The sequence below is a fragment of the Allokutzneria sp. A3M-2-11 16 genome (assembly GCF_024213555.1).
Classification (GTDB): Bacteria; Actinomycetota; Actinomycetes; order Mycobacteriales; family Pseudonocardiaceae; genus Allokutzneria.
The window spans coordinates 674,601-787,552 of the sequence record NZ_JANAVO010000001.1 but is presented as its reverse complement, the minus strand read 5'-3'; the positions used below and the strand labels follow the sequence as shown (position 1 = coordinate 787,552).

At 69.6% G+C, this 112,952-nt stretch carries 110 protein-coding genes (2 of these 110 cut by a window edge); 61 read left to right on the top strand and 49 right to left on the bottom strand.

Going from position 1 to position 112,952, the window contains the following annotated elements:
- Positions 1-164 carry the beginning of a hypothetical protein gene (locus NLX83_RS03950; RefSeq protein WP_254233498.1) on the bottom strand. Its footprint begins 298 nt before the window's first position, so 164 of the gene's 462 nt are visible here — the first part of the coding sequence; its start codon is at positions 162-164; the stop codon falls past the left edge of the window.
- A gap of 459 nt (positions 165-623) precedes the next feature.
- On the opposite strand from NLX83_RS03950, the gene NLX83_RS03945 reads away from it, so the two are divergent.
- Positions 624-1,745, top strand: a complete 1,122-nt coding sequence (locus NLX83_RS03945) for an HNH endonuclease signature motif containing protein (protein WP_254233497.1) — start codon at positions 624-626, stop codon at positions 1,743-1,745.
- Here NLX83_RS03945 and NLX83_RS03940 read toward each other — a convergent pair.
- The 3 genes from NLX83_RS03940 to NLX83_RS03930 all read right to left on the bottom strand — a co-directional run bounded on the left by NLX83_RS03940 (position 1,735) and on the right by NLX83_RS03930 (position 4,040).
- Positions 1,735-2,403, bottom strand: coding sequence for a class I SAM-dependent methyltransferase (locus NLX83_RS03940; protein ID WP_254233496.1), 669 nt, complete (start codon positions 2,401-2,403; stop codon positions 1,735-1,737). The genes NLX83_RS03945 and NLX83_RS03940 overlap by 11 nt on opposite strands.
- An 88-nt stretch (positions 2,404-2,491) precedes the next feature.
- Entirely contained in the window at positions 2,492-3,688 is a 1,197-nt protein-coding gene (locus NLX83_RS03935) for an RNA polymerase sigma factor (protein WP_254233495.1), read from the bottom strand.
- Between the two features lies 1 nt (position 3,689).
- Entirely contained in the window at positions 3,690-4,040 is a 351-nt protein-coding gene (locus tag NLX83_RS03930; protein WP_254233494.1) for a YciI family protein, read from the bottom strand.
- A 157-nt stretch (positions 4,041-4,197) separates the two neighbouring features.
- Between NLX83_RS03930 and NLX83_RS03925 the strand changes: the two genes are divergently transcribed.
- Entirely contained in the window at positions 4,198-4,623 is a 426-nt protein-coding gene (locus NLX83_RS03925; RefSeq protein ID WP_254233493.1) for a pyridoxamine 5'-phosphate oxidase family protein, read from the top strand.
- Here NLX83_RS03925 and NLX83_RS03920 read toward each other — a convergent pair.
- On the bottom strand, positions 4,605-5,195 hold the full coding sequence (locus NLX83_RS03920) for a phosphatase PAP2 family protein (RefSeq protein WP_254233492.1): 591 nt from the start codon (positions 5,193-5,195) through the stop codon (positions 4,605-4,607). The genes NLX83_RS03925 and NLX83_RS03920 overlap by 19 nt on opposite strands.
- A gap of 59 nt (positions 5,196-5,254) precedes the next feature.
- On the opposite strand from NLX83_RS03920, the gene NLX83_RS03915 reads away from it, so the two are divergent.
- From NLX83_RS03915 to NLX83_RS03895, 5 genes are read left to right on the top strand one after another with little or no spacing between them, the layout of a single operon-like run.
- Entirely contained in the window at positions 5,255-6,265 is a 1,011-nt protein-coding gene (locus NLX83_RS03915; protein WP_254233491.1) for a LacI family DNA-binding transcriptional regulator, read from the top strand.
- Positions 6,265-7,527: an ABC transporter substrate-binding protein gene (locus NLX83_RS03910; RefSeq protein ID WP_254236070.1), complete on the top strand. Its 1,263-nt coding sequence runs from the start codon at positions 6,265-6,267 to the stop codon at positions 7,525-7,527. The genes NLX83_RS03915 and NLX83_RS03910 overlap by 1 nt, the downstream gene beginning before the upstream one ends.
- The gene (locus tag NLX83_RS03905) at positions 7,524-8,402 is read left to right on the top strand and encodes a carbohydrate ABC transporter permease (protein WP_254233490.1); all 879 of its coding nucleotides are present in this window, start codon (positions 7,524-7,526) and stop codon (positions 8,400-8,402) included. Before NLX83_RS03910 ends, NLX83_RS03905 begins: the two co-directional genes overlap by 4 nt.
- Positions 8,399-9,205: a carbohydrate ABC transporter permease gene (locus NLX83_RS03900; RefSeq protein ID WP_254233489.1), complete on the top strand. Its 807-nt coding sequence runs from the start codon at positions 8,399-8,401 to the stop codon at positions 9,203-9,205. The genes NLX83_RS03905 and NLX83_RS03900 overlap by 4 nt, the downstream gene beginning before the upstream one ends.
- A gap of 19 nt (positions 9,206-9,224) precedes the next feature.
- Entirely contained in the window at positions 9,225-10,751 is a 1,527-nt protein-coding gene (locus NLX83_RS03895) for an FAD-dependent oxidoreductase (RefSeq protein WP_254233488.1), read from the top strand.
- Between the two features lie 33 nt (positions 10,752-10,784).
- Here the strand turns inward: NLX83_RS03895 and NLX83_RS03890 are convergent, their stop codons facing one another.
- A complete protein-coding gene (locus NLX83_RS03890) occupies positions 10,785-11,294 on the bottom strand; it encodes a hypothetical protein (RefSeq protein ID WP_254233487.1) in 510 nt (169 codons plus the stop codon).
- A 146-nt stretch (positions 11,295-11,440) separates the two neighbouring features.
- Here NLX83_RS03890 and NLX83_RS03885 point away from each other — a divergent pair, with 146 nt between their 5' ends.
- Both NLX83_RS03885 and NLX83_RS03880 read left to right on the top strand, forming a co-directional pair.
- Positions 11,441-11,995, top strand: coding sequence for a GNAT family N-acetyltransferase (locus tag NLX83_RS03885; protein WP_254233486.1), 555 nt, complete (start codon positions 11,441-11,443; stop codon positions 11,993-11,995).
- Positions 11,992-12,729, top strand: coding sequence for an aminoglycoside adenylyltransferase family protein (locus NLX83_RS03880; protein ID WP_254233485.1), 738 nt, complete (start codon positions 11,992-11,994; stop codon positions 12,727-12,729). The genes NLX83_RS03885 and NLX83_RS03880 overlap by 4 nt, the downstream gene beginning before the upstream one ends.
- Here NLX83_RS03880 and NLX83_RS03875 read toward each other — a convergent pair.
- Together NLX83_RS03875 and NLX83_RS03870 are read right to left on the bottom strand one after the other, a co-directional pair.
- Positions 12,703-13,251 carry a hemerythrin domain-containing protein gene (locus NLX83_RS03875; protein ID WP_254233484.1) on the bottom strand — a complete coding sequence of 183 codons (549 nt, stop codon included), beginning with the start codon at positions 13,249-13,251 and terminating at the stop codon, positions 12,703-12,705. The genes NLX83_RS03880 and NLX83_RS03875 overlap by 27 nt on opposite strands.
- 55 nt (positions 13,252-13,306) lie before the next feature.
- Complete coding sequence (locus NLX83_RS03870; protein ID WP_254233483.1) at positions 13,307-14,479, bottom strand: M20/M25/M40 family metallo-hydrolase; 1,173 nt, start codon at positions 14,477-14,479, stop codon at positions 13,307-13,309.
- Between the two features lie 83 nt (positions 14,480-14,562).
- Between NLX83_RS03870 and NLX83_RS03865 the strand changes: the two genes are divergently transcribed.
- The 7 genes from NLX83_RS03865 (at position 14,563) to NLX83_RS03840 (ending at position 20,179) form a co-directional block, all read left to right on the top strand.
- Positions 14,563-14,844: a metal-sensitive transcriptional regulator gene (locus NLX83_RS03865; protein ID WP_254233482.1), complete on the top strand. Its 282-nt coding sequence runs from the start codon at positions 14,563-14,565 to the stop codon at positions 14,842-14,844.
- A gap of 19 nt (positions 14,845-14,863) precedes the next feature.
- Positions 14,864-15,073, top strand: coding sequence for a heavy-metal-associated domain-containing protein (locus NLX83_RS03860; RefSeq protein ID WP_254233481.1), 210 nt, complete (start codon positions 14,864-14,866; stop codon positions 15,071-15,073).
- Positions 15,074-15,392: 319 nt separating this feature from the next.
- On the top strand, positions 15,393-16,343 hold the full coding sequence (locus NLX83_RS03855; protein ID WP_254233480.1) for a hypothetical protein: 951 nt from the start codon (positions 15,393-15,395) through the stop codon (positions 16,341-16,343).
- The gene (locus NLX83_RS03850; protein WP_254233479.1) at positions 16,333-18,603 is read left to right on the top strand and encodes a heavy metal translocating P-type ATPase; all 2,271 of its coding nucleotides are present in this window, start codon (positions 16,333-16,335) and stop codon (positions 18,601-18,603) included. The genes NLX83_RS03855 and NLX83_RS03850 overlap by 11 nt, the downstream gene beginning before the upstream one ends.
- Before the next feature lie 129 nt (positions 18,604-18,732).
- Complete coding sequence (locus NLX83_RS40785) at positions 18,733-18,867, top strand: hypothetical protein (RefSeq protein ID WP_256562968.1); 135 nt, start codon at positions 18,733-18,735, stop codon at positions 18,865-18,867.
- A gap of 57 nt (positions 18,868-18,924) precedes the next feature.
- Positions 18,925-19,380: a hypothetical protein gene (locus tag NLX83_RS03845; protein WP_254233478.1), complete on the top strand. Its 456-nt coding sequence runs from the start codon at positions 18,925-18,927 to the stop codon at positions 19,378-19,380.
- A gap of 199 nt (positions 19,381-19,579) precedes the next feature.
- Complete coding sequence (locus NLX83_RS03840; protein WP_254233477.1) at positions 19,580-20,179, top strand: TetR family transcriptional regulator; 600 nt, start codon at positions 19,580-19,582, stop codon at positions 20,177-20,179.
- Here the strand turns inward: NLX83_RS03840 and NLX83_RS03835 are convergent.
- The gene (locus tag NLX83_RS03835; RefSeq protein WP_254233476.1) at positions 20,172-20,807 is read right to left on the bottom strand and encodes a TetR/AcrR family transcriptional regulator; all 636 of its coding nucleotides are present in this window, start codon (positions 20,805-20,807) and stop codon (positions 20,172-20,174) included. The two genes, NLX83_RS03840 and NLX83_RS03835, sit on opposite strands and share 8 nt — an antisense overlap.
- A gap of 96 nt (positions 20,808-20,903) precedes the next feature.
- On the opposite strand from NLX83_RS03835, the gene NLX83_RS03830 reads away from it, so the two are divergent.
- Entirely contained in the window at positions 20,904-21,815 is a 912-nt protein-coding gene (locus NLX83_RS03830; RefSeq protein WP_254233475.1) for a sigma-70 family RNA polymerase sigma factor, read from the top strand.
- 24 nt (positions 21,816-21,839) lie between these two features.
- Positions 21,840-22,724 (top strand): Vgb family protein, encoded by an 885-nt coding sequence (locus NLX83_RS03825; protein ID WP_254233474.1) that lies wholly within the window; start codon positions 21,840-21,842, stop codon positions 22,722-22,724.
- Here NLX83_RS03825 and NLX83_RS03820 read toward each other — a convergent pair.
- Positions 22,711-23,556, bottom strand: coding sequence for a DUF7192 family protein (locus NLX83_RS03820; protein WP_254233473.1), 846 nt, complete (start codon positions 23,554-23,556; stop codon positions 22,711-22,713). The genes NLX83_RS03825 and NLX83_RS03820 overlap by 14 nt on opposite strands.
- Positions 23,557-23,560: 4 nt before the next feature.
- Positions 23,561-24,886, bottom strand: a complete 1,326-nt coding sequence (locus tag NLX83_RS03815; protein ID WP_254233472.1) for an AAA family ATPase — start codon at positions 24,884-24,886, stop codon at positions 23,561-23,563.
- A gap of 377 nt (positions 24,887-25,263) precedes the next feature.
- On the opposite strand from NLX83_RS03815, the gene NLX83_RS03810 reads away from it, so the two are divergent.
- Entirely contained in the window at positions 25,264-26,130 is an 867-nt protein-coding gene (locus NLX83_RS03810) for a geranyl diphosphate 2-C-methyltransferase (protein ID WP_254233471.1), read from the top strand.
- Between the two features lie 312 nt (positions 26,131-26,442).
- Here NLX83_RS03810 and NLX83_RS03805 read toward each other — a convergent pair whose 3' ends face one another.
- Positions 26,443-27,648, bottom strand: coding sequence for a family 2 encapsulin nanocompartment cargo protein terpene cyclase (locus NLX83_RS03805; protein ID WP_254233470.1), 1,206 nt, complete (start codon positions 27,646-27,648; stop codon positions 26,443-26,445).
- A gap of 281 nt (positions 27,649-27,929) precedes the next feature.
- Between NLX83_RS03805 and NLX83_RS03800 the strand changes: the two genes are divergently transcribed.
- The gene (locus NLX83_RS03800) at positions 27,930-29,030 is read left to right on the top strand and encodes a sialidase family protein (protein ID WP_254233469.1); all 1,101 of its coding nucleotides are present in this window, start codon (positions 27,930-27,932) and stop codon (positions 29,028-29,030) included.
- Between the two features lie 52 nt (positions 29,031-29,082).
- On the opposite strand, the gene NLX83_RS03795 is transcribed toward NLX83_RS03800, so the two are convergent.
- From NLX83_RS03795 to NLX83_RS03785, 3 genes are read right to left on the bottom strand one after another with little or no spacing between them, the layout of a single operon-like run.
- A complete protein-coding gene (locus NLX83_RS03795; RefSeq protein WP_254233468.1) occupies positions 29,083-29,400 on the bottom strand; it encodes a DUF6355 family natural product biosynthesis protein in 318 nt (105 codons plus the stop codon).
- A 40-nt stretch (positions 29,401-29,440) separates the two neighbouring features.
- Positions 29,441-30,136: a phosphoribosyltransferase gene (locus NLX83_RS03790; RefSeq protein WP_254233467.1), complete on the bottom strand. Its 696-nt coding sequence runs from the start codon at positions 30,134-30,136 to the stop codon at positions 29,441-29,443.
- A gap of 5 nt (positions 30,137-30,141) precedes the next feature.
- On the bottom strand, positions 30,142-30,435 hold the full coding sequence (locus tag NLX83_RS03785) for a hypothetical protein (protein WP_254233466.1): 294 nt from the start codon (positions 30,433-30,435) through the stop codon (positions 30,142-30,144).
- A 113-nt stretch (positions 30,436-30,548) separates the two neighbouring features.
- Here NLX83_RS03785 and NLX83_RS03780 point away from each other — a divergent pair, with 113 nt between their 5' ends.
- On the top strand, positions 30,549-31,505 hold the full coding sequence (locus tag NLX83_RS03780; protein ID WP_254233465.1) for a GbsR/MarR family transcriptional regulator: 957 nt from the start codon (positions 30,549-30,551) through the stop codon (positions 31,503-31,505).
- On the opposite strand, the gene NLX83_RS03775 is transcribed toward NLX83_RS03780, so the two are convergent.
- Positions 31,468-32,568: a serine hydrolase domain-containing protein gene (locus NLX83_RS03775; protein WP_254233464.1), complete on the bottom strand. Its 1,101-nt coding sequence runs from the start codon at positions 32,566-32,568 to the stop codon at positions 31,468-31,470. The two genes, NLX83_RS03780 and NLX83_RS03775, sit on opposite strands and share 38 nt — an antisense overlap.
- Before the next feature lie 447 nt (positions 32,569-33,015).
- Here NLX83_RS03775 and NLX83_RS03770 point away from each other — a divergent pair, with 447 nt between their 5' ends.
- On the top strand, positions 33,016-33,897 hold the full coding sequence (locus NLX83_RS03770; protein ID WP_254236069.1) for a hypothetical protein: 882 nt from the start codon (positions 33,016-33,018) through the stop codon (positions 33,895-33,897).
- 578 nt (positions 33,898-34,475) lie between these two features.
- Here the strand turns inward: NLX83_RS03770 and NLX83_RS03765 are convergent.
- Together NLX83_RS03765 and NLX83_RS03760 are read right to left on the bottom strand one after the other, a co-directional pair.
- Positions 34,476-35,120 carry a hypothetical protein gene (locus tag NLX83_RS03765; protein WP_254233463.1) on the bottom strand — a complete coding sequence of 215 codons (645 nt, stop codon included), beginning with the start codon at positions 35,118-35,120 and terminating at the stop codon, positions 34,476-34,478.
- Complete coding sequence (locus NLX83_RS03760) at positions 35,117-35,665, bottom strand: helix-turn-helix domain-containing protein (RefSeq protein WP_254233462.1); 549 nt, start codon at positions 35,663-35,665, stop codon at positions 35,117-35,119. The genes NLX83_RS03765 and NLX83_RS03760 overlap by 4 nt, the downstream gene beginning before the upstream one ends.
- A 36-nt stretch (positions 35,666-35,701) precedes the next feature.
- On the opposite strand from NLX83_RS03760, the gene NLX83_RS03755 reads away from it, so the two are divergent.
- Together NLX83_RS03755 and NLX83_RS03750 are read left to right on the top strand one after the other, a co-directional pair.
- Positions 35,702-36,592: an alpha/beta hydrolase gene (locus NLX83_RS03755; protein WP_254233461.1), complete on the top strand. Its 891-nt coding sequence runs from the start codon at positions 35,702-35,704 to the stop codon at positions 36,590-36,592.
- Between the two features lie 22 nt (positions 36,593-36,614).
- Positions 36,615-37,022, top strand: a complete 408-nt coding sequence (locus NLX83_RS03750) for an SgcJ/EcaC family oxidoreductase (protein ID WP_254233460.1) — start codon at positions 36,615-36,617, stop codon at positions 37,020-37,022.
- A 210-nt stretch (positions 37,023-37,232) separates the two neighbouring features.
- Here the strand turns inward: NLX83_RS03750 and NLX83_RS03745 are convergent, their stop codons facing one another.
- Both NLX83_RS03745 and NLX83_RS03740 read right to left on the bottom strand, forming a co-directional pair.
- Entirely contained in the window at positions 37,233-37,754 is a 522-nt protein-coding gene (locus NLX83_RS03745) for an SRPBCC family protein (protein WP_254233459.1), read from the bottom strand.
- Positions 37,751-38,104 carry a metalloregulator ArsR/SmtB family transcription factor gene (locus NLX83_RS03740; protein WP_254233458.1) on the bottom strand — a complete coding sequence of 118 codons (354 nt, stop codon included), beginning with the start codon at positions 38,102-38,104 and terminating at the stop codon, positions 37,751-37,753. The genes NLX83_RS03745 and NLX83_RS03740 overlap by 4 nt, the downstream gene beginning before the upstream one ends.
- Positions 38,105-38,200: 96 nt before the next feature.
- On the opposite strand from NLX83_RS03740, the gene NLX83_RS03735 reads away from it, so the two are divergent.
- Complete coding sequence (locus NLX83_RS03735) at positions 38,201-38,431, top strand: hypothetical protein (protein ID WP_254233457.1); 231 nt, start codon at positions 38,201-38,203, stop codon at positions 38,429-38,431.
- Positions 38,432-38,469: 38 nt separating this feature from the next.
- On the opposite strand, the gene NLX83_RS03730 is transcribed toward NLX83_RS03735, so the two are convergent.
- Positions 38,470-39,786, bottom strand: a complete 1,317-nt coding sequence (locus NLX83_RS03730) for a CoA transferase (RefSeq protein ID WP_254233456.1) — start codon at positions 39,784-39,786, stop codon at positions 38,470-38,472.
- Between the two features lie 128 nt (positions 39,787-39,914).
- Between NLX83_RS03730 and NLX83_RS03725 the strand changes: the two genes are divergently transcribed.
- Both NLX83_RS03725 and NLX83_RS03720 read left to right on the top strand, forming a co-directional pair.
- Complete coding sequence (locus tag NLX83_RS03725; protein WP_254233455.1) at positions 39,915-40,775, top strand: SGNH/GDSL hydrolase family protein; 861 nt, start codon at positions 39,915-39,917, stop codon at positions 40,773-40,775.
- Positions 40,775-41,677 (top strand): esterase/lipase family protein, encoded by a 903-nt coding sequence (locus tag NLX83_RS03720; protein WP_254233454.1) that lies wholly within the window; start codon positions 40,775-40,777, stop codon positions 41,675-41,677. Before NLX83_RS03725 ends, NLX83_RS03720 begins: the two co-directional genes overlap by 1 nt.
- Here NLX83_RS03720 and NLX83_RS03715 read toward each other — a convergent pair.
- Entirely contained in the window at positions 41,674-42,906 is a 1,233-nt protein-coding gene (locus NLX83_RS03715) for a PucR family transcriptional regulator (protein ID WP_254233453.1), read from the bottom strand. The two genes, NLX83_RS03720 and NLX83_RS03715, sit on opposite strands and share 4 nt — an antisense overlap.
- A gap of 102 nt (positions 42,907-43,008) precedes the next feature.
- On the opposite strand from NLX83_RS03715, the gene NLX83_RS03710 reads away from it, so the two are divergent.
- Complete coding sequence (locus NLX83_RS03710; RefSeq protein WP_254233452.1) at positions 43,009-44,769, top strand: AMP-dependent synthetase/ligase; 1,761 nt, start codon at positions 43,009-43,011, stop codon at positions 44,767-44,769.
- Positions 44,770-44,927: 158 nt separating this feature from the next.
- Here the strand turns inward: NLX83_RS03710 and NLX83_RS03705 are convergent, their stop codons facing one another.
- The gene (locus tag NLX83_RS03705; protein ID WP_254233451.1) at positions 44,928-48,860 is read right to left on the bottom strand and encodes a Pls/PosA family non-ribosomal peptide synthetase; all 3,933 of its coding nucleotides are present in this window, start codon (positions 48,858-48,860) and stop codon (positions 44,928-44,930) included.
- 305 nt (positions 48,861-49,165) lie between these two features.
- Here NLX83_RS03705 and NLX83_RS03700 point away from each other — a divergent pair, with 305 nt between their 5' ends.
- The 3 genes from NLX83_RS03700 (at position 49,166) to NLX83_RS03690 (ending at position 52,112) form a co-directional block, all read left to right on the top strand.
- Positions 49,166-50,569, top strand: a complete 1,404-nt coding sequence (locus tag NLX83_RS03700; RefSeq protein ID WP_374118646.1) for a KamA family radical SAM protein — start codon at positions 49,166-49,168, stop codon at positions 50,567-50,569.
- 174 nt (positions 50,570-50,743) lie between these two features.
- On the top strand, positions 50,744-51,151 hold the full coding sequence (locus tag NLX83_RS03695; protein ID WP_254236067.1) for a DUF4383 domain-containing protein: 408 nt from the start codon (positions 50,744-50,746) through the stop codon (positions 51,149-51,151).
- 70 nt (positions 51,152-51,221) lie between these two features.
- Positions 51,222-52,112: a sigma-70 family RNA polymerase sigma factor gene (locus NLX83_RS03690; RefSeq protein ID WP_254233450.1), complete on the top strand. Its 891-nt coding sequence runs from the start codon at positions 51,222-51,224 to the stop codon at positions 52,110-52,112.
- Here NLX83_RS03690 and NLX83_RS03685 read toward each other — a convergent pair.
- From NLX83_RS03685 to NLX83_RS03670, 4 genes are all read right to left on the bottom strand, one after another.
- Positions 52,082-53,188 carry a TetR/AcrR family transcriptional regulator gene (locus NLX83_RS03685; RefSeq protein ID WP_254233449.1) on the bottom strand — a complete coding sequence of 369 codons (1,107 nt, stop codon included), beginning with the start codon at positions 53,186-53,188 and terminating at the stop codon, positions 52,082-52,084. The two genes, NLX83_RS03690 and NLX83_RS03685, sit on opposite strands and share 31 nt — an antisense overlap.
- 54 nt (positions 53,189-53,242) lie before the next feature.
- Positions 53,243-55,255 carry a S9 family peptidase gene (locus NLX83_RS03680; protein ID WP_254233448.1) on the bottom strand — a complete coding sequence of 671 codons (2,013 nt, stop codon included), beginning with the start codon at positions 55,253-55,255 and terminating at the stop codon, positions 53,243-53,245.
- 232 nt (positions 55,256-55,487) lie between these two features.
- Positions 55,488-56,111, bottom strand: a complete 624-nt coding sequence (dhaL, locus tag NLX83_RS03675; RefSeq protein ID WP_254233447.1) for a dihydroxyacetone kinase subunit DhaL — start codon at positions 56,109-56,111, stop codon at positions 55,488-55,490.
- A gap of 13 nt (positions 56,112-56,124) precedes the next feature.
- A complete protein-coding gene (locus NLX83_RS03670) occupies positions 56,125-57,132 on the bottom strand; it encodes a dihydroxyacetone kinase subunit DhaK (protein ID WP_254233446.1) in 1,008 nt (335 codons plus the stop codon).
- A gap of 123 nt (positions 57,133-57,255) precedes the next feature.
- On the opposite strand from NLX83_RS03670, the gene NLX83_RS41740 reads away from it, so the two are divergent.
- The 5 genes from NLX83_RS41740 (at position 57,256) to NLX83_RS03645 (ending at position 62,309) form a co-directional block, all read left to right on the top strand.
- Positions 57,256-58,014: an IclR family transcriptional regulator gene (locus tag NLX83_RS41740; protein ID WP_254233445.1), complete on the top strand. Its 759-nt coding sequence runs from the start codon at positions 57,256-57,258 to the stop codon at positions 58,012-58,014.
- 222 nt (positions 58,015-58,236) lie between these two features.
- Positions 58,237-58,557 carry an acyl carrier protein gene (locus tag NLX83_RS03660; RefSeq protein ID WP_254233444.1) on the top strand — a complete coding sequence of 107 codons (321 nt, stop codon included), beginning with the start codon at positions 58,237-58,239 and terminating at the stop codon, positions 58,555-58,557.
- Positions 58,550-59,320 carry an alpha/beta fold hydrolase gene (locus NLX83_RS03655; protein ID WP_254233443.1) on the top strand — a complete coding sequence of 257 codons (771 nt, stop codon included), beginning with the start codon at positions 58,550-58,552 and terminating at the stop codon, positions 59,318-59,320. Before NLX83_RS03660 ends, NLX83_RS03655 begins: the two co-directional genes overlap by 8 nt.
- Complete coding sequence (locus NLX83_RS03650) at positions 59,317-60,495, top strand: glycosyltransferase (protein ID WP_254233442.1); 1,179 nt, start codon at positions 59,317-59,319, stop codon at positions 60,493-60,495. Before NLX83_RS03655 ends, NLX83_RS03650 begins: the two co-directional genes overlap by 4 nt.
- A complete protein-coding gene (locus NLX83_RS03645) occupies positions 60,492-62,309 on the top strand; it encodes a class I SAM-dependent methyltransferase (protein ID WP_254233441.1) in 1,818 nt (605 codons plus the stop codon). Before NLX83_RS03650 ends, NLX83_RS03645 begins: the two co-directional genes overlap by 4 nt.
- Here the strand turns inward: NLX83_RS03645 and NLX83_RS03640 are convergent.
- A complete protein-coding gene (locus NLX83_RS03640) occupies positions 62,279-63,127 on the bottom strand; it encodes a class I SAM-dependent methyltransferase (protein ID WP_254233440.1) in 849 nt (282 codons plus the stop codon). The genes NLX83_RS03645 and NLX83_RS03640 overlap by 31 nt on opposite strands.
- An 83-nt stretch (positions 63,128-63,210) precedes the next feature.
- Here NLX83_RS03640 and NLX83_RS03635 point away from each other — a divergent pair, with 83 nt between their 5' ends.
- Together NLX83_RS03635 and NLX83_RS03630 are read left to right on the top strand one after the other, a co-directional pair.
- Positions 63,211-64,062 (top strand): alpha/beta fold hydrolase, encoded by an 852-nt coding sequence (locus tag NLX83_RS03635; protein ID WP_254233439.1) that lies wholly within the window; start codon positions 63,211-63,213, stop codon positions 64,060-64,062.
- Positions 64,063-64,129: 67 nt separating this feature from the next.
- Positions 64,130-64,651: a DinB family protein gene (locus NLX83_RS03630; RefSeq protein WP_254233438.1), complete on the top strand. Its 522-nt coding sequence runs from the start codon at positions 64,130-64,132 to the stop codon at positions 64,649-64,651.
- Here the strand turns inward: NLX83_RS03630 and NLX83_RS03625 are convergent.
- The 3 genes from NLX83_RS03625 to NLX83_RS03615 all read right to left on the bottom strand — a co-directional run bounded on the left by NLX83_RS03625 (position 64,611) and on the right by NLX83_RS03615 (position 67,830).
- Positions 64,611-65,735, bottom strand: a complete 1,125-nt coding sequence (locus NLX83_RS03625) for a glycosyltransferase 87 family protein (protein WP_254233437.1) — start codon at positions 65,733-65,735, stop codon at positions 64,611-64,613. The genes NLX83_RS03630 and NLX83_RS03625 overlap by 41 nt on opposite strands.
- An 82-nt stretch (positions 65,736-65,817) precedes the next feature.
- Positions 65,818-66,852, bottom strand: a complete 1,035-nt coding sequence (locus NLX83_RS03620; protein WP_308209267.1) for a class I SAM-dependent methyltransferase — start codon at positions 66,850-66,852, stop codon at positions 65,818-65,820.
- 348 nt (positions 66,853-67,200) lie between these two features.
- The gene (locus NLX83_RS03615) at positions 67,201-67,830 is read right to left on the bottom strand and encodes a DUF4360 domain-containing protein (RefSeq protein ID WP_254233435.1); all 630 of its coding nucleotides are present in this window, start codon (positions 67,828-67,830) and stop codon (positions 67,201-67,203) included.
- A 275-nt stretch (positions 67,831-68,105) separates the two neighbouring features.
- Between NLX83_RS03615 and NLX83_RS03610 the strand changes: the two genes are divergently transcribed.
- From NLX83_RS03610 to NLX83_RS03585, 6 genes are all read left to right on the top strand, one after another.
- The gene (locus NLX83_RS03610) at positions 68,106-68,750 is read left to right on the top strand and encodes a peptidylprolyl isomerase (RefSeq protein ID WP_254233434.1); all 645 of its coding nucleotides are present in this window, start codon (positions 68,106-68,108) and stop codon (positions 68,748-68,750) included.
- 321 nt (positions 68,751-69,071) lie between these two features.
- Positions 69,072-71,384, top strand: a complete 2,313-nt coding sequence (locus tag NLX83_RS03605) for a sensor histidine kinase (RefSeq protein WP_254233433.1) — start codon at positions 69,072-69,074, stop codon at positions 71,382-71,384.
- Complete coding sequence (locus NLX83_RS03600; RefSeq protein WP_254233432.1) at positions 71,381-71,806, top strand: roadblock/LC7 domain-containing protein; 426 nt, start codon at positions 71,381-71,383, stop codon at positions 71,804-71,806. The genes NLX83_RS03605 and NLX83_RS03600 overlap by 4 nt, the downstream gene beginning before the upstream one ends.
- Positions 71,803-72,240, top strand: coding sequence for a DUF742 domain-containing protein (locus tag NLX83_RS03595; RefSeq protein WP_254233431.1), 438 nt, complete (start codon positions 71,803-71,805; stop codon positions 72,238-72,240). Before NLX83_RS03600 ends, NLX83_RS03595 begins: the two co-directional genes overlap by 4 nt.
- A complete protein-coding gene (locus NLX83_RS03590) occupies positions 72,224-72,847 on the top strand; it encodes a GTP-binding protein (protein WP_254233430.1) in 624 nt (207 codons plus the stop codon). The genes NLX83_RS03595 and NLX83_RS03590 overlap by 17 nt, the downstream gene beginning before the upstream one ends.
- Positions 72,848-72,886: 39 nt before the next feature.
- On the top strand, positions 72,887-73,792 hold the full coding sequence (locus tag NLX83_RS03585; protein ID WP_254233429.1) for a TIGR04222 domain-containing membrane protein: 906 nt from the start codon (positions 72,887-72,889) through the stop codon (positions 73,790-73,792).
- Positions 73,793-74,113: 321 nt separating this feature from the next.
- Here the strand turns inward: NLX83_RS03585 and NLX83_RS03580 are convergent, their stop codons facing one another.
- The 7 genes from NLX83_RS03580 to NLX83_RS03550 form a co-directional block, all read right to left on the bottom strand.
- The gene (locus NLX83_RS03580) at positions 74,114-75,052 is read right to left on the bottom strand and encodes a catalase family peroxidase (RefSeq protein ID WP_254233428.1); all 939 of its coding nucleotides are present in this window, start codon (positions 75,050-75,052) and stop codon (positions 74,114-74,116) included.
- A gap of 64 nt (positions 75,053-75,116) precedes the next feature.
- Entirely contained in the window at positions 75,117-76,025 is a 909-nt protein-coding gene (locus tag NLX83_RS03575) for an SRPBCC family protein (RefSeq protein ID WP_254233427.1), read from the bottom strand.
- A gap of 7 nt (positions 76,026-76,032) precedes the next feature.
- Positions 76,033-76,353, bottom strand: a complete 321-nt coding sequence (locus tag NLX83_RS03570; protein ID WP_254233426.1) for an ArsR/SmtB family transcription factor — start codon at positions 76,351-76,353, stop codon at positions 76,033-76,035.
- Positions 76,354-76,357: 4 nt separating this feature from the next.
- A complete protein-coding gene (locus tag NLX83_RS03565; protein ID WP_254233425.1) occupies positions 76,358-76,921 on the bottom strand; it encodes a GrpB family protein in 564 nt (187 codons plus the stop codon).
- A gap of 56 nt (positions 76,922-76,977) precedes the next feature.
- Positions 76,978-77,373: a DUF3037 domain-containing protein gene (locus tag NLX83_RS03560; RefSeq protein ID WP_254233424.1), complete on the bottom strand. Its 396-nt coding sequence runs from the start codon at positions 77,371-77,373 to the stop codon at positions 76,978-76,980.
- Positions 77,370-78,185 carry a HipA family kinase gene (locus tag NLX83_RS03555; protein WP_254233423.1) on the bottom strand — a complete coding sequence of 272 codons (816 nt, stop codon included), beginning with the start codon at positions 78,183-78,185 and terminating at the stop codon, positions 77,370-77,372. The genes NLX83_RS03560 and NLX83_RS03555 overlap by 4 nt, the downstream gene beginning before the upstream one ends.
- Positions 78,182-79,603, bottom strand: coding sequence for an amidase (locus NLX83_RS03550; RefSeq protein WP_254233422.1), 1,422 nt, complete (start codon positions 79,601-79,603; stop codon positions 78,182-78,184). The genes NLX83_RS03555 and NLX83_RS03550 overlap by 4 nt, the downstream gene beginning before the upstream one ends.
- Before the next feature lie 51 nt (positions 79,604-79,654).
- Between NLX83_RS03550 and NLX83_RS03545 the strand changes: the two genes are divergently transcribed.
- From NLX83_RS03545 to NLX83_RS03530, 4 genes are all read left to right on the top strand, one after another.
- Positions 79,655-80,248, top strand: coding sequence for a TetR/AcrR family transcriptional regulator (locus NLX83_RS03545; RefSeq protein ID WP_254233421.1), 594 nt, complete (start codon positions 79,655-79,657; stop codon positions 80,246-80,248).
- 23 nt (positions 80,249-80,271) lie between these two features.
- Positions 80,272-81,909 (top strand): ABC-F family ATP-binding cassette domain-containing protein, encoded by a 1,638-nt coding sequence (locus NLX83_RS03540; protein ID WP_254233420.1) that lies wholly within the window; start codon positions 80,272-80,274, stop codon positions 81,907-81,909.
- 63 nt (positions 81,910-81,972) lie between these two features.
- Positions 81,973-83,382 (top strand): HEAT repeat domain-containing protein, encoded by a 1,410-nt coding sequence (locus NLX83_RS03535; protein WP_254233419.1) that lies wholly within the window; start codon positions 81,973-81,975, stop codon positions 83,380-83,382.
- A gap of 119 nt (positions 83,383-83,501) precedes the next feature.
- Positions 83,502-83,693, top strand: a complete 192-nt coding sequence (locus NLX83_RS03530; protein ID WP_254233418.1) for a hypothetical protein — start codon at positions 83,502-83,504, stop codon at positions 83,691-83,693.
- Between the two features lie 39 nt (positions 83,694-83,732).
- On the opposite strand, the gene NLX83_RS03525 is transcribed toward NLX83_RS03530, so the two are convergent.
- Positions 83,733-86,078: a Tex family protein gene (locus tag NLX83_RS03525; RefSeq protein WP_254233417.1), complete on the bottom strand. Its 2,346-nt coding sequence runs from the start codon at positions 86,076-86,078 to the stop codon at positions 83,733-83,735.
- 9 nt (positions 86,079-86,087) lie between these two features.
- Complete coding sequence (locus tag NLX83_RS03520; RefSeq protein ID WP_254233416.1) at positions 86,088-86,897, bottom strand: putative RNA methyltransferase; 810 nt, start codon at positions 86,895-86,897, stop codon at positions 86,088-86,090.
- 94 nt (positions 86,898-86,991) lie between these two features.
- Between NLX83_RS03520 and NLX83_RS03515 the strand changes: the two genes are divergently transcribed.
- Together NLX83_RS03515 and NLX83_RS03510 are read left to right on the top strand one after the other, a co-directional pair.
- Entirely contained in the window at positions 86,992-87,600 is a 609-nt protein-coding gene (locus tag NLX83_RS03515; protein WP_254233415.1) for a UbiX family flavin prenyltransferase, read from the top strand.
- A 4-nt stretch (positions 87,601-87,604) separates the two neighbouring features.
- Complete coding sequence (locus NLX83_RS03510; protein WP_254233414.1) at positions 87,605-89,218, top strand: UbiD family decarboxylase; 1,614 nt, start codon at positions 87,605-87,607, stop codon at positions 89,216-89,218.
- Between the two features lie 548 nt (positions 89,219-89,766).
- Here the strand turns inward: NLX83_RS03510 and NLX83_RS03505 are convergent.
- From NLX83_RS03505 to NLX83_RS03490, 4 genes are all read right to left on the bottom strand, one after another.
- On the bottom strand, positions 89,767-90,294 hold the full coding sequence (locus NLX83_RS03505; protein ID WP_254233413.1) for a DUF305 domain-containing protein: 528 nt from the start codon (positions 90,292-90,294) through the stop codon (positions 89,767-89,769).
- Between the two features lie 75 nt (positions 90,295-90,369).
- Positions 90,370-90,726 carry a hypothetical protein gene (locus tag NLX83_RS03500; protein ID WP_254233412.1) on the bottom strand — a complete coding sequence of 119 codons (357 nt, stop codon included), beginning with the start codon at positions 90,724-90,726 and terminating at the stop codon, positions 90,370-90,372.
- Between the two features lie 20 nt (positions 90,727-90,746).
- Positions 90,747-92,351: a hypothetical protein gene (locus NLX83_RS03495; RefSeq protein ID WP_254233411.1), complete on the bottom strand. Its 1,605-nt coding sequence runs from the start codon at positions 92,349-92,351 to the stop codon at positions 90,747-90,749.
- Between the two features lie 262 nt (positions 92,352-92,613).
- Positions 92,614-94,293 (bottom strand): hypothetical protein, encoded by a 1,680-nt coding sequence (locus NLX83_RS03490; protein ID WP_254233410.1) that lies wholly within the window; start codon positions 94,291-94,293, stop codon positions 92,614-92,616.
- 132 nt (positions 94,294-94,425) lie between these two features.
- Between NLX83_RS03490 and NLX83_RS41735 the strand changes: the two genes are divergently transcribed.
- The gene (locus tag NLX83_RS41735) at positions 94,426-98,121 is read left to right on the top strand and encodes an nSTAND1 domain-containing NTPase (protein WP_254233409.1); all 3,696 of its coding nucleotides are present in this window, start codon (positions 94,426-94,428) and stop codon (positions 98,119-98,121) included.
- A gap of 4 nt (positions 98,122-98,125) precedes the next feature.
- Here NLX83_RS41735 and NLX83_RS03480 read toward each other — a convergent pair whose 3' ends face one another.
- On the bottom strand, positions 98,126-99,031 hold the full coding sequence (locus NLX83_RS03480; protein WP_254233408.1) for an SGNH/GDSL hydrolase family protein: 906 nt from the start codon (positions 99,029-99,031) through the stop codon (positions 98,126-98,128).
- Between the two features lie 282 nt (positions 99,032-99,313).
- Here NLX83_RS03480 and ctaD point away from each other — a divergent pair, with 282 nt between their 5' ends.
- The 3 genes from ctaD to NLX83_RS03465 all read left to right on the top strand — a co-directional run bounded on the left by ctaD (position 99,314) and on the right by NLX83_RS03465 (position 103,236).
- A complete protein-coding gene (gene ctaD, locus NLX83_RS03475) occupies positions 99,314-101,083 on the top strand; it encodes an aa3-type cytochrome oxidase subunit I (protein ID WP_254233407.1) in 1,770 nt (589 codons plus the stop codon).
- A 134-nt stretch (positions 101,084-101,217) separates the two neighbouring features.
- A complete protein-coding gene (gene serB / locus NLX83_RS03470) occupies positions 101,218-102,420 on the top strand; it encodes a phosphoserine phosphatase SerB (protein ID WP_254236066.1) in 1,203 nt (400 codons plus the stop codon).
- Entirely contained in the window at positions 102,421-103,236 is an 816-nt protein-coding gene (locus NLX83_RS03465) for a peptidyl-tRNA hydrolase (RefSeq protein WP_254233406.1), read from the top strand.
- Positions 103,237-103,429: 193 nt separating this feature from the next.
- On the opposite strand, the gene NLX83_RS03460 is transcribed toward NLX83_RS03465, so the two are convergent.
- Both NLX83_RS03460 and NLX83_RS03455 read right to left on the bottom strand, forming a co-directional pair.
- Positions 103,430-105,364 (bottom strand): ATP-dependent DNA helicase, encoded by a 1,935-nt coding sequence (locus NLX83_RS03460; RefSeq protein ID WP_254236065.1) that lies wholly within the window; start codon positions 105,362-105,364, stop codon positions 103,430-103,432.
- Between the two features lie 127 nt (positions 105,365-105,491).
- Positions 105,492-106,241 carry a nucleotidyltransferase domain-containing protein gene (locus NLX83_RS03455; protein ID WP_254233405.1) on the bottom strand — a complete coding sequence of 250 codons (750 nt, stop codon included), beginning with the start codon at positions 106,239-106,241 and terminating at the stop codon, positions 105,492-105,494.
- A 216-nt stretch (positions 106,242-106,457) separates the two neighbouring features.
- Here NLX83_RS03455 and NLX83_RS03450 point away from each other — a divergent pair, with 216 nt between their 5' ends.
- Complete coding sequence (locus NLX83_RS03450) at positions 106,458-107,117, top strand: hypothetical protein (protein WP_254233404.1); 660 nt, start codon at positions 106,458-106,460, stop codon at positions 107,115-107,117.
- Between the two features lie 34 nt (positions 107,118-107,151).
- Here NLX83_RS03450 and NLX83_RS03445 read toward each other — a convergent pair whose 3' ends face one another.
- Both NLX83_RS03445 and NLX83_RS03440 read right to left on the bottom strand, forming a co-directional pair.
- The gene (locus NLX83_RS03445; RefSeq protein ID WP_254233403.1) at positions 107,152-107,721 is read right to left on the bottom strand and encodes an isochorismatase family protein; all 570 of its coding nucleotides are present in this window, start codon (positions 107,719-107,721) and stop codon (positions 107,152-107,154) included.
- A 10-nt stretch (positions 107,722-107,731) separates the two neighbouring features.
- Positions 107,732-109,018 (bottom strand): nicotinate phosphoribosyltransferase, encoded by a 1,287-nt coding sequence (locus NLX83_RS03440; protein WP_254233402.1) that lies wholly within the window; start codon positions 109,016-109,018, stop codon positions 107,732-107,734.
- Positions 109,019-109,123: 105 nt separating this feature from the next.
- Between NLX83_RS03440 and clpS the strand changes: the two genes are divergently transcribed.
- From clpS to NLX83_RS03410, 6 genes are all read left to right on the top strand, one after another.
- Positions 109,124-109,423: an ATP-dependent Clp protease adapter ClpS gene (gene clpS, locus NLX83_RS03435; protein WP_254233401.1), complete on the top strand. Its 300-nt coding sequence runs from the start codon at positions 109,124-109,126 to the stop codon at positions 109,421-109,423.
- Positions 109,420-110,010 carry a DUF2017 domain-containing protein gene (locus tag NLX83_RS03430; protein WP_254233400.1) on the top strand — a complete coding sequence of 197 codons (591 nt, stop codon included), beginning with the start codon at positions 109,420-109,422 and terminating at the stop codon, positions 110,008-110,010. The genes clpS and NLX83_RS03430 overlap by 4 nt, the downstream gene beginning before the upstream one ends.
- Positions 110,003-111,061: a P1 family peptidase gene (locus NLX83_RS03425; RefSeq protein ID WP_254233399.1), complete on the top strand. Its 1,059-nt coding sequence runs from the start codon at positions 110,003-110,005 to the stop codon at positions 111,059-111,061. Before NLX83_RS03430 ends, NLX83_RS03425 begins: the two co-directional genes overlap by 8 nt.
- A 111-nt stretch (positions 111,062-111,172) precedes the next feature.
- A complete protein-coding gene (locus NLX83_RS03420) occupies positions 111,173-112,255 on the top strand; it encodes a HesA/MoeB/ThiF family protein (protein ID WP_254233398.1) in 1,083 nt (360 codons plus the stop codon).
- Between the two features lie 39 nt (positions 112,256-112,294).
- Positions 112,295-112,552 carry an ATP-dependent Clp protease adaptor ClpS gene (locus tag NLX83_RS03415; protein WP_254233397.1) on the top strand — a complete coding sequence of 86 codons (258 nt, stop codon included), beginning with the start codon at positions 112,295-112,297 and terminating at the stop codon, positions 112,550-112,552.
- Positions 112,545-112,952 carry the 5' portion of a DUF2017 family protein gene (locus tag NLX83_RS03410; protein WP_254233396.1) on the top strand. 243 nt of this gene lie beyond the right edge of the window, so only the first 408 of its 651 coding nucleotides appear in the window; the start codon lies at positions 112,545-112,547; its stop codon lies beyond the right edge, outside the window. The genes NLX83_RS03415 and NLX83_RS03410 overlap by 8 nt, the downstream gene beginning before the upstream one ends.

The window sequence follows — 112,952 nt, the reverse complement described above, 5'->3', positions numbered from 1 at the left end:
CCCTCCGCCACGTGCGCGCTTGCCCGCAGGCCCAGCCGGGCCGCGAGCAGTCGCTGAACCTGCGCCTGCTCCCCGGTCGCGGCCAGCGCGCGAGCCGACGCCATGACCGCCTCGGTCACTTCGTCGCTCAGCCAGGTGCCGTCACGGACGACTGTCGTGCCCATGTCTGCGAATAGCCAGGTGGCAAGGGGGGCAATCGTCTTCCGTCCGGATTCACCCTGCGGGGGTTAACCCGATGGGTTCCTGCGTGGGGTCGGCTTGACCTGGGGACCCCTTGCGCGTGCCGTTGGGCCTCTTAGGGGCACGGGATGAAACCCCGGCCCTCGCGATGAGCGTATGGCACGCGCGCCCCAGGTAAAGCCTCGGTTTCGTTGTGGCCCTTGCGTTTTCTCTTTGTCGCGTTATGTGGCCATATTGCGGTTGCGTGCTGAAGTTGTTGGTATTGCTGGAATTCACTCGATGGTGCTTCGATTTCGATCTTGACTGCTGAGATAATTGAAGGGAGTCGAAGGAGGTGAATTGTGTTTGATCCCAAGGAATCCATCGCTTCCCTGAAAGTGCACTTCGCCGCGTGCGACACCTAGAGGTTGACCGGTGATGCGTTGCTGGAGTGGATGCAGGACATGGAGACCCTGACGAACATGGTCACCGCCGCCGCCACCGATGGTGCGGCGGAGGCCGAGTCGCAGGGTATGCACTCCGATTACGGGTGTAAGGATCTCGCGGTGCTGTTGCGGGTGAAGTTGAAGTTGGACTCCGGTGAGGCCGGTCAGCGTGCTCGTCTGGTGCGCGAACTCCCGTCTCTGCCGAGGACGCAGGCGTTGTTGCGGGAGGGGAAGATCAGTGGCCGTCGTGCGTTGATCATCTCGGGGACGGTGGGCAAGGTCCCGGCGGAGAAGGCCGGGAAAGCCGAAGATGTGCTCTGCCAGCACGCACCCCGGTTGAATCCGCGTCAGCTGACCTATGCGGGCAAGGTGTTGCGGTCGCGGATCGACCCCGAAGGTGTGCACCGCGACGAGCAGGAAGGGTATGCGCGGCGGTATCTGCGGATGGGGACCAACGAACACGGCTACCTGATGATCAAAGCGGCGTTCGACCCGATCACCGGCGCGAAGATCAAGACCGTGTTGCACGCCCTCGCCAAGCCCCGCCCGGTGGGTGGGGAGAAAGACCCGCGCACCACCGAGCAGCGGTATGCCGACGCCTTCGCGGAGGTGATCGCGATCGCGATGGCCTCTCAGGATCTGCCGACCTGTGGTGAGGAGCGGCCCCGGGTGGTGGTCACGATGTCCTGGGACAACCTGCACGAGTGGACCGGCGCCGGATACACCCAATGGGACGACCCGACGTCAGCGGGGTCGGTGCGGCTGGTGGCCTGCGATGCCGAGGTCATGCCCGTCGTCCTCGGCGGCGAAAGCCTGCCCCTGGACGTAGGACGGAGCCGACGGCTGGCGACGGTGACGCAGCGCAGGGCGTTAGCGGTGCGGGACAAGGGATGCGCCTTCCCCGGGTGTGATCGGCCACCCGCGTGGACAGAAGCTCATCACGTGGTGCATTGGATCGACGGCGGACCGACCGACCTCGGCAACCTCGTCCTGCTCTGCTCACACCACCATCACGTTGTGCACCAAGGAGACTGGGAGATCGTCTTCGAGCACGGCATCCCGACGTTCATCCCACCGCGCTGGGTCGACCCCGACCAACAACCCATGCGCAACATCAGGGTCGGCCACCTCAAGCTGTGACGCGAGCGACGATGTGGCGCGCGCAAGGCCGGTGGTGCCATTTGCCGCACGGAGCGAGCCGCAGGAACTCTTCGCGAAGCCGAGCGACGAACTCGCGGCCACGATCATCGGCCAGCGGGCGGAGCGGGCCGGACTCGGTGTGGGAAGCGAAGAACTCCGCCGCGCTCGGATGCGACATCTCGTGCGCGACGTACTTGTCCACGACGACACCGGGAAACGAGAGGCGTTGCTCCCACGAACGGTCCCCGGCGGGCACATGAGCCCGAAGAACCTTGGACAGCAAGGAAAACGGGCCAAAAGGCTCCGTGGTGCTCGGCCAGAACATGACGGACAGCACACCACCAGGACGAAGAGCCGAAGCCCACGAGCGGATGGCGGCATCGGGCGAAGGCAGCTGCTGGAGCCCGAAAACCGACACGACCGCCGCACACCTGCCAGTCCAGTGATCATCGAGGATGGCCGCGTCGCCCTGGACGAGGCGCACCCGCTGCCGCCCGGTGGCGCGTTCCCGGGCGAGCCGGAGCATGCCCGGGGAAAGGTCGATGCCGACGATCTCGCGGTCAGGGAACAACTCCACCAAGACGTCGAGCTCCGGGAACGTGCCACAGCACGGCACCAGGATCGGGCCGTCAGGGAGCGGCGAAGTGATCGCTCGCACGGCACTGTCCACCCACGGGGCGAACCGAGGCACGTAATACGACTCGTACCCGGCAGCGGCGAGATCCCAACCACGAGCAAGATCCACGTCAACCCTCCAATTTGCGCCGCAGGTGCGCGCGCTCGGACTCGGTACCGGCCAGCTCCAAAGCCCGCCGGAAGGCAAGCGCGGCCTCGGAATCCCGGCCGAGCAGGCGCAACAGCTCGGCGCGGGCGGTGGAGTACGGGTGGTAGCTGCGCAGCTGCGGATCGTCGGCCAGCTCGTCGAGCAGCGCGAGCCCGGCCTCAGCGCCATCTCGCATGGCAACGGCGACCGCCCGGTTCAGCGCGACGACGGGGGACGGCAGCAGAGCCAGCAGCACCTCGTACAGCGCGACGATCTGCGGCCAGTCGGTGTCGGCGAGATCGGCCGCCTCGTCGTGGAGCGCGGCGATCGCGGCCTGCACGCCGTACGGGCCGGGGCGCCCGCCGGTCAGCGCGACCTCGACCAGGCGGGTCCCCTCCGCGATCATGGCGCGATCCCAGAGAGCGCGATCCTGCTCCTCCAGCAGGACCAGTTCGTCGCCGCGCGCCTCCCGGCGGGCGTGGACCAGCAGCAGCAACGCCAGCAGCCCGGCGACCTCGCGCTCCGCGGGCATCAGCGCGCGCAGTATCCGCGCCAGCCGGATCGCCTCCTCGGCCAGCTCGGACCGGTGCGCCGCATAGCCTTCGGTGAAGATCGAGTAGACGACCTGGAGCACTCCGGGCAGGCGTTCGGGCAGCTCGTCGGCGCCGGGCACGCGGAACGGGATGCGCGCCTCGCGGATCTTCTTCTTCGCCCGCGTGATCCGCTTGGCCATGGTCTCCACCGGGACCAGGAACGCCCGCGCCACCTCGGGCGTGGTCATCCCGGCGAGGCAGCGCAGCGTCAACGCCACACGGTCCTCCGCGGGCAGCGCGGGGTGCGCGCAGGTGAAGAACAGCTGCAACCGCTCGTCCGGCAGGCCGTCCCCGACATCGGCGGCGGGCGCGGGATCGGCCCGCTCCGCCTCCACGCGGAGCACCGCCAGCCGCTCGGCGTAGGCCCGGTCCCGCCGCAACCGGTCCACCGCCCGGCGCCGCGCGGTGGTCATCAACCACGCCCCCGGATTCGGCGGGACCCCGTCGACCGGCCATCGGGTGAGCGCGATCTCGACCGCCTCCGAAGCCACCTCCTCGGCCAGGTCCAGATCGCCGAACCGGCGGACGAGCGCCGCCAGCAACCGGCCGTGCTCCTCGCGGAACACGCCCGCCACCGAATCGGTCACCTCAGGCCCCGAAGTCGGCGACCGGCCGCACCACGACGGAGCCGCTGCCGCGCGCGCCGGGGCACCGCGCGGCCCAGTCCAGCGCGGCGTCCAGATCCGGAACGTCGATGACGTAGAACCCGCCGAGGACCTCGCGGCTCTCCGCGAACGGACCATCGGTGACCAGCCGCTTCCCGTCCTCGCCGACGCGCACGGTGGTGGCGGTGACCAGGTCGGCGAGCGACTCCCCGGACACCAGGACGCCCGCCTCCCGGACGTCCTTGTCGTAGGCCATCCAGTCCTCGACCGAGCACTCAGCGGCCCCGCCGCTCGCGTCGATCGAACCGGCGTTGATCAGCAGCATGTACTTCATGTCGCGCTCCTCAGCGTTGGTGTCACCATCACTACGAACGGGACATGGCCGCATGGACACGCCCCCCGAAGAAATTTCTACCTCCGCAGACGCACGGACATCCATCTCGGACGCGCGCGCATGGCACACCACCGCGTGACCAACTTGACTGGTCGGCATGGCAGTGATGACTGAGTCGAAGCGCGAGGAGTTCCTGGCGGGCGTCCACATCGGGGTGATCAGCATCGCGCGCGCCGAGGGCCCGCCGCTCGCTGTGCCGGTCTGGTACCACTACGAGCCCGGCGGGGACGTCCTCGTGCAGACCGCGCCGGAGTCGCTGAAGTACCGGCTGGCCGAGGCCGCGCGCGAGTTCACCCTGGTCGTGCAGGACGAGAACCCGCCGTACCGCTACGTCAGCGTCTCGGGTCCGGTGGTGGCCATCGATCACGAGACGCCGTGGGCGGAGGTCGAGGCCCTGGCCTACCGCTACATGGAGGGCGACGCTGCCGCTGACTTCCTGAAGCAGATGGAGGGCCTGACGATCGCGACGTTCCGCATGCGCCCGCGCCGGTGGTACTCCACCGACTACAGCATCGGCGGGTAGAGCACCGCGGGGAAGGCGATGCCGAGCGCGGCGCCGACGAGCACCTGCGCCACGGTGTGGTCCCTCAGCGCGACCCGGGACCAGCCCAGCAGCACCACGAGCGGCCACAGGACGTGCCACACGGCGCCGTACAGGATCGCGACGATGACCACCGTCGCAGCACCGACCGCGGCGTGCACGCTCACCTTCCACCGGCCCAGCACGGTGATCAGGCCGAGCACCACGATGAGCACGACCTCCCCGAGGCCCAGCGCGAACATGTGCGACGGCGCCTTCGTGAGGCCCATCGCGACGGTCACCACGATGATCGACACGGTGATGATCACCAGCGGGATCAGCCGTCCCGCGCGGTTGTTGACGTGGTGGCCGTCCCACCGGCCGCGCCGGGCCCCGGCGACGATGACGACGTAGGGGATGACGCAGCTGCCGAGGGCGAGCGCGGCGGCCCACCACAGCGCCTCGCCGCGCTCCGGATGAGGCCAGGCGCCGACGACGAACGCCAGGACCGCGAGCACCACGTACGGGCTCAGCACCTCGGTGACGGCCTTGGCGAACTTCCGGGATGTCGTCATACCGCAGATCCTTCCAAGCCCCCTTGACGTCGCCCCGGGCGGCCTGCCACCGTTTAGTTATGCGCATAACTAGCCGGGTGTCGCAGGCGGACATCGCGAAGCGCGCCGGTGTCACGCAGGCGGCGGTCTCGCTGATCCTGCGGGACAAGGCCACCTCGATCCCGGAGGAGACGCGGCGCCGCGTGCTCGACGTGGCGCGTGAGCTGGGCTACCGGGCGGACCCGCTGGCCCGGCGGCTGGCGACGGGCCGCAGCCAGCTCCTCGGCGTGTTCACCTACGAGCGCGTGTTCACCACGCGCCACGGTGGCTGGTACCACCCGTTCCTGCTCGGCATCGAGGAGGCGGCCGAGCGCGCGGGCCAGGACCTGCTGCTGTTCACCAGTGCGGCCACCTCCGGGCCGATCCGCAGCATCTACGCGGACGGGGAGAACAAGCTCCGGCTGGTCGACGCTGCGATCCTGCTCGGCCGCGATGAGATCCCGGCGGAACTGGAACAGCTCGTCGCCGAGGACTACCCCTTCGTCTTCATCGGCAAGCGCTTCCTGCGCGGTGGGCGCGAGGTTCCCAACGTGGCCCCCGGTTACGCCGCCGCGAGCTACGTGCTGGGCGGGCGCCTGATCCTCCTGGGGCACCGCCGGATCACCTACGTCGGGTCCAATCCGGACCTCCCGGCGACGGGCGACCGGTTGCACGGCCTGCGGACGGCGATCCCCGAGATCACCGCTGAGATCGTTCCGCTCGACCGCATCACACCGTCCTTTGTGGATGATTTGCTGGAGCGTCAAGTCAGCGCGGTGGTCGTGGAGGGCGCGACGTACGCCGAGGCGTTGCGTGCCGCTGCGGGAAAACGGGGGCTGCGGGTACCGGAGGACCTTTCCGTCGCGGTCGCCGGGGTTGCCGAAGACGAGGACACCGTTGGTTTCTGGTCGGGCTTCGACATCCCGGGCCGCCGCATCGGCGAGGTCGCCGTTCAGCGACTGATGGAACGGCTCGACGGTGGGCCCGCCACCACCGACACGATTGATTGTGCTGAGCGGCAAGGGAAGTCGGTAATGGAAGCGCGGCCGTGATGAAGCGCGCGCTGCTCGCCGCGATCACCCTCGTGCTCACGGCCGCGTGCGGGATCGGTGACCGCCCCGATCCCAACCACCTGACGATGACCGTCTGGACCTCGGATCAGGCTCAGCTGCGCGCTTTCCAGGAACTCGGCGACGCTTTCGCCGCGACGCGCCCCGGCGTCGCCGTGCGGATCCAGTCGGTCCCGCAGACGGAGTACGTCACCAAGCTCTCCGTCCGCCTCGCCGGGGGAGACCCGCCCGATCTGGGGTGGCTCGGCGCCCCCGACGCGGTCAGCATGGCGGCCAAGGGAAGGCTAGCCGACGTCGGCCGTGCGCTGCGCGAGGACCCGGGCTACCACTTCGACGACTACGTGCCCGCCGCGTTCACCAACTGGCGCTCCGGCGACGCGGTGTACGGGATTCCGTTCTCCACCAGCCCTTTCTTCACGATCTACAACAAGGACATGCTGGCAAGGGCTGGGCTTCCCGAGCCCGCGGAACTGGCCGCGCGCGGTGAGTGGACCTGGGCGCGGATGGCGGAGTTGACCGCGCGGCTCAAACCCACCCTGCCGCCGGGCAGCCACGCTTTCGAGAGCAACGAGGGCGGGATGTACGGCCCGCTCGTCTGGGCGACCCTGGACCCGCTGCTGCGAGCGCACGGAACCGTTGTGTACCAACGAGAAGACCGATCCTGCCGGTTGGCCGACCGCGCCGCCGTCGAGGCGATCGGGCTCTACCACCGGATGGCCTTCGCCGAGGGCACAGCGACGCCGCCCGGCTCGCAGCCGGGCTTCTACGCCGGGAAGACCGCGATCACCATCACCCAGCTCTCCCGGCTTTCCCAGCTCCAGGGTTCGACCTTCGGCTGGGGCGTCGCGCCGCTGCCCGCCGGGCCTGGCGGCCAGCCCCACGTCACCGGCCAGGCCGGGATGGTCGTCTTCCGGCAGAGCGACAACCCGAAGCTGGCAACGGAACTGCTGAAGTTCCTCAGCGAACGCGCGAGCACCGAACGCCTCGCCCAGTTCTACCCGCCCGCGCGCCGCTCCGTGCTTGCTCAGTCCGATCGCCTCTACGCGAAGAGCCCGGCCGTCACCGACATCCTGGTCCGCGGCATCACCGACGGCGAAGCCTTCGCGTATCCCGAGAACTGGCCGCAGATCCGCGCCACCGCGGAGCCCGCACTGGACAAGCTCTGGACGCGGACGGCGGACGTTCCCGGAGTGTTGCAGGGGATCTGCGACCGGATTGGTCCCATGTTGCGGAGCAAGCGGTGAAGCGCGGCCGCCGCGAGGCGCTGACCGCCTACCTTTTCCTTACCCCGCAAGCAATCGGGTTCGTGCTGTTCGTGCTGATTCCGTTGATCAGCGTCGTCATCATGTCCTTCACCGACACCGATCTGCTCACCAACGAGTCCAAGCCGGTGGGGTGGGACAACTACGTCGAGATCTTCACCGGCGATCCCGCGTTCTGGCAATCCCTTGCGGTGACAGGGATCTTCGCGCTCGGGCTCGTCGTCATCAATGTCGGCCTGTCACTCGCCTTGGCACTCGCGCTCAACCGGCGCCCGCGCGGCGCGGGGTTCTTCCTGACACTGGCGTTCCTCGCCGTGGTCACCTCGCAGGCGGCGTGGGCGATCGTGTGGCGGTTCCTCCTCCAGGGCGAGGGCGGCGCGGTCAACGGCCTGCTCGACCTGATCGGCCTCGCCGGGCCCAACTGGCTGCACGAGGCCCAGCCCTCGCTCGCCGCGGTGACCGTCGTGGCGGCGCTGAAAACCGTGGGGCTCAAGGCAGTGATCTTCCTGGCGGCCCTGAGGAACATCCCGCCCGGCGTGATCGAGGCCGCCCGGCTGGACGGGGCGAGCGAGGGGCGGATCACCCGCCACATCGTGCTGCCGATGATCTCGCCGACCACGCTCGTGGTCATCGTGATCACGCTGATCGGCTCGTTCCAGGTCTTCGACTACGTCCAGCTGATGACGCACGGCGGCCCCTCGCACGCGACCTCCGTGCTCGCGTTCTACATCTACGAGCAGGGTTTCGAGCTGTTCCGCAGCGGATACGCCAGCGCGCTCGCGATCGTCCTCTTCGGACTGACACTGGTGCTGGTCGCGATCCAGTGGTGGGCGAGGAAGAAGTGGGTGCACGAGTGATCTACCTCCTGCTCGTGGTGCTCGTCGCACCGCTGGTCTTCCCCTTCCTGTGGATGGTCTCCAGCGCGTTCAAGCAGCCGTCCGAGATCTTCGCCTTCCCGCCCTCTCTGCTCCCGGAATCCCCGACCTGGAACAACATCGTCGAGGTCTTCACCTTCCAGCCGTTCGCCCGGCAGATCTACAACAGCCTCTACATCGCGCTCGTCGTCGCGCTGGCCACGTGCGCGCTCTCGCTGCTCTCCGGCTACGCCTTCGCCCGGCTGCGGTTCCCCGGGAAGAACCTGATCTTCCTGGTCCTGTTGAGCGCCCTGATGCTGCCGACCGAGGTGACGCTGATCCCGAACTTCCTGATGATCCGGGACATGGGGCTGGCCGACACCCACGTGCCACTGTTGGCGATCCCCACGTTCGGCGCGATCGGCGTGACCGGGATCTTCCTGATGCGCCAGTTCCTCCAGGGCATCCCACGCGAACTGGAGGAGGCGGCGATGATCGACGGCATCGGGCGCCTCGGCATCCTGTGGCACATCGTGCTTCCGCTGACCCGGCCGATCCTCAGCACCATCGGGATCGTGTCGTTCCTGGCGAGCTGGAACTCCTTCCTGGAGCCGCTGGTGTTCTTGAACCGCAACGAGCTGTTCACGGTCCCGCTCGCGCTCAGCACCTACACCGACACGAGCGGGAACCCGATCTGGAACCTCCAGCTCGCGGCGACCGCGGTGTCCACGGTGCCGATCCTGATCGCGTACCTCCTCGCCCGCAGGCACATCACCGACAGCCTCGCGCACGCCGGGCTGAAGTGACCGATCACCAGAGGGGCCAATGGAATTCGACTGCGATGTGCTCGTCGTGGGTGCCGGGTGCGGCGGTGTGGCAGCGGCGCTGGCGGCGGCGGGACAGGGCCTCGACGTGGTCCTCACCGAGCCGACCGGATGGCTCGGCGGGCAGCTCACCGCGCAGGCCGTGCCGCCCGACGAGCACCCCTGGGTGGAGCACATGGGCGTGACAGCGTCCTACCGCCGCATGAGATCCCTTGTGCGCGCACGGTATCGGGCCGATCCACGACTGCGGGACGGGCCACGCCGGGACACCGCGCTCAACCCCGGGTCGGGCTGGGTCAGCAAGCTGTGCGCGGAGCCGACGGTGATCCACATCGTGCTCGCCGAGATGCTGGCGTCGCTGGATCTCACGTTGCTCTTCCACCACCGCCCGATTTCCGTTGATGTACAAGGTGATCGCATCCAAGCGGTGCGGTTCGACCTCGACGTCGTCGTGCGCGCCAAGCAGGTCATCGACGCCACGGAGGAGGGCGACCTGCTCCCGCTGGCCGGATGCGAACACGTGCTCGGAGCGGAGAGTTCCGCCGACACAGGCGAACCGCACGCGGTCGACGGTCCGGCGCGGCCGTTCGACCAGCAGGCCATCACCTGGTGCGCGGCGCTCGAATACGACCCGCGTGGCGAGCACGTGATCGAGCGGCCGAAGAGCTACGAGTTCTGGCGCGGCTACCAGGCGCCGTTCTGGCCGGGGCCGCAGCTCGGCTGGACGACAGAGGAACCGGAGACCGGTCGCCCACTGCGAAGGCCGTTGTTCGGCGCGGATGACGAACAGGATCTCTGGCGCTTCCGGCGGATTCGCCATGGCGCGCACTACGATCCGCCGCTGCCGGATGTCACGCTCGTCAACTGGCCGCACATCGACTACTGGCTTGAGCCGATCACCGGCGTCGCCGAAGACCTCCGTCGCGAGCGGCTGGACCAAGCCCGCGAGCTGACACTGTCCTTTGTGTACTGGATGCAGACCGAAGCGGGATATCCGGGATTGCGGCTCTCCGAGAAGACTCTCGGGACCGACGACGGCCTCGCCGCGGCGCCGTACATCCGCGAAGCACGGCGCATCAAGGCCGAGTTCACCGTGCTGGAACAGCACATCGGCGTCGAAGTGCGGCCCGGTGCCGCGGAGGCGGAGCAGTTCGCCGACTCCGTGGGCATCGGCAGCTACCGCATCGACCTGCACCCCAGCACGGGCGGCCAGGGCTACGTGGACATCCCGTCGTACCCGTTCCAGATCCCGTTGGGCGCGTTGATTCCCGTGCGCGTGGACAACCTGATCGCGGGCGGGAAATGCTTGGGCGTCACGCACATCACCAACGGCTGCTACCGACTGCACCCGGTGGAGTGGAACGTTGGCGAGGCAGCGGGCTTGTTGGCCGCGCACGCCGTCGCGCGCGGTGTGCCGCCACGGGCGATCCGGGCTCGCACCGACCTGCTCGGCGAGTTCCAGGACCACTTGCAGGCGCTGGGAATCGAACTCGAATGGCCCGCGCAGATCCGGACACAACGACGGTAGGTGCCGTGCGCCCGGCACCTACCGTCGTGGTGATCAGCCCGCCGCGCAGTCGCGCGCGTTGACCGCCTGGAGAGCGAAGCCGGTGACCTTGCCCTCCTTGATGCCGAAGAGGTAGCGGTTGGCCGGGTTCTGCGGCGTCACCGTCGTGATGATCGCGGTGCCGTTCTGCCAGCCGTCAACGGCCTTCGGGTACGCCTTCTTGACCGCGTCGGCCGTGGAGCCGGAGCCGATGCCCTCCGGCGTGTGCGCGCCCTTGGCGGTGCCCGGGATCGAGTAGATGCCGTGCGCCTTGGAGATGGTGAGCACCGGGCCGGACGAGTAGGCCCACTTGTAGCCGCGGCACAGGTCGTTGCCGCCGACCGGCTCGCCGACCTTGCCCGTGGCGATGGCGTCGGCCAGGCTCATGCCGACCTTCAGCGGGCCGAAGCCGTCCGGGCCGAGCACGTTCTCGGCGCTGGCGGCGGCCTGGCCACCGGCCCCGGCGAGCGCGATGGCCGACGCGGCCAGTACGGCGGCGCCCGCACGGGCGAGAGTGATGCGCATCAGGTGGTGTCCTTTCGAAACGGATGTCGCCGACCAAGACGCCGACCCGGTCAGGCAGGTTGCACGAGGCGGAAAGTGGTTTCGGCCCTGGCCGAACTCCGTGCGAGGATCGTTGTGGGGCAAGGAGTTCAACGTGAAGGGGGACCATGTACGCGACATCTCTCGGGGACGACGGCGCGGTGCTGCGGCCGTTGGAGCCGTGGCAGGCCGACGAGTTCCTGGCCAACATCGACCGGGGGCGGGAATTTATCGGTCAGCACATCGCCCTCGCGGACATCGTGTCGGACCTGGCGGCGAGCCGCGCGTTCCTCCAGGCCTACGCCGACAAGGCCGCCGCGGACACCGCCCGCATCCACGGCATCTGGGTGGACGGCAAGCTCGTCGGCGGCGTGCTGTTCCGGACCATGGACGTGCCGAACGGCACCGCGGAGGCGGGTTGCTGGCTGGAGCCGTCCGCGGCGGGCAAGGGGTTGGTGACCAGGGCCGTGCGGGTGCTCATCGACTGGGCGATCGAGGAACGGGGCATCCACCGGATCGAATGGCGGGTGGCCACGGCGAACGCGCCGAGCATCGCGGTCGCCCGGCGGCTCGGGATGACCAAGGAGGGCGTGCTGCGCGAGATCGCCCCGCACCGGGGGAAGCGCAAGGACATCGAGGTCTGGTCGGTGCTCGCGCCGGAATGGCGGGCCGCGAAGCGGTGACCGAGCGCATCGTGCGGCTGGTCGGCGCTGTGCTCGGCCGCGAGGTCGTCGGCGTCTACCTCCACGGCTCCGGCGTGTTCGGCGGCCTCAAACCGGCCAGCGACATCGACATCCTCGTCATCGCCCGGCGGAGCATGGACGACCGGGAACGACGGGCGCTGCTGGACGGCCTGCTCCGCGAGCGCGGCGAGCGCCCCGTTGAGTTGACGGTTGCCGTCAAGTCCGAGATCAGTCCGTGGCGATACCCGCCGACCTGCGATTTCCTCTACGGCGAGTGGCTGCGTGCCGACTTCGAGGCCGGTGCGCCGCCACCCCGCGCGGTGCCGATGCCGGATCTGGCGCTCCTCCTGACGGTCGCCCTGGCCGGGGATCACACCCTCGTCGGCCCACCGCTGGCCGAGGTGCTCGATCCCGTGCCGAAGGCCGATCTCATCCGGGCGAGCGTGGCGGGCGTTCCCGGCCTCCTCCGGAACCTCGACGGAGACACCCGCAACGTCCTGCTGACCCTGGCGCGCGTGTGGACCACGCTCGCCACCGGCGAGATCAGGACGAAGGACGCCGCGGCGGACTGGGCCCTCACCCGGCTCCCTCCCGAACACCGTCCGGTTCTGCGGCACGCCAAGGAGCTGTACCTGCACCGGCGCTACGCCGAGGAGCACTGGAGCGACGAGCTGAGGGCCCAGGTCGGCCCGCACGTCCAAGCAGTTCTAGAGCTTGCGCATCTCGGCGGTTAGCTCGTCCTTGTTCATGGAACCGGCACTGGCGACACCCGCGTTGCGCGCCTGGAACCGCAGCTCTTCCTTGGTGGCGCTGCCCGGCCGGTCGCCCAGGTGCCGGGCGCGGCTGGCCGCGAACGCCTTGCCGAGCTGCATGCGGCGATCCTCGTCGAGCCGCGCGCGCATCTGCGGCAGCACGGTCGTTTCCTCTTCCTCGACGTGGTGCGTGACCGCGTCCACCAGCTCGGCGAGCACCTTGTCGAACTCCGGCGCCTCGGGATCGGTCTCGGTCAGCTTGAGCAGCAGCTGTTCGGCCTGCACGTGCTCGGCCTGGCTGTGCGCGATCTCCTCGGCCTCGTCCGCGTCGTCCTTGGCGACCGGGTAGACCTCCGACTCCTCCGCCCTGCTGTGCGCGGTGAGCATCGCGGCCAGCACCGGCACGAGCAGCGGGCGCCGCTCCGGGTGCCGTTTCAGCTCGTCGAACAGCCGCTCCACCTCGCGGTGGTCCTGCATGATCAGATCAACCACGTCGACGCCCATGGCAGCCTCCTCGCAAACGGGGTTCGCGTGGCGCGAGTACCCCGTTCGCCCGGCTTCATGCTGCGAACATCCGCCCGGCGTACAAGGCGTACACGGCCGAGCACCGGCGCATCGCGGCCTCGTCGACGTACTCGTCCGGCCCGTGCGCGACCTCAAGGCGTCCGGCGCCGTAGCCGAACGCGGGGATGCCGAGCTGGCTGTACCACCGGGTTTCCAGGATGCCCGCGCACATCTCGAAGCGGGCCTCGCCCTCGACCTCGGCGACCACCTCGGCCAGCGCGGTGGCGGCGGAGTGCGACGCGTCCGTGTGCGCGGGCGGCTGCCGCTGGGTCACCTCAATCGACACCTTCGCGCCGATCTCCGCCGCCGCCTCCTTGACAGCAGCCGTCAAGTGGTCGAGTTCGCGGTCGAGGTCCTCGTCCGGGTCGTAGCGACCGTCGACCGTGAAGAAGGCGGAGCCCGGCACCACGTTGAAGTTCGATCCGCCGCCGAACAGGCCACCGACGACGAGCCTGGAGCCCTTCGCGGTCATCTCCCGCGCGTAGTTCTCGACCGGCCGCGCGATGTGCAGCATGTGCTGAAATGCGTTCACACCACGGTCTGCCTGCCCGACGTGGGCCTCCAGGCCGCGCACTTCCACGCGCAGGGAAAGCGCGCCCCGCGCGGAGTTCCAGATCTTTCCGCCGCTCGGCTCCGCGGTGACCATGGCCAGCGCGCGCGGATCGATCAGCTTCGCCTCGCGGAGGTGACCCGCGGCCGTGACGCTGCCCGTTTCCTCGTCGCAGACCAGGTGCAGCACGATCCGTCCGTCGCCGAGCAGGCCCAGGTCCCGCGCCGCGGCGGCACCGTAGAGCATGCTGACGATGCCGCCCTTCATGTCCGCGCTACCCCGGCCGATGATCTTGCCGTCGCGTCGCTCCGCGGTGAACTGCCTGCGGTCCTGCGCCGGTACGACGTCGAAGTGGCCGTGGAAGTAGAGCAACTTCGGCCCGTCGCCGACCGAGCCGCGCACGATGCTCGGCTCCTCCAGCTCACGGGCCGGGGCCAGCTCGACGATGTCCGGCCCCAGGCCGAGCACGTCCATGGCCTCGTGCACGGCCCGTGCGCACCGGCCCAGCTCACGGCCGGGCGGGTTCTCCGAGTCGATGGCGATGAGCCGCGTCAGCAGCTCGGCCATCTCGTCGGCCCGGGGTGCCAGCCACGCCTCTACCGCACTCCTGGTCAGCATCGGCCAATGCTAGTGGGGTGAGCCGGGCCATACCCCCCGCCCGTACCTTGACCACCCTACCCCCCTGGGGTATCAATGGAGGCATGCGGGGATACACCGAGGGCAAGGACGACTACCTCAAGCGGCTGCGCCGGGTCGAAGGCCAGATCCGCGGTCTGCAACGGATGGTCGACAACGACGAGTACTGCATCGACGTGCTCACCCAGATCTCGGCGGCGACCAAGGCGCTCCAGGCGGTCTCCCTCGGCCTGCTCGACGAGCACCTCAAGCACTGCGTCAGCCACGCGATCAGCGAGGGCGGCGACGTCGCCGACGCCAAGATCCGCGAGGCCAGCGAGGCGATCGCCCGCCTCGTCCGGTCCTGAGAACGAACAGGAGAGCGCCATGAGCGACATCAGCGCGACCTACACCGTCACCGGCATGACCTGCGGACACTGCGTCGCCTCCGTCACCGAGGAGGTCGGCGAGATCGAAGGCGTCACCGACGTCGCCGTAGACCTCCCCACCGGCGCCGTCACCGTGACCAGCACCAAACCCGTCACCCCCGACACCATCCGTGCCGCAGTGGACGAGGCCGGATACTCCCTCGTCTAACCCCACCCCCACCCAGCCACTGAGCCCCTCCTCCACCAAGCACCACCTCCGTCCAACACCACCTCCGTCCACCCGCCTCCACGTCCTCACCGTGGTTGGGGCGTCTTCAAGTACCACGCACCCCCACTAGAAACGTCTCAAACCGCCCCCAACCCCACCGCCCCATCGGGGTTCGCCGCCGTTTGCGATCGCAGGGACGGGGGTTCGGGGTACTTGAAGACCAGCGAACCCGGCTGAGCGCGGGAGCGTGAGCGCGGGTTCGAGCACAGACGTCGGGCACTACTTCGAGTGACATTTCGAGCGACATGAGGACTCGACAATGAACACAGCAGCGAAGCTCTCCGCCTACGGTGCGGCGCTCGCCCTGGTCGCCGCGGGCGCCTGGGCCGCCGGATCTGCTGTCGGTCCCTTCGCCGCCCCGGCCGGAGCGCACTCCGATGCGCCGGGCGCGGGCGGAACTCCCGGCGGCGGGAACGCCGGGCACGGGGACGGTCACGGCGGCACCGTCGCGGAAGCCGCGCAAACCGATCAGCCCGGCGGGCTGGCGTCGTCCAGGGGCGGGTACACCCTCGCGCCCACCGCGACGACGCTGCGCACCGGGGCCGCGCAAACCTTCGCCTTCCGCGTCTTCGGCCCGGACGGCAAACCGGTCACCCGCTTCGACGTCGAGCACGAGAAGCGGATGCACCTCATCGTGATCCGCAGGGACACCGCGGGTTTCCAGCACGTCCACCCGGAACTGGACCCCTACGGCACCTGGCGCGTCCCGCTCACTCTGCCCCGCGCGGGCAGCTACCGGGTCTTCGCCGACTTCGCGCCCACCGGGGCGAAGCCGCTGACGCTCGGCGTCGACGTGTCCGCGGCCGGAGACTTCCAACCCGAGACCTACCAGGCTTCGCGAGTGTCCACAGTGGATGGGTACGAGGTCCGGCTCGACGGGGAGCTCGTTCCGGGACGGTCGTCCAAGCTCACGCTGACCGTCAAGAAGGACGGTCGCGATATCGCTGATCTCCAGCCTTACCTTGGCGCGTACGGACATCTCGTCGCTCTGCGCTCGGGAGACCTCGCGTACCTCCACGTGCACCCGGACGGTTCGCCCGGTGACGGCAAGACTGCGGCGGGGCCGAAGATCACGTTCTTCGCCGAGGTGCCGACGGAGGGTTCGTACCGGCTGTTCCTGGACTTCCAGCACGCCGGGCAGGTCCGCACCGCGGAGTTCACCGTGAACTCGCACGCGTCGCACGAGGAGGGTGGACCTCATGGCCACTGACGAGGTCGAGCTTTCCATCTCCGGAATGACCTGCGCGTCGTGCGCCGCCAGGATCGAGCGCAAGCTCAACAAGCTGGACGGTGTGACCGCAACGGTCAACTACGCCACCGAGAAGGCCAAGGTCGTCTTCCCCTCCGGCACCGACACCTCGACGTTGATCGAGCAGGTCGAGGCTGCGGGCTACTCCGCTGCCTTACCGAAAACCGTTGCTCCACAAGAAGAAGACCCGCTGAGGTCACTGCGCCAGCGACTGGTCGGTTCGATCGTCCTGTCAGTCCCGGTGATCGCGATGGCGATGGTGCCCGCGTTGCAGTTCACCTACTGGCAGTGGATCTCCTTGACGTTGGCGGCGCCGGTGCTGGTGTGGGCGGCGTGGCCGTTCCACCACGCGGCATGGGTGAACCTGCGGCACGGCGCCGCGACCATGGACACCCTGATCTCCCTGGGAACCCTGTCGGCGTTCCTGTGGTCGTTGTACGCCTTGCTGTTCGGCACCGCGGGCACGCCCGGCATGACGCACCCGTTCGAGCTGACCATCGCGCCGAGCGACGGCGCGGGCAACATCTACCTCGAAGTCGCCGCGGGCGTGACGATGTTCATCCTCGCCGGCCGCTACTTCGAGGCTCGGTCCAAGCGACGGGCGGGGGCCGCGTTGCGCGCGCTGCTCGAACTCGGCGCGAAGGACGTCGCGGTACTGCGCGATGGCAAGGAAACGCGCATCCCGACCGCGCGGCTCGCGGTCGGCGACCGGTTCGTGGTCCGTCCCGGCGAGAAGATCGCCGCCGACGGTGTGATCGAGGAGGGCTCCTCCGCGATCGACGCGAGCATGCTCACCGGCGAGTCCGTTCCGGTCGAGGTCGGCCCCGGCGACGCGGTCGTCGGCGCGACGGTGAACGCGGGCGGCAGGCTCGTCGTGCGCGCCACCCGGATCGGCGCGGACACCCAGCTCGCGCAGATGGCCAAGCTCGTCGAGGACGCGCAGAACGGCAAGGCCCAGGTGCAGCGGTTGGCCGACCGGATCTCGGCGGTGTTCGTGCCGATCGTGATCGCGCTTTCCGTTGGCACGCTTGCCTTCTGGCTCGGCGGCGGGGCCGAGGTGAGCGCCGCGTTCACCGCCGCGGTCGCCGTGCTGATCATCGCCTGCCCGTGCGCGCTCGGCCTGGCGACGCCGACCGCGCTGCTCGTCGGCACCGGCAGGGGCGCGCAGCTCGGAATCCTGATCAAGGGCCCGGAGGTGCTGGAGTCCACGCGCGCCGTGGACACCGTGGTGCTGGACAAGACCGGCACGGTCACCACCGGCCGCATGGCGCTGGTCGAGGTGCACACCGCCGGTGCGGACGAGGCCGAAGTGCTGCGGCTGGCCGGAGCTCTGGAGAACGCATCGGAACACCCGATCGCCCAGGCGATCACCAAGGGCGCTCGCGAAAAAGTCGGTGAGCTGCCGGAGGTCGACGGCTTCACCAACGTCGATGGTCTTGGCGTACAAGGGATCGTGGACGGGCGAGCCATACTGGCCGGTCGCACCGCGTTCCTGGAGCAGTGGAGCCAGCACCTGCCGGATTCGTTGGCGGAGGCCAAGTCCGCCGCGGAGGCGGCCGGTCGCACCGCGATCGCGGTCGGCTGGGACGGGGAAGCTCGTGCGGTGCTGGTCGTCGCCGACACCGTCAAGGACACCTCCGCCGAGGCGGTCCGCCAGCTGCGCGCGCTCGGGCTGACACCCGTGCTGCTCACCGGGGACAACGAGGCGGTCGCGCGTTCGGTGGCCGCGGAGGTCGGCATCGACGAGGTGATCGCCGAGGTGCTGCCGAAGGACAAGGTCGACGTGGTCGCGCGGCTCCAGGCCGAAGGCAAGGTCGTCGCGATGGTCGGCGACGGCGTGAACGACGCCGCCGCGCTGGCACGAGCCGATCTCGGGCTGGCCATGGGAACCGGGACCGACGCGGCGATCGAGGCGAGCGACATCACCCTGGTGCGCGGCGATCTCCGTGCCGCCGCCGACGCGATCAGGTTGGCGCGCAGGACGTTGAGCACCATCAAGACGAACCTGTTCTGGGCCTTCGCCTACAACGTCGCAGCGCTCCCACTGGCAGCAGCAGGACTCCTCAACCCCATGATCGCCGGTGCCGCGATGGCCCTCTCATCGGTGTTCGTAGTGACCAACAGCCTGCGCCTGCGCACCTTCCGCAGCACCACCACATCCACCACTCCACACCCGACCACCCCCACCGCACCCCTCCCCAAACCCGCATCGGTCAGCTAGTCCGCCGGTCTTCAAGTACGCCCAACCCCCGCTGAAAACGTCTTAAACCGCCCCCAACCCCGGACGGCCGGAGCCACCGGTGGGGGGTTGGGGGCGGTTTGAGACGTCTGGGGGTGGGGTTGGGGGTACTTGAAGACGTTCCTACCGGGCTGGGAGTGGGGTAGCCCACGGGTTCGCGGGGTGGCGATGAGCCTGTCGACGATCGTCGTCGCGCTCATCGCTCAGCTGCTGCGCCGGGTGGAGCTGGCTCCCTCCAGCGAGTGAGCGGCCTCCCACCGCGTGGGGAGTTCTCGCCCGCTGCGCGCCTCGATCCTTTGGGGCATGCGGAAAACAACGAGAGCGTTCCTGGGCATGGCCACCGCGCTGACCGCGGTGCTGACGGTGGCCATGCCCGCCACGGCAGGAAACACCGCGTCGGTGGTCGGCCGCGCCGAGATCGACACCCAGGACCCCGTGTCCACCTTCGAGTTCACGGTGCACGCCCGCTCCGGTCGCGGTGTCGTCTGGATCGCGCACCGCGACGAGCAGCAGATCGGTTGGCTGGTCGCCCGCGTCGACTGCGTCCGGGTCACCGGCGGGGTGGGCGTAGTGACGGCGATCGTGAGTGACGCTCAGGATTTCTCCGGTGCCACGGCGGGAGATTCGATCAGCCTCACCGTCCGTGACGACCGCGCGGCGGACCGGATCGGTTTCGCCTCCCGGGAGCAGGTCCGCAGGTGCCACGGGCCCGAGCCGACGCACGGCATTACGCGAGGCGACCTGCGCGTGCGACACTGATCCTCAAGGTCCCACGGATGGGTGACGATACTTCTGTGCGACGGTCCTCGCGGCTCGCCGCCATCTTGCCTACGGAGCAACGTTGAAGAAGCACATCCTCCCCATCACCGTCGTGGTCACGATGTTCCTGGTGTGCGGCTTCGCGGTCTTCGCGTCTTCGTAGCCACCGAGAGCTGAACGTTCGTTTAGCATCCCGAGCATGCGTTCAGCCGACGACCTCACCGCGCGGGCCCGCATCCGCGACGCCGCGCTGGTGCGCTTCGGGGCGGACGGCGTGGCGGGCACGAGCGTGCGCGCCGTAGCGGCCGACGCGGATGTCTCCGCCGCGCTCGTGCTGCACCACTTCGGCTCGAAAGACGGGCTTCGGCAGGCGTGCGACGACCACGTGCTGGGGCTCATCCGCTCCGGTTCGGCGGGCGAGGTCGAGCACGAAGCCCTCGCGGAGCTGCTCGCCGAGGCGACACCCCTTCGCCGCTACCTCGCCCGCGCGCTGCTCGACGGCTCGCCCGCGGCGAACACGATGTTCAGCGAGATCGTCGACGCCACGCGGCGGTGGCTCGCCGAGGGGGAGGCGCAGGGGTGGGTCAAGCCCACCGAAGATCCGCTGGCGCGCGCGGTGACCTACGTGTCCTGGCTGTTCGCCCCGCTCGTGCTGGGCGAGCAGGTCGGCAGGCTGCTCGGCGGCGATGTCGCCGAAATGCGCACGTCCGTCCGCGCGGCCCGGGTCGGACTCGACATGCTGACCAACGGCCTGTTCGCCGACGACCGCTGGCTCAAGGCGTTCAGTTCGGTCACCTGACGGCGTAGTCGCCGAGCGCGGGCTCCAGGGCTCCGAAGGCGACACGGGCGTAGCCGTCCACGATCCGCGCGATCTCGTCGTTGTCGTGCCCGTCCAGCGTGCGGCGCAGCGTCTCGTCGAAGAGCAGCCGGTGGATGGCCGCTAGCTGCGCAGCGGCCACGCGTGGCCTGATGTCGTCGGGCTCGGCACCAGTCTCCTCGGCGAGCACGACCGCCAACGCCTTCTCGCGGTCGTCGTGGAACTCGCGCAGCCTCGCCACCAGCGCGGGGCTATCGGTGATCATCCGGGCGAACTCCGGCCCGGAGAAGCCAATGATCGGGTTCCGCTCCGCGATCCCGGCCAGGTAGGCGCGGCGCAGCGCGGCCAGCGCGGACTCGCCCGGCTCGCGGTCGCGCACCGTCCCGGCGGGCAGGTCCACGAACACGTCGTGCAGGTCCAGCGCCAGGTCTTCCTTGCGTGCGAAGTAGTTGGTGACGGTCATCTTGGCGACCTGCGCGGCGGCGGCCACCTGGGCGATCGTCACGGCGTCGAAGCCCCGTTCCAGGAACAGCCTGGTGGCGTGGTTCGAGATGTTTTCCCTGGTCTGGCGCTTCTTCAGCTCCCGGAGACCCATGTTCGGCGCATCCATGCCGCCAGCATACATGGGTCCAGCCCAAAAATATTCTTGACACATCGATAGGTCCGACCTAAATTTAGGTCGTTCGCCGGGAGAAGGGACCGCTCGTTGACGATCGCCACGGAGACCACCGACCCGATTCGTGACTACCTCAGGGAAATCGGCCGCACGCCGTTGCTGACCGCGGAAGAGGAGGTGCGGCTCGGTGAGCGCATCGAGGCGGGGAACCGGGCCCGGGACGAGCTGGCGGCGGGCGCGGCGGAGCGGCGCGCGCTGGAACGGCTCGTCGTCGACGGCGACCGCGCCAGGGGCCACATGATCAGGGCCAACCTGCGGCTGGTCGTCTCGATCGCCCGGCGCTACCCGGTGGGCGGCGGAATGTCGTTGCTGGACCTGATCCAGGAGGGCACGATCGGGATGATGCGGGCGGTGGAGAAGTTCGACCACCGGCGCGGGCTGAAGTTCTCCACCTACGCGACCTGGTGGATCAAGCAGGGGATCGGCCGTGCGCTGGCGGATCAGAGCCGGACGATCCGGCTCCCGGTGCACGTGGTCGAGGTCCTCAACCGCGTGACCCGCGCCCGTCGTGCCCTGGCGCAGGACCTCGGCCGGGAACCGACGCCCGCCGAGATCGCGGCCGAGGTCGAGCTGTCGCCGGAGAAGGTCGAACAGGTGCTGCGCAACGGAAGGACGCCGGTCTCGATGCACGCCCTGCTCGGCGAGGACGGCGACGTCGAACTGGGCGATCTGGTCGCGGGCAGCGCGCCGGACCCCGCGACCGCGGTCATGGACTCGGTGCGCCGTCGACACCTGGACAAGGTCTTGAAGACCCTGTCCGAGCGGGAGGCGGCGGTGCTCTCGCAGCGCTACGGCCTGGACGACGACCAGCCGAGGACCCTCGACGAGATCGGCAGGAACTTCGGCCTCACCCGGGAACGCATCCGGCAGATCGAGGCCAAGGGGATGAGCAAGCTGCGGCACCCCACGCGGACCCGGGAACTGGCCGATCTTCTCGCCTGAAGCACACGGTTTGGAGCAGAACTGATGAGTCGCCTCTCCATCGAGGAGCACGTCGTCGCGGGCCCGGACAGCGGCCCGTACGCGGTGACCACCGGCGCCGACGGCGCGCTGTGGTTCACGTTGGTCCACAGTGGACAGATCGGCCGCATGGTGCCGGGGGCACAGCCGCGCCTGCACCAGCTCGACCCGGAGTCCGGGCCGACGATCATCACGCCGGGACCGGACGGCGCGCTGTGGTTCACCGGGTACCGCAACCACAGCATCGGCCGGATCGACACGGCCGGGGCGGTCACCGAGTTCCCGTTGTCCGCGAACTGCGCGCCGTTCGGCATCGCCGCGGGGCCGGACGGGGCGTTGTGGTTCACCGAGACCACGACGGACCGGATCGGCCGGATCACCGTTGACGGCGAGCGCACCGAGTTCCCGCTCCCGGTCACCGGCGCGTTCCCCTCCGCGATCACGGCGGGACCGGACGGCGGGATGTGGTTCACCCTGAACCAGGCCAACGCGATCGGCCGGATCGGGATGGACGGCACCGCCACCGTCCACCCGCTGCCGACCGAGGCCGCGGCGCCGGTCGGGATCACCGCGGGCGCGGACGGCGCGCTCTGGTTCGTCGAGATCGCCGCCGGTCAGATCGGGCGGCTCAGCCCGGACGGCGGGATCGAGGAGTTCCCGCTGCCCGACCGCGCCGCGCGGCCGCACGCCATCACCGGCGGCGGCGACGGCACCCTCTGGTTCACCGAGTGGGGCGCCAACCGCGTCGGCTCCATCACCCCGGACGGCGAGATCGAGGTGCACGACCTGCCGACGCCCGGCTCGGAACCGCACGGCATCGCGCTGGGGCCGGACGGCGCGGTGTGGACGGCGCTGGAGACCGGGGCGCTGGCCCGCGTCACTCCTCGATGAGCCCCAGGTCGACGAACATCCGGTGGCACCAGCCCAGCGCGGTGTCCAGGTCGTTCCACTGCGTGTCGTCCTCGGCGAGGTAGGGGAAGACGTACGGGTCGGTGATGCCGTCCGGCAGGTCGTCGGCGCGGCACTCGAACGGCGGCCAGCCGTACTCGGCGGCCCGCATCGCGAGCGCGATCTTCGTGGGCTGGGCGTCCCAGAGGCCCAGGGCCAGCCTGCGGCACATCGCCGGGTGGGCGGTCGCGAAGATCAGCCTGCCGATGTCCAGCGGCTCGCCCGCGGAGATCACCCGCACCACCGCGCTGTACCGCGTCCGCGCCCCCTGGTCGACGAAACCCGCGTCGCCGGACCAGATCTCCACGCTGTGCCCCGCCTCGATGATGGCGGCGCACAGCGTGGCCAGGGCCAGGCCGCGGTTGATGATGCACTCGTGCCGGACCTTGGCCGAGTAGGACATCGGGATGACGAACGTGATCACCTTGCCCCGCCGGGAGATCTGCCTCGGCACGGCGTCCACCATGCACTCGGGCACCCCGGCGAGGTAGGCGCCGATGTCGACCTCGCTGCCGGTCACGTCCCACGCCGGCTCCAGCACCGTCACCGTGCTGCCGAGCCCGGCCCGCTCGCGCAGCTGCCCCACCGTGAAGTCGGACTCCCGCAGCGCGACCGCCCAGCCGTCCCGCCCGAGCCGCACGGCCTCCTCCCACGTCGCGCCCGCCCACTCGGTGGCGTAGCCGCGGGACTTGCCGATCGTGATGGACGGGTCGGCCGTGGCCGCGTCGAGGAACTCCTGCCAGGACAGCATCGGGGAGAGCACGAAACCGCTCATCGGCTCAGTCCAGTTCCAGCGCGCGTCGGTGCGCGGCGGACAGGCCGCGGACCACGCGCCACCGCAGCACCTGCTCGACGTCGGCGCCCGCCTCGATGAGCTTCGCCCCGTCGATGCTGGTGCGCGGGGAGAACAGCACCGGCAGCTGCTTCTCCGCCGCCCTCGTGCGCAGATCGCGGACGAGCTGGAGCAGTTCCCGCACCGCGTCGCGGTGGGACGGCGCGTGCCGCAGTGCGATCCGCTCCTCCAGCTGCTCGTCGATGGGCACGTCCACCACGACGAAGCGGTCGAGGGTCGCGGCGTCGAGGGTCTGCCTGCCGACGTAGTGCCGGTCGGCGCCCGTCCCGTAGGTGTTCCCGGTTGCGACGAGCCGGAAGTCCTCGTGCGCGGCCACCATTCCGTCGGCGAAGGCGCAGGTTCCCAGCGCCAGCGCCTGGTTCAGCTCCGCGAGCAATCCGGGATGGCCGTTGTCGATCTCGTCCAGCAGCATCACGCCGCCGTGCTCGAACGCCCGCCGGAACGGCGTGTCGTGGTAGTTGCCGTGCGCGTCGAAGTACCCGAAGACCTTGCTCATCGGCGTCGTCGGCCCGAGCGAGAGCGCCTGGAAGTCCAGCCCGAGCGCCTGCGCGGCGTGCTTGGCCAGCATCGACTTCCCCGTGCCCGCCGGACCGACCAGGAGCACGTGGCAGCGCGCGTGCAGCGCCGTCAGCAGATCGGGCAGCACCGCGTGCGAATCCGCCCCCAGGTCGATCGTCCCGCGCTCGGGCAGCACGACCTGCACGACGTTCGGGGTGAACTCTTCGAGGAGCTGGTCGACCTCCCGCTCCACCACCGAGCGGATCGTGCCGATCACCTTGTCCTGTTCCTGCCGCAGCGCCTCGCCGATCGTCTTCAGCGCCTCCGCCGCCGAGGCCGCGACGACCTCCGGGATCGCCTTCCGCGTCTCGCCGCGCACGGCCTCGGCCGCGCTCTTCTCGGTGTGCCTGGTGAGCTCCGCCCGCACCTCGGTCACGTCCGGTGTCGCCGCGGCGACGGCCTCGGCCGCGATCTCCGGGATGAGCCGGTCCGCCTCCGCGCGGATGAGCTCCGCGAGCCCGGCGCGCACCTTCTCCTCGACCACCCGCTGGATCTCCGCCGGGTCCGGTCGCGCCTCGGCGACCGCGCCGCGCGCCATGTCCGGGATGAGCGCGGACGCCTCCCACTGGATGATCGCGGGCAGCCGGGCGCGCATGTCGCACTCGACCCGCCACAGCAGGTTGGTGTGCGCGCACATGTTCCGCACGACCGTCTCGGCGAGCTGCATTACCTCGGCCCGGGTGCTGCTGCGCAAGGGTCGCTCCTTCACGGCCGCCGTTCGTGACGCCCACGATCAGAACCCGGGCGGGCCGGGAGGGGTCCCGGCACCGCCGTACCGGTTTTCTCCTGTCGCCTGAATGGCGGTGCGATCGGCTTCTACCTGCAATGATCTCCCAATTGGTCACGCATGGTGACGAGGTGCGGCGCCATTTCCCCCGAGTGTCGCAATGAAATACTTCTGAGCACTTTAATGTGCCGCTCACACCTTCGGGTGACTGTACTCCCCGAGAATTGCGGTGCTAGCTTCGGATGCCTTCGGGCCTCTCGTTCCGAATATCTCGGAATTGTTTCGCGATGGTGTCTTTTCCGTCGCCCCTGGTAATTCCAGCGCGTCTTCGAAGGAGTCCCAGCATGACCGCGACGCACCTCACGGCCACTGCCAAGCCCGTGCTGCGCAGCGACTACCAGCGCTCGGTCGCCGAATACTGGAACAACGAGCGCGACCCGGTGAACCTGCGGCTCGGTGACGTCGACGGCCTTTATCACCACCATTACGGGCTCGGGGACTACGACCCGTCGGTGCTGGACGCGCCCGCCGACATCCGCGAGCAGGCGATCATTGCGGAAATGCACCGGCTGGAGACGGCGCAGGCCGACGTCCTGCTCGACCACCTCGGCGACGTCGGACCGCAGGACAGGTTGCTGGACGCCGGGTGCGGTCGCGGCGGTTCGAGCATCATGGCCAACCTGCGGTTCGGCTGCGAGGTCGACGGAGTGTCGATCTCGGAGGAACAGGTCGCCTTCGCCAACGAGCGCGCGCGTGAACGGGGTGTCGCCGACAAGGTGCGCTACCACTTCCGCAACATGCTCGACACCGGCTTCGAGAGCGGCTCGCGCAAGGCCATCTGGAACAACGAGAGCACGATGTACGTCAACCTGCACGAGCTCTTCGCCGAGCACGCCAGGCAGCTGGAGATCGGCGGTCGCTACGTCACGATCACCGGCTGCTACAACGACGTCACCGGCGGCCGGTCGAAGGCGGTCAGCCAAATCGACCAGCACTACACGTGCAACATCCACCCGCGCAGCGAGTACTTCAAGGCCATGCAGGCCAACAACCTCGTGCCGATCGCGGTGGTCGACCTGACCCCGGCGACGATCCCGTACTGGGAGCTGCGGGCGAGGTCCTCGGTCGCCACCGGTGTCGAGGAGCCCTTCCTCACCGCCTACCGCGAGGGCAGCTTCCACTACCTGCTCATCGCCGCCGACCGCATCTGATCCCACAGCGCACGAAGGGGCCGCCCGAACCCGGGCGGCCCCTTCGCACGTCCGCGAGGCCGTGTTCTCCAAGTCCTCCAAGCACTCCGCCCACCGAGTAAACTCTGTCCCATGCCCCACACCCGCCCGTCCACCCCATCCACGGCGCGCGCGGTCTAGAGAACCCCGTTTCGTACTCATAACGGGAAAAAGAGCGCTCCAAAAACCCGTTTTGAGTACGAAACGGGATTTTGGGCTGCGCTGGCTGAGGTTGTGGGGAGGGGACGAAGGGGTGGGCGGACGGGGGGTTGGGGGTCGCTTGCGGGATGTGGGCTAGGCGGCGCTCGCGTCCTCGGAGTGGTAGCGGCGGGACGTCGCGTGCCACTCCCGACTACCGCCGCACCACGCCCAGGTCTCCGCGAAGAACCGGCGCAGCATCGGCGAGCCGACCAGGCTCAGCGCCGCCGCCTCCGCGACGAAGCGCTTCATCAGCTCGTTGTGGATCTCCACCGTGCGCTTGATCGCCTGCCGTTGCGAGCACCCCTCCTGCTCCATGAGCGCGATGGGCAGGCTGATGTCGTCATCGGCCTCCTTGCTCATCGAGTGCATGTCGTTCAGCAGCACGGCGGCCATGCCCGCCATGGTGAACGCCTCGCGGACGCGCGGGTCGTAGTACTCCTGCGGCGGCAGCTCGTAGCCCGCGATCGCGTCGATCAGGGTCATCGGCGGCAGGTAGCTGTTGTGGTGGCGGTGCATCAGGTACTCCCACACCGCGGGCCGCTCCCCGGTGACCCGCCAGCTCGCGTTCTGGTCGAGCGTGGTGAACAGGATCGCCATCTGGTGCTGGAACCGGGCCATCTGGGTGACCGTGGTGTAGCGCGCCAGGTGCTCCATACCGCTGCGGAAGGCCAGCGCGATCGGGTCTTGCTCGATGTGCCGCTTCAGCTCGTGCTCGTAGCGGTAGGGCAGCGGCACCGGGTCCACCACGCCGTAGAGCAGGCCGAAGCGCGCGGCAGTCCGGCGCGGGTCGGCGCCGACGTCCTCCTCGTCGAGGTAGTAGTCGTCCGCGGCCCACTCGGCCACGACCAGCTTGGTCGCGGCGAGCAGCCGGTCCGGGTCGTCGGTCCCGGGGTGGGTGAGCATGATCAGCCGCCCGAACCCGCACGAGCGCAGGTACTCCGAGCGCCCGGGGTAGATCCCGACCTCCTCGGCCCACTCCACCAGCCGTTCGTTGACCTCCTCGCCGAGCGCGGGGTTGTCCCGCACCGGACCGGGGCAGAACAGCTCCGGGATCTCGTCGTCGTCCTCGGCGGGCTCCGCGGGCTCGGGTTCGGGGCGCAGGAACGGCAGCTGGGCGGCTGACATGCCCAGCATGCTCGGCTGCTCGGTCACGAAGACCAGGCTGGACGGGGTCATCCGGGGCGGGTCGCCGAGGAGCGCGGCCAGCTCGCCGGTCGGCGCCGTCGTCATGTCGGACAGCATCGAGGCCGCCAGCCGGGACAGCTCGTCGGTCGCGTTCGGGGCACTCAGGCGAGACATCAAGGACATGACTTGTTCGAACCGCCTCTCCATCGCGTCGCAGGCCAGTAAGCCACGTCCGGTCACGGAGCGGGGGAAGCTCACCCGGATGCCAGAGGCGTTCACGCGGTCGGGACGCGGCGGTTACGGTCCGCCCGCCACGTCTGTCCACTGTGGACGGTCAACCGATGATCTTCCGGCATATGCCCACATCGGCCCGACGAGCACCGGGCGCGGTCTCCAGTGCTCTGGAAGTCGAGGATGTCCTTCCCCTGGAGCCCGCACTGGGCCAGGATGCCGCTGTGATCAGGAAAACTCTCGCCGTGGTCGTGGCCGTGCTGCTGGCCGGGGCCACCGCGCAGCCCGCCGCGGCCTCCGTGGGCATGGTCGCCAAGATCGTGCAGGAGCCGGGCGAGTTCGAGGCCAGGTTCCCCGACGTCGTCAAGCTCGACGACGGCAGGCTGATGGCGGTGTGGCACCGGGCGGCCGAGCACCAGGGGACGGTCGGCACGATCCGGCTGTCCTTCGGCAGCGCCAACGGCCGCACCTGGGGCGAGTCAGCTCCCGCGCTGGCCGATCCGGGCTCGATGAACGGGATCGACACGCGCGACCCGAAACTGGGCAAGATGCCGGACGGCAGCGTCGTGATGACGTTCTTCGTGCCCGGCGGCAAGGTCTACTACTCGGTGTGGAAGCCGGGGTGGACCCGGTTCACCGACCCGGTGCAGCTCTCCGCGCCGGGGATCACCACGGGTGTCTACAGCCACGGCGCCCCGCTCGCGCTCGCCGATCGCGGAACCCATGTGGGCCAGGTGCTGATCCCGGTCTACTCGACGGGACCGGCGGGCGGTGCGCACTACATCCAGGCGACGTGGCGCCCCACGGCCGATCCCCGCCTGCTGGTGACCGGAACTCACAAGATCATCACCAACAGCAATCCGCCGGGCCGCGCCTACCAGGAGCCGAGCTTCGTCCAGTACGGCGACACCGTCGTCGCGGTCATCCGCGCGCAGCAGGACGGCAACGGATCTCCGGCCATCATCGCCAGGTGGAACCCCTACACCGCGAAGCCCGAGTTCACCTACCAGAGCTTCACGGGTGTGCTGGCGAACTCGCACCACCTGCTCAAGACGGCGAGCGGGAAGCTGTTGTTCACCTACGGCGACAAGGCTCGGTCCGGTCGCCCGACAGTCGGGATGATGATCGGCACCCCGACGGGGACGTGGACCAAGGGCAAGGTGGTCCCGCTGTACAACTCCGGCGCCGCGGACCAGGCCAACCCGTCGAGCGTCGAGATCGCGCCCGGCACGTTCCTGACGTTGGGCTACAACGCGAAGAAGAAGTCCGCGTCGCCGACCGGCGGCACGTTGTGGGTCGTCGAGAGCCACGCGGCCGACTACTGAGCGGATGCCGGTGGCCCGCGCCGAAACGCGGGCCACCGGCATCCGGACTCGATCAGCAGGTGCGGTTGTCGTACCAGGCGTCGATGGTCCGCCACCCGTCGACGTACGCGTCGATGTCGGTCACCCCGGGACGGACGCACATGTCCTTCTTGGCGAAGAAGATGTTCTGCACCTTGATCCACACACGGGTGTTCTGGGCGCAGTGGTTGTACCGCGCGCGGAAGTCGTCCGTCTCGCCCGCCGGGACGAACCCGCAGCGGTAGCCCCGGGCGCTCGCGGCCGAGAGCTGCTCCTCCGCCGCTCCCGCCTGAGGCACGAACGCGAGACTGGCGAGCGCGGCCCCAACGACCGCGACAGTAAGTTTCCTCATGCGCACATGGTCTTGCACCCGCACACCGGAATTACCAGTTTCACGTTCTTGTCCCCTGATCGCGTGACGCTCCCTTGTGGACAGTTCTGTCCAGTGTGGACTGTCCTGTCCGTAGGGCAGCGGTCACGTCTTCGTCGCTGAGCTGCTCGAAGTCGCCGTACCACTGTCCGACCGCGCGGAACGACCGTGGTGCGCGGACGCAGACCACATCATCCGCTTCCTTCGCAACGGTTTTGCGTCCCATCGGGGAGCACACGGGGACGGCGAGGACCAGTTCGCGAGCACGGTGTTCGCGCAACCACCGCAGCGCGGCGCGCGCCGTACTGCCGGTGGCGAGGCCGTCATCGACCACGACCACCGTTCTCCCCGCGACGTCCGGTAGTTCACGCCCGTGCCGATAACGCCGGATGCGGTCGTGAACTTCATCCCGCTCACGCTCGACGACATCCGCGAGATCGGCCTCCGTGAGCCTGAGGCGGTGCAGCGTGCGCTGATCGAACACCGGTGCTCCGTCCTCGGCGAGCGCACCGACCCCGAATTCCGGGTGGCCGGGCGCGCCGATCTTGCGAGCCACGATCACGTCCAGCTCGCCTTCGAGCACCTTCGCCACGGCAACGGCCACGGGCGCGCCGCCGCGGGGCAACGCGAGGACGAGGGGATCGCGCGCGGTATCGCCGAGACGGCGCGCCACGTGTTCCGCGAGCACTCTGCCCGCGTTGATGCGATCGGTGAACATCACAGTCAGCGCATCAAGCGCGTGCTCACTTCAGGGAGGAACCGCTCGTCGTCGCGGTTCACCCCGCCGAGGTCGATGTCGTGCGGCAACGCGGTCCCGGGCTTGTGTTCGAGCAGGAAGGCGAGTGACTCGGAGGCGATCTGCCGCTCGGACAGCTCCGGTCGCGCGGCCCGCACCCGCACTTCGTCGGACAGCTCCTCGGGCACGACCACCCGGTGCCGGGTGGCGATGTCGCCCTCGCCCACCACCGCGGCGAACTCGTGCTCGCCCATCGGCCGGACCTCGACGTACTGCCTCATCGTCGTCTCCTCTCTGACGGCGGTCCTATCGGCCTACCCGAGTGCCATCGGGGAAAACCGGCGGCGCCCGTGCACACTTGTCGCACTGTCGGGCACGGGAAGGACGGGCGCGGATGCCGGGAGGCAGGCTGACCGACCAGGATCGGCGGCGCATCGCGGCCGGACTGGCCGAAGGGCTCGGGTTCGCCGAGATCGCCAGGCAGCTCGACAGGCCGACCTCGACGGTGAGCCGGGAGGTGGCGCGCAACGGGGGAGCGGCGGACTACCGGTCGGACCAGGCGCGCACGAGCACCTGGCGCAGGGCCCGGCGGCGCAAACCGACCGTCGACCCGGTCGCGCCGTCCACCGACCAGCACGGGCGCGACCCGCGCGAGATGGCCGAGTTCACCGAGCAGTTCGTCGCGCTGATGGTGCAGAGCGGGTTGCCGCGCATGGCCGCCCGGGTGCTCGCCGCGCTGGTGACGACCGACTCCGGCACGTTGACCGCGGCGGAGCTGGTGCGGCTGCTCGTGGTGAGCCCCGCCTCCGTGTCCAAGTCCGTGGCCTACCTCGAAGGACTGGAGTTGGTCCGGCGCGAGCGCGAAGGGCCGCGCGCGCGCGAGCGCTACCTCATCGACGACGACGTGTGGCTCCAGACGTGGATGACCAGCGCCCGGACGAACCTGATGCTCGCGGAAACCGCTCAGCGCGGCGTCGAGGTCTTCGACCCCGCGACGCCCGCCGGAGCGCGCCTGGACCACATGGCCCGGTTCTTCGCCAAGCTGGGCGAAGACATGACCGGCGGCGGCCTCACCCCGTCCATCGTGCGCGATGTGCTCACCGTCCTCGCCGCGCTCGTGCACGCGGGGCCGCTCGCCGTGGACGCGTTGGCCCACGCGCTGGGCTGGCCGGAGGACCGCGTCGTCAACGCGCTGCGGGACGCGGAAAAGCACCCGGACCTCGCCGGGCCCGTCGCTGTTTCGCGCACGGAGAACGGTGACTGCGCCGCGGTGGCCGCGCCGGATCGGCTCACCGCGGCGCAGCGCGACGCCCTCAGCGCCGCGCCGCGTGCGCCCAGAAATCACGCATGAGCGCGATCGGCGCCGGGCTGCTCACCTCCACCTGGCTGAGCAAGATCGTGACCATGCCGGTTGACGGGACGACGTGCGCCGCGGTGCCTGTGCCGCCGACCCAGCCGTAGCGTCCGGGCACGTTCCACGGGTCGATGACCGCCACGTCGATCCCCCCGCCGAATCCCCAGCCCTGGCCGTCCAGGAACGGCTTACTCGCCGCACGCTGCGCTGCCGTGGTGTGGTCGGTGAGCATCAGCCGGATCGACTCCGCGGAGAGCAGCTGATGCTCGTCCGACGCCAGCACTCGCGCGAAGCGGTGCAAGTCATCGGCGGTGGAAACGAGGCCACCGGCGCCCGATGCGAACGCGGGAAGGCGGTTCCACTGCCCGTCCTGACCGTCCACCAGCTCACCCGCGCTGTAGTACGAGGTCAGCCGTTCTCGCTTGGCCGCGGGGACCGCGAAAGCCGTGTCGACCATGCCGAGCGGTTCGAACAGCCGCTCCTCCAGGAACTCCGGCAGCGGGCAGTTCGCGACACGGGACACCAGCACGCCCTGGATGTCGGAACTCGTGTTGTACAGCCATTCCGAGCCGGGGTGGTGCAGGAGCGGGATGCGGGACAACGCGGCCATCCAGTCGTCCGGCGCGGGCACGAGCTGCGGCTGCGGCGGCCCCTGCTTGAGCTCGCTGAACAGCGGCTGGACCGCGGGCAGGGACATCTCGGACGGGAAGCCGTGCCCGGAATGCGAAGTCAGCAGGTCGAGCACGGTGATCGGCCTGCTCGCCGGGACCACGTCGTCGATCGGGCTCTCCGGAGTGCGCACGACGACGGGGGAGCCCAGCTCCGGCAGCCAACGCGCGACCGGGTCGCTCAGCGCGAGCCGACCTTCGTCCACCAGCACCATGACCGCCGCCGCCATGATCGGCTTGGTCAACGACGCGATGCGGAAGATCGAGTCCCTCGCCATCGACTCGCCCGCGGCGGCCACCTCGATGTCATCGCCCTTGGCCACCAGCGCCACCGCGCCCGGAATCGCGCCGCGGTCCACGTGCTCGCCCAGGACTCTCCGCAGATCGTTCATCGGTCCACCTTCCCTTCACCCGTGTCGTTGAGGTAGACCCGCCGCACGACCGGAACTCATCGGTCCCGTTCTGTCCGTATGCGTCGAAAATTCATGAAACCACGCAGGTGACGTGGAAGCCGCGCTGTCGGTGCTCTCGGTCTCTGATCGATGGGTGGCGTCCGGGCTTGCCAGGATCGCGACATTCTTTGCGCACCAGGGCAAACTGCGCGACTCCCAGGAGCCGGCGCGTTTGGCCGCCGAGGGAACTGATCTACGGATTTGCGCAGCTTCATTCCCTTATGCCGCAACAAGATTTGTCGGCAAGCCGCGGGTGTGCTGGACGGAGTCGACGAGCACGGGTGGCGTTGTGGCCTGCACCCGACTGCTGCGCCTGCTCGAACCACCGCCGGGGGAATGACCGCTTTCTTCAAGACCGCCGCCGCGGTGCCGACGCAGGATGAACACATGACGATCGACCTCACCGCCGCTACGTCGTTCATGGCCGGACACGCCCGCGTGCTGGACCGTCGCCGCTTCGAGCTACTGCTGGGAGGCGGTGATCCCGCCGCCGTGCTGGCCGCGCTCGACGGGTACCGCAACCCGGACGGGGGCTACGGCTGGGGACTCGAACCCGATCTTCGTTCCCCGGAGAGCCAGCCCGGCGCGGCCCTGCACGCTTTCGAGGCACTCGGCGACATCGCCCCCGTGTGCGCACCGCAGTCGGTGGCGCTGTGCGACTGGCTGGCCTCGGTTTCCCATCCGGACGGCGGCCTGCCTTTCGCGCTGCCGCTGACCACGACCGCTGCCAGCGCGCCGTGGTGGCAGAACGCCGAACCCGGTTCCTCGCTCCAGATCACCTCGGTCACGGTGGCGCAGGCTCTGCGCGTCGCGGCCCACGATCCCGCAGTGGCAACGCATCCGTGGCTCGACCGCGCCGTCCGCTACTGCCTCGACGCGATCGCGCGGATCGACGAGCGGCCCTTCGCCTACATCCTTGCCTTCGCGATCCGCTTCCTCGACGCGGTCCACGAGCGGTGTCCCGCCGAGGCCGCCGAACTCCTGTCCCGCCTCGCCAAGTACGTGCCCGCGGACGGCCGCGTGCGCGTCGACGGGGGCACGGAAGACGAGGCGCTGCACCCGTTGGACTTCTCGCCGCATTCCGGGCTGCCGTCGCGATCCCTGTTCACCCCGGACGTGATCGCCGCCGACCGCGAACGCCTCGCGCGGCTGCAACAGGACGACGGCGGCTGGGTCGTCGACTACGCCAAGATCTCCCCGGCGGGCGTCCTGGACTGGCGCGGCTACATCACCGTGCACGCCGTCGAACTGCTCCTCGACGAGAAGTGACCTCAGGACAGGTACTGCGTCAGGTTCTCCGGCACCCTGGTGGTGAACCGGGTGTTGTCGAGGGCGGGAGGCTCGGCGAAGTGTGCCCTGATGAACTCCGTCGAACCCTGCCTGAGCTGCGAAGGACGCCCGGCGGAACTGGGCCGTTTCGCGGAAGTGCACCTTCTCGAATCCGGAGTTGTGAGAGAAGGTGGTCGTTGTGAAGGCGGCGTAGTCGCTAAAACGGGTTCCGGTGAACCATGCGGTGCCGACAAAGGTGGCATCATTGAAGATCGCGGTTTTGACCTGCCCGCCGCCGAGCCTGAAATCACAGAGGTAGGCGCCGCTGAGATCGAGGTGCAGGCGCTGCTGCTCGTTGACCTGTTGCTGGAACTCGAAAGCGCGATCGGCGGCCTGCTGGTCGATGTGCTTCTGGTTCAACGCGATCTCGTCGGCCCGCTGCCGCCGCGCGGCCAACCAGAGCGCGGCCAACCAGAGCGCGACCGCGCCGCCAGTGCCCAGTGCGATGGTGCCCGTGGTCTTGATCGCTTCTCGTTGTTCCGGACCGGCGACAACTCCTCGTACGGCTTCACGGCGGTTCAGCTCACCGGCTGCTCGACGATGAGTTCCAGTCCGGTGCTCTCCGAGAGCAACAGGGTGGGTGTCAGCGGGGTCTTCTCGTACTCCGAGTCGAGCACCATCCGGGCGAGCTGGTCGGCCCAGTACGAGTCGGCGCCCGCGATGTAGATCTGGTCCGGGGACGGCAGCGCGACGACCAGCCGGTTCTCGCCGAGCAGCCCGGAGATCCACTCGTGGAAGTCCGGCGCCACCACCGCCGACGCGGCGAAGTAGCCCTCCCGCTCCAGGCTCACCATCCGGTCCGGGGTGTCGTCGGTGCCCCGCATCTGCGCCTTGATCCCGGACATCAGGTTCGCCGTCGCCTCCGACAGCAGGTCCTCGGCGGAGCGCTCGCCCAGCTGCGCGCGCAAGACGTGGTGCATGCCGATCTTGCCCTGCGGGGTCATGCCGACGTGGGCGAAGGTGGCGAACAGCGTCCCGGGGAGCACCGGCACGTGCGGGAAGAGGTCCAGCTCGGGAGACGACGACGTGCTGCGCAGGATCGGCAGCAGCGTGCCGTCGGGCCGCTGATCGGCCTTCTTCTCCTTCTTCTGCGGCTGGGCGCGCCGCATCGCCTCGCGGACCCGCTGCCGGATCGCTTCCTCGTCAAGGGGCTGATCACTCACGTGGGCAGGCTAGCGTCCGGGCCCTCGACCGGGATCAGGATCGGGGTCAACAGGTGCCGGGTTCTCCCGGGCGCCGGACCGTTGTCCACTTTGGAGCGCAGGACCGCGCGCACCTGCTCGATCATCTCGTCCCGTTCCTCCGGGCTGAGCCAGAGCGAGAACTGCCGGTAGGACACGGAGTCGGCCACCGGGTCGGCGTCCTCGCGGCCGAGGTAGACGTCGAACTCCGCGAGCAGCGCGGTGACCACGGCGGTGAAGCCGCGACGGTGGTCCTCGACCGACATCTCCGCGGCGTCCTCGACGCTCATGCTCACCCGCGCCCGCCGCGCCCGGTAGCGGCGCTCCACGGCGCCGCGCACCCGCTGCTCGTCGGCGACCTCCAGGAGCCCGCCCTCGGCGAGCACCGCGACCTGGCGGTACACGGTGGCCTTCGAGACGTCCGGCAGCAGCTCGCACAGCTGCGAGGTGGTCAGCTCCCGGCCGTCGAACATCGCCTGCAGGATGCGCAGCCGCACCGGATGAATGATCAGGTCGGACTTGGCCATGGCGCGATCTTCGCACACTTGATACCTTTCTCATTATTGAGAACGATCGAGCCGGAGGCGATGATGGCGGACCTGGCACTGCCGGTGGGGCGGCGCTACGACAGCGATGGGCGGCAGCTCCTCCTGGACCGCGCGGGAACGGGAGGGCCCGCCGTGGTGTTCCTGCCGGGCGCGGGCATGGTCGGGCTGGACTACCTCAACGTCCACCTGCGGATCGCCGAGTTCACCACCTCGGTGATCTACGACCGCGCCGGTACCGGTTGGAGCGACCCCGCGCCGCTGCCGCGCTCCGGCGCCGAGGTCGCGACCGAGCTGCGGTCGCTGCTGCGCGTGGCCGACATCCCCGGGCCCTACGTGCTGGCCGGGCACTCCCTCGGCGGGCTCTACTCACGGCGGTTCGCGCAGCTGTTCCCGGAGGACGTCGCCGGGCTGCTCTTCCTCGATCCCGGGCACGAGGACTACCCCGCGCACATGCCGGACGAGGTCTCCGGCAACGCCGAAGAACTGGACGTGCCGGAGCCCGACGAGGCGACGGTCGCGTTCTTTCGCGGTCTCTTCGAGTCGATCTACGCCGCATGGCCGGACGACGCCCGAACTGCACTGGTCGACTACCACGTGCGCGCATGGCGGCAGACCGCGGAGGAGCGCGGGAACTTGGAGACCAAGCTCTACCCGGAGCTGCGCGACGGTGGCGAGATGCCCGGCGTGCCGCGGATCGTGCTCACCGCGATGGGGATCGACCCGCTGCAGAAGCTGTTCCTGTCCGAAGAGGTGCTGCACAAGGTGAATGCGGTCAAACCGGCGCTGTACTCCTCGCTCGGTGGCGAGCACCGGCTGATCGACGGCGCCGGGCACAGCACCATGCACGCGGACCGGCCCGAAGCTGTGATCGAGGCCGCGCGGGATCTGGTGTTGACCTCAACCTGAGTTCCGGTTGGAGGCTGCTCCCATGACGACAGCAACTGAGCAGCAGGAGATCGAGGCCATCAAGCGCGTGGTCGCCGAGGTCGAACGCGTGCAGCAGAACGAACTGGTGGAGGAGTTCATCGCGCTGTTCCGCGAGGACGCGATCTGGACGACGGGCCACGGCAAGGTCCTCCTCGGTCGCGACGCCATCGCGGAGTTCACGCGCAAGGTGCTCCCGGGCGCGATGACCGACTCGACCGCCACGTACGAGGTCGTGCACGTGCTCTTCATCCGGCCCGACGTGGCCGCGGTGAAGGTGCGCCAGCGCTACCTGACGCTCGACGGCCAACCGATGCCCGGCGACAGCGAGGGCGCTCCGCTGTACGTGATGACCAAGGAGAACGGGCGCTGGGGCCTGACCGCGTGCCAGAACACCCCCGTCATCACCTAGCCCACATCCCACAACCGCCCCCCAACCCCCGTCCTCTCACCCCTTCGTCCCCTCCCCACAACCTCAGCCAGCGCAGCCCAAAATCCCGTTTCGTACTCAAAACGGGTTTTTGGAGCGCTCTTTTTCCCGTTATGAGTACGAAACGGGGTTCTCTAGACCGCGCGCGCCGTGGATGGGGTGGACGGGCGGGTGTGGGGCATGGGACAGAGTTTACTTGGTGGGCGGAGTGCTTGAGGGCTTGTGGGACACGGCCTGGCGCTGGTCCTCGAAGTAGGGCTTCATCGCCGGGTAGTAGTCGGTGAAGTCCGGCTGGGCGGAACCCTCGCGTGCCGCGACGAGCATGTCGAGGTAGTACTCCCAGCCGGGCCCGACCTCGCCGACACCCTCAACGGATTCCAGGTGGTGGGTCAGCCGCAACGTCGTCACACCGTCCTTTTCGGACAGTGCGAGCTCCAGGCGCCAGTTCCCCGCCTCGTCCTTCATTGACACGGCCAGGTTCTGCGGCGGCGAACACGCGTCGATGTGCAGATCGCACCACGGCTGCTGTTCCTCGAAGGCCATCTGCACCTGGATCGTCCGGCCCGGGGCGGCCTCGCCCTTCCAGGGGCCGAACCACCGCGCGGTGCGCTCCGAATCGGTGACGCTGGCCCACACGTCGTCGATGGGGGCGCGGAACGTGCGGTCGAGCACGAGGTCCGTGCCGAAGAGGCGGCCTGTCGGTGTGCGGTTCATGCGGTTTCGTCCTCTCGTCGGTCCTGAACGCGCCGCTCGCGACGGGTTCGGTAGACCTCGGTCTCCAGCGCGTCGAGGCGGTGCTCCCAGCCCGAGGGCCGCGTGAGCGACGCCAGCCACTCGGCGAGCTGGATCAGCGGTTCCGTGCGGAGCGTGTAGAACCGTTGTCTGCCAACCAGTTCGTCCTGCACGAGCCCGCTGTCCCTGAGCACCCTCAGGTGGCGGCTCACCGCCGGGCGGCTGATCGGGAAGCGGTCGGCGATCTCCCCCGCGGGCAGCCGCCCGTCGCGCAGCAGGGTCAGGATCTCCCGCCGTACCGGATCGGCGATCGCGCCGGCCACCTCGTCCACGGCAGAAGCGTAACCGACTGGTTACTTGTTTGACCAGGTGTCAGCCGGAACTGGCCGGGTAGCCGGGATACGGAGCCGGACGACGAAGGAGGAGCTGTGTCGATCAGCGAAGCCGGCCAGATCACCGGGACGAAGGACAAGGACTACAACCTCATCTGGTTCGTTGAGGCGTGCCTGAGCAACGCGCTGCGGATGGAGACCTACGCCAACGACGCCGAGAGCACGGGCGACAAGGAACTGGCGGCGTTCTTCCGCCGGGCGCAGGGCGAGAGCCGCAAGGGCGCCGAACAGGGCAAGCAGCTGCTCGCGAAGAGACTCAACGGGTAGCGGCGCGGTGAAGAGGGGAGCCTGTTCGGCTCCCCTCTTCAGGCATCGCGAAAGCGCGCGCGATCCGTTCCCCACCGCCTCGGCGCCTGGGCCCAAGTCCGAGGACAACCGTCATAGTGAACGGGCGGAAGCGCGTGCCGAAGCTCCCCGTACGGCGACGCGATGGTGGTCAGCCAAGGCTCGGGTGAGTACTCATCGCCGTCCAGCGGCGCCGGGCGGATTCCGTGCATCAGCCACGAGGCCGTGCCCGCCAACGAGAACCGCACCGTCCTCCCACGACGCTCGCTGAGCGCGCGCAGGATCGCGGCGGCGAGGAGATAGCCGGTGCCGTGATCAAGCGCCTGGGCAGGCAAAGCCCCCGGACGCCCTTCCAGCATTGCGATCCCGCTCGCCGCTTGGACGAGGCTGTCGAACCCGCGCCGCTCCGCCCAAGGCCCCGTCCAACCCCAAGCGCAGAGCTGGGCCACGACCAACCCCGGACGCCGTTCCCGCATCGCCTCGGCGGAGAGGCCGAGCCGGTCGAGCGCCCCAGGTCGATACCCGGTGACCACCACGTCCGCCGCGTCCAACAGCTCGTCGAAGACTCTCCGATCCGCGAGGTCGAGCAGCGTCGAACGCTTGCCCATCCCCGTGTCCGCATGAGCATCCTCGCTCTCCGCGAGCCGCGGGCTGTCCACGCGCAGCACATCCGCTCCGAGCAGCGCGAGCGTGCGCGTGGCGACCGGCCCCGCGATGACCCGAGTCAGGTCGAGAACGCGGACACCGTTGGCAGGCAATGAGGTCGCGGGCAGGGGACGTGCCGCATCGCCAACGTCGAAGGTCTCCACGAGCGGATGGCGGACGTCGCTCGACGACACCGCCACGGCCAAGCCGCCAGCGGCGTAGACCGCCTCCTGAACCCACTCCGCGCGGCACGTGATCAGCTTGGCGGACAAGGACTTCGCCAGCTGCTCATCGTCTCCGGAGTCAGGGATGCCCAGCGCGCTCAGCAACCGCGACCGATGGTGCGGGTAGTTCGCGTGCGTGCGGACCCATCCGTCCGCGGTCTGCCAGAAACCTGACAGCGGCGCGAAGCTCACCATTGCGCGGCCGTCGATCCTGAGGTGCCGCTCGCTGATGAAGGCCGTGGCAACCGCTCCCTCGTGCACGTGCACGGACGGCACGCGAATCCCGTTGCGCGCCGCCAACAGCTCCGCCGCCGCCAATGAGCAGACACCCACGGTCGCCCGCGCCAGCTCGCGGACGGGCAGGCGAGCCGGAAGCACGTCGCGTGCTCCTTCGTAGGACACGCCCTCGGCCAGTTCTTCCTGGCCGCCAAGGGCTTTCCAGGCGTGGATCGTCGCGGCATCGGTCATGCCTCATTGTCACCTTCGTGATACGTCACAAGCACCGGTTGGTGAATCTGGGGAGGTTCCCACAACGGTCCACGTTTCCAGCCCGCACCATGTGAACACGCACTACGACAACGGCGTTGGAGGCTGGCATGAGGCTGGGCGGACGAATCCGGGCGGGGCTCCTCTGCATTGCCACCGGAGCGGCGGTGACCGCCACCGCGACGCCCGCGCCGGCGCAGGAACCGCTGGAATACGTGGCACTGGGCGATTCCGCGGCCGCCGGGCCGTTGATCCCGAACCAGAACACCAACCTGCTGTGCCTGCGCTCGAACAACAACTACCCGGCCATCGCCGCGAGGTCCCTCGGTGCCCGGCTGACCGACGTGAGCTGTTCCGGGGCGACCACGAGCGATCTCACCAGCCGCAGGTTCGGCATTCTGGCCCCCCAACTCGACTCGCTGAGCGCCTCGACCGATTTGGTAACGGTGACAATCGGCGCGAACGACTCCGGGCTGTTCCTGCACGCGCTCTCCTGCGTCAACCTGCTGCCCGAGCCGGTCGGGTTCTCGTGCGCGGACCGGCTCACGGCGGGCGGCAGGGACACGATCGGCGAAGCGGTCGACGCGTGGGCGCCGAAGTTCGGCGCCGCGCTCGACGAGGTCCGCCGCCGCGCTCCCAACGCGAAGGTCCTCGTGACCGGCTACGGGACCTACGTGCGCCCCAACGGCTGCTTTCCCGTTCAGCCGGTGTGGTCGCGGGACGCGAACTACCTCCAGGGCATCATGGACAAGATCAGCTCCAAGGCGCGCGAGAACGCGCTCGCCCGTGGCATGCGGTTCGTCGACTTCGCGGCGGTGACGGTCGGGCACGACATCTGCGCGGCGCCGAAGAACCGGTACCTCGAAGGTCTCGTCCCGACGCACATCGCGGCCCCGCTGCACCCGAACGCGCAGGGCATGGCCGCGTTCGCCAAGGCCGTCGTCGCGGCCACCGGGTCCAGGAACCGTTGATGCGCAGGCTCTTCGCGCTGCTCGTGCTGGGCCTCGCGCTCACCACGCCAGCGCGAGCCGATGCCGCGCTGCCGGTCTTCTACAACTCCGCCAAAGCGGTCGCGGCGTCCCTCGGTGCGCCAGGGGCGGCGCCGCCCGGAGCCAACGACTGGTCCTGCCGGAGCGCCAAGCGACCGGTGATCCTCCTGCACGGCACGCACGTCAACATGCTGCTGAACTGGAACACCTTGTCGCCCTTGCTGAAGAACAACGGCTACTGCGTCTTCGCGCTCAACTACGGCGGATTGCGCCTGGGGCAGATCGGAGGCACCGGCGACATCCCCACGTCCGGCGCGGAGCTGGTTGCTTTCGTGAACCGGGTCCTGGCCAAGACCGGAGCGCGCCAGGTCGACCTGGTCGGCCATTCACTCGGCGGGACGCTCGCTCAGTACTACGTGAAGTTCCTTGGGGGAGCACCGAAAGTCCATGACATCGTTGGTCTCGGTCCCACGAGCCACGGATCGAGCGCGCTCGGCTTCGACGCGTGGATCAGGGCGTTGCTGACCGCGTTCCCGAAGCTGGCCGGCTTCATCAGCAGCGTGGATCCGGCCGCACTGCAACAACTGCGCGGATCGGCCTTCATCACGAAGCTCAACTCGTTGCCGGACACCGTTCCCGGTGTTCGGTACACCACGATTGCTACCAGATACGACGCGGTCGTCACGCCGTACACATCCCAGTTCCTCAGCGGAGCGAACGTCAACAACGTTGTGCTGCAAGACATCTGCGCGAACGACTTCGCCGATCACCTGGCCCTGGCCTTCGACCACGTCGCGCTGCGCGTGGTGCTCAACGCCCTCGATCCCTCGACGGCGCGGAGACCGAGCTGCGCCACCCCGGTGCTGCCCGTCATCGGCGGTTAGGGCTGCGCGGCGCGGGCCGCGAGCGCGGCGTTGATCAACGCGATGTCGGTGAGGTCGGTCGGGTCGAGACCGGTCAGCTCGGCGATCCGGCGGAGCCGGTAGTCGACCGTGTTCGGGTGCACGTGCAGATCCGTCGCGGTCGGCCGCCGACTCCCGCGGCGCAGGTAGGTCTCCAAGGTCTGCAACAGCTCTTCGTTGCCCTCCAAGGGAAGCAGCATCGCGGCCAGCCGGTCGCGCGCGGCGCTCGGCCGGGACAGCTGGTACTCCAGCAGCACGTCGTCGAGCCGGTACGTTCCGCTCGGTTTGCCGGAGGCCGTCGCGACGGCACGGATCTCGTCGGCCAGCTTCGCGGCGGCGGTGACCTCCTGCGGGGCGACCGCGGCGACCCCTGCGGTGATCTCGGCCCCGGCCGCCCGCGCCACGTCGGCGATGAGGCGCTTCAGGCGATCCCAGTCGCGCGCGGTCACCTCGTCGGCCGGTGCCGGATGGGGCAGCAGCGCGATCCCGCCCTCCGGGGTGAGCGAGGACAGCACCGGCCCTCGGACCTGGCGCTCCAGCTCCGCCCGCAACCGCCTGAGCTTGCGCCGCCCGGCGACCAGCTGGTCCACGCCGGGTTCGGTCTCGTCCGGGTGACTGCCCACCGAGAGCGCCAGCACCAGGTAGCACGGGGGCAGCCGGAACCCGGTGCGGCTCGCGGCCGCGTCGGCGGGCACCCCGTCCAGCAGCGCCGTCAGCAGCGTGTGCCGCGCCGAGCGCTCGTCGTCGAAGATCGTCTGGTGCTGGTCGAGGTAGCCCGCGCCCACCGCGGGCGTGATCAGCTCCAGGTAGCGCAGCGCCAGCGAGTTCACCGCCATCACGTCGTGCACCTCGGCCGGGCGCACATCCGGCGTCAGCGACTCCCAGACCACCTGGACGCCGATGTGGTAGGCGGTGAGCACGAACTCGATCGGGATGCCCTCCTCGGCGCGCCGCGCGGCCGACTCCCGCATGAACGCCAGCTCTTCCTCGTCCGGGAGGGACTTCGTGCGCACCATGCCGATGAACGACTTCAGCGTCTGCGCGATCACCCGGTTGATATCGCCCGCCAGTTCCTCGCTCGGCATCAGGCCGTAGGCGGGGACGCGCGTGGTCACCGCGGCGAGCACCGACTCGGTGAGCGCGGGCATGTCCTCGGTCAGCCGCTCGTGCAGCGGGCGCCCGCCGAGCCGGAACGGCTCTTTGTTACCCATCACAACATCCGGCGCTGAACTCTGGGATACGAGCCATGTCTCCTCCGCATGTTCGTGACCCATCATGACATTTCCGGGTCCCCGCGTCGAAGGAGACGCAGCATGCGTGAGGTCGCCGTCGCCCCGCTCGTCGCCGCCCCCGAAACGGGTGGGCTGGCCGAACTGGTCTACGCCAACGCCGAGCGGGCGCCGGACCACGTCGCCTTCCGCCGCAAGGCCGCTGAGGGCTGGTCGCTGGTCACCACCAGCGAGTTCCGGGACCAGGTGCAGCGGCTGGCCCAGGGGCTCGTCGCGGCCGGGGTCCGCGCGGGGGAGCGCGTCGCTGTGCTCTCGGCGACCCGCTACGAGTGGACGCTGTTCGACTTCGCGATCTGGGCCGCCGCGGCGGTGCCCGTGCCGATCTACCCGACCTCCTCGCGAGAGCAGATCGAGTGGATCATCGCCGACTCCGGCGCGACGACGGTCATCGCGGAGACCGACGAGCACGCGGCGAAGGTCGCCGGGTTGCCGCTGCTACGAGGGGTGCGGCGGATCGACGCGGTCGACGAGCTGATGGCGCTCGGCGAAGACGTCCCGGCAGCGGAGATCGACGAACGCCGTCGCGGCGTGTCGCCGAAGGACGTCGCGACGATCATCTACACGTCGGGGACCACCGGGCGCCCCAAGGGATGCGTGCTCACCCACGCGAACTTCTTCGCCGAAGCGGACAACGTCTCCGAACTGCTGAGCCCGCTGTTCAAGGGCAAGGACGTGTCCACGCTGCTCTTCCTGCCGCTGGCGCACGTGTTCGGCAGGATGGTCCAGGTCGGCGCGGTGCTCGCGGGGGTCACGCTCGGCCACACCGCCGATGTGAAGAACGTGGTCGGTGACCTCGCCACCTTCCGCCCCACGTTCGTGCTGTCCGTGCCGTACGTGTTCGAGAAGATCTACAACAGCGCCCGGCAGCGGGCTGAGGCATCGGGCAAGGCCCGGATCTTCGACGCGGCGGCCGAGACCGCGATCAAGTACTCCGAGGCGGGCAAACCCGGGCTGGCGCTGCGAATCCGGCACGCGGTCTTCGACCGGCTGGTCTACCGGCGGCTGCGGGCCGTCCTGGGCGGGCGGTGCGGTTACGCGATCTCCGGAGGCGCCGCGCTCGGGCACCGGCTCACCCACTTCTACCGCGGCATCGGCCTGACCGTGTTCGAGGGCTACGGCCTGACCGAGACCACCGCGGCGGCGACCGTCAACGCACCGGACGCGGTCAAGCCCGGGACGGTCGGCCGCCCGGTCCCCGGCACCGCGGTCCGGATCTCCGACGACGGCGAGGTCCTGGTCAAGGGAAGCCTGGTCTTCTCCGGGTACTGGGGCTCCGCGCCCGCGCTGGACGAGTGGTTCGCGACCGGGGACCTGGGCTCGCTCGACGAGGACGGCTTCCTCAGCATCACCGGGCGCAAGAAGGAGATCCTGGTGACCAGCGGCGGCAAGAACGTCGCCCCCGCCGTCATCGAGGACCGGATCACCGCGCACCCCCTCGTGGGCCAGGCCGTGGTTGTGGGCGACGGCCGCAAGTTCGTCGCCGCGTTGGTGACCATCGACCACGAGCACCTCGCCCACTGGAAGAAGAACAACGGCAAACCGGCCGAGGCGAGCGCGGCGGACCTCGCCGACGACCAGGACCTGCTCGCGGAGGTCCAGCGGGCCGTCGACGCCGGGAACGAGGCGGTGTCCGCGGCCGAAGCCGTGCGCCGATTCCGCGTCCTACCAGAGGAATTCACCATCGGTGGCGGACACATCACGCCTTCGCTGAAGCTCCGCCGCACGCAGATCATGAAGGACTTCGCCGACGAGGTGGAAGCCCTCTACACCCCGCGCCAGCCGTAGTCAGACCCCCGTCTTCAAGTACCACCAACTCCCGTCCAGCAGATCGCTAACCGCCCCCAACCCGTGGAGCCGCAGGGGGTTGGGGGCGGTTAGCGGTGAAGGTGGGTGGGGGTTCGTAGGACTTGAAGACACCCCAACCACCGTCTCAGGGGGATTGCTCAGTGGTGGATGGGGGTTGTGGGGATGCCGTGCCACTTGGACGGGCCGAGCAGGGTTTCGCCCTTCATTACGAGGGAGAGCGGGCCCACGGTCACGTCAGAGCCGACCTCCGAGTCGTAGAGAGCCACGCTCATGTTCCCCAGCGTGGCGCCGTCGCCGATCGTTTGGGCGGAGGACTTGAAGACCCGGTCCTCGAACAAGTGGTTCTGCACCAGTGAGCCGCGGTTGAGGGCCGCGTAGTTCCCGATGTTCACCAAATCGAACTCCGAGAACAGCAACGTGGCCAGATAGGTCCGCCTGCCGATGCGGCACCCGAGGGTTCGCAACATCGGCGCGATCCACGGCGTCCCCAGCAACGGCGTGAGCGCTGGAGTCGACACCGAGATGAAGGCGCCGTTGACCATCTCGTTGAGCCACACGTAGCGCGACCACAGCGGCTTGATCTCCGGCCGGAACGTGCCCATGACCAGCTTCTTCAACCCGGCCACCGCGAGGGACCCGAGCAACGCGGTCGCGATTCCGATGACCGGCGCGGACAACAGCGCCGCCGTGGCGCCGTACGCCGAGTTGACCAACAGCAACGAGCTCGACGCCGCCAGTAGCATGCCGAACGCCAGGAAGTAGGGGATCAGGACCCGCAACCCGTCGATCACCGCACGCTCCGCGTACAACCGCCGCGTCGGCTGGAAGGTCACCGTGGGGTCGAAGTTGCCGACCTTCACCCGATGCGGCAGCCGGAACGACGGAGAGCCCAGCCATTCCGTCCCGTCCGCGACCTCCCGGCACGAGTTCGGCGTAATGGACTGCACCCCGAGCAGACAGTTGTCGCCCAGGCTCGTCCCCACCGGCAGGATCGCGATGTTCCCGACGAAACTGCGGCGCCCGATGCGGTTCGCCGCCAAGCGCATGGTCCCTCGGTGGCACTGCCTGCCGCCGATGATCGAGCCGTCCGCGAAGAAGCTCTCCTCGCCGATCTCCACCAGTTCCGGCGAGAAGCGCCACACCTTCGAGATCTCTGCCCTGCGCCCGATCTTGGCGCCCATCAACCGCAGCAACGGCGGCAGGTACAACGTCGTGTACACCGGCTGCAACAGGACCTTGCTCGCGTCCATCACGTTGTCCGCGAACCACTTCCGCAGATACGACACGCTCAGCACCGAGTAGTCGCCGGGCCGGATCCGCCACGACGCCAATCGCTTCAGCAGCGCCAGGTAGACGCAGTACGGCACCACGCTCACGGGAATCAGCGCGGCCGCCCCCAACAACCCCACCGTCAGACCCTGCTCGGCGAACAGCGCCCACCACGCCGACAACACGCCCACGGACGGCACCGTCACCACCAACAGGAGCACCAGGGACTGCGCCACCAGGTGGGCCAGCCCGAACACCGCCCGCCGAAACGCGGACTGGCGCGCCGCAGGCTCGGGAAGGTCCAGCTCGACGGGTTGCGGAGGCGATCCCAGTACCGCCTGACCGGCCGGGAGCACGTCACCGTCGGGCAGCAACGTCTGGTCGGCCAGCGCCGAGTCGTCACCCATCGCCACGTTCAGCCCGAGCGCGGAGCGCATGCCGACGTAGCACCGGCTGCCGATCGACACCCGGCCGAAGTGCACCATGCCGTTCTCCACGCGGTACCCGAGCAACTGCGTGTCCGCGCCGACGCTGGTGTCCGCCCCGATGGACACGAGGTCCCACGCCGAGCACTGCGCCGTGTCCAAGGTGCAGCGCGCCCCTACCCGGGCACCCATCAACCGGTAGTACAACGGCAGCAGCGGCGTGCCCGCGAGCGCGCCCGCACCGCTCATGGCCATGAAGGCGTTCGCCAGCCACCACCGGCAGAAGTACCACCCCCACAACGGATGGCTGCCCTCGCGGAAGCGCCCGACGAGCACCCACTTCGCCACGACCGACAGGAGCAGCAGCGCGGGCCACACGGTGACGCTCAGCAGGGCGGAGAGGCCGATCAGCGCCGACGTCGACATTCCCCCGCCGTACCAGGACCACCCGGCCAGCGTGATCAGCGCGGTGGTGATGCTCGCCGGGGCGAACAGGGCGTACTGGGAAATGCCCTGCACGACGTAGGTCACGGCTCGCTGCCACCGGGGAACCGCGGCGAACACCTGGGCGCTGGAGGCCGTGGTGGCCGAAGGCGCGGGCGCCGGTCGGGTGGACTCCAGGTGCACGGCCAACTGCCGGATCGTCGGGTACTGGTAGATCATCCGCAGCGTGACCGGGTGGTCGGTCTTCTCCCGCAAAGCGGTCGCGGCTTTGGCCGCGGTCAACGAATGCCCGCCGAGCTCGGAGAAGAAGTCCGCGACGGCAGAGGGTTCCGCGACTCCCACCGCCGCACTGAAAACGGCGGCGATCTCGCATTCGAGGTCCGTCTCCGGAGCCACGATCTCCGTGGCCGTGCGGACCAGCGGAGCGATCGGATCGGGCAACCGGCCGCGATCGACTTTGCCGCTGGTGGTGCGCGGCAGTTCCGGTAGCCGGTCCAGGTATCCGGGCACCATGTAGGCAGGCAGCTTCGCCTCCAACAAGGCGAGCACCTCGCCGCGGTCGATATCGCCGGACACCACGTAGGCCGCCAGTACCTGGAGGCCATCGCGTTCAGTGAGGCGAACGCACGCCGAAGTGATCTGGGCGTGTTCGGTCAGGACAGCCTCGATCTCGGCGAGTTCGACCCGGTAGCCACGGATCTTCACCTGACCGTCGGCGCGGCCGAGGAATTCCAGCTCCCCGTCATTCCACCGCGCCAGATCACCGGTCCGGTAATAACGTTCGCCGGGCACGCCGAATTCAAGCTCAGTCGCGGACAGGAAGCGCTGCGCCGTCAGCTCGGGCTGGTTGTGGTACCCGCGCGCCAGCGTCGCGCCGCTGACGAACAGCTCGCCGACCGCACCTTCCGGAACCGGCCGCAGATCCTCGTCAAGCAGGTGGATTCGATAACCGCGCAGCGGAGTTCCGATGGTCACTGGGCGATCGGACCGGCATTCGATGGCCGTGGTGTTCACAGTGGCTTCGGTGGGCCCGTAGACATTGAGGATGCGCAGGCCCCGACGTTCCCACCGCGCCACCAGTTCCGGTCGGCAGACTTCACCGCTGAGCACGATCGTCCGGAGGCTCGGCACGTCTTCTGGCAGCGTCGCCAACAACGTCGGCACGGTCGAGAAGTACGTGATCCCCAGTTCGGCCAGGTAGTTCCCGAGCTCCTGGCCCAGTCGCGGCGCGTCGGCGGTCGGGACGACGAGCGTCGACTGGTTGGAGAACGCCATCCAGATCTCTTCGACCGAGCCGTCGAAGCTGAGCGAGAACCCCTGGAAGACCCGGTCGTCCGGCCCGGTCGCGCACACCTCGTTGAAGGCCGCGACAAAGCGGGTGACGTGCCGGTGCTCGGTCAGGACGCCCTTGGGCCGCCCGGTCGTGCCGGAGGTGTAGATGACGTAGGCCAGTGCCGACGGCGACACTCGTTCTTCCTGCTCGGACAGCCGCGACACCGGCGACACGTCGCCGACTTCGTCGGCCAGCAGCACGGGAACGCCCGCGAAGTACGCCTCGGCCGCGTCGGCGAGAGCGCGTTCGGAGAGGCAGGCGGCGACGCCGAGTTCCGCGACGATGTGCGCGATGCGGTCCGCGGGGTAGCCCGGGTCCACCGGCACGTAGGCGACGCCCGCCTTGTGGCAGGCGAGGATGGCCACGATCGGCAGTTCGGACCGCTCGAAGTAGATCGCGACGAACTCCCCGTGGCCGATCCCCCCGGCTCGCAGGCGGTGTGCCAGCTGGTTCGCGCGTTCGTCGAGCTCGAGGTACGTCAGCCGCCGGTCCCCGCAGACGACCGCGAGCGCGTCGGGGGACTTGTCGGCCTGAGCCTCGAATACCTCGTGAAGGCATGCCTCCTGGTCATTCTCTAGGAGCTGGTATTTCGAATCCACGGTTTGCGGGATATTTCCCACGGCACCTCCCTGGCTGGCAGTGCTGACCTCGCCACATTCGGAAAATTGTGTGCAAGTGCAGCGATCTGCGTTCTTCCCAGCCTTCTCCCAGGGTTCTCCCAGCTTTCACACGTTTCTTTCAGGATTCCCAGGAATTTCTCAGCCGGGCAGTTCAATGGCTCAATGGTTACCGTAGGAAGACTTCCTGAAGGAATTCTGAAAGAACCTTTCCGCACTGCGCGGCTGTCGCTAGGATTCGCAATATCGACGGGAAGTCGAGTGATTTGTCTAGTGACACTCTTCCGATGAGGAAATCCATGACGCGCGTGCTCAAACCCGCAGAAGGCCAGGTCACCGGGGATGGTCAGCCGTATGCCTACCGCAGGCGAACGCTCGCCGAGCCCGATTGGCGACGGTTTCCCGGATGGCGTGAGGTGACGGAACGGGAGTGGCGTGACCCGCAATGGCAACGCGTCCATTGCGTGCGCAACATCAAGCAGTTGCGCGCGCTGACCGGGGATCTGCTCGACGAGCGGTTCTTCGAGGATCTCGCGGCTGATCAGCAGAAATCAGCGACGATGTCGATGTTGTTGCCACCGCAGATGCTCAACACGATGGCTCCCGGCGCGAGCGGTGCGCCGGAGATGACCGAGGCTTTCTACGCCGATCCCATCCGGCGCTACATGCTGCCGGTGTTCTCCGATCGCGACCCCGAATGGCCCAGTCACCCGCACGCCAGCCGGGATTCGCTGCACGAGGCGGAGATGTGGGTCGTCGAGGGGCTGACCCACCGCTACCCGACCAAGGTGCTGGCCGAACTGATCTCGACCTGCCCGCAGTACTGCGGTCACTGCACCCGGATGGACCTGGTCGGCAACTCCACTCCGCAGGTCGCCAAGCTCAAGCTGTCGCTGAAGCCGGTGGACCGCCAGGACCAGATGATCGACTACCTCAGGCGCACCCCGGGCGTGCGGGACGTGGTCGTCTCGGGGGGTGACGTGGCGAACGTGCCGTGGCCGCAGCTGGAGTCCTTCGTCATGCGGCTGCTGGAGATCGAGACGATCCGCGACATCAGGCTGGCGTCGAAGGCGCTGGTGGGCCTGCCCCAGCACTGGTTGGCGCCGCGGGTCGTCGAAGGCATGGCGCGCATCGCGGGTACGGCGATGCGGCGCGGGGTCAACCTGGCGGTGCACACGCACGCGAACCACGTGCAGTCGGTGACCCCGCTGGTCGCCGAGGCCGCGCAGGCGGTCATCGCCGCGGGCGTCCGCGATGTGCGGAACCAGGGTGTGCTGCTGCGCGGGGTGAACGACACCCCCGAGGCGTTGCTGGACCTTTGCTTTGCGCTGCAAGGGGAAGCGAGCATCCTGCCGTACTACTTCTACATGTGCGACATGATCCCCAACTCCGAGCACTGGCGGACCAGCGTCGACGAGGCGCTGCGGCTCCAGGGGGCGATCCTGGGCTACCTGCCCGGCTACGCCACGCCGCGGATCGTCTGCGACGTGCCCTACGTCGGCAAGCGCTGGGTGAACCAGGTCGTCGACTACGACCGGGAACGCGGGATCTCGTACTGGACGAAGAACTACCGCACCGGCATCGAGGACAACGATCCTGAGGCTTTGACCAGGCGTTATGAGTTCTACGACCCGATTTCCACGCTGCCGGAGGCCGGGCGGCGCTGGTGGCGCGACGCGCGGCTCACGTGATCGCCCTGCTGTACCGAGTGGGTTGCGATCGGTGGACGGCGTGTACGGCGCCGCGAGGCGGGTAGACGTCGGGCACACGGCGACAAAGGCGTTGCCGAGAGCACCAATGGAGGAGTTGTGTCCACCTCTCACGTGCCGACCACCGGATCGCGCTCACTCGTGCAGACACTCGCGATGATCGTCGGAGTGGTGTTCCTGCTCGTCGGCGTCCTCGGGTTCATCCCCGGGGTGACCACGAACTACGAGACCTTGCAGTTCGCCGGCCACCACTCCGAGGCACTGCTCCTCGGCGTGTTCCAGGTGTCGATCCTGCACAACATCGTCCACCTGCTGTTCGGGGTCGCCGGGCTGGCGATGGCCAGGAGTGCTTCCGGTGCCAAGGCGTTCCTCATCGGCGGCGGGCTGGTGTACCTGGTCCTGTGGCTCTACGGCCTGGTGATCGACCAGGACAGCGGCGCCAACTTCGTGCCGCTCAACGCCGCGGACAACTGGCTGCACCTCGTGCTCGCCCTCGGCATGATCGCGCTCGGCGTCGTCGCCGGTCGGTCCGGCGGCCTCGGCAGGGGGCGGAACGCGGCCTGAGCAGGGCAAGTCACAATTCCTCGCTGCTGATCGTCAGTGTTGTGGCGATCAGGAGCGGAGGATGTGACGCGTGGACGACGACTGGCTGGCGGAGCGGTTCGAGGAGAACCGCGGTCACCTGCGCGCGGTGGCGTTCAGGATGCTCGGCTCCGTGGCCGAGGCCGAGGACGCCGTGCAGGAGACGTGGTTGCGGCTGAGCCGCACCGACACGAGCGAGGTGCGCAACCTGAGCGGGTGGCTCACCACCGTTGTCGGTCGGGTGTGCTTGGACGTGCTGCGTTCTCGCGCCTCACGGCGAGAGGAGCCACTGGGCGAACAGGTGCCGGAGCAGGTCGACCGCGTCGACCCCGAATCCCAAGCGCTCCAGGCGGATTCGGTCGGCCTCGCGCTCCTCGTGGTGCTGGACACCCTCGCACCCGCGGAGCGGCTCGCGTTCGTCCTGCACGACCTGTTCGGCGTGCCGTTCGAGGAGATCGCGCTGATCGTCGGCCGCAGTCCCGCCGCGGCGAGGCAGTTGGCGAGCCGCGCGCGCAGGCGGGTGCGCGGCTCCGCGCCCGGGGGTGCGGCGGACCAGGCGCGGCAGCGGGAGGTCGTCGAGGCGTTCCTCGCGGCCTCCCGCAACGGCGACTTCCAAGCGCTGCTCGCCGTGCTCGATCCGGACGTCGTGCTCCGCGCTGACGAGATCGCCGTCGCGCTTTCCGTTGCGGCCCAAGAACAAGGCGCTCCGCCACTGGCAAGCGAGGTCCGTGGTGCCGGGGCGGTGGCCGACGCGTTCGTCGGCCGCGCGCAGGGTGCTCAGCCCGCGCTGGTGGACGGCGTCGTCGGCGCGGTCTGGGCACCGGATGGCACGCCACGGGTGGTCCTGGACTTCGTCGTGGCGGCGGGACGGATCGTGGCGATCGAGGTCGTCGCCGACGCGGAGTACCTGAGTCAGGTGCGGCCGGAGTTCCTCGCCGAGTGATCAGCTTCGGCTTCGACAGCGACGGAGGTGGCGGCGTGGCACGCGCCGAATCCTTCTGCGCGGGCGGTGATCCGGTGATCGGTGATCCGCACCGCCACCTCCGTCGTGTCGCTGACGGCGTGCATGCCCGCGGCCGCGGCGAGTTCCCGGTCGGCGTCGAAGACCAGCTGGATGCTCGGCCACGCGGGGCTTGGGAATGCCTGCCGGAGGCAGTGCCACAGTTCCGCGATCGCGAGCCGGGCCAGCGGCGTGAGTTCGGCCGGGTCGCTCGTCACGACCGCGATGGTGATCGTGTCGTTAGCCCGGGCGGCGCGCACGGCTTCCTCCGCCGCGGAGAGCCGGTGCAACCCAAGCACCGCAACGACTCCGTCCCCGTCCAAGGTCGCGGCCCCCATGCGCAGCGAATCGATCGCGGAAGGCGGTGACCAGGCTTCGTCGACGTGCTGGACCGGCGCGATGATCGGTGGCGTGGGCCAGGAATCGGCGAGATCGACGCCCGCCAGTTGCTCGCACGCCTTGACGACGTTGAAGGGCTCCACGAAACCCGGCGCGGCGGCGGCCATCTGCGTTGCCCCGTGCAGCGTGGTCAACACCGTTTCGGCGATTCGCACCATGCGGCCGCGACGCGGCTCCAGGCGTTCCAGTGCGAGACCGAGCAGAATCGCGTTCAGCCGCTGGAGTTGTGCGTAGGGCAGGCGCGTGCGGGTTTCGGCCGTGACCTCCGGCATCAGGTCCATGCTCAGCCGCGCTGAACCGTCTCGTTCGCCGATGTCGGCCAGCGGCAGCCGCGCCACCCAGGTGCGGGCGAGCGCCCCCAGCGCTTCCCCCGCGGTCAGCCCCGGCTCCGCGTGCGGCGGCGCCGGGGTCTTTTCCGCGAGGTCGGCCAGCACCGCGAAATAGAGCGCCCGCTTGCCGGGGAAGTTGGAGTAGACCGCGCCCCTGGTGAAACCGGCGCGTTCGGCGATGACGTCGATCTTGGCATCGCGAAAGCCGCGTTCGGCGAACTCCTCCCGTGCCGCGGCGAGGATCTTGGCGCGGTTGTTCTCCTGCGTTTGCGCCCTGCTGAGCCGAGCCATGGCACTCCCCGACGTCGCCCGCGATCTGCGCGCCAAGATACCGCTTCGCGTGAGTCAGCCCAGCAGGTCCGGGCGCTGCCAGTCCTTTCCGAGCACGTGGTGGTCGAAGAACGCGAGGATCGTCGAGAACCAGATCTTCGAATGGGTCGGCGTCAGGACCCAGTGGTTCTCGTCCGGGAAGTACAGGAACTTGTGCGGACCGGACCCGTCCTCGGCCCGCAGCCGGGCCACGAGGTCCCACCACAGCCGCATCGCCTCGCCGATCGGCACGCGGTAGTCCCGATCACCGTGCAGCAGCAGCATCGGCGTGGTGATCGCGTCGACGAAGTTGTGCGGGGAGTTGGCGTCCATCACCTCCGGCGTCATTTCCCTGCGGAACTCGTATTCCAGGTCGGCCGCGGTGTCCAGGCGCCACACGGACGCATGGCTGGCGATCGCGGAGAACCGGTCGGTGTGCCCGGCGACCCAGTTCGCCATGTAGCCGCCGAAGGAACCGCCGACCACCGCCGCCCGGGAGGAGTCCACGTCGGCCCGCCCCTGCGCGGCGTCGGTCATCTCCATCAGGTCCGTGTAGGGCTTGCCGCCCCACTGGCCCCAGCCGCGGCGCACGAAGTCCAGGCCGTAGCCGATGGAGAGCGCGAAATCGGGCATCAGCACGGCGTATCCCTTGGCGACGTAGACCCACGGGTTGGCCCGCCACGACCAGGAGTTGACCGACATGATCGGCCCGCCGTGGATCTTCAGCACGAGCGGTGCGGGCGCGTCCGCGCTCGCGTCGTGCGGCAGCGCGAGCCACCCGCGCACCGGGGTGCCGTCCTCGGCGGTGATCGTGATTTCTTCCAGCCGTCCCGGCAGGTCGTACCTGGCCTTGAGCGCCTCGGCGGGCCCGCGCAGCGGCTCTGCGCCGGACTCGCCGATCCGGACCGGCGCGGGCGGGCTGTCCACTGCGGAGCGCAGCGCGTAGATCTTGCCGTCCGGCGAGACCTGGACGTCGGAGTACGCGGCATCGTCCGTGGTGAGGCGGGTTGCCTCCCCGGTCTCGACGTCCACCCGCCACACGGGAGCGCGTCCGTTGTCGGCGGCGACGACCAGCAGACTGGCGCCATCCGGGCTCCAGCAGGCGATGTGCGGCCAGCGGTCCCAGTTCTTCGCGACGTGGCGCACCTCGCCGCCCGCGACCGGGATGACGGCCAGCCAGTTGTCCCCGGGTCCGTCCGGAGAGCACCGCTCGTTGACCTCGAACGCGGCGTGCACACCGTCCGGCGACACCCGGGGTGCGCCGTATTGGTGTGCGACATCGTCGGCGAGCGTGCGCCGGTCTCCGGTCGCCAGGTCGATCGCGACGAGCACCTGCCGCTGTGCGCCTCCGGCCTCGGCGACCGCCCACGAGGCGACCACGGTGCCGCCGTCCGGAGTGATGTCCCAGGAGCTGCTTTCCCACAGGGCCCGGCCGACGTGCCCGGTGACATCGGTGATCTTCGCGTCGTCACCGTTCAGGCTGGTCGCCAGGAGCCGGGTGCGATCCGGTCCGAGGTCGTGGTCCCAGCACCGGATCGGGTTCTCCTCGTGCAGGATCGCCGATACGCCCGCTTTCCGCCGGGCTGACCGGATCTCCTTGTCCGAGGCGAAGTCGGTGGCGGAAGGCATCATGTCCGAGCCGAACACGACGGTCCCGCTCTCGCTGACCACGACACCGTGAACACCACCGGCGGGACTCGCGATCACCCGCGCCTCGCCGCCGTTCACGGGCAGCGACCACAGCGCCGTCTTGGCCGCGTCCTCACCACTGTCAGGACGCGGCCGCGACGACACGAAGAGCAGGTCCCCGTCGGGTCCGAACGCCACCGCCGACTCGCCCTGCTCACTGCGGGTCAACCGCCGCGCCGGACGCTGACCGTCCGGGTCGACCTCCCACAACGCCTTGGTGTAGCGGGCGTTCTCCGCATCCGGCAGCGCCACGCCCACCACGAGCCTGCGCCCATCCGGTGCGAGCCGAAGCCCTTCGATCCGAGGCAGGGCGATATAGGCGTCAAGATCGTCGAACGAGTTGCCGGCGTCAGAGATCACTCAGCTTTCCTATCACCCACCTACGACACTCCGACCCCCTCAACCCAATCCCCGCCCCCTCCTCGCCACCCAGGTTCGGGCGTCTTCAAGTACCCCCGACCCCCTCCCAGAACGTCTCAAACCGCCCCCAACCCCCGGCGGAGTCCGGCGGGGGTTGGGGGCGGTTTGCGGTGATCATCGGCGGGGTGCGTGGTACTTGAAGACGCCCCAACTGCGGCTGAGATGTGGAGGGTCAGTTGCGAGGGGGTGCGGCGGCGTCGAAGAAGTAGGCGACCGTTAGGGCTCCCGGGTCGATTACGCCGCGCGCGTGTTCTCCGACGTAGCTCGCGCGCCCGCGTTTGGCGAGCAGCTTCTCCGTCGAGGCGGCGCCCGCGTGCGCGGCGGACGCGGCTTCGGCCAGGGCGTCGGAGACGCCGGCTCCGCGCGCGGCCGCGGCGGTGAGGGCTTCGGCGGCGGGAACCATCGCGTCCACCATCGTCTTGTGGCCGACCTCCGCCTTGCCCAGGCGCTGCACGACCGCCACAGCGTTCGTCGCGGCTTCCCCGAGCACTGCGGCCGTGACGTCCTTTTCCTTGGCGGCCTTGGCGAATTCCCGGAACCACATGCCGAACAACGGGCCGCTGGTGCCACCCGTGTTCAGGAATGCCTCCGACACGGCGAGGAACACCTCGTGCGGAGACGCGGGCCCGGCCGACAGGTTGACCGCAGCTCTGCGCAACGCGGAGCGGAGGTTCGTGCCGTAGTCGCCGTCGCCCGCCTTGCGGTCGAGCTCCGTCAGTTCGGTGTCGCGCTCGGCGCCCACAGCGACGAACCGGTCGGCCCAAGCACGAGCGTGTTCGGTGGTGAGGGTGGTCATCTCGGGCTCCTTGTCACCAGGCGAGTGCGGGCGTACGGACCGGCGCGTTCCACAGTTCGAGCAGCGTGGAATCGCAGCGCACCAACGTGATCGAGCAGCCGCGCATGTCGAGCGCCGTCACGTACGAGCCGACGAGCGCGCGCTCGATGCGCACACCGATGCCGTCCAAGAACGCGGAAAGCTCGCGGTGCACAACAGAAAGCTCAAGCGCGTGCGTCGATCCGAGGCCATTGACGATCGCGATCACCGAGTCGCCGCGCGCGAGGCCGAGCGCATCGATAATGGGCTTGGCAAGCGCGGGAACGAGTTCGCTCGCGGGGCCGAAAGGCCGCTGCCCGATGCCGCGCTCGCCGTGAATGCCGACCCCGAACTCCACCTCGTCGTCGGCCAGGTCGAAGGACGGGCGCTGCTGCCCGGGGTGGGTGCACGCCTGGAGCGCGAGCGCCATCGTGCGCGAGTTCGAGACCACGCGCCTGCCGAGTTCGGCCAGCTCCGCCAGGGACGCGCCGCGCTCCGCGGCAGCACCGCAGATCTTCTCCACCGCGACCACCGCGGCCGTTCCCCTGCGCCCCGGACCGCCTTCGTCGCCGCCGTCCGTCGCGAGGTCGTCGTCGACCAGGACGATCTCCACCTCGATGTCCTCCTCGCGGGCGAGCTCCGCGGCGATGGAGAAGTTGAGCACGTCGCCGGTGTAGTTCTTCACGATCAGCAGGACCCCGCGACCGCGGTCGGCGGCCTTGATGCCCGCGCGGACCTGGTACGCGGTCGGGCTCGCGAACACCGCGCCCGGCACGGCCGCGTCGAGCATCCCCGGTCCGACGAAGCCGGTGTGCAGTGGTTCGTGACCGGAGCCGCCGCCGGAGACCAGTGCGACCTTCGGTGGCTCGCCGTCCTTCGCGACGCGCACCACCAGCGCCGGGTCCGTGCTGACCTGGACCAGGTGCGGATGCGCCAGCTGGAGCCCCTCCAGCGCCTGGGAAACGAATTCGTCAGGATCGTTGACGAACTGCCGTGCGCTCATCGCTCTCCCGTCGTGGGGCATTCGTGAGTCAGAAATCATTTCGACAATGTCGAAATGATGAACGGACGGTAGCCCCGGTTGACGGTGTTGTAAAGTCCTTGCCCTCACGCCAGGGAGGACGCGGTGATCCAGTCCGTCGACCGCGCCGTCCGCGTTCTCGGCGTTCTGCACGGTGCCCGCCGGATCAGCCTCTCGGAGCTCTCCGCCCGGCTCGAACTCCCGCCGTCCACGGTCCACGGCATCGTGAAGACGCTGGTCGCGCACGGCATGGTGGTGCAGGACCGGGCGTCGGCGCAGTACCGGCTCGGGCCCGCCGTCCTCAAGCTCGGCACCGTCTACCTGCACACGCTCGAGCTGCGGTCGCACGCGGCGGCGTGGGCGGACGAGCTGGCGGGCCGGACCGGCTTCGCGGTGCGGACCGGAGTCCTGATGCTGGACGAGGTGCTGGTCGTGCACCACTCGCCGCGGCCGGACGGCTCGCGCCAGATGCCCGAGGTCGGCATCGTCATCCCCGCGCACGCCTGCGCGCTCGGCAAGGCCGCGCTCGCCTACCTGCCAGGCCGTGCGCGTGCGCTCCTCGGCGACGGGCCGCTGCGCAGCATGACCGCTGAGACCATCACCGAACCGGATGACCTGGCCGAACACCTGGAGCGGGTGCGCGTGGACGCCTACGCCGTCGAGCGGGAGGAGGCGGTGCTCGGCGAGTGCGGGGCCGCCGCGCCGGTCTTCGACGCCTCCGGCGCGCCCGCCGGGGCGATCGGCGTGGTCGTCCCGATGTCCGAATGGCCGCCCGCGGAGTCCGTCCGCGCGGCGGTCCGCGACACCGCGCGGGCGATCTCCCGGGAACTCGGCGCGGCGGGCTGGCCGGGACCGGTCGCTTAAAACCCAACTGTTTGCTACGTCATTCAAACGGGTTGATTTAGCGCGAAAGCCGGAGTGCCGACAAGCGAGATCAATCGTCCTCCCGCACGGTAGTGACCGAGGAGCGGGCCCCAGAGCCCATTCCGGGTCGGTTTGCCGGGGCAAAGGCAAACCCGGTCACCGCCTGCTCTCTCCCTGCGCGGCGGGGAGTCCTTCTCGTGCGCTGGACGTCAAGGAGGATGAATGAGTTCCACCGAACTGACGGACGTCGTCGGCGATTACGCGGCGGAATCCGCCGTGCTCACCACGGTGCGCCACATGCTGGTCGAGGTCATCGGCGAGGATTACGCCCTGGCCGTCGACATCGACATGGACACCTCGTTCAACCGCGATCTCGAACTGGAAAGCATCGAGTTCGTGACCCTCTCGGCGAAACTCCGGGAGCACTACGGGAACACGGTGAACTTCGCGGCCTTCCTCGGCGACAAGGAGGTTGCCGAAGTCGCCGAGCTCACCGTGGGCGAGCTCGTCACCTACATCTCCGGCTGCGTGGCCCGTGACTGAGGTTCACGCGAACAACCTTCGTTTCCACGTTCAGCGGCTCTCGAACTCCGATCCGGGGTCCGCCGATGACCGGCCGACGGTGCTGTTCCTGCACGGCCTCGTCGTGGACAACCTCTCCAGCCTCTACCTGACGCTGGCCACCACGACGGCGGACCTCGGCGCCCACACCATCTGCTACGACCAGCGCGGGCACGGGCGCTCCGAGCGGCCCGCGACCGGGTACACCCTGAACGATTCGGTCGCCGACCTCAGTGCGTTGATCACGGCGTTGGACGTGCGCGGCCCGGTGCACCTGGTCGGCAACAGCTACGGCGGGTTACTGGCGCTGGCCTACGCGGCAGAGCACCCCGACCGGGCCGCGGGCCTGCTGCTGATCGAGCCGGTCGTGCCGAGCGAGGGCTGGGGCGACCGGGTCGTGGAAACCCTGTCGATCGCGCGGACCGGCGCCTACGACGACCGGCTCCGCCACCTCAAGGGCCGCAAGTGGGACAACCTCACCAAGCAGTTCCTCGGCCTGTTCCACGAGACGAGCCTGCTCGCCGACATGGCGGCCGAGCGGCCCTTCACCCCCGAGCGCTTCGCCGCGGTCGAGGCCCCGGTGCACGCGCTCTTCGGCAGCGAGTCGGACCTCCTGCCCGACGCGAGCCTGTTGCAGAAGCACCTCCCCCACTTCGAGCTGACCGTCCTGGAAGGACAGTCGCACATGATGCTCACCCAGGCGTCCGGCCAGGTTCGTGAGCAGCTGAGGACGTGGTTGTCATGAGCCGGATCCTGTTCGTGGTGCCGCCACTGGCCGGGCACGTCCTGCCGACGGTGGCGCTGGGGCAGGAGCTGGCGGAGCGCGGGCACGACGTCGCGTGGGTCGGCCACACCGAGGTCGCGTGCCGGTTGCTGCCACCGGAACTGACCCTGTTCCCCGCAGAGCGGCCGGGTTCGGAGACCTGGCTGACCGAGACCTACGAGCGCTCGCGCGGGCTGCGCGGCCCGGCGGCGTTCCAGTTCCTGTGGAAGGACTTCCTCGTCCCGCTGGCCGGGCGGATGATCGCCGGGGTCGAGGCGGCCGTGCACGAGTTCGGCGCGGACCTGCTCGTGGTCGACCAGCAGGCGCTCGCCGGTGCGCTCATCGCGCGCAAGCACCGCCTGCCGTGGATCACCTCGGCGACCACGTCCGCCGAACTGACCAACCCGTTCACGATGGTCCCCAAGTTCGGCGAGTGGGTCCGCGCCCAGCTCGACGAGCTCCAGCGGGCGCAGGGAATCCGCTCCGACGACGCCGCGCTCGGCGATCTGCGGTTCTCCGAGCACCTCGTGCTCGCCTACACCACGGAGAGCTTCGTCGGGATGAACGCCACCGTGCCGAGCCAGTGCGTCTTCGTCGGGCCGTCGCTGGGCAAGCGGGTGGAGTCCGGTGACTACGACTGGGACTGGCTCGACCCGCGGCGGCAGCACGTCCTCGTCTCGATGGGCACGATCGACCGCGAGAACAACGGGCGGTTCCTCAACACCGTCGTCGAGGCCGTCGCACCGCTCGCCCACCGAGTGCAGGTCAGCATCGCCGCGGCGCCCGGCCTCATCGAGCGCAGTCCGGACCACGTGCGCGTGCGCGAGTTCGTGCCGCAGCTGGACCTGTTGAAGCACAGCGCCGCCGTCGTCTGCCACGGCGGTCACAACACCGTGTGCGAGTCGCTGGCCAACGGTTTGCCGTTGGTGGTCGCACCGATCAGAGACGACCAGCCGATCATCGCCGAACAGGTGGTGGCGTCGGGTGTCGGTCGTCGGGTGCACTTCGGCCGGGTGCGCCCGGCCGAGCTGCGCGAAGCCATCCTGTCCGTGCTCGACCAGCCGGGGTACCGCGCTGCGGCCGAACAGATCCAGAGCTCTTTCGCCGACGCCGGTGGAACCGTGACGGCGGCCGACCACGTGGAGAAACTGCTGTGAGCCTGTTCGAAGCGCTTCCACTGATCGTGACAATCGCATTGGTGCTCAACGGTTTCCGGCTCCGCGGCCGGGTTTCGTGGCTGCCCGTGCTGAGCGACGACGCCTCGCCCGCCGCCGAACGGCACCGGTTCCTCACCGCGGAAGGCGTTCACATCGATCAGTACACAATGGACAGTGCGAGCACGTGGGCTCGGGAGCACGGCCTCTCGGTGCTGGAGCTCGTGCCGCGCGGGCTGTCGGTGGGCCAGGCGATCGACTTGGCGCACGGCGGGATGAGCAAGGACTACGTCGCCGACCGGTTCGCGCACGCGCGCGGCGCCGGACACGCCACCTTGGTTGACGAGGACGTGGCCCGGCGCGAGGGGATCGAGCGCGCGGACGGCTTCTCCCGCGCCGAGCTGACCGAGCTGACCGTCCAACTGAAACGGTTGGCGTGCACCAGCACGGACTACGCGGTCGCCCCGGACCTCGACGCGCTGCCGGAAGACGTCGAACAGCGGGTTCACGTGCTGCGGGAGAAGTACTATGGCGTCCGCAAGGATCTCGTCAGCCCGGCGATCGGTTATGCGCTGCTGATCGCCGGGCTGTACGCGTCGCCGTGGTGGGGGCTCGGCGCCCTCGTCGCGTTCAGCCTCCAGCCGTACCTGATCTTCGCTGGAAGCCCGATCCGCCCGGCGGACCTGCACCGCCACGCACTGCTCCGCTTGGTGCTCGGACCGGTTCGATGGGGCCGAACGGTGGCGACCTTGCTCCGAACGCCGGTTCCGGTCGACCCGAAGTTCGCCGAGACCCGTGAGAGCTACCAGCGCGATGTCGCCGAGGGCACGAAGCGCTTCTTCGAACCGCGCAGGCACACCTGCCCGTGGTGCGGTTCCGAGGAGCTTTCCGAGCACGTGCGCGGTTTCGACGTGATGCAGAACAAGCCCGGACAGTTCGTCCTCGACCGTTGCGGGGAGTGCGGCCACGTGTTCCAGAACCCCCGCTTGTCGTTGGCGGGACTGGAGTTCTACTACCGCGACTGCTACGACGGTTACGGGAGCGGGCTCAGCGAGGCTGCCTTCGACTCCAACGTCGCGGGGTACAAGGCGCGCGCGGAGATGCTGCGGCCCTTCACGACGCCGCGGACCTGGCTGGACGTGGGGTCGGGTCACGGGCACTTCTGCAACCAGGCCAAGGAAACCTGGCCCGAGACCGCGTTCCACGGGCTGGACATGACCGACGGCATCGACGAAGCGGTCCGGCGCGGCTGGGTGGAGCACGGGTACCGGGGGATGTTCCCCGACCTGACCGAGGACCTGGCTGGCAAGTACGACGTGATCAGCATGCACCACTACCTGGAGCACACCCGGGAGCCCTTCGAGGAACTGGACGCCGCGGCCAAGGTGCTCGACGCGGGTGGCTACCTGCTGATCGAACTGCCCAACCCGGAATCGCGCTACGGCAGGATTCTGCGCGGGGTGTGGATGCCGTGGTTCCAGCCGCAGCACCAGCACATGATCCCGTGGCGCAACCTGGAACGCGCGCTCGCCGACCGCGGATTCTCCACTGTGGACGTTCACCTCGGCGAAGCCAATCAGGCCAACGACCTGGTGCTCTCCGCGCTGATCACCTTCAACCACCTCGGCAACGATCCGCGTGCGCCGTGGAGCAGGAAGGAACCGACCTGGTGGCGTCGCGCCCGCTTCATGGCGGTGCTGACCGTCGGCGTCCCGTTCATCGCGCTGGCCTTCATGGCGGACAAGGTGATCCACCAGTTCCTCCGCCGTGGCAAGGGCGGCAACACCTACCGGTTGCTGGCCCGCAAGGACGGCTGAGACTCGAACAGGTTGAGCAGGTAGACGCGGGCCTTCCGGCCGTAGAACGCCCTGATCCCGGCGATCGCCATGCGGGGGAGCAGCGGCAGACGGGAGCGGAGCCCGCGGGGGAGCTGGAGCAGCGTCCGGGATTCGGCGAGGCGGAGCCCGATATCCCAGCGCTGCACCACTCCTGGGTCGTCGCAGTGCCAGGCGTACTGGGCGTCGATCTTCTTCCTGAACATCTCGTCGCCCTGGTGCTCGACCATCCACCGGCCCGCGGTGTCGAATGCGATGCGGCAGCCGGGAAATCCGCGCGCGAGCTGACCGAGGGCGCGCCGGACGTCCTCCTCGCGGAGGTAGAGCAGAACGCCCTCGGAGACGAAGAAATACGGCGGTGGCAGTTCTCGGACAACGCCGTACCAGGAGTCGTCCAGTACTGAGGCGGCCACCATGCGGCGACGGTCGGATTCGGTGAAGAAGCGCTTGCGCAGTTCCATCGAGTCCGGCAGGTCCAGGTCGAGCCAGTGCGTCCGCCCGTTGTCCACGCGCTCGAACCGGGAGTTCAGCCCGGCGCCGATCTCGACGACGGTTCCCTGTGGGTGCGCGGAAAGGAAGCCGCGCACCCACTCGTCGAGGATCAGCGTCCGCAGCACCGAAGGGATGAGTGTGGGCGACCCGTCGAACTTGGTGAAGTCGTAGTCGATCCGCCGCACCATCTCGTCGGCTTTGGGGTCGCGAACGATCCCGTTCCGCTTCCGGGTTTCCAGTGCGCGCGCGTAGAGAGTGCTGAGCAGCGTCTCCTGGACATTGCCGAGCTCGATCGAGATTCGGTCCATTTGTCCAGTGATAGCAGTGCTTCCGCTGTCCCACCTGGCGTGTTCGGCGAGTTCATTCGGCCGTGTCGTGGTGGACTGGGCGCATGCTCCGGCGAAGTGCTTTCGGGGAGCCCGGCCGCACGCGAACCCGGGACGGCAGGCTCCTGCACCACGTCACGCTCGGCACCGGTTCGCCGACCGTCGTTTTCGAAGCGGGAATGGGCGCGAATCGCGGTACCTGGGGGCTCGTGCAGCGCGAGGTCGCGGTGCGCACGCGCACACTCGCCTACGACCGCGCGGGGTTGGGGCGCAGCGATCCCGCGCCCGCCGGGCTGCGCCGCATGGCCACGGACCTCGAAGACGTGCTGTGCGCCGATCACGACACGCGCTTTGTCCTAGTAGGACACAGCCTCGGTGGTGTGCTCGCGCGCTGGGTAGCGCAGCGCCAGCCGGGAATGGTCGCCGGACTGGTGCTCGTGGACCAGGTGGAAGAGGGGATCGAGGACTACCACGATCGAGCCCGAGCCCGTGCGGTCGCCACCGGGTACACGCTCGGCGCCGCCTTCGCCGGTGTTCTCCGACCGCTGCTGATGAAGGTGCTGCACAAGAACTTCCCGCCGGAGATGGCCGCTGAACTGATCTCGGAGGAGGTCAACTCCCGCGCACTCCGGACGGGTGCCGAGGAAGTGCTCGCGATGGCGGCGGGCCTTCGGGAGCTGATGGCGGGGACGGAGCTGCCCGACATCCCTGTCACCGTGATCTCGGCGGGCCGGTGCGGGCGGGCTGAGCGTCCGCCGCGGCCGGTGCTCATCGCGGCGCATCGGCGGTTCGCGGAGCGGTTCCCGCAAGGGCGGCACGTCGTGGCCGAACGCGCCGATCACCTGGTGCCGTTGCAGCAACCCGAGCTGATCGTCAGGGAAGCGCTGAGATTGGTGGACGCGGGTTTTCGCCTTTAGGACCGAAGTTGTCCGCTACGGGTTCTACCTTGGTCTCAACAGCAACGGACCGAGTAAGGACGACGTCATGACGAGCACCGAGACCACCACCCTGACCGGCGAGCGCGCTGACCTGGTGGCGATGCTGGACAAGAACCGGTTCTTCCTGCGCAACACCGCCCGGGACCTCACCGAGGACCAGGCGTGGCACCGCAGCACGGTGAGCGAGCTGACCATCGGCGGGCTCATCAAGCACGTCATGAACGTCGAGAAGGGGTGGATCCGGTTCGTGCTCGGCGGGGCCGAGCACATGATGACCGGGGACGACTCCGGGGAGGACTGGGCGGACGGGTTCCGCAAGGTCGGCGACCAGACCGTGGAGAACCTGCTCGCCCGCTACGACGAGGTCGCCCGAACGACGAACGAGCTGGTCGCGACGCTCCCCGACCTCGACCTCGCGCACGAGCTGCCGGTGGCGCCGTGGTTCGAGCCCGGCGCGAAGTGGACCGCGCGGCGCGTGCTCATGCACATCATCGCGGAGACCGCCCAGCACGCCGGGCACGCGGACATCATCCGAGAGTCGATCGACGGCGCGAAGAGCATGGGCTGAGCCGCGCCGCGGTCCAGAACAGGGCCAGCAGCGCGATGAGCAGGTAGGCGTTGCCGACCAGGTGCTGCCACCAGGTCCAGGTGGCTTCGCGGTGCCCGCCCGCGGGGAGCAGGGAATGCGGTCCCACCACGAAGACGGGCACCAGCGCCAGGCAGGATCGTGCCTGCGCCACCAGAACCACGAGCGCGGGCACGATCCACACCCAGTGGTGGGACCACGAGATCGGTGACAACACGAGCACGCCGCCCGCGTTGGCCACCAACGCCTGAGCCGGGCCGACGCGACGGATGACGACGACCAGCGCCGCGAGCACCGCGGGCAACAGCACGCACCACACCGCCGCCGTGAGCACTGGTCCCGCTTCGAGCCGCGACAGCTCGCCAGCGATGGTCTGGTTGGTGGCGAAGGCCGATCCGCTCAGACCGGACGCACCGAGCACGATGTCGGACCAGTAGCGGACGGATGCCGCCGGAGCCACCACGAAGCCGATCGCAGCCGTGGCCACGATCGTGACCACTGTGGTCACAGCAGCTCGAAAGTCCTTACGCAGCAAGAAGAACAGGATAAAGCCGCCAGGCGTCACCTTGATGGCCGCCGCGATGCCGATCAGCATCCCGCGCGGCCATCGTGGTTTCCGGGCCAGGCAGTCGACTGCGACGAGGCCCATCAGCCACAGGTTGACCTGACCGAACTCGATCGTCGCGCGCACCGGCTCCAAGGCGAGCGTCAACGGCAGCACGAGCGCGGTGAGCGTGGTCCTTCGCCGCATCGCTTTCTCCGGCAACACAGCTTCCGGCAGCACGCGGCCGAACACCAGGTGCAGTGTCACCGCGATGGCGACAAGCGATAGCACGAGAGCCGCGATGACCGCGATTCCCTTAGGCACCAACGTGAACGGTGCGAAGACCACAGTGGAGAACGGCGGGTAGATGAACGGCAACGCGATACCGGCCGAAGTCGGGGGCATCGGGCCGTACAAGTCCCCGCCGTTCCACAGGGTCTGCACACCGAAGCGGTAGACCTCCAGGTCGATGTAGAACCTGTGGCTTCCCAGGAGTCGCCAGCACAGAACGCCCACCAGCACCGCACCTGCTCCCGTCAGGAACCAGCGATAGGCCCTACGGGAACACGTGTCCAGGCGGGCAAGTGGGGATCTGCTCATGCCCTTAAGGACCCTCAGGTCTCGCGGGACGTTGTGTGTCCGCTCTCACACGAACGCGCCACAGCGTAGTTATCTCGGCAGCGCGTGCCATGTGAAACGGCGTCTCCGGTGAGAACGCCCGAGGGTGCTGCGGCGTGGTCGTTGAGCGTCCTACGACCTCCAAGCCCGTGCGATCGAAGGCAGCCAGCAGATCCGCGCGTGCACGCAGTCCCAGGCGTTCGGCGAGATCCGAAAGAATCAGCCAGCCTTCACCACCGTGTGTGAGGTGTCTGCCAAGACGGTCGAGGAAGCCGTAGAGCATTCGGCTGCCCGGGTCGTACACCGCGCGCTCCAACGGAGAAGTCGGCCGTGCGGGGAGCCACGGTGGATTGCACACCACCAGAGGAGCACGGCCGCGCGGGAAGAGATCGACGCGCTGTACCTCAGTGCGGTCCTCATAGCCGAGCGCGGCCAAGTTCTCTCGCGCGCACGCCACGGCCCGCATGTCCTGGTCGGTGGCGACAACGCGCTCAACGCCACGGCGCGCCAGCACGGCGGCGAGTACACCCGTGCCGGTTCCGATGTCGAAGGCCAACGTGCGCGTGGGTAGAGGTGCTTCGGCGACGAGCCGCACGTACTCGCCCCGTACTGGCGAGAAAACGCCGTAGTGCGGCCGAATCCGCGCGTCGAGCTCCGGGACGCGCACGCCGCTCCTACGCCACTCGTGTGCGCCTACGACACCGAGAAGTTCGCGTAGCGGCATTACGGACGGAGTCTTCGCCTGTCCGTGAACTTCGGTGCACGCCTGACGAACGTCTGGTGCGCGCCGTAGGTCCAGCACGTAGTCAGAGTCCAACAGCACCAAGACCATCGCGAGTACGCGAGCGCGACGTGCTTGATGCTGACGGTGGGCTTGGAACGTCGGAGCAGGCGTTGTGGGGATGCGTCCGCCCAGAGCGCGAAGCAACTGCCGCGCGTTCTGGAAGTCGCCACGCCACAACATGGCCACGCCGTCGGTGGCCAGCCGATATGCCTGGTCGGCCGAGATCGTGTCGTCCACCGCGACCACGGAGGCCGGTGGGAATGCGCCGTTCGCGGACCGCCAGTGGGCAGTCCGGGGCTGGCCCGCCTCGGTCCACGAGACGAGCTGGAGTGCTGGAGTTGTCACGAGTCCGTTTCCGCTGCTGTGCTCGGCGATGCCTGAACACGCGCCCCCGGCCTCGGTGGGCACGGTGGCGCGTGGGGGGAACTGGCTCGCCGGAGCTAGTAGAGGACAGCAGCGTGCGCGGGGTTCGTCACCCGTCAAGAATAGCCGAATGCAAACGTTGTTTCTTTGTCGGGGTGAAGAAAAACCGGGCGCGACACTCCCGAAGGAAGTGTCGCGCCCGGTGCGCGTTTCGCGGGGAAGCTAGTCGCACTTCTTCCAAGCGAAGTGATAAATAGTGTTGACGCTACCGTCGGTGGAGTCCATCGACATGAAGCTGTGCGCCCCCGAGCCGCCCTTGTTCACCCGCAGCTCGCTGTTGACGTTGAGATTGCGCTGTTCGCCGCAGGGGGCGTAGACCAGATCGGCGATCGCCGTCTTGTCGGTGGCCTGCCAGTTGTCGTTGAGCGGGCCGCGGAAGGTGTGCCGGACGTGCGCGGTCGGCGAGGTGCCGGTGAAGTAGTAGTTGGCCTGCTCGATGCCGGTCGCGCCGCCCGCCAGGTTGGCGTAGCCGCGGTAGTCCGCCTGCGCCACCGCGTAGGTGAAGCCGTGCGGCACGTTCACCCGCAGGTTGAGCTGGCAGTTCTTCCGCATCTCGGTGGGGTCGGCGGTCCCGCCCGCCTGGGCGAGGTACCGGCTGTAGGTCACGGTGAACGCGGTGTTGTCGTGGTTGACCGCCACCGCGGTGGTGCCCGCCGGGCAGCCGGAGCCGTTGACGCTGACCACGTCGACGGTGATCTTTCCGGGCGGAGGCGGCGAGTCGTCGGCCAGTGCCGGTGAGGGCACCGCCAGCAGGGATAACAGCACACCGGCGACCGTCGCGGTTCTCAACATGGAAATACCTCCGCTGCATTTAAGGCATGGGGGAAGGGTGTCACCTATATGGCGGTAGCAGGTGATTTCGGGCGTTCTTTCTCGCTGCGCAGGGCTGCAGAACGCCCCGATTGTAGGGTGCCCTCCATGGGTGTGCATGCATCCAAACGGATGTCATTACCGTCCTCCGGTCGCCCCCTTAACTGATTGCGCGATCAATATTTCCGGGATTGCGGAGAAAGCTGCGCCGTTCGGCAGCCTTCCCCCGCCCGGCCGGGCTCGTTAGGTTGACCGGCATGAGGAAGCGCTGGTCAGTCGCAGTCGTCGCCGCCCTGCTCACCTCCCTGGCCGTCGCGGTCCCCGCGCAGGCGGCTCCGGTCTTCGCCCGGTGCGTGTTCACCCCGACCCCGGACGACCCCGCCGCGAAGCCGGTCCGCGCTCCGCACCCGATCGCGAAGGCGCGCGGCACCGTCGACGTGACGATCAAGACCAACTACGGCGCCGTCGAGCTCAGGCTGGACCGCCGCAACGCACCGTGCGCGGTGCACAACCTGCTTTCTCTTGCGCGGCAGCGGTTCTACGACAAGACGCAGTGCTGGAGGCTGACCAACTCCGCGCGGCTGGGCGTATTGCAGTGCGGCGACGTCTACGCCGCCGAGAAGGGCGGCCCGGGCTACAAGTTCGACGACGAGGTCACCGGCAAGGAGACCTATCCGCGCGGGACCGTGGCGATGGGCAACTTCGGGCCGGACACCAACGGCTCGCAGATCTTCATCGTGCACAGCTTCGCCAACATCAAGCCCGCGTACACCGTACTGGGCAAGGTCACCAAGGGCATGCACGTCCTGGACCGCATCGTGGCCAACGGGATCATCCCCGGGCCGACCGACCCGCTCGACGGCGCGCCCGCGAAGCCGGTGAAGATCTTCAAGATGCGCTGAGCCGAAACGTCCGTTCGACCGGCCAGCTCGCTCAAAAGGGTGAGGTTTTGGGCGGCGCCAACCGGACCGGCCTTTGTGGACTCTCCGGTGTCGTCCCTGCTCAAGGTGCGTCCACTGAGGATAGTTCGCGTTGCTAGCACAGGGGTCTGACACGGTCTTCGCCGGGTTCGCGGTGTCGCATGATGATTGCGCCGCGTCATCGGGTGCCGTATCACGGTGCAGCTTGAGTCGCGGTCGGCAATGAAGCCCCCAGGCCCGGTGGAGGTCCATGTGAGCGCAGGTCACCGATCATCGTCCGGTTCCGAGGACGGTCCAAGACAGGTGACCGCGCCGCCGAGCGAGACCCATCCGGCGGGCACGATCCGCGGCAGGCTGCTGCGCATCCTCGTGCTCTGCCTCACGGTCGTGGTCGTCGTGCTGGGCGTCGAGGTCTTCTCCGTCATCGGGCGCGACGTCGCCGCCCGCGCCACCTCCGACTCGGTGACCACCGAGATCACCGTGCAGCGGCTGGTGCACGAGGTCCAGCGCGAACGCGGCCTCAGCAGTGTGTTCCTCTCCGGCCACTACGAGTTCGGCCAGCTGTTCCAGGAGTACCGGGCCCGCACGGACGCGGCGCAGCGCGAGGTCCTCCAGCTCCTCGGCCGGGTGCCCGTGGACACCGCGGCGGCGGTGCGGCCGATGCTCGACCGGCTCAGCGACCTCCCGGCTACCCGCACCAAGATCGACTCGAAGTCGATCGGCTTCAACGCCAGCCACGACTACTTCACCGAGCGCATCGCCTCGCTGAACCAGGGCTACCTCGACTTCAACCTGGTCAACGACCGGGAACTGCAGTACGGCCTGTTCGCCCTGCGCTCCCTGGCCACCGCCAAGGAACGGATGGGGCAGCAGCGGTCGTTCCTCAACGGCATCTTCAACTCCTCCGGCAACCGGTTCCGGGACGACGAGTACGTCACCCTCCTCGACATCATCGCCAACAAGCAGGCCGCCTTCGCCGAGTTCGCCCGGCAGGCCACGCCGGAGCAGCGGCAGCGGCTGGACCGCGCGCAGAGCACGAAGATCGCCGCGGACATCGCGAGGGCGCAACGGATCGCGGTCGCCTCGGGCGGCGGCGTGCTGCCCGAGCGGGTCAACTCCCGCGCGCACCACGACTGGACGACCGCCTACATCGACGAGCTCCAGGGCGTGCTGCAGAGCGTCGCCGACGACATCCAGCAGCGCGCCGACGCGCTGCAGAGCGACGCCACCACGGAACTGGTCGTCGTCGTGCTCCTGGTGCTGCTGGTGGTAGCGCTGCTGTTGTGGCTGTTCATCGACACCAACCGCTCCATCATCGGCCCGCTGGCCGTGCTCGCCGAGGACGCGGAGGACATCGCGACCAGGCGGCTGCCGGAGGCCGTCGCCGCGCTGCAGACCGCGCGGGAGCACGAGCGGCCACCACCGCCGGAGCCGATGCGCGCGCCTGCGGGCGCGGGTGCGGAGATCCACTCGGTGACCCGCGCGCTGGACCGGGTGCAGTCCACCGCCTTCGCGCTGGCCAACGAGCAGACCGTGCTGCGCCGCAACACCAGCGAGTCAATGGCGAACCTGGGCCGCCGCAACCAGAACCTGCTGCGCCGCCAGCTCGCGTTCATCACCGACCTGGAACAGGAAGAGCTGGACCCGGCCGTGCTGGCCAACCTCTTCCAGCTGGACCACCTCGCCACCCGCATGCGCCGCAACGCGGAGAGCCTGCTGGTCCTCGCGGGCACCACCAGCCCCCGGCAGTGGACCGAACCGCTCCCGGTGGTCGACGTCATCCGCGCGGCGCTGGCCGAGGTCGAGGACTACCACCGGGTGGTGTTCCGGCGGATCGACGACCAGCTGGTCGCGGGCGCGGTGGCCGCGGAGATCGCGCACATGCTGGCCGAGCTGATCGAGAACGGGCTGTCCTTCTCGCCGCCGGAGGTGGAGGTCGAGATCTACGGCCGCCGCGTGCCCTCCGGCTACGCGCTGGCCGTGATCGACCACGGCATCGGCATGACGGCGGAGGCGATCGCCAAGGCCAACTCCAGGCTCGACGGCGAGGAGAACTTCCTGGTCGCCCCGACCCGGTTCCTCGGCCACTACGTGGTCGGCCAGCTCGCCAAGCGCCTCGGTGTGCAGGTGGGCCTGGCCGAGTCCCCGGCGAGCGGGGTGACCGCGCGGATCGCGCTGCCCGCGTCCCTCCTGGTGGCCGGACCGGCGACGCGGACGGATGCCGACGACGAGCCCGAGCTGGTCCGCAGGGCCCATGCGATCTCCGCGCCGCCGCAGCCCAAGCCGCCCGCCGCCGCACCGGCCCCCGCGCCGGTCGCGGTGCTGGAGGCCGAACCGGCTCCCGACAACGTCACCCAGCACCAGCGCCCCAGCGGGGAGCGCACGCGCAACGGACTGCTCAAGCGCGTCCCCCGCGACCAGGCGACGAGCCAGAACCGGAGCGTGCGCGCGGTGTCGAAACCGCCGGTCGCCGACCGCACGCCCGCCGAGGTGCGCAGCATGCTCTCGGACTTCCGGGGCGGTCACAAGCGTGGTGAGAGCGCGTTCCGCGGCTCATCGGAGGACCAGGCCGGTCCGCACACCGTGTCACACCAGAATGCAGAGGATCCCAGGTGACGGCCGAGCTGAACACAACCCCTGAGACGTTCAACTGGTTGCTGGCCAACTTCGTCCGCAGCACGGACGCCGTGCGGGACGCGGTCGCGGTCTCCTCGGACGGGCTGCTGCTGGCCACCTCGGGCGGTCTGGACCGGACGGAGGCCGACCAGCTCTCCGCGATCGTCTCCGGCCTGGTCAGCCTGAGCCGCAGTGCCGCGCGGCGGTACGAGTTCGAGGGCCTCAAACTGATCATGATCGAGATGCAGCGGGGCTTCCTGCTGGTCTCCTCCATCGGCGACGGCAGTTCGATCGGCGTGCTGACGGAACGGGACTGCGACATCGGCCTGATCGGATACGAGATCGCCGTGCTCGCCGAGCGGGCGGGCGATCTGCTCACCCCGGCGTTGATCACCGAATTGCGAGGGCAGCTGGCGCTATGACCGACAGTCCCCGACTTCCGGACTCCCGGATGATTCCCGGCCTGCGCTCACGCGACGCCTGGTCCACGGCGCACCGACCCGGATCGGCCGCCGCCGGTCCGGCCGAGGCGGGGGACGCCTTCGTCCGGCCCTTCATCGTCACCGGTGGCCGTACCGAACCGCGCCAGGGCGGGCTCCGGGTGGACACCCTGGTCCGGGCGCGTCCCGCCGCCGCCGACTCCGAGCTGGAGTTCGAGCGGCTGAGCATCGTCCGGCTGTGCGCCGAGCGCGCGCTGTCCGTGGCCGAGGTGGCCGTCGGCATCGGCGTACCACTCGGCGTCGCGCGAATCCTCATCGCCGACCTCATCGCCGAGGACCTCCTGGACCACCAGGAGTCCACCGCCCTTTCTGGTCACGCCATCGAGAGGATCAGAGACCTTGTCCGGGCACTCTGAGCACGTCCCGGCAGCCTGCCCGCTGCCGGTCAAGATCGTTGTCAGCGGCGGGTTCGGCGTCGGGAAGACGACGTTCATCGGGGCGATCTCCGAGATCGAGCCGCTGACCACCGAGGCGGCCATGACCGAGGTGTCGGTCGGCATCGACGACATCGCCGTGCTGCCGGACAAGAGCACCACGACGGTGGCCTTCGACTTCGGCCGCATCACCCTCGACCGGTCGTACGTGCTGTACATGTTCGGCACGCCCGGGCAGGAGCGCTTCTCGTTCCTGTGGGACGACGTGTCCGACGGTGCGCTCGGCGCGATCCTGCTGGTGGACACCAGGCGGATCGAGGACTGCTACCCGGTGATCGACTACTTCGAGGAGCGGGGGATGCCGTTCGTCGTCGCGGTCAACACCTTCCAGGGGGCCGACCGGTTCGAGACGGAGGAGGTGCGCGAGGCGCTCGGCGTCTCCGCGGACACCACGATCGTGCACTGCGACGCGCGGAAGCGGGCCTCGGTGAAGGGCGTTCTCGTCGAGCTCATCGAGAACGTGTTGCTACAGCACGATTCCCGACACAGCTCGGACACGGCGGCACCGGAACGGCTCGTCACGGGTTAGCCTCGCCCGGAGTCCGTCGACTCCTGGGGGTGGCTGACCGTGACCGAACCGTGGGGGATCTCCGGCCCGGCGTTTCTCGCCTGGTACAGCGCGCTGATCGTGGGTGTGCTGCTGCTGAACGGCGTCTGGGCCCGACGTCAGCGGCGGGCCGGTGATCACGGCGCGCAGGCGGGCGCGCTGATCCCGCCGCCGTACCACCTGGCCTTCCTGGTCAGTGGTGCGCGCCGCGCGACCGAAACCGCCTTGGCAACGTTGCTGGCGGACGGGCGGCTGCGCATCGCCAGCACCGGGCTGGTGAGCCGTACTTCCGGCGGAGCCACCTCGGACGCGCTGGAGAACGCCGTGCTGGACAAGGCGAACACCGTGCGGGCGCGAACCGTCGTGGAACGGGCGACGAGCTCTGCAGCCTGCGACGCGATCGCCGACGACCTCGCCGACCGGGGCCTGTTGGTGCCCGCCGCGGTGGTCCGGTCCCGGTTGCGGTGGGTCTCCACGCTGTTCCTCGTGGTCGGTGCCGTTGGAGTGCTCCGGCTCGTGGACGGGGTATCGGCGGCGCGCCCGGTCGGTTTCCTGATCCCGCTCGTGGTGATCGCGGGGATCGCCGCGCTCGTCGCGAGGAAGGCGTCCGCGCGCGCTCGGGCGGGCAAGCGCACCGTGCTCGGCGACCGGGTGGCCGCCGAGGCCCGCAACCGCCACGACCACAACGCGGACGAGCCGGACCTGGTCGGCGTTTCCACGTTCGGCTTCGCCGCCGGAGCCGTCCTCTTCGGTGGCCTGGCGGTCTACCCGGACGCGCAGATCCAGGACGCGCTCACCTACACCCCGCCGCCGGTGTCCGGCAGCGGCGGCGCGGACAGCGGCGGGAGCGGCGGTGACAGCGGCAGCAGTTGCAGCGGCAGTGGAGGCGGCTGCGGCGGTGGCGGCTGCGGAGGCTGCGGCGGCTGACCCCGTTCGCACTGCCAACGCCCCCCACCCAACTCCTCCCCTCCAAGGCCGACCCCATCACGCCGCCAGCGACCATCCGCACGCAAATCCCCACTCCCAGGCCGACCGATCGAGGCTCGCACCACACACCTCGCGCGCCTGAACATGTGCCAGGTAGTCCGCCGGTCTTCAAGTACACCGCACCCCCGCCCCAGCGGTCTTTAACGACGACAAACCCCGGAGGCGCGCTGGGGTGTGGTGCGGTTGAAGACGCTCGGGGTGGAGGTGCGTGGTACTTGAAGACACCCTAACTGCGGCGTGAACCGAGGTTGGTGGATCGCGTCAGGTGTTGTGGGAGCGGCGGTCGTAGGAGACCGCGTACGCGTCGTGGCGGAACGCCAGGATCGGGTCCGCGGAGAGCGCGATGCCGTCGGTGATCCGGGTCGGGTCGAAGATCTCCGCCGCCCAGTGCTCCTGGTCGGCCACGGGCGCGGTGATCTCCAGGTGTCCCGCGACGATCTCCTCGCGGTCCGCGGGCCACTCCTTGGTGGCGTCGTCGGTCGGATCGCCCGGCTCGGCCAGCTGCACGCGCAGGGTGAAGCCGACCGGGCCGTCCGCCAGGCGCCGCACCAGTTCTCCGGTCAGGTACTCGGGTTCCTGAGCCGTACCGTCCACTTCGGACAGATCGTGGACGCCGGTGCCGGGTTCCCAGCGGTAGCGCACGAACCGGCGAAGCCCCGCTGCGTTCGTCCACTCGAACGCGTGGATGGCCCAGTAGCGGGCCGTTCCGTAGCTGACCGGGATCGGCATCGTCGCCACCGCTTGGAAACCCGCGGCCGCTTCGGGATTCCGCTGGATGTACGCGGCGACCCGAGCGGGGTCGGTCGTTCCGGTGACAGGGTCCTTTTCCAGTGCTCCCAACAGGTTCAGGAAGTTCTCCGGCGTCGAGGCGAGGAACACCGGGAGGTTCACCGCGACCACGTCCGTCGCCGTGCCGTCCGGCAGGTGGAACTTCACCGCCATACCGCGCCCGGCCCGCGCGCCGTCCAGGGTGTGCGGGCTGCCGTTGGAGTTGGAGAAGCGCACGGTCGCGGGCACCCGCTCGTGCTGGAGGTGGGCCGCGGTGGTCAGCCCCGCCGCGTCACCGCTCGGCGTGAAAGTGGCGTCGAAGCACACGCCGCGCGCGTGCGCCCTGCGATATCCGGGATATGCGCCGGAAACGCGTTCCATGCCGTCGACGACATCGACCGCGAGCGTGGACGTGGTGGGGTGGCTGGTCATGGCCGGAGGGTAAGTGGTTTCCGACGATTTCCCTGGTCAAGATGTCGATAGAGGGGTGTAGCCCTCACCCGGGATTCAATTGCTCGGTGTACTCCGCCGCCAGCTCCTCGGCGCGTCCTTCCGGCCAGCACGGGGTCTCGCCGCGCAACCACTGCGCGAGCAGGTCGATGTGCAGGTGCCACGCTCCGAGCGCCTTCGCCCGCTGGTCGGCCTGAGCCGCGGTTCCGGTCTGCGTCAGCACGAGTCGCGCGCCGCCGTAGCCCTGCCGCAGCTCCCACCGGACGACGCCGCCGTCCCACGAGTACTCCAGCAGCTCGTTCTCCTTGACCGCCGTAACGGGTCCGGCCGGGACAAAGCCGTTGGTGAAGCGCAAGGGCGGCTGCGTGCCGACCGGGGTGGACTCGGTGAGCAGGTCCCAGACTTCCGCTTGCGGCTTGGTGAGGTTGCGCTCGAACCGGACTTCCCAGCCGTCCGCGGTGTCGCGCAGTTCGCCGCGCGCCAGGTCGAACAGGCCGATGTACTCGTCGTGGCGCGGACCGTACGGGGCGGCGTCAGTGATGTCCTGACCGGCGAGAAGCTGGTCCAGCGCGACGAAGCAGCCCTCCCAGCCGGTGGCGAAGCTCGCGGCGCCCGCGCGGTCGTCGAAGACGTGGGTGAACACGAGTACGCAGCCGTCGCCGTCCTCGCGCAGTTCCCACCGCAGCACTTCGCCTTCCCACGTGAAGGCGAACAGGTGTGGCGGCTCGAAGTCGGTGATCGTGCCCTTGGTGGGCGCGCCGTCATCGCCCTCGAAGACGAAGAGGATCGTGGCGCCCTGCTTGAGCTCGGTGTTCATCGCGGCCGGGAACCAGTGCTTGGTGTGGTCGGGATCGGTGATCGCGCGCCACACCTTCGCGATCGGGTGCGCCAGCGGGCGCTCGAAACGCAGCACGTTGCGGCCGTCGACCGCGCTCAGTTCGCCGTTGCGGGCCATGGGTTCCTCACTCGTTCTCGGGCTCGGTCATCACGTCGAGGTAGTCCTCCAGCGCGTCCAGCCGCCCGGCCCACAGCCGCCGGTAGGGCTGGAGCCAGCCGTCCAGCTCGGTGAGCGGCGCCGGGTTCAGCTCGTACCAGCGGCGTTGAGCCTCCTGGCGGACCCGGACCAGCCCGGCGTCCCGCAGCACCCGCAGGTGCTTGGAGGTGCCCGGCTGGGTCAGGCCCAGCTCCTCGCTGAGCTCGCCGACCAGGTGCGGGCGGCTGAGCAGCAGGTCCAGGATGCGGCGGCGGCTCGGCTCGGCGACGACCTCGAAGACGGTGGACACGGCGCTAATGTAACTCGTCAGGCATATAACCGCTAGAGCATGCTCGCAGAACGCGCCCGACGAACTCGGACTTGCCCGCCGTGTACGCCTCGCGGTCCGCGCCGTGGTCCGCCGACAGCCGCTGCTTCAGCTCGGCGTATTCGCTGGCCAAAGCCGTATCGGCGCGCAGTGCGTCGCGAAACGCGATCTGGTCCCGCCAACGGCGATGTCCCGGGGAGACCACGTGCAGGTGCGCGACGCGGTGCAGCCCCGCGGAGTCCGGGCGAATGAAGAACCGTCGCCATGGCCGCACGTCCAGCTCCGGCGGCACTAGGTGCCATCCGTCGTCAATCAGCGGTGCGTGCGCCGCGTCGTCGGTGTGATCGCGCACCGAAGCCATGAGGTCCACGATCGGCTTCGCGGCGAGCCCTGGCACGGCTGTCGAACCAACGTGCTCCACGCCTTCGACCAACCACGGCGCGAGCACCTCAATGAGCCGCGCGCGTTCTTCCGCCGCCCGAGCCGCCCACACCTCCTGGTAAGGCACAACAACCGCTTTTTCGTTCGCCCACGCGGGAAAGCTCGCCATCCCCTGACGCTAGTGCCGTACCCATCAACCCGCACGTGCCCAGCGGACGTGAAGTGTCAGTGGACGGGGAGGACGAGCTGGCGCAGGAGGCGGTCGGCGTCGGCGTCGGGGTCCAGGGTGAGTCCGGTGTGGACGGGGCCCGCGCGGACGACCGTGCTGCGCGGCGCGGTCAACCAGCGGAACCGGCGGCCGATCTCCTCGTCGGCGGCCAGGCCCGCGCGTTCCGAGGCCGCGCAGACCTCCGCGAAAGCCTGCACCGCGCGCCCGATGTCGCCGGGGTCCGCCGTGGGGTCGAGTGCGCGCAGCCGGTCCACGTCCAGGTGCGTCCGCGAACCGAGGTAGTCCAGCCTGCGGCAGTACAGCAGCACCCCGGCGTTGATCGACTCGCCGCGTTCGGCGCGCGGCACGACCTGGAGCACCGCGTACTCGAAGACGTGCCGCCGCTCGGTCACTTCCCGCCGCCCTTGGTCAGCCAGTCCGGCCGGTTCGCCCCGACCTTGGATGGGGTCCGATCCTTCCTGATCGTCGGGTCGGGCAGCCACGCGGTGCTCGCCGCGGCGCGCGCGGCGAGCTGGTCGACGTACGCCGCGCGCAGCTCCGCGGTGTCACCGAAGCCGGGCTCTTCCGCCAGCCAGGCGTCCGGGACATGGGCCAGGGCGGCCTCCAGCAGCTCGCGGGTGACCAGCGGGGCGAGCGCGGCGTCGGCGGCGGCCACATCTGGCGCGAAGTCGATCAACACGTGGTCGCTCGCGTCGTACGGCTTCGCCACCCACGCCTCCCGGCGCGGCCAGTTGTGGTGGAAGGTCAGCGCCGAGCCGTGGTCGATCAGGTGCGGTTTTCCGTGCCAGGACAGCATGTTGGGGTTGCGCCAGGACCGGTCGACGTTGCCGATGAGGCCGTCGAACCACACCACCCGCCCGGCGAACTCCGAGTCGACCGAGAACGCCGTGGGGTTGAAGTCCAGCGCGCCGGGCAGGTAGTCCATGCCCAGGTTGAGGCCGCCGCTGGCGCGCAGCAGGTCCTGGATGTCCTGGTCGGGTTCGCTGGTGGCGAGCACCGGGTCGAGCTCGACGGTGACGAGCTCCGGCACCGGCAGGCCCAGCGCGCGGGCGATGCGCGCGCTGACCACCTCGGCGACGAGCACCTTGCGGCCCTGGCCCGCGCCGCGGAACTTCACCACGTAGGTGCCGAGGTCGTCGGCCTCCATGATCCCCGGCAGCGACCCGCCCTCGCGCAGCGGTGTGACGTACCGGATCGCGGTCACCTGGTCCACGCTTGCTCGCCTTTCCAGCCTGGCGTCACGGGGGTGAAGGTGCCGAACCGCCGTTCGATCACCTCGGCCGCCGACAGGCACAGGTCCTCGCGGAAGCGCGCGCCGATCACCTGGACCCCCATCGGCACACCGTCCACGACTCCGGTCGGCACCGCCACCGCGGGCACGCCGACGAGCGAGGTCGCGGTGTTCAGGCTGATCGACAACGTCGCACGCATGTGTTCCTCCGGGCCGAGCACCCGCGGGCGAGCGGGACCGATCGGCTGTGTGCAGACCGGGCCGACCACCAGCGGGTACCGCTGCTGGAACCGCATCCAGTCCCGGACTATTCCGTGCCGCTCGCCGATGACGCTCACGTAGTCGGCCAGGGAACACGGCGGCATGCGTTCGAAGGACAGCTCCAGGTGCCGGGCGCTCTCCTCGGTCAGCAGCGGCCGGATGCGCGGCCACGACAGCGTGAACTCCGTGCTGATCAACTTCCCGTAGGCGGCCAGGGCGTCCGGGTAGCGCGGCAGCTCGGCCTCCTCGACCGCGTACCCGGCATCGCTCAGCGTGGCGGCGGCTCGCTCGACCTCGGCCCGAATGCCTTGGTGCACACCGAATCCGCCAGGGTTCGCCACCACACCGACCCTGATCGGCGCCTCCAACGGCGGTCCGTCCAACGGCACGGGGAGGGCGAGCGGGTCGTTCGGATCGGTCCCGGCCAGGACGCGAAAAGCGGCACGGAGGTCAGCGACGGTGCGGGCGATCGGCCCGTCCACCGGCAGCAGTTGCGAGGCCAGCGTCGGTTCGGTCCCGGCGACCCGGTGATCGGACGGTAGGCGCCCGTGGCTCGCCTTCAACCCCGCGACGCCGCAGCACATCGCCGGGAGCCGGATCGAGCCGCCGGAGTCGTTGCCCAGCCCGAGCGCGGCCATGCCCGAGGCGACGGCCGCGCCGTCCCCGCCGCTGGTCCCACCCGGGGTTTTGGTGCTGTCCCACGGGTTCACCGTCGTGCCGAAGAGCTGGCTGGTCGTGGCATTGCCGCCGAGAGTCAGGTCAGGCATGTTCGCGCGGCCGATCGGGATCGCGTCGGCCTCGCGCAGCCGCCGCACTTGCGGCGCGTCCGCCTCCGCGATCGCGTGCTCGAAATGGGGCACGCCGTGCGTCGTCGCGGAGCCTCGGACGTCGATGTTCTCCTTCACGGTCAAGGGAACCCCGGCCAGTTCGCCGAGCTGTTCTCCGGCCGCCCTGCGCCGGTCGATGTCTTCGGCCGCGGCCAGCGCCTCGCGCTCCAAGGTCCTGGTGACGGCGTTGACCGCGGGGTTGACCTCGGCGATGCGGTCGAGGTGAGCGCGGATGACCTCGGCGGCCCCCAGCTCTCCGGACCGCACGGCGGCGGCCAGCTCGGTCGCGCTCTTCGTCCACATGGCCGTTAAGATACAACTCTGTATTTGGATGCACTAATGTATATTCGGCACATGCGTCTGACCAGGGAACAGAGCCGCGCGCAGACCCGGGAACGGCTCCTCGACGCCGCCGCCGAGCTGTTCGCCGAACGCGGCGTGAACGGCGCGTCGGTGGAGCAGATCGCCGAGCGCGCCGGCTACACCAGGGGTGCCTTCTACGGGAACTTCGAGGACAAGCACCAGCTGGTCGGCGAGTTGCTGAAGCGGCGGACGCTGCGCGAACTGGAGGAGGTCACGGCCCTCCAGAAGAGCGAGAACCCGTGGGAGGCCGTCCGCGAATGGAACCGCGCGCGGGCCGAGAACCTGACCGGGTGGCTCGCCTTGCGGACCGAACTGATGCTCTACGCGCTGCGCAACGAGGAGATCCGGCCGCGGCTCGCCGAGCGCGAGACGATCGCCCGCGACGCGCACACCCGCACCCTCGAACGGATCTTCGCCGGGAAGAACCCGCCCGCAGATCCGGCCTTCCTGGCGCTGATCCTGCACGCGCTGGAGGACGGCCTGCTCATCCAGCGCCTGCTCTTCCCCGGTGAGATCCAGGACGACGTCGTGGTCGACGCCGTAGAGCTGCTGATCCGGACCTGGACCCGCGCGGCGGAGGGCTGAGCGCTCACGCCATGCTTTTCGGCATGAGCGCCACCCTCGTCGCCAAGGACCTCAGCGCCGGTCACGGCGACCGGATCCTCTTTTCCGGCCTTGATCTCGTCGTCGCGCCCGGCGACGTGATCGGCCTGGTCGGGGTCAACGGCGCGGGCAAGTCCACCCTGCTGAGGACGCTGGGCGGGCTGATCCCGCCGGAGCGGGGCGTCGTCCAGCTCAGCCCGCCGACCAGCACCATCGGCTACCTCCCGCAGGAGCCGGAGCGGCGGGCCGACGAGTCCGTGCGCGCGTTCCTCGGCCGCCGCACCGGGGTGACCGGGGCGCAGGCGGAGATGGACCTGGCGGCGGAGGCGCTGGCGGGCGGGGAGCCCGGGGCCGACGACGGTTACGCGATTGCGCTGGAGCGCTGGCTCGCCCTCGGCGGCGCGGATCTCGAAGACCGGGCCGAGGAGGTCGCCGACGATCTCGGCCTGACGATCAACCTCGACCAGCCGATGGCCTCGCTCTCCGGCGGGCAGGCGGCCCGCGCGGGCATGGCCTCGCTGCTGCTGAGCCGCTACGACGTCTTCCTGCTCGACGAGCCCACCAACGACCTCGACCTGGACGGGCTCGATCGCCTGGAGCGCTTCGTCACCGGGCTCCGCGCGGGCACAGTGCTGGTCAGCCACGATCGTGAGTTCCTAACCAGGACCGTGACCTCTGTGGTCGAGCTCGACCTCGCGCAGCAACAGGTTTTGGTCTACGGCGGCGGTTATGCGTCCTATTTGGAGGAACGCGAGGTCGCGCGGCGGCATGCCCGCGAGGACTACGAGGAGTACGCCGACACCAAGGCGTCGCTGGAGGCCAGGGGGCAGGCGCAGCGGGCCTGGATGGAGAAGGGCGTCAAGAACGCGCGCCGCAAGGCCAAGGACAACGACAAGCAGGGCCGCAAATTCCGTTCCGAGGCAACGGAAAAGCAGGCTTCCAAGGCTCGGCAGACCGAGCGCATGATCGAACGCCTCGACGTGGTCGAGGAGCCGCGCAAGGAGTGGGAGCTGCGCATGGAGATCGCCGCGGCGCCCCGCTCCGGCTCCGTCGTGGCCTCGCTGCGCTCCGCGGTGGTCAAGCGCGGCGGCTTCACCCTCGGTCCGGTCGACCTCCAGATCGACTGGGCCGACCGCGTCGCGATCACCGGCTCGAACGGCTCCGGCAAGTCCACGTTGCTCGGAGCGCTCCTCGGCCGCATCCCGTTGGACACCGGGCACGCCACCCTCGGCTCGGGCGTCGAGGTCGGTGAGATCGACCAGGCACGAGCGGCTTTCGTCGGCGAACAGTCCCTTTTGGACAGTTTCGCCGTCCAGGTGCCGGACTGGCTGCCCGCGGACATCCGTACCCTGCTGGCGAAGTTCGGCCTCCGGTCCCAGCACGTCCTCCGTTCCGCCGTGTCGCTCTCGCCGGGCGAGCGCACGCGCGCCGGGCTGGCGTTGCTCCAGGCGCGCGGGGTGAACCTGCTCGTGCTCGACGAGCCGACGAACCACCTCGACCTGGCCGCCATCGAGCAGCTGGAGTCGGCGCTGGAGTCCTACACCGGAACTCTGTTGCTGGTGACGCACGACCGGCGGATGCTGGACGCGGTTCACACCACCCGGCGGATCGAAGTGGTTGAGGGCCGCGTTCACGATCGTTGACCAGGGGGCGGCATGGAAGCACTGCGCGCACTAGTACGGAAGTGGCCGCGCCGAGGTCGGATCGTGTGGCCGACGCACGCTGACGTCTTCGAGCTGACCGGCCTCGACGGTGAGACCGCGGTGATGACGATCCTGTCCGCCGCGCACGCTGGTGCCGACGCCACCGCGGAAACCTTGCTGGCCCAGGCTGATCCGCGACTCTGGCGGGAGATCGACGCCGCCGCGCGGCGGGACTTGACGGTCGACGCCATGCTCGGGGAGCGGCTGCTCGGCAAGCGGGTGACCGCACTCGACCTGGCCATCGCCGCGTGCTGCCGCCAGGGTTACGCGCGCGAACTGGCAATGGTCGAGTTGTCCACAATGGACAGTCTGCTGGCCGGGCCGGTCCTCGCGCTGCGCGCGGCCGACTGGGTGCCGGAGATCCGTGAGCGGGCGCAGGCGATCTGTGCGGAGCGCCTGGCCGCCGATCCCGTCGCGGCCTTCGCACAGCTCGGCCCGGTGGCGTTCGCGCTGGAGAACCGCCAGGCAGGTGCCTGGCTTCTGTCCGCTGTGGACAGTGCGCTCGCTGATGACCGAGTTCTCGTTGCCGCCATGGGGAATCCGAGCTATCGGATTCGCCGTGCCGCGTACCAGAAGGGTATCGGCGACGGCCGTCTGGACATCGCGGCGCTGAACGGCGCTGCGTTGCGCGACCCCGACCAGGGCAACCGCGGTCTCTGCGCGGAGGCGGCTGCCCGGCTGGCGCGCTTGAGCGGTGATGTCGAATCGATCCGCGTGCTCCTGAACAGCCGCCTGGCGACCGTGCGGGCTGAGGCCGTGTACACCCTCGGCGAGGTCGACACCGCTGTGGACGCCTTGTGCGACCGCAGCGCGGCGGTGCGGCTGGTCGCTCAGATCGTGCTGCGGAGGGCGGAGCGCGACCCCGCCGACCACTACCGCCGCCTCCTGCCCAACCCCTGGGCGGTGGCCGGTCTTGGCGAGACTGGCACGGCTGCGGATGTGGAAATCCTGTTGCCGTGCTTGGAAGAACCACGTGTTCGTACGCGCGTGGAGGCGGCGCGCGCGTTGCGGCGGCTCGGGCACACGGCGACCGAAACCTACGTTCCGTTGCTCGACGACCCCGCGCCGGGCGTCATCAAAGCAGCCGCGACCGCCTTGCAGGGCAACGACTTGGCCGAGGAGTTCCTTTTCGGGCTCGTCGAACCCGGCCGGGCGAAGGCGGTGCGCCTCGCGGGGCACCGCCTGCTCCGCTCCGGGGACACGCTGGCGCGGCTCGTGGCCGACCTGCGCCTGCTGGACGATCCGGAGCTGGGTGTGCTGGCGCGCGTCGACCTGCGCAACTGCATGCGGGAGCTGACGACGTTGTACACCGCGCCGACCGGGGCCCGCGCCGACGAACTCCGCTCGCTCATCTCCGGTGCCCCGTTGGACGCCCGCATCACCCGGCTGCTCCGGTTCTACCTGGCTCTCTGAGTAACTTGGGAACGACAAGATTTCGTTGAATAACGAACAGTGTGCTTGTGCTAACGAGGTGCCCGCCCCTCGGCGATTCCCGGAGCAGCACGGGATTTCCTGATCGCGGGAGCGCAGACATGTTCGGTTGCAAGAAGGCGAAGAGGATCGCTCAGCTGGAAGCGGCGAACGCGGCCCTGGCCGAGCAGCTCCGACGCATCGGCGCGGTCGAGTACGCCCAGCTCCAGGGAGAGATCCACCGCATGCGCGGCGAACTGGGGCAGCTGCGCGAGCTGCACGCGGTCAAGCGTCGCGAGCGCGGCGGGAAATGAGCCGCTGGGGAAGCGCGTTCGCTTCCCCAGCGGACGGAACTACTTGCCGAAGCCCGCGCGGCGGAGGGCGTCGGCCATCGAGCCGCTGCCACTCGCGGGGGCGGGGGACGCGTTGCGCTGGCCGCCACCACCGCCACCACGGCGGGGTGCTCCGCCGCCGCCGCGCGGAGCCTCACGGCGCTGACCGCGCTGGTCGGGCCCGGGGGTGTCCTCGAGGCGCAGCGTCAGCGAGATGCGCTTGCGGGGGATGTCCACGTCGAGGACCTTCACCCGGACGATATCGCCGGACTTGACCACGTCGTGCGGGTCCTTGACGAAGTTGTTCGACATCGCCGACACGTGCACGAGGCCGTCCTGGTGCACGCCGATGTCCACGAACGCGCCGAACGCCGCCACGTTGGTGACCACGCCCTCCAGGGTCATGCCCGGCTTGAGGTCGGCCAGCTTCTCCACACCGTCGGCGAAGGTCGCGGTCTTGAAGGCCGGACGCGGGTCGCGGCCCGGCTTGTCCAGCTCCTTGATGATGTCGGTGACCGTGGGCAGACCGAACGTGTCGTCCACGAACTTCCGCGGGTCCAGGCTCTGCAGCACGCGGGTGTTGCCGATCAGAGAAGCCACCTCGCTGCCGGTGTTCTGCAGGATGCGGTGCACGACGGGGTAGGCCTCGGGGTGCACGCTGGAGGAGTCGAGCGGGTCGTCGCCCCCGCGGATCCGGAGGAAGCCCGCGCACTGCTCGAAAGCCTTGGGGCCCAAGCGAGCCACGTCCTTGAGCGCCTTGCGGGAGCGGAACGGGCCGTTGGCGTCGCGGTGCGAGACGATGTTCTCCGCGAGGCCCTCGCCGATGCCGGAGACCCGGGTCAGCAGCGGCACGGACGCGGTGTTCACGTCGACGCCGACGCCGTTCACGCAGTCCTCGACCACCGCGTCCAGCGAGCGGGAGAGCTTCACCTCGGACAGGTCGTGCTGGTACTGGCCGACGCCGATGGACTTCGGGTCGATCTTGACCAGCTCGGCAAGCGGGTCCTGCAACCGGCGCGCGATGGAGACCGCGCCGCGCAGCGAGACGTCCATGCCGGGCAGCTCCTGGGAGGCGTAGGCCGACGCCGAGTACACCGACGCGCCCGCCTCCGACACCACGACCTTGGTCAGCTTGAGGTCGGGGCGGAGCTTGATCAGGTCACCGGCCAGCTTGTCGGTCTCCCTGGAGGCGGTGCCGTTGCCGATCGCGACCAGGTCCACATTGTGCTGCTCGGCCAGCTTCGCCAGCTTGACCAGCGACTGGTCCCACTGCTGCTGCGGCACGTGCGGGTAGATCACGTCGGTGGCCACGGCCTTGCCGGTCGCGTCGACGATGGCGACCTTCACCCCGGTGCGGAAGCCGGGGTCGAGACCCATCGTCGCGCGGGAGCCCGCGGGCGCGGCCAGCAGCAGGTCACGGAGGTTGGCCGCGAAGACGCGCACCGCCTCGTCCTCGGCGGCCTGTCGCAGCCGCAGCCGCAGGTCGATGCGCAGGTGCACGAGGATCTTGGTCCGCCAGGCCCAGCGCACCGTGTCGCTCAGCCACTTGTCGGCGGGGCGCCCCTTGTCGGCGACGCCGAAGCGCGCGGCGATGCGGACCTCGTAGTCGCTCGGGCCGGTCGGGATCGCCGACGCGTCGCCATCGGGCTCGGGGTCCAGGATGAGGTCGAGCACCTCCTCCTTCTCCCCGCGCAGCATCGCCAGCACCCGGTGTGACGGCAGCTTCGTCAGCGGCTCGGAGAAGTCGAAGTAGTCCGAGAACTTGGCGCCGTCCTCCTCCTTGCCCTCGCGCACCTTCGAGGTGAGACGGCCGCGCGACCACACGGTTTCGCGCAGATCACCGATCAGGTCGGCGTCCTCGCCGAAGCGCTCGATCAGGATCGCGCGCGCCCCGTCCAGCGCCGCCTGCACGTCGGCGACGCCCTTGTCCGCGTCAACGAAGACCGCCGCCGCGGCCTTGGGGTCGGTGTCCGGGTTGTCCAGCAGGCCGTCCGCCAGCGGTTCCAGCCCGGCCTCGCGCGCGATCTGCGCCTTGGTGCGCCGCTTCGGCTTGTACGGGAGGTAGATGTCCTCGAGGCGGGCCTTGGACTCCGCGGCCAGGATCTGCGCGCGCAGCGCGTCGTCGAGCTTGCCCTGCGAGTCGATCGACTCCAGCACGGCTTTGCGCCGCTCCTCCAGCTCCCGCAGGTAGCCGAGGCGTTCGTCCAGCGTGCGCAGCTGCGCGTCGTCGAGCTCCCCGGTGACCTCCTTGCGGTACCGGGCGATGAACGGCACGGTCGAGCCGCCGTCGAGCAGCTCGACCGCCGCGACCACCTGGCGCTCGCGAACCCCGAGCTCTTCGGCGATTTTCTGAGGAATGGACAGCATGGAGATCCTTCACTTCGGGCGGTAGCGGGTCAGCGACACCGACACGGTGGTCTTGAAGTCCTCGGGGAGGGTGATCGTCCTGGTGGACCACGCGCTCGGCCCCATCCCCACGAGCTGGGCGAGCGCGTCGCGGCCCGGCGCGAGGGAGTACTCGACGGACTCCCGGCCGAGCAGGGTGAAGTGCGGGTCGAGCGCCTGGTGCAGCCGCTCGTCCTTGCGGTCGTCCACGGTGAGCAGGCCCAGCTCCCGCACCAGCGAGCCGAGGTGCGCCGGAGTGGGGGTGACCACCAGCAGCTCGCCGTCGGGGTGCAGGACCCTGCGCAGTTCGGGTCCGTTGCGCGGGGCGAAGACGTTGAGCACCAAGGCCGCCGCGCCGTCGTTGACCGGGAGCTCGCGCCACGCGTCGGCGACCACGGCGCCGATCCGGGGATGGGCCTTGGCCGCGCGCCGCGCCGCGAACTTGGACAGGTCGAGCACGATGCCGTCGCGGTCCGGCAGGGTTTCGAGCACCGCGCGGAGGTAGTGGCCGGTGCCGCCGCCGACGTCGAGCACGCAGCCCGGCGGCAGCGGTGCCCGTGCGGCCCTGGCCAGCGCGTCGGAGATCGGGGCGTAGTGGCCCGCGCCGAGGAAGGCGTCCCGCGCGGCGACCATCTCGGCCGTGTCGACGCGGTAGGAGTGACCCCCGGCGAGCAGGCTCAGGTAGCCCTGCCTGGCGATGTCGAAGCTGTGGCCGCCAGCGCAGGAAACGGTGTTCCCAGCCGCCGCGAGTGGCGCTCCGCAATGCGGACACCGCAGGTGTTCCAGGAGTTCGCTGCGCATGACGCGGCGAAGTATATGCGCCGCCCGAACCCCTTCCGAAAACTTCCCGGCGTCTATACAATGCAGTCGCATTATAAAAAGCGTGGAGGCCGCGATGCGCCTGGTAGTGGGGATGACCGGAGCGACCGGTGCCGAGTTGGGCATCCGGGTGCTGCTCGCGCTGCGAGAGTTGGGTGTCGAGACGCACCTGGTGCTGAGCAAGTGGGCGCGGGCCACGATCGAGCTGGAGACCGCCCACTCCGTGCGCGAGGTGCGCGCACTGGCCACCGCCGTGTACTCCGCCGACGACCAGGCGGCGCCGATCTCCAGCGGCTCGTTCCGCACCGACGGGATGGTCGTGGTCCCCTGCACCACCAAGACCCTGGCCACCATCCGGCACGGCACCGGCGACGGGTTGATCAGCCGTGCCGCCGACGTGGTGCTCAAGGAGCGCCGCCGACTGGTGCTGGTGGTCCGCGAAACCCCGCTGAGCACGATCCACCTCGAGAACATGCTCGGCGTGACCCAGGCGGGTGCGACGGTGTTCCCGCCGGTTCCCGCCTTCTACAACGCCCCGCACAGCCTCAACGACGTCATCGACCACACCGTGGCCCGGATTCTGGACCAGTTCGGTCTTGAAGTTCCCAACGCGGCGCGGTGGACCGGGACGGCCGACGCGAAGGCGCAGCGGCTGGTCACCAACGGCTACCCGTACAAGGAGTGAGGGCATGTCTCCCAATGGGATCTCGCGCAGAGGGCTCCTCTGGCGCGGTGGCCTGCTCGCCGCGGGTTCGGTCGGCGCGAGCCTGGCCGGGATCACCGCGCAGAGCGCGGCAGCGGCGCCGCCGAAGTGGGACCCGCACGTGGCCGACGCCAAGCGGCGCCTCGGCAGCCTGCGCGAGTACCTGGACGCACTGAAGGCGCTCGGGGACCTCCGGGAGATCGAGCGCGAGGTGGACACCCACCTCGAGATCGGCGCGATCACCCGGCGCACCACCGAGATCAACGGTCCCGCCGTGCTGTTCAACCGGATCAAGGGGCACCGCAAGGGTTTCCGGGTCCTCGGGGCGCCCGCCGCGCTCAGCTCGCTGCCCAAGGCGCGCTACGCCCGCGTGGCGCTCTCGCTGGGGTTCCGGCCGGACACCCACCCGCTGGCCATGGTGGAGGCGCTGACCAGGGCGCACGACCTCAAGCCGATCGAGCCGGTCACAGTCCACAGTGGACCTTGTCAGCAGAACGTGCTGCTCGGCAAGGACGCCGACCTCACCAAGATCCCGGTTCCGTTGCTGCACAACGGCGACGGCGGCCCGTACCTGAACACCTGGGGCACCTTCGTCGTCGGTACCCCGGACGGCAAGTGGGTCAACTGGTCGATCAGCCGCGCGATGCTGGTGGACGGCAAGCGGTTCTCGCCCCTGGTCATCCCGTTCTTCCAGCACCTCGGCGTGATCGCGGCCCAGTGGGCCGAGCAGGGCAAGCAGGCGCCGTTCGCCCTGGTGCAGGGCGCGGAACCGGGCATCCCGTTCGCCTCGGCGATGTCGTTGCCGGACGGGGTGAGCGAGGCGTCCTTCCTCGGCGGCTACTACGGCAAGCCCGTGGAACTGGTGCGCTGCAAGACCGTCGACCTGCGGGTGCCCGCGACGGCGGAGATCGTCATCGAGGGGCACATCGACTTTGAGAAGACCGTTCCCGAGGGCCCGATGGGCGAGGCGCCCGGCTACATGAGCGTGCACGTGCGGCAGATGCCGACCTGCACGGTCACCGCGATCACCCACCGGGACAACGCGATCCTGCCGGTGGTGACCGCGGGCAAGGCGGTCGACGAGGACCACACCGCGGTGGGCGTGCCCGCGTCGGCGATCATCCTGAACGCCTTGCGCAAGAACGGGATTCCGGCGACGAACGCGTGGATGGTGCCGGAGAGCGCGCTGCACGTGCTCGCGGTGACCGTGCCGCAGGACTGGCCCAAGCGCACCGGGATCACGTCCTCGCGCGAGCTCACCAAGCGCATCGCGGAGATCATCTGTGACACCCGCGTCGTCATCTGGCTCTCGCAGGTGATGGTGCTCGACGACGACCTGGACGTGACCGACCACCGGGACCTGATGTGGGGCTTCGCCACCAGGACGCACCCGGTGAAGGACCAGGTGGTGATCCCACAGCGGTCGTTCAACACGCTGATGGTCTGCTACGGCAAGGAGGAGCAGGAGACCTACCTCGCGCCGCTGCTCGCCTTCGACTCGTTGCTGCCCCAGGGCTCCGAACGCCCGCGCAGCACCGCGTTCGAGGCCAACTACCCGGCCGACCTACGCAAGAAGATCCTCGACAACTGGGTCCACTAACCCGCCGCGCCCCGCAAGCGATCCCCAACCCCCGTCCGCCCACCCCTTCGTCCCCTCCCCCAAAACATCACCTGGGCAGCCCAAAATCCCGTTTCGTACTCAAAACGGGTTTTTGGAGCGCTCTTTTTCCCGTTATGAGTACGAAACGGGGTTCTCTAGACGGCGCCCGCGGGGGTTGGGGTGTGCGGGCGGGTGTGGGGCATGGGCTGAGTTTACTTGGTGGGCGGAGTGCTGGAGTTTTGAAGGGCACGGTCTGCAAGCCAGCTGCCCAAGCCCGGCACCACCTGCGAACCGGACGCGGTCCCCTTCGCCACCTGAACCCCGCACCACAGTCCACATTGGACACAGCACGCGAGTAGGGGCGTCTTCAAGTACCCCCAACCCCTGCCACAGCGGTCTCTAACCGCCCCCAACCCCGCGCAGCGCCGAGGGTTTGTGGCTGTTTGCGACCGCTGGAGCGCGGGTTGGGTGTACTTGAAGACCGGCGAACTCCGCTGGGTCAGCAGAAGCGGTGGCCGGTCGCCACCCGCTGCGGCGCTCGTACCGGCTCAGCGCTCCGCGAGCAGCGCGGTCATCTCGTCGATCTCCTTCTGCTGCGAGTCGGTGATCGACTGGGCGAGCTTCTTCGCCTCCGGGTCAGCGCCCTTGGCCAGCTCCGTCCGCGCCATCTCCAGCGCGCCCTTGTGGTGCTCGATCATCATCCGCAGCCACATCTTGTCGAAGCCGACGCCCTTGGCCGCCTTGAGTTCGGTCATCTGCTGCGGCGTCATCATCCCGGCCATGCCGTGTCCGGCGTGACCGGAGTGGTCCGCTGACTCCTTTGCGCCCCAACGCTTCAGCCAGCCGGTCAGCGCGTCGATCTCCGGCTGCTGCGCCGCGCGGACCCGCTCGCCGAGCGAACGCAGCCGCGGGTTGTCGGTGCGGTCGGGGACCAGGTCGGCCATCTCAACGGCCTGCCGGTGGTGCGGCGCCATGCCGGAGGCGAAGTCCACGTCCGCCTGGTTGTTGGGCTGACCCTGACCGCAGGCGGCGAGGGTGAACGCGGCCAGTGCGGCCACGAGAATCCTGAGCTTCATCGGTTCTCTCTTCGAGGAGTCGTGACGGTGAGCCAGGTCCGGGGCGTGCCGACAACACGCACTCCGGCTAACCGATCACAACCGAAGTACGCACAACTCCGCGAGCTTCAGCCGAACCGGTGGCGCGCGCCCGGACAGGCGGCGGTGCCACCGCAGCAGCGAAGGGCGGGGGAGCACGACGGGCTCCCGCCGGACGAGCGCGACCAGGGCGAGCGCCCCGAGCCCGGCGACCACCACGATCACCCCGGCGCACATGTGCGTCACCGGGTCGGCGGGACCGGGCGCATCCCCGTGCGGCGCGCAATGATGTTGCTGCGCAAGGGAAACCGTGTGCGGGACCTGGTGCATCGCGAGCACGCCGATGCTGACCCCGGCCACGAGCAGCCCGAGCAGCACTCCCCGCAGGAGCGTGCTCGTAGGTGCCCGGCGCATACCCCCGAGGGTATACGTGCTCAGCCGCAGAACAGGCGTTCCGCGGCCACCGGGTCGACGGGCACGCGCAACGTGGTCCTGCTGAAGGAGCCGAAGAAGTTGGCCACGAACCGCTCCCAGGTCATCGGGGCGCGCACGGACTCCTGGAGCTCGGCGAGGTCACCGCAGGACAGCGCCCGCCGTGCCGCCTCGTTCTCCTTGGTGGGCATGCCGTAGTCGGCGGAGATCCACACCCGCGGCAGCATCTTCTCGTGGCCGACCCGGCCGTTCCGGTCGGTCAGCTCCAGGTGCGCGGCCAGCGGGTAGGACAGTCCGATCGGGTCGATGGCGAGCTGGTCCAGCGGGGTGACCGCGCCCGCGGAGCCGAGCATCTGCCAGACCATCCCGACCCGGTGCGGCCGGTTCGGGCCCAGCGGCTCCATCCTGGGAACGTTCATCGCGGGCTTGTTCGTCGCGAACACCAGCTCCCGCTGAGCCGACTCGACCCAGCCCTGCTTCACCCACTCGGCGTTGACGAAGTCCTCCTTGGAGACCGGGTTGTCGACCCCGGTCAGGCCCCGGTAGAAGTAGCGTTCGTCCGCGATGCCGGTCGGGCTGAGTGCCGGGGTGTACGGCGTGCGCAGCACCAGCGCGGCCAGCACCGCCCATGCGGCCAGCCCCGTGCCCGCCCACTTCCGCACCGTCCGGCTGGACGCCCGCGGCAGGCAGAAGAACGGCAGCAGGACCAGGAGCAGACCGGGCAGGAGCATGCGGCCGTGCATGAAGTCGCCGCCGACCTTGACGACGTAGAGCACCGAGAGCGCGCCCGCGATCACCGGCGCCAGCACCAGGATGCGATCGCTCCTGGTCAGCCGCCGGCGCAGGCCGACCCAGAGCACGATGCCGACCGGGATCAGCAGCCCGTAGACCAGGAACAGGTCGAAGAAGTAGGCCAGGCCGCGCAGCCAGTGCGAGTCGGAGGCCTCCTTGCTGATCGCGGGCAGCGGCACCAGGACGCCGTAGTAACCCATCCGGAAGACCTGGTAGGCGACCGGCAGCGCGCCCGCGACGGCGAGCAGCCGGACCGTGGTCCGGTGGGCCGGGCGGTGCAGCAGCCACAGCGCCATGAGGAACACGATCGACACCAGCGCCAGGTCCGGCCGCACCAGCGGGCCGAGGCCGAACACGAACGCCAGCCCGAGGTGGCTCTCCTTCGAGCTGTCCCGAGAGTTGACCAGCAGCCACCAGGCGCCCGCGATCCAGGCGAAGGCGAGCCCGGTCTCCAGGCCGGAGGTGGCGAAGTCCCACATCGGCGACAGCGCGAGCAGGATCACCACCCCGGCCGGGAGCGGGGCGCCGCCGTGCAGCCGCTGCGACCCCGTCACGCCGAACGCGACCGCCGCACCGGTGAGGGCGAGACCGAGGTAGACGGCGAGCTCCGGCAGGCTGTCCGGCAGCACGAAACCGACCACGGTGAGTAACCACTGCCAGAGGGTTCCGGTGGAGCTCTCGGCCCGCTCGCCCGCGTTGAAGACCGGTCCGTTGCCCGCCAGGATCTGCTCGACGGCACGCACGTAGATCAGGCCGTCATCGGAAATCCAGCGCCTGGCGTATCCGGCGGCCAGGATCACCGCGACGGCGGTCACCACGACCCCGGTATTCCAGCGCCGGGAAGAACTCTCCGTAGTCGTTTCGTTATAGGACGTAGCGACGCCGAAGGTTCCTTTTGAATTTCCGATATCGCCGGACGGGGTAACTGTCACGTATTCCACTCCATGCCGTGCCGCCACCCTGTTCGGGGCGCCCCCCATTTATAGAGCCGCACCCGTTGTCCAGCTGCGCCGGGGTCCCTCTGGCAGCAAAGTTCGGGTGGCCCCGAACATACGCGAAATGCGAAATTCCGAGGTGTCAGCGGCAGAAGCGGTGCTCCGCCTCGACCGGATTCTCGGGTATGCGCAAGGAAGTCCGCGCGAAGGCGCCCAGGAAGTTGTCCACGAATCGTCCCCAGGTGAGCGGGGCGCGGACCGACTCCTGGAGCTCGGCCAGCTCGCCGCACGCCAGCGCCCGCCGGGCAGCCGCGTTCTGCTCCGTCGGCGCGCCGTAGTCCGCGGTGATCCACGTGTGCGGCAGCACCTTCTCGTGGCCCGCGCGCCGCCGCTGCTGCGGTTCGAGGTGGGCGGCCAGCGGGTAGGACAGCCCGAGCGGGTCGATCACCGGTTCGCCCAGCGGCGTGGTCGCTCCGGCGGTACCGAGGACCGACCAGACGACCCCGACGCGGTTGGGCCGTTCGGCGGCCAGCGGGTAGGTCAGGTCGGTGCCGATCACCACCAGTTCGCGGTTCGCGGTCGCGATCAGCTCCGCGTCGGCGTGCGCCTGCGCGAGGTACGGCGCGGCGCTGTCGGGATGGGTCACCCCGAGCTTGGTGGCGTAGAACGCCCGCTCGTCCGCGACGCCCAGGGCGCCGGGCCCCGGCGAGTACCCCGGTCGCGGATCGAGCACGCAGAAGATCGCTGTCGCCGCCAGGACCAGGCTCAACGCCGCACGCGACGGGCGCGTTGCCGGCTTCGGCAGGCAGAAGAACGGCAGCATGACCAGCAGCAGGCCGGGCAGCAGCATGCGGCCGTGCATGAAGTCGCCGCCGATCTTGACGACGTAGAGCCACGACAGCGCGCCCGCGATCACCGGAGCGAGCACGAGGATGCGATCCGCCCTGGTCAGGCGCTGCCGCAGGCCGAGGAAGAGCACGACGCCGACCGGCAGCCAGAGCCAGTAGGTGGCGAGGAGGTCGGCGAAGTAGAGCAGGCCGCGGGACCAGTACGAGGTCCCCGCCTCCTTGCTGATCGCGGGCAGCGGGACCAGGACGCCGTAGTAGCCCATCCGGAAGACCTGGTAAGCCACGGGCAGCGCACCGGCCGCGGCCAGCAGGCCGAACGTCGTGGCTGCTCGGGGGCGGTGCAGCAACCACAGCGCGATCAGGAACACGATCGACACCAGCGCCAGGTCCGGCCGCACCAGCGGGCCGAGCCCGAGCACGGCCGCGAGCCAGAACAGGCCGCCGTGGCCGTCCCGGGAGCGCACGAGCAGCCACCAGCCGCCCGCGATCCAGGCGAAGGCGAGCCCGGTTTCCAGTCCGGAGGTGGCGAAGTCCCACATCGGCGGCGTGACCAGGACCACGACGACGCCGGCGGGCACCGTCCAGGAACCGCGCAGCCGCTGCGCCCCGACTACGCCGAACGCGACCGCGGCCGAGGTCAGCGCCAGCCCCAGGTACACGGCGGCGGTCGGCAGGTGGCTCGCGGCGCCGAGCAGCCCGGCGAGCGCGAGCAGCCACTGCCACAGCGTCCCGGTCGAGGTCTCGGCGCGTTCACCGGCGTTGAAGACCGGCCCGTTGCCGGCCAGGATCTGCTCGACCGCGCGGGTGTAGATCAGCCCGTCGTCGGCGATCCAGCGCCTGCTGAACCCGGCGACCGCGATGACCGCGACGGCGCCGACGACGATCGCCGCATTCCACCGGCGCTCACGGCTCCCCGCACCTGGGTGCTTTCCGGGCACGACCGTGCCGCCGGGCGCGATTGAAGAAATTGTCACGAATTCACTCCTGGTTTTCCGCCCCGATCGGGCTCCTTTCCGGTCTAGGTCGTCGAGCGTTGTCCGGCTCGGCGCCGGTAAGCTGGACAAACAACAGTGGACAACATCGGTCCCGGTCAGGAGGCTGTACGAGTGCCCCGACCCGAGCGCCCACTCACCGCGGACGACGGCGCCGCCGCCCGCTTCGCCGCCGCTCTCCGCGAATTGCGGGAAAGCGCGGGCAGCCCCGGATATCGGCAGCTGGCGAAACGCGCTCACTACTCGGTCACGACGCTGTCCGAGGCCGCGGGCGGGCGGCGGCTGCCCAGCCTCGCGGTGGCGCTCGCCTACGCCGGGGCCTGCGGCGGCGACCGGGCGGAGTGGGAACAGCGCTGGCGCGAGGCCGAGGCGGAGCTGCTCGGCGACGCCGTGCAGCCGGGCCAGGACTCGCCGTACCGGGGCCTCGCCGCGTTCCGCGAACAAGACGCTGAGTTGTTTTTTGGCCGGGAGGGGCTGGTCACGGACCTGGTGGACCGCCTGAGCCGGGACCGGTTCCTGGTGGTGGCCGGCGCGTCCGGGGCCGGGAAGTCCTCACTGCTGCGAGCCGGGGTCGCGCACCGCGTCGCCACCGAGGGGTTGGCCGGGCGCGCGGACTGGCGCACGGTCGTCCTCGCGCCCGGGGCCAGGCCGCTCACCACGTGGACCGAGCGGCTGGCCGACGCCGTCGGCGACGTGCCCGGCGACGTGGACGCGCGCGCGGCGCTGAGCGAGGACCCGACCGCGCTGCCCAGGCTCGTCGAGCTGGCCGACGTCTCGCTGCTGGTGGTCGTCGACCAGTTCGAGGAGACCTTCGCGGACGAGGTCGGTGAAGAGGAGCGCGCGGTCTTCCTCGCCGCCGTGCTCGCGGCACGCCAGACCAAGCGGCTGCGGGTGGTGCTGGGCGTGCGCGCGGACTTCCTCGGGCACTGCTCCCGGCACCCCGGGCTGGTCGAGGCGATGCGCGACCGGCACGTCCTGGTCGGCCCGATGACCGTCGCCGAACTGCGCAGCGCGATCACCGAGCCCGCGGCGCGCGCGGGCTGCACCGTGGAGGCCGCGCTGCTGGCCACCCTGGTCGCGGAGGCGGCGAACGAGCGGGGCGGACTGCCGCTGGTCTCGCACGCCCTCCTGGAGACCTGGCGCAGGCGCAGGGGGTTCGTGCTCACCCTCAACGGCTACGAGATGGCCGGCGGTATCCACGACGCCGTCGTGCGCACCGCGGAAGCGGTCTACGCGCGGCTGAGCGAGGAAGAGGCGATCACGGCCCGCGCGCTGTTCCTCCGGCTCGTCGACGCGGGCGAGGGGATCGTGCGCAGGCGGGTGGCCAGCGCGGAGCTGGATCGCGAGAACCCGCTCAACGCGGGCGTCCTCGACGCGTTCGCCACCGCGCGGTTGCTCACCGTCGACGAAGGCACCGTCGAGATCGCGCACGAGGCGTTGATCAGCTCATGGCCCCGCCTGACCGACTGGATCGCCGAGGACCGCGAGGGGCACCGCGTGCACCAGCGGCTCGCCGTCGCCGCGGCCGACTGGGACGAGCTGGGCCGCGACGCCGGTGTGCTCTACCGCGGCACCAGGCTGGCCGTCGCCCGCGAGTGGGCGGCGGGGGACAAGGTCGTCCTCGCCACGCGGGAGAAGGACTTCCTCGACGCCTCCGTCGCCGCCGAGCAGGCCGCGCTCGGTCTCGAAGCCCGCAGGACGCGTCAGCTCCGCAGGCTGGTCGCCGGGCTCGCCGCCGCCCTGGTGGTGGCCGTGGTCGCCGGGATGATCGTGCTCAAACAGCGGCAGGACGCGATCGACCTGCAACAGCTCGCGTTGTCCCGCCAGCTCGCCGCCGAGGCGAAGGAGGTGGCACCGCGCGATCCGCGCGCGGCGATGCGCCTGGCCCTGGACGCGCACGCCGCGGCCAGGACCGAGGAGGCTCGCAGCATCCTGCTCAGCCTCGCCTCGTACCAGTCCAACCACGGCCTGATCCCCCGCGAGCCCGGGACCCGGCTGGCAGGGGAATTCAGCCCGGACGGCGCGCTCTTCGCCATGGCCGGTGGTGGCGGAGTGACGGTGTGGGACACGAGGACCATGACGAAGCGGCACACCTTGAGGCCGCCGGACTTCATCCTGAACACGCGCGCGGTCACCTTCAGCCGCGACGGCACGCGCGTCACCGCCGCTGATGCCGCGGGAAGGATCGTCACCTGGCTCGTGGACAGCGGGGCGCTCGTGGTGAACGTTCCCGGACCCGCCGCGGGACTGCCCCTGCTCCTCAGTCCCGGCGGTGACCTGATGGTCATCACGAACAACAACGCGCCCGGGATCTCGGTGTGGCGCACAGAGGGACTCCAGCGGCTCTATGAGCTGCTGCCCGGTGTCGAAGCCCAGCACCTCGACGTGGCGTTCTCCAGCGACGGCCGGGCGCTGTTCACTGCGGACGGAACCGGGCGCGCGGCGAAGTGGGACGCCCGCACCGGCGCCAAGCTCGCCGAGGTCAACCCGGGCAAGGGACCGCTGCTCGCCATCGCGCCCACCGAGGACGGCCGGGGCGTCGCACTGGGCGCCAAGGAGAACCTGCTGCACTGGGATGTCCACAGTGGACAAGTCCGGACGGCTTCCTCGCTCGTGCGCGGCGGGGTCGGCCGCGTGGCCTCCTTCTCCGGGAGCGCGATGCTGGCCACCAACGGTGACGACGGCAGCGTCATCCTGTGGCGCGCCGACGACATGCGGGAACTGATCAGGATGCCGCTTCCGCCCGGCAGGGCGGCATGGGAGATCTTCTCCGGGCCGGGGGGCGTCATCGGCGTCGCCACCACCGACTCGGTGGTCTTCCTCCGCGCCGACCGGCTGCCGATGCTCGGGCAGGACCTGCTCGGCGAGTCCTCGCTCAGGTTCGGCGCTGACGGCAGCGTGCTCTCCGTCGGCGGCGAGCAGCTGCTCACCTCGTCCCCGGGAGCGAGGGCCGAGCCGCGGCGTGTCGATCTGGCCGTGTCGCCACGGCTGGAAAGGCTGACGCAGGGGGGCACCCGGATATTCGTCATGAACGTGCAGCCGCAGCTCAGCCCGGATCTGCGGGTGGTCGCCGTACCCGACCTGCACAGGATCTTGCTGCTCGACCCGGTGACCGGGCGAGAGGTCGGCGCACTGCCGGTTCCGACGACCTCCGGCCTGCACACCACGCGGATCAGCGCGGACGGCAGCAGGCTCGCCGCCACGCACGACGGTTCGGTCTCCGTGTGGGACCTCCGTGACCGGCGCCTGATCACGACCATCCCCGGCGTCGCCAACAACATCGCGCTGAGCCCGGACGGCGGGCTCCTCGCGTGGGGCGGCGAGGAAGGACTCATGGTGTCCAATGTGGACGGTGTGCCCGCGCCGAGGCGGCTGCCCGGCCACGCCAAGGAGGTCAGCGGGCGGCTCTGGTTCTCCCCGGACGGCACCGCGCTGGCCCGCGTCGAGCACAACGTGGTGACCCTGTGGGACGTCACCACGGGTGCTTCCCGCGGACGCGTGGTCACCGATGAGAGCTTGGTCGACGGCCTCGCGTACTCCCCGGACGGCCGGTTCATCGCGACGGGGCACCTCCAGGGCGAGGTCCTGATCTCGGAGGTGGCGAGCGGCCGCGTCATCGCCAGGCTGCGCGGTCACCGGCACGGCGTCAGGGCGCTCGCGTGGCGCCCGGACGGCGCGGAGTTGGCAAGCGGGAGCGGGAGCGGCGAGGTCATCGTGTGGGACGTGCGCCCGGAGCGCGCCGTCGCCACCCTGTGCGGGCTCCTCGGCGAGGCCCGGGGGACCGACCTGCCGAAGAGCTGCGCGACGTGAGCCCTCAGTCCTTGGTCTTGGCCAGGACCGCCTTGTGCACCAGGTCCGCGACGGCCTTCATGCCCGCCGCGTTCGGGTGCGCCGGTGCGGTGGGCGAGCTGGGGATGACGCCCTCGATCCACCGGACGTTGGGCGCCTGGCAGGCGTCGCGGCCTTCGCTGGCCTTGTAGACGTCCACGAAGGGCACACCGTTGGCGGCGGCCTGCGCGGCGAGCGTGCTGTTCAGCTTCCGCTGGAGCCCGTCCAGGTACTCCACGTCGCCGAAGGCGATCGGCACGGTCGGGAAGCAGCCGATGGACGCGGGCACCAGGCGGGGGTAGCCGACCATGACCACCTTCGCCTTGGGGGCGCGCCGCTTCAGCTCCGCGAGCACGTCGTTGACCTTGGGCGCCGCGGCCTCGATGCGCTTGGCGATCTGCTCGACGCCGTCGACGGTGTGCTTCTTCTTGCACGGCGTGCCGAGCGGCTCGCCGAAGCTGGCCAGCGCGCAGTCGATCGCCAGCTGCATGAAGCCGATGTTGATGCCGCCGGTGGTGATCGTCACCAGGTCGGTGTCCGGGGTGAGCCGGTCGAACTGCGGCGGGTTGTCGATGTCCCACGACGGCTCGTCCTGCCGCGTGGTCATGTGGTGGGTGAACGCGCCGATGCAACTGGCGTCGGCGAAGTCCTGGACCCCGAGCCTGGTGGCCAGCACGGTGGGGTAGTTGCCGGTCGTGCGCAGGCAGCCGCGCGATTCCGGGCGCGGGTGCGGGATGTAGGCCCCGGAGACGAAGGAGTCGCCGAGCGAGACGTAGCGCTGGAAGGGCCCCGCCTTGGCGGGCTTCGCTGTCGCGGTGGCTGTGCCCGCGGCGAGTGCGGTGATCACGAGTGGCAGCGCGAGCAGGCGGCGGAACGCGGCGGAGAATGCCATCAGGAGCCCTCAGCTGGAGTAGGCGGCGACCGGATGGCTCCGGATGCTGATCTACCGCGGCCGAACGGGGCAATCGTCGATAGGAGTCTCGATAGCGGTCGTCGCCGAACGGCCCCCTCGGGGGTGGTGGTTGTGACCTGGCCGACGCCGCCCGCCGTGGGAGCGGCCCAGGCGCGCCGCCGGAAGGCGCGCGGTCTACGATTCCCTCGGATGTCCGGGCAGGCTACGTATGCCGGACGCCGACGGCCCAGATAGGCGCCGCAGTACAGCTCAGGAGGCATCGTGACGGCCGTAGCCCCCCAGCCGATCGCCACGCGTCCTTATCCGACGCGTGACTCGGTCAAGGGTTCGTTCCTGCTGCGGATGTTCAGCACGACGGATCACAAGCAAATCGGGATCATGTACATCGTCACGGCGATGGCGTTCTTCCTGGTCGGCGGCGTCATGGCGATGCTGATGCGGACCGAGCTCGCCGTCCCGGGCATGCAGGTGCTCTCGCAGGAGCAGTACAACCAGCTGTTCACCATGCACGGCACGGTGATGCTGCTGCTGTACGCGACGCCGATCGTCTTCGGCTTCGCCAACTTCATCATGCCGCTGCAGATCGGCTCGCCCGACGTGGCGTTCCCGCGCCTCAACGCCTTCTCGTACTGGCTCTACCTCTTCGGTGGGCTCATCGTGATGGCGGGCTTCATCACCCCCGGCGGCGCCGCCGACTTCGGCTGGTTCGCCTACACGCCGCTCTCGGACGCGATCCACTCGCCCGGCGTCGGCGCGGACCTGTGGATCACGGGCCTGGTGGTCGGTGGTCTGGGCACCATCCTCGGCGCGGTCAACATGATCACCACGGTGATCTGCCTGCGCGCGCCGGGCATGACGATGTACCGGATGCCGATCTTCACCTGGAACATCCTGATCACCAGCCTCCTGGTGCTCATCGCGTTCCCGATCCTGACCGCCGCGCTGCTCGGCCTGCTGGCCGACCGGCACCTGGGCGCGCACGTGTTCGACCCGGCCAACGGCGGCGTGATCCTCTGGCAGCACCTGTTCTGGTTCTTCGGCCACCCCGAGGTCTACATCGTGGCGCTGCCGTTCTTCGGCATCGTCTCCGAGATCTTCCCGGTGTTCAGCCGCAAGCCGATCTTCGGCTACAAGGGCCTGGTCTGGGCGACCCTGGGCATCGCGGCCCTGTCCGTCGCGGTGTGGGCGCACCACATGTACGCGACCGGCGCCGTGCTGCTGCCGTTCTTCGCCTTCATGACCTTCCTCATCGCGGTCCCGACCGGCGTGAAGTTCTTCAACTGGATCGGCACGATGTGGAAGGGGCAGCTCACCTTCGAGACGCCCATGCTCTTCAGCATCGGCTTCATCGTGACGTTCCTCTTCGGCGGCCTCTCCGGCGTCCTGCTGGCGGCCCCGGCGATCGACTTCCACGTCTCGGACAGCTACTTCGTGGTGGCGCACTTCCACTACGTGCTCTACGGCACCATCGCCTTCGCCACCTTCGCGGGCATCTACTTCTGGTTCCCGAAGATGACCGGCCGGATGATGGACGAGCCGCTGGGCAAGCTGCACTTCTGGACCACGTTCATCGGCTTCCACCTGACGTTCCTGGTGCAGCACTGGCTGGGCAACGAGGGCATGCCGCGCCGGTACGCGGACTACATCCCGACCGACGGGTTCACCACGCTCAACATGATCTCCACCATCGGCGCCTACATCCTCGGCGCGTCGATGCTGCCGTTCCTGTGGAACGCGTTCAAGAGCTACCGCTACGGCGAGGTCGTGACGGTGGACGACCCGTGGGGCTACGGCAACTCCCTGGAGTGGGCCACGTCCTGCCCGCCGCCCCGGCACAACTTCACCGAGCTGCCCCGCATCCGCTCCGAGCGCCCGGCGTTCGAGCTGCACTACCCGCACATGGTGGAGCGGTTCCGCGCCGAGGCGCACATCGGCGGCAAGCACGGCAAGCAGCACGCGGCCCCGTCCGAGGTGGCGGCCGCCGCGGTGCAGCCGGATGATGAGACCAAGGGCGACCCCAAGGCGAAGTAGGCGGTACCGCAGCAGTGCTCGACGACGAGCCCCTGGGCAGTGATGCCCGGGGGCTCGTTCGCGTTGTCCCGTTGTCCTGAACGTCCGAAGAGGAGCCAGAAACCGTGACCGGCCCGAACGCGACCCCCGTGCTGATGACCGTGACCGGGCCGGACAAGCCGGGTGTGACCTCGGTCCTGTTCGCCGCGCTGACCAGGCACGGCGTCGAGGTGCTCGACGTCGAGCAGGTGGTGATCCGCGGCAGGCTGGTGCTCGGCGTGCTGGTCTCCACCGACCACGACCCCGAGGGACTGCACGAGATGGTCGAGCAGGCCATGGCCACCGTGGGGATGCACGTCGACGTCGAGGTCGGCGCGGCCGTGCCCACCGCGCAGCTGGGCTCCACCCACCACCTGATCGTCATGGGCCGCCCGGTCACCGCGCGGGCGTTCACCGAGGTCTCCCGCAAGCTCGCCGCACTGGACACCAACATCGACTCGATCCGCCGCGTCGCGGACTACCCGGTCACCGGCCTCGAACTGTCGGTGACCACCGCGGACCAGACCCCCCAGGGCGACGCCGAGCTGCGCGCCGCCATGGTCGAGCTCTCCTCGCGCATCGGCGTGGACATCGCCGTCGAGCAGTCCGGGCTGACCCGCCGGGCGAAGCGGCTCGTGGTCTTCGACGTGGACTCCACGCTGATCCAGGGCGAGGTGATCGAGATGCTGGCGGCGAAGGCGGGCCACGAGGACGAGGTCCGCGAGATCACCGAGGCGGCCATGCGCGGCGAGCTGGACTTCGGCCAGTCGCTGGAGCGCCGCGTCGCGCTGCTGAAGGGCCTGCCGGAGAAGGCGCTCGAGGAGGTGGCCGACGCACTGGAGCTGACCCCGGGCGCGCGGACCACGGTGCGCACCCTGAAGCGGCTCGGCTTTCGCTGCGGTGTGGTGTCCGGCGGCTTCACCCAGGTCGTGCTCCGCCTCGGTGAGGACCTGGACCTGGACTTCTGCGCGGCCAACGACCTGGAGGTGGTCGACGGCGTGCTGACCGGGCGGGTCGTCGGCGAGGTCGTCGACCGCGCGGGCAAGGCCGAGGCGTTGCGCCGCTTCGCGGGCGAGTACGAGATCCCGCTCGCGCAGTGCGTCGCGGTGGGCGACGGCGCCAATGACATCGACATGCTCTCCACGGCGGGTCTGGGCGTGGCCTTCAACGCCAAGCCCGCGCTGCGCGAGGTGGCCGACACCGCGCTGTCGCTGCCCTTCCTGGACGCCGTGCTGTTCGTGCTCGGCGTGACCCGGGCCGAGGTGGAGGCCGCGGACGCGGCGGACGGCCTGCCCGCCGACCGCGTCAACATCGAGTGATTGACCAGCTGGTTGACTAGCGGGGTGCTGGCCACCGCCGCGATCCTGGACCCGCTCGCCGACCGCTACGTCTCCTGGCTGCGCCGCTCTGCGGAGTCCACAGTGGACACTTCCGACGAGGTGCCGGAACAGGTGCGCGCGATGCCGATGGTGCTGCGCATCGAGAAGGCCGATCCGCCGTCGCGTTCCGCGGTGCTCGCGGCGGCGGCCTCCTCGGCGATCGCGGTCTGCCTGGACCCGCTCGCCGCTCCGGGGCAGCCGTGGCACGACGAGGTGCACGCGTGGATGTGCGGCCGCATCCGCAAGGTGTCCCGCCGCGCTCGCGGAGCGCACTGGACCGCCGTTCAGGACATGCCCGGCGTCACAGTGGCGCACGGCGGCGCGGAGGTGCGTTCGCTGCTGCCCGGCTTGGTGGTGGAGACCCCACGCGTGCTGAGCCGCCTCCAGATCTCCGGCAGCGAGCTGCCCGAGGACGAGCAGCCACCGGCTCCGCCCGAGGACGTCCCGGTGCTGTGGCTCAACCCGGACGTGGCGATGACCGTGGGCAAGGCAGCGGCACAGGTCGGCCACGCAACGATGCTGCTGGCCGCGTTGCTGCACGCGGATGGCCGCGACGCCGACCTCGCGGACTGGGCGGAGGCCGGATTCCCTTGCGCAGTCCGAAAAGCCGACCGCGCACGCTGGCAGAACCTCCACCCCGCCGACGACCCCGCCCTGGCCTGGAAGGCGAAGCGCGTGGTAGCCGTCCGCGACGCGGGCTTCACCGAGGTCGACCCCGGCACGATCACCGTGATCACCCAGTGGCCCGCAGTGTGACGGTCTTCAAGTACCCCCAACCCCCCTCCCCGCGGTCGCAAACCGCACCCAACCTCAGCCACATCCCAGCGCGCGCACGCCGGTACGTCGCGCCGCGCGGTGGGTAGGGGGCGGTTTGCGACTCCTGGGGAGGGGGTTCGTTGTACTTGAAGACCGGCTAACTGCTGTGCGGGGGAGGCGGCGGGGCCAGGGGTTAGGTGTTGATGCGTTCGAGGGCGCTGCGGACCACGGCGGGGTCGGTGGTCGTCCAGAAGGGCGGCAGGGACGCGCGGAGGAAACTGCCGTAGCGGGCGGTCATCAGTCGCGGGTCCAGGACCGCGATCACGCCCTTGTCGTCGTTCGAGCGCAGCAGCCTCCCCGCGCCCTGGGCGAGCAGCAGCGCCGCGTGGGTGCCCGCCACGGTCATGAAGCCGTTGCCGCCGCGCGCCGAGACGGCCTTCTGCCGAGCGGACGCCAGCGGATCGTCGGGGCGCGGGAACGGGATGCGGTCCATCACCACGAGTTGCAGCGACGGACCCGGCACGTCCACGCCCTGCCACAGCGACAACGTGCCGAACAGGCAGGTCTCGACGTCCTCGGCGAACTTCTTCACCAGCTGCCCGGTGGCGTCGTCGCCCTGGCACAGGATCGGCTGCTCGATCCGCTTCCGCAGCTCCTCCGACGCCTGTTTCGCGGCCCGCATCGAGGAGAACAGGCCGAGCGTGCGCCCGCCCGCCGCCTGGACCAGTTCGGCCAGCTCGCTCAGGTACTCCTCCGGCAGGCCGTCGCGGCCCGGCTGCGGAAGGTGCCGCGCGATGTAGAGGATGCCGCTGCGCTGGTGCTCGAACGGCGAACCGACGTCGATCCCGGTCCAGCGCGGAGCGCTCGCGTCCGACGGCACCTCCTTCTCGATGGCGGCGCCCTCGGCCCGGACGGCCGTCGACGACGGCGGCAGCCCCCACTGCCTGCCCAGGGTGTCGAACGAGCCGCCGAGCGCGAGCGTCGCGGAGGTGAGCACGACCGACCGCGGCCCGAACAGCTTCTCCCGCAGCAGGCCGCCCACCGACAGCGGCGCCACGTGCAGCGACGGCGGGCGGATCCGCTCCCAGTCGCTGGACAGCCACACCACGTCGCGCCGCTCCGCCTCGGGCGCCTCGAACGCACCGAGCAGCCGGTAGGCGGTGTCGTGCACCTCGTCGAGCGAGGCGAGCGCGATCTTGCGCTTGGCCGTCCCGTCCAGGTCCTCCTTGCGCTCGGGGCCGAGCGCGGAGATGCAGGCGTGCGCGGCGTCGCGCACCGCGGCCAGGGCTCCGGCCAGCGGCTTCGGCAGCGCCTCCAACCGCCCGGACGCCACGTCGTCCATGATCAGCGCGAGCCCGTCCGCCGCCTCCGCGAGCCGGTCGGCCACGTCCTGGTCGATCAGCCTGCCGACCCGCCGGGCCGCAGTGCCGACCAGGCCGGAGGTGAGCTCGTTGGTGGCGACCGAGGTCACCCGGTCCACCAGGTCGTGCGCCTCGTCGATGATCACCACGTCGTGCTCGGGCAGCACCTTGTAGCCCTCAAGGGCGTCGATGGCCAGCAGCGCGTGGTTGGTGACCACGACATCGGCCTTGCCCGCCTCGCCCCGCGCGCGTTCGGCGAAGCAGTCCACGCCGATGGGGCACTTGCTCACCCCGAGGCATTCCTTGGCGGTGACCGACACCTGCCGCCACGCCTGGTCGGTCACGCCGGGCACGAGCTCGTCGCGGTCCCCGGTCTCGGTGTCCGACGACCACTCGTGCAGCCGCTTCACCTGGCGGCCCATGGCCGAGATCGCGAACTGGTCGAACAGCGCGTTGTCCTCGGGCTCGTCCTCGAGCTCCCCGTGGATCTTGTGCATGCACAGGTAGTTGCGGCGGCCCTTGAGGATCGCGAACCGCGGTTCCCTGCCCAGCAACGGTTTCAGCGTCTTGGCCAACCGGGGCAGGTCGCGGTCCACCAGCTGGCGTTGCAGCGCGATGGTCGCCGTGGAGACCACCACTGTGGCCTCGGCGGCGACGGCGTGCCGCAGCGCGGGGACGAGGTAGGCCAGCGACTTGCCGGTGCCGGTGCCCGCCTGCACGGCGAGGTGCTCCCCGCTGGCGATGGTGTGCGCGACCGCCTCCGCCATTGTCAGCTGCCCTGGTCGCTCGGTTCCGCCGACTGCCTCCACGGCGGCGGCGAGCAAGGCGCGCACTTCCGGGATCTCGTGCGGTTTTCGCGTTGCGGTCAGGGTGCTGGGGGAGGCAGGGGACACGTCAGGAGACGGTACCTCCCGCCCCCGACAGCTCGTGCAGCACGCGCTGACCGAGTTCCACAGCCGCCTTCCCGTGCTGTGCGGTCAGGCCGCGTGGCCGCCCGGCCCGCGCGGCGACGACGTCGTCCAGCTCGGCCGCCAGGTCCGGCCAGTGAGCGGCGGCGATCCGCCCTGCCTGTGACTTGCCGACGACTTCCCCGGTCCGCACCGTGTGCCACAGCCGGGGCGGCCCGAGCGCGATCCACTCGACGGCGGTGGGCGGCAGGACCGCGGCGGCTGCCGCCTGGTCGAGCAGCGGTGCCCAGTACTCGGCGATGTTCTGACGGCAGAACCGCTTCGCGGCCTCGACGTCGACGTGCGGCTTCGGTTCGGGGCCGCGCAGGGTCTCGGCCGGACCGGCGAGCTGGAGCCACGTGACGGGGTTGAGCTGGAAGGAGCGCTCGGTGGTGGTGACGGCGCCCAGGTTCGCCCACGGCCCGGCCGCGACGTCCTCGACCCGCCCGTTCAGCTCGCCTTCGCGCACGTACAGCGCCTCGACCTCGACCCCCGGGCCGGTGTGCGCGGCCGCGAGCACGGCGAGATCGGCGGGGCGGGAGAGTTCGACGACGACGTCGAGGTCGGAGTGGCCCGCCCGGTAGTCGTCCAGTACCGCCGACCCGACCACGTGCAGTCCGGTGACGAGTCCCTGCGCCGCTTCGTCCAGCGTGGCGAGGAATCGGAGAGCGACCGCGCGGGCCGCAGCATCGATCATGTCCGCCCACCGTACCCGCGTCGGGTGTCCCGTGGTTGCTCTCCGTCGCGACGATCGAGGGTCGTCGCTCGGACGGGGCGGATGACTCTCTCGAACGGGTGGCGGCCGGTGAATCTTGTACAGCGTTCGCCCGTTCGGCCGATGAACCGAGCAGGAACGCGTCCGTCCTGAATGGACGGGCCGTCGCAGTTCATGGCGCGGAAGAAGGTAACAACAATGAGCACCAGGTCAGATATGCGTCGGATCGCCGTCATCGGCGCCGTGCTGGCCACCACCGTCGCGGTCGGCTCGCCCGCGTACGCGGCGGGCGAGATCCAGGACGGTTCGGCCAACGTCGGCAGGGTCAACGTCACCAGCGGCGAGACCACGACCAGCAGCGGCGATCTCGCGCTCTGCGACGTGGACCCGCAGACCCCGACGCCGAGCAGCGGTACGGAACCGGCGAAGACGTACGGCTCCATCGCCAAGTTCGGCAAGGGCACCACGGAGTGCAAGAAGGTCGGCGACGACAACGTCGTCAAGATGAGCGGCACGAAGTTCGAGCTGACCGCGCTGAAGCAGTACGGCTACACGAAGATCACCCGCGTTTCGACCTACTCCGCGGAGTGCACCTCGACGCCGACCGGGACCAGCGGCAAGTTCTCCCTCGGCGGTGTGAGCGGCCTGGAGATCCCCAACCCGATGCCCGCGGGCCACATGATCCCGCTGAAGAACAACAAGGGCGAGCTGCTCGCCCGCGTGTTCTTCAACGAGGTCACCAAGGACCAGGGCGCCATCCGCCTCAACGTGATGCGCGTGGCGTTCCCGCCCGCGGGGGTCACCCCGTTGCGCGGCAGCATCATCGTGGGCAGCGTGGAGTGCCGCCCCAGCTTCTGAGCTCCGCTGAGCTGACGGCGAACCCCGGTGGGACCTAGCGGACCACCGGGGTTCCGTCTGTCCGGACCCCGGCGTCACCGAGCGCGGTGAGCGCTGTGTCCACAGTGGACTGCGAGACGCCCGCGGTGAGGCCGAGCAGCACGGTGACCGAGAAACCTTCACGTGCGGCGTCCAAGGCTGTCGCGCGTACACAGTGGTCGGTCGCGATCCCTACGACATCGACAGCGTCCACGTTCCGCTCGCGCAACCAGTCGGCGAGCGTGCGTCCCACAGCGTCGGCCCCCTCGAAGCCGGAGTACGCCGCCGAGTACGCGCCCTTCGAGAAGACCGCCTCCACACGCGTGATGTCCAGCTCCGGGTGGAAGGACGCGCCCGCGGTGCCCGCGACGCAGTGCACTGGCCAGGAGTCGACGTAGTCCGGGTTCTCGCTGAAGTGGTCGCCCGGGTCGACGTGGTAGTCCCGCGTCGCCACGACGTGGTCGTAGGCGTTCGCGGTGATGTGCTGGGAGATCGCGGCCGCGACCGCGGCCCCGCCGTTCACCGCGAGCGAGCCGCCCTCGCAGAAGTCGTTCTGCACGTCCACAACGATGAGTGCTCTAGTCATCGAAGCCCCCTCACGCGAAGACCGTCGGGATGACCGGCTCGCCGCCGGAGAGCGCCAAGCCCTCCCACGGTACGCTGACCAGTGCCTGGCGCAGCCGCTGCCTGCCGTCGTCCAGGGTGGGCAGGTCCGGCACCACCTGTCCAGCGCGCACCAGGGGGATCTGGAGTTCCCTGTCGTGATCGTGATGTTCCGGCGCGGGACCGTCCACGTGGTAGACGACCTCCTCCACCGCGGTGCCGGTCGCCTTGTAGCGGCGCAGCGCGGCCTTGCGCCCGCCCCTGGACTCCTTGTGGGAGCTGCGTTTCGCGACCGGGCGACCGTCCACCTCGACCAGCTTGTAGACCATCCCGGCGGTCGGCGCGCCGGAGCCGGTCACCAGCGAGGTGCCCACGCCGTAGGCGTCCACCGGCTCGGCGCGCAGCGCGGCGATCGAATATTCGTCCAGGTCTCCAGAGACCACGATCTTGGTCTCGCGTGCGCCGAGGGCGTCGAGCTGTTCGCGTGCCTGTCGCGCGAGCACGCCGAGGTCGCCGGAGTCGATCCGCACCGCGCCGAGCTTCGGGCCCGCGACGCGGACAGCGCGTTCGATGCCCCGGCTGATGTCGTAGGTGTCCACGAGGAGCGTGGTCTGCACGCCGAGCGCGTCGACCTGTGCGCGGAACGCGTCCTCTTCGCTGTCGTGCAACAACGTGAAGGCGTGTGCGCACGTGCCCGCGGTCGGGATGCCGTAGCGCCGTCCGGCCTCCAAATTGGACGTTGAGGTGAAGCCGGTGAGGTACGCGCAGCGGGCCGACGCAACCGCGGCTTCCTCGTGCGTGCGCCGCGAGCCCATCTCGATCAGCCTGCGCCCGTTGGCCGCGGACGACATCCGCGCCGCCGCGGAGGCAACAGCGCTGTCGTGGTTGAGGATGGACAGCGCCAGCGTCTCCAGCAGCACGCCCTCGCCGAAGGACGCCGTCACGGTCATGACCGGGGAGCCGGGGAAGTACAGCTCGCCTTCCGGGTAGCCGACGATGTCGCCGCTGAACCGGTAGTCCGCCAGCCAGTCCAGGGTCGCGCGGTCGACCACCGTGGACGCTTCGAGCTTGGCGAGCTCTTCCTCGCCGAAACGGAAGTCCGCCAGCGCGTCCAGGAACCGACCGGTGCCCGCGACGACTCCGTAGCGCCGTCCTGTCGGCAACCGCCGCGCGAACAACTCGAACACGCACGGCCGGTCCGCTGTGCCGTCGCGCAGTGCGCTGGCCAGCATCGTCAGCTCGTAGTGGTCGGTCAGGAAAGCGGTGCTCGACGCGGTCATGGGGTGGAAGCCTACGACCGAGCTTCACGCGGAAGGGGCGAATGTCATTCAATGCACTGATCGTGCCGTTCGCAGCCGTCGTGGGAGCGTGACACCATGGTCCCCATGTCCACGCTTGTTGCGCAGGAGCGGACACAGGTTGAGCCGACCGAGGACGCGGTCGGTGCCCAAGACAAACCGTGGATGACGGTCGTGTGGAACGACCCGGTCAACCTGATGTCCTACGTCACCCATGTCTTCCAGAAGCTCTTTGGCTTCAGCAGGGATCACGCCGAGAAGCTGATGATGGATGTGCACAGCAAAGGCAGGGCCGTGGTGTCCTCCGGTGCCAAGGAGAAGGTCGAGGCCGACGTGGCGAAGCTGCACGCCGCGGGTCTCTGGGCGACCATGCAGCGGGACTCGTGAACAGTTGGCGTCGTGAAGGCGATCGCCTCGTGGCGACGCTGGCACAGCAGGAGGCCGCGCTCATCCGCGGCATGGTCGACCAGATCAGGGACATGCTCATCGGCAGGGCCGAGGAGGCCCCGCAGGACGAGCTGGCCGCCCTGACCGGCATCCGCACCGGGCCGTCGTTGGCGCCGGAGAACCCGATCATGGCTCGGCTGCTGCCGGACTTCCACCGCGCGAGCATGCAGGACCCGGAGGGCGAGCTCGACGCCGAGTACGCCAACTCGGCGGCGGCGCTGCGGTCGCTGCACGAGCCCGCGGTGCTGGAGGCGAAGACGGCGGCGACCACGGTGGTCATGGAGACGTGCCCCGTCGACGGCGGAGTGGCCCGGCTGACCGACGCGGAGGCCGAGTCCTGGGTCGCGGCGCTGAACGACGTGCGCATCGCGCTGGGCACCGCCCTCGACCTCACCGACGACATGCCGGACGAGCTCGACCCGAGCGACCCCCGCGCCCCGCACTACGGCGTCTACCAATGGCTGACCTGGGTGCAGGGGAGTCTGGTCAACGAGCTGCTGTTCGACGACGATCCTGCCTATGACTGATTTGCCCGGAGCGCACAACGCGATCACCGATGTCCCTGGAATCCGCGTTGGGCACTACGAGCGAATCGGAGACGGATGGGCGACCGGCACCACCGTCGTCTTGGCGGACAAGGGCGCGACCCCTGCGGTCGACACCCGTGGTGGAGCGCCGGGCACGCGTGAGACCTCCGCACTGGAGCCGTCCACGCTCATACAGCGCGTGCATGGCGTGTGCCTAACAGGAGGCAGCGCCTACGGCCTCGCCAGCGCGGACGGCGTCATGCGGTGGCTGGGCGAGCGCGGGATCGGTTTCCAGGTCGGTGCGGAGCCTGGACAGGTCGTGCCCCTGGTGCCGGCCGCGGTGCTGTTCGACCTCCCGCTGTCCGACTGGGGAAACCGCCCGGACGCGCATTTCGGTTACACAGCCTGTGAAGCCGCGACTGACGGCGCGGTGGTGATGGGTTGCGTCGGCGCGGGAACCGGTGCGACGGCCGGAATGCTCAAAGGCGGTATAGGCACCGCGAGCACCGTTGTGACCGACAGCTGCACAGTGGGCGTTCTGCTGGCCATGAACGCCTGCGGTGAGGCCGTGGACCCCAACAGCGGTCTGCCGTGGGGCGCGTCCGTTGAGGTCGCCGACGAGTTCGGTATCGACGCGCCCAACGACGGTGAGGTCGCCGCCGCTCGCGAGCGCCTCGGTGCGAAGCCGGAGCCGCTGAACACCACCATAGGTGTCGTCGCGACGGACGCCGCGTTGAGCAAGGCGGAGTGCCAGCGGCTGGCGATCGCGGCTCACGACGGGCTGGCCCGCGCGGTCCGGCCCGCGCACACCATGTACGACGGCGACACGTTCTTCGTGCTCGCGACGGGGGAGCGGGAGCTGCCCACGGGGGCCGGGCACCGCTACCGCACCACCGAGACCCGGCCGCGCGAGCTCGACCGGCTGTGCGTCGCGGCGGCGGACGCGGTCACCCGCGCGGTCGTGCGCGCGATGCTCGCGGCCGTCGCGGTCGCCGGGAAGCCCGCCTACCGCGATCTCTACCCGTCCGCGTTTCGGAGTGCTCCGAAATAAATTCGGATTGCATCGTCAAATCCCGCTCAGGCGCGCCCCAGCGTTGTATCAGGTCAATTGACGCCCGGTTCCCGGCGCCGATAGGTTCGCCCGGGTTTGGGGGTGTTCGATGTGAAGTTCGTGGAGCGCGCGAAGCCGAGGGTGAAACCGGAGCACGCGCCGCACCGGATTTCCGCCGACCGAATAAGGGTCGGCGGCTCGGTGCACGGAATCGCGACCGAGATCGCCGATCCGACCGGCGCCGTGTGGACCCTGCTGGAGAACCTGGACGGGACCCGCGTCGCGGGCGAGGTCGTCGACCACGTCGCCGAACGGCACCCGGACAGCACCCGCGAGGACATCCGCGGCGTGCTCGGCCAGCTCATCGGCATGGGCTACATCGAGGACACCAGGGCCGACGAACCGGACGAGCTGACCGAGCGCGAGCGGACGCGGTACGCCCGTGGCGCCCGGTTCTACCGGTGGGTGGACCTCGCGCCGCGGCCGAGCAGGTGGGAGGCCCAGCTCAAGCTGCGGGACGCCAGCGTCGCCGTGATCGGCCTCGGCGGAACCGGCGGCGCGCTGGCGTTGTCGCTGGCCGCCAGTGGTGTCGGGCACCTGCACTGCGTCGACGACGGCACGGTGGAGCTGGCCGACCTCAACCACCAGGTGATCTACTCCGAGCCCGACATCGGCTGGGGCAAGGCGGAGGCGGCGGCGGCCAGGCTGCGCGATCTCAACTCCGACATCAGCGTCACGGTCTCGGCCGAGCGCGTCGCCTCGCGCACCGACCTGACCGACCTGGCGCGGCGCTTCGACGTGCTGGTGCTCGCCATCGGCGGGCACAGCGGTGTCCACGAGTCGGCCAACCACGCCTGCCTGCGGACCCGGACGCCCTGGGTGGACGCCGGCTATCAGGGGCCGCGCGCCGCCGTCGCGGTTTATGTCCCGGGACTCGGTGCCTGCTACGAATGCCTCCGGCTCGCCGATCCGGCACAGGAAGCCGAAATCGCGAGTAATGCCGCGCATGCCGCTTCCGCCGGTATTGCGGGATTCCTGGCCTCTTATGCGGTCATTTCTCTGGTCGCCGGAATAAGTCCGGTGCGCTCCGGTCGGATCGGTGGCCTGAACCTGGTCGTCCCCGAGCAGGCGCACGTCGTCGAGGCACCCAGGCTGGCCGACTGTCCAGCCTGCGGGGTGAAATCGGGCCGGTGACGGGTTCGGTTGCCGGGGTGCTCCCGCCATACTGACCCGATGAACGACGCGAGCTGGCGCGTCCTGGTCTGGGACGACGACGTCAACACCACGCACGTCGTGCAGTACGTGCTGTATCGCGTGTGCGGCATGTCCCTGATCGACGCGGCCCGCACAATGATCATGATCCATCAGCAGGGCTACGCCGAGGTGGCGCGGTTCACCGAGCGGGCCGAGGCGGAACGGCTGGTGTCCGGGCTGATGGTCTGCGGACTGCGCGGCGGCCTGAGCCGTGCCGAGGTGGCCACCGTTGGCTGAGAAGGGGCTCGATCCCGCGAGCGGATCCATGGTGGAAGAGCTGAACTCCGCGGCCACGCGGCCACCCGACAACGACGACGTGCCCGCCCAGACCGCCCGTGAGGGCGACCAGGTCCTGCTCCGGCTGACCCCGACCGCGGCGGCGACGGTGCGGATGGTGCTGCGCCAGCTGCTGGACGTGCTCGAATCGGGCACCGTGCCGGAGGCGGGCCGCGGGCCGTTCGGCAGGCGCGTCCGGCTCAGCCAGACGATCCTGCTGCGCCGGATGTTCCCCGCGGTCAGCGCGGACCCGGCCATCTCGGCCGATTTCCGCGCTCGGCACGAGCCCGGGGTGCGGGCGGAGGTGCTGGTCTCCACCCGCAGGGTGCTCGGTGGCTGGACCGGGGTCGCCGAGGTGCGG

Coding starts and splice junctions, on each gene's coding strand:
- NLX83_RS03895 (WP_254233488.1), top strand. CDS start 9,225: ATGGAATTCGACTGCGATGTGCTCGTCGTGGGTGCCGGGTGCGGCGGT.
- NLX83_RS03715 (WP_254233453.1), bottom strand. CDS start 42,906: ATGGGTAACAAAGAGCCGTTCCGGCTCGGCGGGCGCCCGCTGCACGAG.
- NLX83_RS03925 (WP_254233493.1), top strand. CDS start 4,198: ATGGCAGTGATGACTGAGTCGAAGCGCGAGGAGTTCCTGGCGGGCGTC.
- NLX83_RS03565 (WP_254233425.1), bottom strand. CDS start 76,921: ATGGCGAGCTTTCCCGCGTGGGCGAACGAAAAAGCGGTTGTTGTGCCT.
- NLX83_RS03480 (WP_254233408.1), bottom strand. CDS start 99,031: ATGGCATTCTCCGCCGCGTTCCGCCGCCTGCTCGCGCTGCCACTCGTG.
- NLX83_RS03685 (WP_254233449.1), bottom strand. CDS start 53,188: ATGGCTCGGCTCAGCAGGGCGCAAACGCAGGAGAACAACCGCGCCAAG.
- NLX83_RS03885 (WP_254233486.1), top strand. CDS start 11,441: ATGTACGCGACATCTCTCGGGGACGACGGCGCGGTGCTGCGGCCGTTG.
- NLX83_RS03525 (WP_254233417.1), bottom strand. CDS start 86,078: ATGCTGTCCATTCCTCAGAAAATCGCCGAAGAGCTCGGGGTTCGCGAG.
- NLX83_RS03460 (WP_254236065.1), bottom strand. CDS start 105,364: ATGGCGGAGGCGGTCGCGCACACCATCGCCAGCGGGGAGCACCTCGCC.
- NLX83_RS03445 (WP_254233403.1), bottom strand. CDS start 107,721: ATGACTAGAGCACTCATCGTTGTGGACGTGCAGAACGACTTCTGCGAG.
- NLX83_RS03860 (WP_254233481.1), top strand. CDS start 14,864: ATGAGCGACATCAGCGCGACCTACACCGTCACCGGCATGACCTGCGGA.
- NLX83_RS03630 (WP_254233438.1), top strand. CDS start 64,130: ATGACGAGCACCGAGACCACCACCCTGACCGGCGAGCGCGCTGACCTG.
- NLX83_RS03840 (WP_254233477.1), top strand. CDS start 19,580: ATGCGTTCAGCCGACGACCTCACCGCGCGGGCCCGCATCCGCGACGCC.
- NLX83_RS03930 (WP_254233494.1), bottom strand. CDS start 4,040: ATGAAGTACATGCTGCTGATCAACGCCGGTTCGATCGACGCGAGCGGC.
- NLX83_RS03850 (WP_254233479.1), top strand. CDS start 16,333: ATGGCCACTGACGAGGTCGAGCTTTCCATCTCCGGAATGACCTGCGCG.
- NLX83_RS03730 (WP_254233456.1), bottom strand. CDS start 39,786: ATGACCGATGCCGCGACGATCCACGCCTGGAAAGCCCTTGGCGGCCAG.
- NLX83_RS03770 (WP_254236069.1), top strand. CDS start 33,016: ATGACGATCGACCTCACCGCCGCTACGTCGTTCATGGCCGGACACGCC.
- NLX83_RS03845 (WP_254233478.1), top strand. CDS start 18,925: ATGCGGAAAACAACGAGAGCGTTCCTGGGCATGGCCACCGCGCTGACC.
- NLX83_RS03510 (WP_254233414.1), top strand. CDS start 87,605: ATGTCTCCCAATGGGATCTCGCGCAGAGGGCTCCTCTGGCGCGGTGGC.
- NLX83_RS03580 (WP_254233428.1), bottom strand. CDS start 75,052: ATGACCAGCCACCCCACCACGTCCACGCTCGCGGTCGATGTCGTCGAC.
- NLX83_RS03615 (WP_254233435.1), bottom strand. CDS start 67,830: ATGTTGAGAACCGCGACGGTCGCCGGTGTGCTGTTATCCCTGCTGGCG.
- NLX83_RS03545 (WP_254233421.1), top strand. CDS start 79,655: ATGCGTCTGACCAGGGAACAGAGCCGCGCGCAGACCCGGGAACGGCTC.
- NLX83_RS03660 (WP_254233444.1), top strand. CDS start 58,237: ATGAGTTCCACCGAACTGACGGACGTCGTCGGCGATTACGCGGCGGAA.
- NLX83_RS03780 (WP_254233465.1), top strand. CDS start 30,549: ATGCCGGGAGGCAGGCTGACCGACCAGGATCGGCGGCGCATCGCGGCC.
- NLX83_RS03505 (WP_254233413.1), bottom strand. CDS start 90,294: ATGAAGCTCAGGATTCTCGTGGCCGCACTGGCCGCGTTCACCCTCGCC.
- NLX83_RS03455 (WP_254233405.1), bottom strand. CDS start 106,241: ATGATCGATGCTGCGGCCCGCGCGGTCGCTCTCCGATTCCTCGCCACG.
- NLX83_RS03550 (WP_254233422.1), bottom strand. CDS start 79,603: ATGTGGACGAAGAGCGCGACCGAGCTGGCCGCCGCCGTGCGGTCCGGA.
- NLX83_RS03820 (WP_254233473.1), bottom strand. CDS start 23,556: ATGAGCGGTTTCGTGCTCTCCCCGATGCTGTCCTGGCAGGAGTTCCTC.
- NLX83_RS03810 (WP_254233471.1), top strand. CDS start 25,264: ATGACCGCGACGCACCTCACGGCCACTGCCAAGCCCGTGCTGCGCAGC.
- NLX83_RS03635 (WP_254233439.1), top strand. CDS start 63,211: ATGCTCCGGCGAAGTGCTTTCGGGGAGCCCGGCCGCACGCGAACCCGG.
- NLX83_RS03695 (WP_254236067.1), top strand. CDS start 50,744: ATGATCGTCGGAGTGGTGTTCCTGCTCGTCGGCGTCCTCGGGTTCATC.
- NLX83_RS03640 (WP_254233440.1), bottom strand. CDS start 63,127: ATGGACCGAATCTCGATCGAGCTCGGCAATGTCCAGGAGACGCTGCTC.
- NLX83_RS03855 (WP_254233480.1), top strand. CDS start 15,393: ATGAACACAGCAGCGAAGCTCTCCGCCTACGGTGCGGCGCTCGCCCTG.
- NLX83_RS03425 (WP_254233399.1), top strand. CDS start 110,003: ATGACTGATTTGCCCGGAGCGCACAACGCGATCACCGATGTCCCTGGA.
- NLX83_RS03415 (WP_254233397.1), top strand. CDS start 112,295: ATGAACGACGCGAGCTGGCGCGTCCTGGTCTGGGACGACGACGTCAAC.
- NLX83_RS03440 (WP_254233402.1), bottom strand. CDS start 109,018: ATGACCGCGTCGAGCACCGCTTTCCTGACCGACCACTACGAGCTGACG.
- NLX83_RS03775 (WP_254233464.1), bottom strand. CDS start 32,568: ATGAACGATCTGCGGAGAGTCCTGGGCGAGCACGTGGACCGCGGCGCG.
- NLX83_RS03595 (WP_254233431.1), top strand. CDS start 71,803: ATGACCGACAGTCCCCGACTTCCGGACTCCCGGATGATTCCCGGCCTG.
- NLX83_RS03760 (WP_254233462.1), bottom strand. CDS start 35,665: ATGGCCAAGTCCGACCTGATCATTCATCCGGTGCGGCTGCGCATCCTG.
- NLX83_RS03700 (WP_374118646.1), top strand. CDS start 49,166: ATGAGGAAATCCATGACGCGCGTGCTCAAACCCGCAGAAGGCCAGGTC.
- NLX83_RS03610 (WP_254233434.1), top strand. CDS start 68,106: ATGAGGAAGCGCTGGTCAGTCGCAGTCGTCGCCGCCCTGCTCACCTCC.
- NLX83_RS03720 (WP_254233454.1), top strand. CDS start 40,775: ATGCGCAGGCTCTTCGCGCTGCTCGTGCTGGGCCTCGCGCTCACCACG.
- NLX83_RS03540 (WP_254233420.1), top strand. CDS start 80,272: ATGAGCGCCACCCTCGTCGCCAAGGACCTCAGCGCCGGTCACGGCGAC.
- NLX83_RS03520 (WP_254233416.1), bottom strand. CDS start 86,897: ATGCGCAGCGAACTCCTGGAACACCTGCGGTGTCCGCATTGCGGAGCG.
- NLX83_RS03725 (WP_254233455.1), top strand. CDS start 39,915: ATGAGGCTGGGCGGACGAATCCGGGCGGGGCTCCTCTGCATTGCCACC.
- NLX83_RS03865 (WP_254233482.1), top strand. CDS start 14,563: ATGCGGGGATACACCGAGGGCAAGGACGACTACCTCAAGCGGCTGCGC.
- NLX83_RS03650 (WP_254233442.1), top strand. CDS start 59,317: ATGAGCCGGATCCTGTTCGTGGTGCCGCCACTGGCCGGGCACGTCCTG.
- NLX83_RS03710 (WP_254233452.1), top strand. CDS start 43,009: ATGCGTGAGGTCGCCGTCGCCCCGCTCGTCGCCGCCCCCGAAACGGGT.
- NLX83_RS03750 (WP_254233460.1), top strand. CDS start 36,615: ATGACGACAGCAACTGAGCAGCAGGAGATCGAGGCCATCAAGCGCGTG.
- NLX83_RS03915 (WP_254233491.1), top strand. CDS start 5,255: ATGCGCATAACTAGCCGGGTGTCGCAGGCGGACATCGCGAAGCGCGCC.
- NLX83_RS03790 (WP_254233467.1), bottom strand. CDS start 30,136: ATGTTCACCGATCGCATCAACGCGGGCAGAGTGCTCGCGGAACACGTG.
- NLX83_RS03890 (WP_254233487.1), bottom strand. CDS start 11,294: ATGCGCATCACTCTCGCCCGTGCGGGCGCCGCCGTACTGGCCGCGTCG.
- NLX83_RS03795 (WP_254233468.1), bottom strand. CDS start 29,400: ATGAGGAAACTTACTGTCGCGGTCGTTGGGGCCGCGCTCGCCAGTCTC.
- NLX83_RS03825 (WP_254233474.1), top strand. CDS start 21,840: ATGAGTCGCCTCTCCATCGAGGAGCACGTCGTCGCGGGCCCGGACAGC.
- NLX83_RS03450 (WP_254233404.1), top strand. CDS start 106,458: ATGAGCACCAGGTCAGATATGCGTCGGATCGCCGTCATCGGCGCCGTG.
- serB (WP_254236066.1), top strand. CDS start 101,218: ATGACCGTGACCGGGCCGGACAAGCCGGGTGTGACCTCGGTCCTGTTC.
- NLX83_RS03835 (WP_254233476.1), bottom strand. CDS start 20,807: ATGGATGCGCCGAACATGGGTCTCCGGGAGCTGAAGAAGCGCCAGACC.
- NLX83_RS03530 (WP_254233418.1), top strand. CDS start 83,502: ATGTTCGGTTGCAAGAAGGCGAAGAGGATCGCTCAGCTGGAAGCGGCG.
- NLX83_RS03875 (WP_254233484.1), bottom strand. CDS start 13,251: ATGGGCGTCGACGTGGTTGATCTGATCATGCAGGACCACCGCGAGGTG.
- NLX83_RS03515 (WP_254233415.1), top strand. CDS start 86,992: ATGCGCCTGGTAGTGGGGATGACCGGAGCGACCGGTGCCGAGTTGGGC.
- NLX83_RS03575 (WP_254233427.1), bottom strand. CDS start 76,025: ATGGCCCGCAACGGCGAACTGAGCGCGGTCGACGGCCGCAACGTGCTG.
- NLX83_RS03920 (WP_254233492.1), bottom strand. CDS start 5,195: ATGACGACATCCCGGAAGTTCGCCAAGGCCGTCACCGAGGTGCTGAGC.
- dhaL (WP_254233447.1), bottom strand. CDS start 56,111: ATGACCACCCTCACCACCGAACACGCTCGTGCTTGGGCCGACCGGTTC.
- NLX83_RS03870 (WP_254233483.1), bottom strand. CDS start 14,479: ATGCTGACCAGGAGTGCGGTAGAGGCGTGGCTGGCACCCCGGGCCGAC.
- NLX83_RS03785 (WP_254233466.1), bottom strand. CDS start 30,435: ATGAGGCAGTACGTCGAGGTCCGGCCGATGGGCGAGCACGAGTTCGCC.
- NLX83_RS03945 (WP_254233497.1), top strand. CDS start 624: ATGGAGACCCTGACGAACATGGTCACCGCCGCCGCCACCGATGGTGCG.
- NLX83_RS03745 (WP_254233459.1), bottom strand. CDS start 37,754: ATGAACCGCACACCGACAGGCCGCCTCTTCGGCACGGACCTCGTGCTC.
- NLX83_RS03500 (WP_254233412.1), bottom strand. CDS start 90,726: ATGCGCCGGGCACCTACGAGCACGCTCCTGCGGGGAGTGCTGCTCGGG.
- NLX83_RS03670 (WP_254233446.1), bottom strand. CDS start 57,132: ATGAGCGCACGGCAGTTCGTCAACGATCCTGACGAATTCGTTTCCCAG.
- NLX83_RS03910 (WP_254236070.1), top strand. CDS start 6,265: ATGAAGCGCGCGCTGCTCGCCGCGATCACCCTCGTGCTCACGGCCGCG.
- NLX83_RS03805 (WP_254233470.1), bottom strand. CDS start 27,648: ATGTCTCGCCTGAGTGCCCCGAACGCGACCGACGAGCTGTCCCGGCTG.
- clpS (WP_254233401.1), top strand. CDS start 109,124: ATGTCCACGCTTGTTGCGCAGGAGCGGACACAGGTTGAGCCGACCGAG.